The organism is Streptomyces sp. NPDC037054 (assembly GCF_055606745.1).
Genome location: NZ_JBVJSJ010000011.1, coordinates 115,343 through 230,685 on the forward strand (window position 1 = coordinate 115,343; position 115,343 = coordinate 230,685).

At 72.0% G+C, this 115,343-nt stretch carries 97 protein-coding genes, 1 pseudogene and 1 riboswitch (2 of these 99 running past the window's edge); of the genes and pseudogenes, 70 read left to right on the forward strand and 28 right to left on the reverse strand.

Annotated elements, in window-relative coordinates; all coding sequences use genetic code 11:
• The 3 genes from ACZ7D7_RS25050 to ACZ7D7_RS25060 form a co-directional block, all read left to right on the forward strand.
• Positions 1–422: the final stretch of an ATP-binding cassette domain-containing protein gene (locus tag ACZ7D7_RS25050; RefSeq protein ID WP_470827106.1), read on the forward strand. Its footprint begins 520 nt before the window's first position; the window shows 422 of its 942 coding nt (coding positions 521–942); its start codon lies off the left edge, out of view; the stop codon is at positions 420–422.
• 37 nt (positions 423–459) lie between these two features.
• The gene (locus ACZ7D7_RS25055) at positions 460–1,305 is read left to right on the forward strand and encodes an ABC transporter permease (protein WP_470827108.1); all 846 of its coding nucleotides are present in this window, start codon (positions 460–462) and stop codon (positions 1,303–1,305) included.
• A 347-nt stretch (positions 1,306–1,652) separates the two neighbouring features.
• Positions 1,653–2,480 (forward strand): helix-turn-helix transcriptional regulator, encoded by an 828-nt coding sequence (locus tag ACZ7D7_RS25060; protein ID WP_470827109.1) that lies wholly within the window; start codon positions 1,653–1,655, stop codon positions 2,478–2,480.
• 454 nt (positions 2,481–2,934) lie between these two features.
• Here ACZ7D7_RS25060 and ACZ7D7_RS25065 read toward each other — a convergent pair whose 3' ends face one another.
• Positions 2,935–3,999 (reverse strand): polyprenyl synthetase family protein, encoded by a 1,065-nt coding sequence (locus tag ACZ7D7_RS25065; RefSeq protein ID WP_470827111.1) that lies wholly within the window; start codon positions 3,997–3,999, stop codon positions 2,935–2,937.
• A 324-nt stretch (positions 4,000–4,323) separates the two neighbouring features.
• Here ACZ7D7_RS25065 and ACZ7D7_RS25070 point away from each other — a divergent pair, with 324 nt between their 5' ends.
• The gene (locus tag ACZ7D7_RS25070; RefSeq protein WP_470827112.1) at positions 4,324–6,483 is read left to right on the forward strand and encodes an MMPL family transporter; all 2,160 of its coding nucleotides are present in this window, start codon (positions 4,324–4,326) and stop codon (positions 6,481–6,483) included.
• A gap of 70 nt (positions 6,484–6,553) precedes the next feature.
• Positions 6,554–8,563, forward strand: coding sequence for an ABC1 kinase family protein (locus ACZ7D7_RS25075; RefSeq protein ID WP_470827113.1), 2,010 nt, complete (start codon positions 6,554–6,556; stop codon positions 8,561–8,563).
• 99 nt (positions 8,564–8,662) lie between these two features.
• On the opposite strand, the gene ACZ7D7_RS25080 is transcribed toward ACZ7D7_RS25075, so the two are convergent.
• The 4 genes from ACZ7D7_RS25080 to ACZ7D7_RS25095 all read right to left on the reverse strand — a co-directional run bounded on the left by ACZ7D7_RS25080 (position 8,663) and on the right by ACZ7D7_RS25095 (position 12,279).
• Positions 8,663–9,418, reverse strand: coding sequence for an IclR family transcriptional regulator (locus ACZ7D7_RS25080; protein WP_470827115.1), 756 nt, complete (start codon positions 9,416–9,418; stop codon positions 8,663–8,665).
• Between the two features lie 77 nt (positions 9,419–9,495).
• Positions 9,496–10,419, reverse strand: coding sequence for an ACP S-malonyltransferase (locus tag ACZ7D7_RS25085; RefSeq protein ID WP_470827117.1), 924 nt, complete (start codon positions 10,417–10,419; stop codon positions 9,496–9,498).
• Between the two features lie 210 nt (positions 10,420–10,629).
• Positions 10,630–11,352 carry a LuxR family transcriptional regulator gene (locus ACZ7D7_RS25090; protein ID WP_470827118.1) on the reverse strand — a complete coding sequence of 241 codons (723 nt, stop codon included), beginning with the start codon at positions 11,350–11,352 and terminating at the stop codon, positions 10,630–10,632.
• 144 nt (positions 11,353–11,496) lie between these two features.
• On the reverse strand, positions 11,497–12,279 hold the full coding sequence (locus tag ACZ7D7_RS25095; protein WP_470827119.1) for a helix-turn-helix transcriptional regulator: 783 nt from the start codon (positions 12,277–12,279) through the stop codon (positions 11,497–11,499).
• Between the two features lie 905 nt (positions 12,280–13,184).
• Between ACZ7D7_RS25095 and ACZ7D7_RS25100 the strand changes: the two genes are divergently transcribed.
• Both ACZ7D7_RS25100 and ACZ7D7_RS25105 read left to right on the forward strand, forming a co-directional pair.
• A complete protein-coding gene (locus ACZ7D7_RS25100) occupies positions 13,185–14,798 on the forward strand; it encodes an aminotransferase class III-fold pyridoxal phosphate-dependent enzyme (protein WP_470827121.1) in 1,614 nt (537 codons plus the stop codon).
• A gap of 40 nt (positions 14,799–14,838) precedes the next feature.
• Entirely contained in the window at positions 14,839–16,836 is a 1,998-nt protein-coding gene (locus tag ACZ7D7_RS25105; protein ID WP_470827122.1) for an ATP-dependent DNA helicase, read from the forward strand.
• A gap of 168 nt (positions 16,837–17,004) precedes the next feature.
• Here ACZ7D7_RS25105 and lexA read toward each other — a convergent pair whose 3' ends face one another.
• Positions 17,005–17,784 carry a transcriptional repressor LexA gene (gene lexA, locus ACZ7D7_RS25110; protein ID WP_470827123.1) on the reverse strand — a complete coding sequence of 260 codons (780 nt, stop codon included), beginning with the start codon at positions 17,782–17,784 and terminating at the stop codon, positions 17,005–17,007.
• Positions 17,785–18,290: 506 nt separating this feature from the next.
• Here lexA and nrdR point away from each other — a divergent pair.
• A complete protein-coding gene (gene nrdR / locus ACZ7D7_RS25115) occupies positions 18,291–18,848 on the forward strand; it encodes a transcriptional regulator NrdR (protein WP_470827124.1) in 558 nt (185 codons plus the stop codon).
• A 163-nt stretch (positions 18,849–19,011) separates the two neighbouring features.
• Entirely contained in the window at positions 19,012–21,906 is a 2,895-nt protein-coding gene (locus ACZ7D7_RS25120; protein ID WP_470827125.1) for a vitamin B12-dependent ribonucleotide reductase, read from the forward strand.
• Positions 21,907–22,000: 94 nt separating this feature from the next.
• Here ACZ7D7_RS25120 and ACZ7D7_RS25125 read toward each other — a convergent pair whose 3' ends face one another.
• Positions 22,001–22,531, reverse strand: coding sequence for a TerD family protein (locus ACZ7D7_RS25125; RefSeq protein WP_470827126.1), 531 nt, complete (start codon positions 22,529–22,531; stop codon positions 22,001–22,003).
• A 155-nt stretch (positions 22,532–22,686) separates the two neighbouring features.
• Here ACZ7D7_RS25125 and ACZ7D7_RS25130 point away from each other — a divergent pair, with 155 nt between their 5' ends.
• From ACZ7D7_RS25130 to ACZ7D7_RS25140, 3 genes are all read left to right on the forward strand, one after another.
• Complete coding sequence (locus ACZ7D7_RS25130; protein WP_470827127.1) at positions 22,687–23,292, forward strand: YdbC family protein; 606 nt, start codon at positions 22,687–22,689, stop codon at positions 23,290–23,292.
• 135 nt (positions 23,293–23,427) lie between these two features.
• The gene (locus ACZ7D7_RS25135) at positions 23,428–24,087 is read left to right on the forward strand and encodes a histidine phosphatase family protein (protein WP_470827128.1); all 660 of its coding nucleotides are present in this window, start codon (positions 23,428–23,430) and stop codon (positions 24,085–24,087) included.
• A gap of 12 nt (positions 24,088–24,099) precedes the next feature.
• Positions 24,100–25,062 carry an ADP-ribosylglycohydrolase family protein gene (locus ACZ7D7_RS25140; RefSeq protein WP_470827129.1) on the forward strand — a complete coding sequence of 321 codons (963 nt, stop codon included), beginning with the start codon at positions 24,100–24,102 and terminating at the stop codon, positions 25,060–25,062.
• A 40-nt stretch (positions 25,063–25,102) separates the two neighbouring features.
• Here the strand turns inward: ACZ7D7_RS25140 and ACZ7D7_RS25145 are convergent, their stop codons facing one another.
• Entirely contained in the window at positions 25,103–26,647 is a 1,545-nt protein-coding gene (locus tag ACZ7D7_RS25145) for an MFS transporter (protein ID WP_470827130.1), read from the reverse strand.
• 191 nt (positions 26,648–26,838) lie between these two features.
• Here ACZ7D7_RS25145 and ACZ7D7_RS25150 point away from each other — a divergent pair, with 191 nt between their 5' ends.
• From ACZ7D7_RS25150 to ACZ7D7_RS25160, 3 genes are all read left to right on the forward strand, one after another.
• Positions 26,839–27,462, forward strand: coding sequence for a TetR/AcrR family transcriptional regulator (locus tag ACZ7D7_RS25150; protein WP_470827131.1), 624 nt, complete (start codon positions 26,839–26,841; stop codon positions 27,460–27,462).
• Between the two features lie 81 nt (positions 27,463–27,543).
• Complete coding sequence (locus tag ACZ7D7_RS25155; RefSeq protein WP_470827132.1) at positions 27,544–28,245, forward strand: ribonuclease HII; 702 nt, start codon at positions 27,544–27,546, stop codon at positions 28,243–28,245.
• A 67-nt stretch (positions 28,246–28,312) separates the two neighbouring features.
• Complete coding sequence (locus tag ACZ7D7_RS25160) at positions 28,313–28,942, forward strand: hypothetical protein (RefSeq protein ID WP_470827133.1); 630 nt, start codon at positions 28,313–28,315, stop codon at positions 28,940–28,942.
• Positions 28,943–29,023: 81 nt separating this feature from the next.
• Here ACZ7D7_RS25160 and ACZ7D7_RS25165 read toward each other — a convergent pair whose 3' ends face one another.
• Complete coding sequence (locus tag ACZ7D7_RS25165; RefSeq protein WP_470827135.1) at positions 29,024–29,638, reverse strand: hypothetical protein; 615 nt, start codon at positions 29,636–29,638, stop codon at positions 29,024–29,026.
• A 340-nt stretch (positions 29,639–29,978) separates the two neighbouring features.
• Here ACZ7D7_RS25165 and ACZ7D7_RS25170 point away from each other — a divergent pair, with 340 nt between their 5' ends.
• From ACZ7D7_RS25170 to ACZ7D7_RS25235, 14 genes are all read left to right on the forward strand, one after another.
• Complete coding sequence (locus tag ACZ7D7_RS25170) at positions 29,979–32,135, forward strand: RecQ family ATP-dependent DNA helicase (protein WP_470827137.1); 2,157 nt, start codon at positions 29,979–29,981, stop codon at positions 32,133–32,135.
• A 207-nt stretch (positions 32,136–32,342) separates the two neighbouring features.
• Positions 32,343–33,728: a cytochrome P450 gene (locus tag ACZ7D7_RS25175; RefSeq protein WP_470827138.1), complete on the forward strand. Its 1,386-nt coding sequence runs from the start codon at positions 32,343–32,345 to the stop codon at positions 33,726–33,728.
• A 38-nt stretch (positions 33,729–33,766) separates the two neighbouring features.
• Positions 33,767–34,753, forward strand: coding sequence for a UbiA family prenyltransferase (locus tag ACZ7D7_RS25180; RefSeq protein ID WP_470827139.1), 987 nt, complete (start codon positions 33,767–33,769; stop codon positions 34,751–34,753).
• Between the two features lie 27 nt (positions 34,754–34,780).
• The gene (locus ACZ7D7_RS25185; RefSeq protein WP_470827140.1) at positions 34,781–35,488 is read left to right on the forward strand and encodes a ubiquinone/menaquinone biosynthesis methyltransferase; all 708 of its coding nucleotides are present in this window, start codon (positions 34,781–34,783) and stop codon (positions 35,486–35,488) included.
• Between the two features lie 113 nt (positions 35,489–35,601).
• Positions 35,602–37,392 (forward strand): non-ribosomal peptide synthetase, encoded by a 1,791-nt coding sequence (locus tag ACZ7D7_RS25190; RefSeq protein WP_470827141.1) that lies wholly within the window; start codon positions 35,602–35,604, stop codon positions 37,390–37,392.
• On the forward strand, positions 37,389–38,243 hold the full coding sequence (locus tag ACZ7D7_RS25195) for a thioesterase II family protein (RefSeq protein ID WP_470827142.1): 855 nt from the start codon (positions 37,389–37,391) through the stop codon (positions 38,241–38,243). The genes ACZ7D7_RS25190 and ACZ7D7_RS25195 overlap by 4 nt, the downstream gene beginning before the upstream one ends.
• The gene (locus tag ACZ7D7_RS25200; protein WP_470827144.1) at positions 38,240–39,484 is read left to right on the forward strand and encodes a cytochrome P450; all 1,245 of its coding nucleotides are present in this window, start codon (positions 38,240–38,242) and stop codon (positions 39,482–39,484) included. Before ACZ7D7_RS25195 ends, ACZ7D7_RS25200 begins: the two co-directional genes overlap by 4 nt.
• 92 nt (positions 39,485–39,576) lie before the next feature.
• Positions 39,577–40,740 (forward strand): DUF711 family protein, encoded by a 1,164-nt coding sequence (locus ACZ7D7_RS25205; RefSeq protein WP_470827145.1) that lies wholly within the window; start codon positions 39,577–39,579, stop codon positions 40,738–40,740.
• 179 nt (positions 40,741–40,919) lie between these two features.
• Entirely contained in the window at positions 40,920–42,545 is a 1,626-nt protein-coding gene (locus tag ACZ7D7_RS25210; protein WP_470827146.1) for a DUF4192 domain-containing protein, read from the forward strand.
• Between the two features lie 72 nt (positions 42,546–42,617).
• Positions 42,618–43,376 (forward strand): NUDIX hydrolase, encoded by a 759-nt coding sequence (locus ACZ7D7_RS25215; protein ID WP_470827147.1) that lies wholly within the window; start codon positions 42,618–42,620, stop codon positions 43,374–43,376.
• A 102-nt stretch (positions 43,377–43,478) separates the two neighbouring features.
• A complete protein-coding gene (locus tag ACZ7D7_RS25220) occupies positions 43,479–45,341 on the forward strand; it encodes an ATP-binding cassette domain-containing protein (protein ID WP_470827148.1) in 1,863 nt (620 codons plus the stop codon).
• 162 nt (positions 45,342–45,503) lie between these two features.
• A complete protein-coding gene (locus ACZ7D7_RS25225) occupies positions 45,504–46,391 on the forward strand; it encodes a FadR/GntR family transcriptional regulator (RefSeq protein WP_470827149.1) in 888 nt (295 codons plus the stop codon).
• Positions 46,392–46,805: 414 nt separating this feature from the next.
• Positions 46,806–48,344 (forward strand): RNA polymerase sigma factor, encoded by a 1,539-nt coding sequence (locus ACZ7D7_RS25230; protein WP_470827151.1) that lies wholly within the window; start codon positions 46,806–46,808, stop codon positions 48,342–48,344.
• A gap of 134 nt (positions 48,345–48,478) precedes the next feature.
• Positions 48,479–49,354 carry a S1 family serine peptidase gene (locus ACZ7D7_RS25235; RefSeq protein ID WP_470827152.1) on the forward strand — a complete coding sequence of 292 codons (876 nt, stop codon included), beginning with the start codon at positions 48,479–48,481 and terminating at the stop codon, positions 49,352–49,354.
• Between the two features lie 109 nt (positions 49,355–49,463).
• Here the strand turns inward: ACZ7D7_RS25235 and ACZ7D7_RS25240 are convergent, their stop codons facing one another.
• The gene (locus ACZ7D7_RS25240) at positions 49,464–49,688 is read right to left on the reverse strand and encodes a DUF7455 domain-containing protein (RefSeq protein WP_470827153.1); all 225 of its coding nucleotides are present in this window, start codon (positions 49,686–49,688) and stop codon (positions 49,464–49,466) included.
• Between the two features lie 443 nt (positions 49,689–50,131).
• On the opposite strand from ACZ7D7_RS25240, the gene ACZ7D7_RS25245 reads away from it, so the two are divergent.
• From ACZ7D7_RS25245 to ACZ7D7_RS25255, 3 genes are all read left to right on the forward strand, one after another.
• Positions 50,132–52,255 (forward strand): DNA gyrase/topoisomerase IV subunit B, encoded by a 2,124-nt coding sequence (locus ACZ7D7_RS25245; protein ID WP_470827154.1) that lies wholly within the window; start codon positions 50,132–50,134, stop codon positions 52,253–52,255.
• A gap of 154 nt (positions 52,256–52,409) precedes the next feature.
• Positions 52,410–52,865: a DUF485 domain-containing protein gene (locus ACZ7D7_RS25250; RefSeq protein WP_470827155.1), complete on the forward strand. Its 456-nt coding sequence runs from the start codon at positions 52,410–52,412 to the stop codon at positions 52,863–52,865.
• The gene (locus ACZ7D7_RS25255; protein ID WP_470827156.1) at positions 52,862–54,454 is read left to right on the forward strand and encodes a solute symporter family protein; all 1,593 of its coding nucleotides are present in this window, start codon (positions 52,862–52,864) and stop codon (positions 54,452–54,454) included. Before ACZ7D7_RS25250 ends, ACZ7D7_RS25255 begins: the two co-directional genes overlap by 4 nt.
• A 48-nt stretch (positions 54,455–54,502) precedes the next feature.
• Here the strand turns inward: ACZ7D7_RS25255 and ACZ7D7_RS25260 are convergent, their stop codons facing one another.
• The 4 genes from ACZ7D7_RS25260 to ACZ7D7_RS25275 all read right to left on the reverse strand — a co-directional run bounded on the left by ACZ7D7_RS25260 (position 54,503) and on the right by ACZ7D7_RS25275 (position 59,203).
• Positions 54,503–55,183: a response regulator gene (locus ACZ7D7_RS25260; protein WP_470827157.1), complete on the reverse strand. Its 681-nt coding sequence runs from the start codon at positions 55,181–55,183 to the stop codon at positions 54,503–54,505.
• Positions 55,183–56,865: an ATP-binding protein gene (locus ACZ7D7_RS25265; protein WP_470827158.1), complete on the reverse strand. Its 1,683-nt coding sequence runs from the start codon at positions 56,863–56,865 to the stop codon at positions 55,183–55,185. The genes ACZ7D7_RS25260 and ACZ7D7_RS25265 overlap by 1 nt, the downstream gene beginning before the upstream one ends.
• A gap of 88 nt (positions 56,866–56,953) precedes the next feature.
• Positions 56,954–57,895 (reverse strand): sucrase ferredoxin, encoded by a 942-nt coding sequence (locus ACZ7D7_RS25270; protein WP_470827159.1) that lies wholly within the window; start codon positions 57,893–57,895, stop codon positions 56,954–56,956.
• Between the two features lie 54 nt (positions 57,896–57,949).
• Positions 57,950–59,203 carry a citrate synthase gene (locus ACZ7D7_RS25275; RefSeq protein WP_470827161.1) on the reverse strand — a complete coding sequence of 418 codons (1,254 nt, stop codon included), beginning with the start codon at positions 59,201–59,203 and terminating at the stop codon, positions 57,950–57,952.
• A gap of 100 nt (positions 59,204–59,303) precedes the next feature.
• Between ACZ7D7_RS25275 and ACZ7D7_RS25280 the strand changes: the two genes are divergently transcribed.
• Positions 59,304–60,470: a citrate synthase/methylcitrate synthase gene (locus ACZ7D7_RS25280; protein WP_470827162.1), complete on the forward strand. Its 1,167-nt coding sequence runs from the start codon at positions 59,304–59,306 to the stop codon at positions 60,468–60,470.
• A gap of 2 nt (positions 60,471–60,472) precedes the next feature.
• On the opposite strand, the gene ACZ7D7_RS25285 is transcribed toward ACZ7D7_RS25280, so the two are convergent.
• Positions 60,473–61,177, reverse strand: a complete 705-nt coding sequence (locus tag ACZ7D7_RS25285; protein WP_470827163.1) for a DUF6082 family protein — start codon at positions 61,175–61,177, stop codon at positions 60,473–60,475.
• 167 nt (positions 61,178–61,344) lie between these two features.
• Between ACZ7D7_RS25285 and ACZ7D7_RS25290 the strand changes: the two genes are divergently transcribed.
• Positions 61,345–62,445 carry a CobW family GTP-binding protein gene (locus tag ACZ7D7_RS25290; protein ID WP_470827164.1) on the forward strand — a complete coding sequence of 367 codons (1,101 nt, stop codon included), beginning with the start codon at positions 61,345–61,347 and terminating at the stop codon, positions 62,443–62,445.
• On the opposite strand, the gene ACZ7D7_RS25295 is transcribed toward ACZ7D7_RS25290, so the two are convergent.
• Positions 62,442–64,895, reverse strand: a complete 2,454-nt coding sequence (locus ACZ7D7_RS25295; protein ID WP_470827165.1) for a DNA gyrase/topoisomerase IV subunit A — start codon at positions 64,893–64,895, stop codon at positions 62,442–62,444. The genes ACZ7D7_RS25290 and ACZ7D7_RS25295 overlap by 4 nt on opposite strands.
• A gap of 325 nt (positions 64,896–65,220) precedes the next feature.
• Between ACZ7D7_RS25295 and ACZ7D7_RS25300 the strand changes: the two genes are divergently transcribed.
• From ACZ7D7_RS25300 to ACZ7D7_RS25315, 4 genes are all read left to right on the forward strand, one after another.
• The gene (locus ACZ7D7_RS25300) at positions 65,221–66,600 is read left to right on the forward strand and encodes a M16 family metallopeptidase (protein ID WP_470827166.1); all 1,380 of its coding nucleotides are present in this window, start codon (positions 65,221–65,223) and stop codon (positions 66,598–66,600) included.
• A complete protein-coding gene (locus tag ACZ7D7_RS25305) occupies positions 66,597–67,985 on the forward strand; it encodes a M16 family metallopeptidase (protein ID WP_470827167.1) in 1,389 nt (462 codons plus the stop codon). Before ACZ7D7_RS25300 ends, ACZ7D7_RS25305 begins: the two co-directional genes overlap by 4 nt.
• 225 nt (positions 67,986–68,210) lie before the next feature.
• A riboswitch (cyclic di-AMP (ydaO/yuaA leader) is annotated at positions 68,211–68,377 on the forward strand.
• A 12-nt stretch (positions 68,378–68,389) separates the two neighbouring features.
• Entirely contained in the window at positions 68,390–69,166 is a 777-nt protein-coding gene (locus ACZ7D7_RS25310) for a M23 family metallopeptidase (RefSeq protein WP_470827168.1), read from the forward strand.
• A 195-nt stretch (positions 69,167–69,361) separates the two neighbouring features.
• Positions 69,362–70,057 carry a GntR family transcriptional regulator gene (locus tag ACZ7D7_RS25315; protein ID WP_470827169.1) on the forward strand — a complete coding sequence of 232 codons (696 nt, stop codon included), beginning with the start codon at positions 69,362–69,364 and terminating at the stop codon, positions 70,055–70,057.
• Between the two features lie 185 nt (positions 70,058–70,242).
• On the opposite strand, the gene ACZ7D7_RS25320 is transcribed toward ACZ7D7_RS25315, so the two are convergent.
• Entirely contained in the window at positions 70,243–70,524 is a 282-nt protein-coding gene (locus ACZ7D7_RS25320; RefSeq protein WP_205079543.1) for an HPr family phosphocarrier protein, read from the reverse strand.
• A 169-nt stretch (positions 70,525–70,693) separates the two neighbouring features.
• On the opposite strand from ACZ7D7_RS25320, the gene ACZ7D7_RS25325 reads away from it, so the two are divergent.
• The 4 genes from ACZ7D7_RS25325 (at position 70,694) to ACZ7D7_RS25340 (ending at position 76,254) form a co-directional block, all read left to right on the forward strand.
• Positions 70,694–73,666 (forward strand): bifunctional acetate--CoA ligase family protein/GNAT family N-acetyltransferase, encoded by a 2,973-nt coding sequence (locus ACZ7D7_RS25325; RefSeq protein ID WP_470827170.1) that lies wholly within the window; start codon positions 70,694–70,696, stop codon positions 73,664–73,666.
• Between the two features lie 110 nt (positions 73,667–73,776).
• On the forward strand, positions 73,777–74,364 hold the full coding sequence (locus ACZ7D7_RS25330) for a DUF5998 family protein (protein ID WP_279549550.1): 588 nt from the start codon (positions 73,777–73,779) through the stop codon (positions 74,362–74,364).
• A complete protein-coding gene (locus ACZ7D7_RS25335) occupies positions 74,364–75,557 on the forward strand; it encodes an alkaline phosphatase family protein (protein ID WP_470827172.1) in 1,194 nt (397 codons plus the stop codon). The genes ACZ7D7_RS25330 and ACZ7D7_RS25335 overlap by 1 nt, the downstream gene beginning before the upstream one ends.
• A gap of 46 nt (positions 75,558–75,603) precedes the next feature.
• Positions 75,604–76,254, forward strand: a complete 651-nt coding sequence (locus ACZ7D7_RS25340; RefSeq protein ID WP_470827174.1) for a thymidine kinase — start codon at positions 75,604–75,606, stop codon at positions 76,252–76,254.
• 37 nt (positions 76,255–76,291) lie between these two features.
• Here ACZ7D7_RS25340 and ACZ7D7_RS25345 read toward each other — a convergent pair whose 3' ends face one another.
• Positions 76,292–77,107: a VOC family protein gene (locus tag ACZ7D7_RS25345; RefSeq protein ID WP_470827175.1), complete on the reverse strand. Its 816-nt coding sequence runs from the start codon at positions 77,105–77,107 to the stop codon at positions 76,292–76,294.
• Between the two features lie 279 nt (positions 77,108–77,386).
• Here ACZ7D7_RS25345 and ACZ7D7_RS25350 point away from each other — a divergent pair, with 279 nt between their 5' ends.
• Positions 77,387–78,238 (forward strand): sulfurtransferase, encoded by an 852-nt coding sequence (locus ACZ7D7_RS25350; protein WP_470827176.1) that lies wholly within the window; start codon positions 77,387–77,389, stop codon positions 78,236–78,238.
• Between the two features lie 96 nt (positions 78,239–78,334).
• On the opposite strand, the gene sepH is transcribed toward ACZ7D7_RS25350, so the two are convergent.
• The 3 genes from sepH to ACZ7D7_RS25365 all read right to left on the reverse strand — a co-directional run bounded on the left by sepH (position 78,335) and on the right by ACZ7D7_RS25365 (position 82,343).
• Positions 78,335–79,387, reverse strand: coding sequence for a septation protein SepH (gene sepH, locus ACZ7D7_RS25355; protein WP_470827178.1), 1,053 nt, complete (start codon positions 79,385–79,387; stop codon positions 78,335–78,337).
• 438 nt (positions 79,388–79,825) lie between these two features.
• The gene (locus tag ACZ7D7_RS25360) at positions 79,826–81,145 is read right to left on the reverse strand and encodes a D-arabinono-1,4-lactone oxidase (protein WP_470827179.1); all 1,320 of its coding nucleotides are present in this window, start codon (positions 81,143–81,145) and stop codon (positions 79,826–79,828) included.
• On the reverse strand, positions 81,105–82,343 hold the full coding sequence (locus ACZ7D7_RS25365) for an MFS transporter (RefSeq protein WP_470827180.1): 1,239 nt from the start codon (positions 82,341–82,343) through the stop codon (positions 81,105–81,107). Before ACZ7D7_RS25365 ends, ACZ7D7_RS25360 begins: the two co-directional genes overlap by 41 nt.
• A 159-nt stretch (positions 82,344–82,502) precedes the next feature.
• On the opposite strand from ACZ7D7_RS25365, the gene ACZ7D7_RS25370 reads away from it, so the two are divergent.
• Together ACZ7D7_RS25370 and ACZ7D7_RS25375 are read left to right on the forward strand one after the other, a co-directional pair.
• Positions 82,503–83,630, forward strand: coding sequence for a ferrochelatase (locus ACZ7D7_RS25370; protein WP_470827181.1), 1,128 nt, complete (start codon positions 82,503–82,505; stop codon positions 83,628–83,630).
• A gap of 60 nt (positions 83,631–83,690) precedes the next feature.
• On the forward strand, positions 83,691–84,506 hold the full coding sequence (locus ACZ7D7_RS25375) for an inositol monophosphatase family protein (protein WP_470827183.1): 816 nt from the start codon (positions 83,691–83,693) through the stop codon (positions 84,504–84,506).
• Between the two features lie 87 nt (positions 84,507–84,593).
• Here ACZ7D7_RS25375 and ACZ7D7_RS25380 read toward each other — a convergent pair whose 3' ends face one another.
• Positions 84,594–84,764: a hypothetical protein gene (locus tag ACZ7D7_RS25380; RefSeq protein ID WP_470827184.1), complete on the reverse strand. Its 171-nt coding sequence runs from the start codon at positions 84,762–84,764 to the stop codon at positions 84,594–84,596.
• 449 nt (positions 84,765–85,213) lie between these two features.
• Between ACZ7D7_RS25380 and ACZ7D7_RS25385 the strand changes: the two genes are divergently transcribed.
• The 4 genes from ACZ7D7_RS25385 (at position 85,214) to ACZ7D7_RS25400 (ending at position 88,728) form a co-directional block, all read left to right on the forward strand.
• Positions 85,214–85,867, forward strand: coding sequence for a response regulator transcription factor (locus ACZ7D7_RS25385; RefSeq protein ID WP_470827185.1), 654 nt, complete (start codon positions 85,214–85,216; stop codon positions 85,865–85,867).
• A 4-nt stretch (positions 85,868–85,871) separates the two neighbouring features.
• Positions 85,872–87,104: a sensor histidine kinase gene (locus ACZ7D7_RS25390; protein ID WP_470827187.1), complete on the forward strand. Its 1,233-nt coding sequence runs from the start codon at positions 85,872–85,874 to the stop codon at positions 87,102–87,104.
• A gap of 393 nt (positions 87,105–87,497) precedes the next feature.
• Positions 87,498–87,794, forward strand: a complete 297-nt coding sequence (locus ACZ7D7_RS25395) for a DUF4193 domain-containing protein (RefSeq protein WP_003993510.1) — start codon at positions 87,498–87,500, stop codon at positions 87,792–87,794.
• A gap of 13 nt (positions 87,795–87,807) precedes the next feature.
• Positions 87,808–88,728: a hypothetical protein gene (locus ACZ7D7_RS25400; RefSeq protein WP_470827189.1), complete on the forward strand. Its 921-nt coding sequence runs from the start codon at positions 87,808–87,810 to the stop codon at positions 88,726–88,728.
• 33 nt (positions 88,729–88,761) lie between these two features.
• On the opposite strand, the gene ACZ7D7_RS25405 is transcribed toward ACZ7D7_RS25400, so the two are convergent.
• Positions 88,762–89,226 carry a DUF3093 domain-containing protein gene (locus ACZ7D7_RS25405; protein ID WP_470827190.1) on the reverse strand — a complete coding sequence of 155 codons (465 nt, stop codon included), beginning with the start codon at positions 89,224–89,226 and terminating at the stop codon, positions 88,762–88,764.
• A gap of 58 nt (positions 89,227–89,284) precedes the next feature.
• Between ACZ7D7_RS25405 and ACZ7D7_RS25410 the strand changes: the two genes are divergently transcribed.
• The 8 genes from ACZ7D7_RS25410 to ACZ7D7_RS25445 all read left to right on the forward strand — a co-directional run bounded on the left by ACZ7D7_RS25410 (position 89,285) and on the right by ACZ7D7_RS25445 (position 96,581).
• Positions 89,285–89,869 (forward strand): PaaI family thioesterase, encoded by a 585-nt coding sequence (locus tag ACZ7D7_RS25410; RefSeq protein WP_470827191.1) that lies wholly within the window; start codon positions 89,285–89,287, stop codon positions 89,867–89,869.
• Positions 89,866–90,417, forward strand: coding sequence for a dUTP diphosphatase (gene dut / locus ACZ7D7_RS25415; RefSeq protein WP_470827192.1), 552 nt, complete (start codon positions 89,866–89,868; stop codon positions 90,415–90,417). The genes ACZ7D7_RS25410 and dut overlap by 4 nt, the downstream gene beginning before the upstream one ends.
• 1 nt (position 90,418) lies before the next feature.
• Positions 90,419–91,183: a DUF3710 domain-containing protein gene (locus ACZ7D7_RS25420; protein ID WP_470827193.1), complete on the forward strand. Its 765-nt coding sequence runs from the start codon at positions 90,419–90,421 to the stop codon at positions 91,181–91,183.
• Positions 91,184–91,312: 129 nt separating this feature from the next.
• Complete coding sequence (locus tag ACZ7D7_RS25425; RefSeq protein WP_470827194.1) at positions 91,313–92,005, forward strand: ABC transporter ATP-binding protein; 693 nt, start codon at positions 91,313–91,315, stop codon at positions 92,003–92,005.
• A 124-nt stretch (positions 92,006–92,129) separates the two neighbouring features.
• A complete protein-coding gene (locus ACZ7D7_RS25430; RefSeq protein ID WP_470827195.1) occupies positions 92,130–94,682 on the forward strand; it encodes an ATP-binding protein in 2,553 nt (850 codons plus the stop codon).
• The gene (locus ACZ7D7_RS25435; protein ID WP_470827196.1) at positions 94,679–95,359 is read left to right on the forward strand and encodes a response regulator; all 681 of its coding nucleotides are present in this window, start codon (positions 94,679–94,681) and stop codon (positions 95,357–95,359) included. The genes ACZ7D7_RS25430 and ACZ7D7_RS25435 overlap by 4 nt, the downstream gene beginning before the upstream one ends.
• A 73-nt stretch (positions 95,360–95,432) precedes the next feature.
• Complete coding sequence (locus ACZ7D7_RS25440) at positions 95,433–95,831, forward strand: OB-fold nucleic acid binding domain-containing protein (protein ID WP_279549530.1); 399 nt, start codon at positions 95,433–95,435, stop codon at positions 95,829–95,831.
• 3 nt (positions 95,832–95,834) lie between these two features.
• Positions 95,835–96,581 carry a DUF3159 domain-containing protein gene (locus ACZ7D7_RS25445; RefSeq protein WP_470827197.1) on the forward strand — a complete coding sequence of 249 codons (747 nt, stop codon included), beginning with the start codon at positions 95,835–95,837 and terminating at the stop codon, positions 96,579–96,581.
• A 135-nt stretch (positions 96,582–96,716) separates the two neighbouring features.
• Here ACZ7D7_RS25445 and ACZ7D7_RS25450 read toward each other — a convergent pair whose 3' ends face one another.
• Both ACZ7D7_RS25450 and ACZ7D7_RS25455 read right to left on the reverse strand, forming a co-directional pair.
• Positions 96,717–97,391 (reverse strand): potassium channel family protein, encoded by a 675-nt coding sequence (locus ACZ7D7_RS25450; protein WP_470827198.1) that lies wholly within the window; start codon positions 97,389–97,391, stop codon positions 96,717–96,719.
• The gene (locus ACZ7D7_RS25455; RefSeq protein ID WP_470827200.1) at positions 97,391–98,062 is read right to left on the reverse strand and encodes a potassium channel family protein; all 672 of its coding nucleotides are present in this window, start codon (positions 98,060–98,062) and stop codon (positions 97,391–97,393) included. The genes ACZ7D7_RS25450 and ACZ7D7_RS25455 overlap by 1 nt, the downstream gene beginning before the upstream one ends.
• Positions 98,063–98,462: 400 nt before the next feature.
• Here ACZ7D7_RS25455 and ACZ7D7_RS25460 point away from each other — a divergent pair, with 400 nt between their 5' ends.
• From ACZ7D7_RS25460 to ACZ7D7_RS25490, 7 genes are all read left to right on the forward strand, one after another.
• The gene (locus ACZ7D7_RS25460; RefSeq protein ID WP_470827201.1) at positions 98,463–100,511 is read left to right on the forward strand and encodes an APC family permease; all 2,049 of its coding nucleotides are present in this window, start codon (positions 98,463–98,465) and stop codon (positions 100,509–100,511) included.
• A 147-nt stretch (positions 100,512–100,658) separates the two neighbouring features.
• Positions 100,659–101,987, forward strand: coding sequence for a class I SAM-dependent RNA methyltransferase (locus ACZ7D7_RS25465; protein ID WP_470827202.1), 1,329 nt, complete (start codon positions 100,659–100,661; stop codon positions 101,985–101,987).
• A 17-nt stretch (positions 101,988–102,004) separates the two neighbouring features.
• Positions 102,005–102,397, forward strand: a complete 393-nt coding sequence (locus tag ACZ7D7_RS25470) for a type II toxin-antitoxin system death-on-curing family toxin (protein ID WP_470827292.1) — start codon at positions 102,005–102,007, stop codon at positions 102,395–102,397.
• Positions 102,398–102,863: 466 nt separating this feature from the next.
• Positions 102,864–104,117, forward strand: a complete 1,254-nt coding sequence (locus ACZ7D7_RS25475) for a PQQ-binding-like beta-propeller repeat protein (RefSeq protein ID WP_470827203.1) — start codon at positions 102,864–102,866, stop codon at positions 104,115–104,117.
• Between the two features lie 106 nt (positions 104,118–104,223).
• The gene (locus tag ACZ7D7_RS25480; protein ID WP_470827204.1) at positions 104,224–105,690 is read left to right on the forward strand and encodes a WGR domain-containing protein; all 1,467 of its coding nucleotides are present in this window, start codon (positions 104,224–104,226) and stop codon (positions 105,688–105,690) included.
• Between the two features lie 337 nt (positions 105,691–106,027).
• Positions 106,028–106,168, forward strand: coding sequence for a hypothetical protein (locus ACZ7D7_RS25485; RefSeq protein WP_470827205.1), 141 nt, complete (start codon positions 106,028–106,030; stop codon positions 106,166–106,168).
• Between the two features lie 190 nt (positions 106,169–106,358).
• Positions 106,359–107,387 (forward strand): glycoside hydrolase family 43 protein, encoded by a 1,029-nt coding sequence (locus ACZ7D7_RS25490; protein ID WP_470827294.1) that lies wholly within the window; start codon positions 106,359–106,361, stop codon positions 107,385–107,387.
• 13 nt (positions 107,388–107,400) lie between these two features.
• Here the strand turns inward: ACZ7D7_RS25490 and ACZ7D7_RS25495 are convergent.
• Both ACZ7D7_RS25495 and ACZ7D7_RS25500 read right to left on the reverse strand, forming a co-directional pair.
• A pseudogene (locus ACZ7D7_RS25495) lies at positions 107,401–107,514 on the reverse strand (DUF397 domain-containing protein); the annotation flags it as partial.
• Positions 107,515–107,564: 50 nt separating this feature from the next.
• A complete protein-coding gene (locus ACZ7D7_RS25500; protein ID WP_470827295.1) occupies positions 107,565–107,771 on the reverse strand; it encodes a DUF397 domain-containing protein in 207 nt (68 codons plus the stop codon).
• Positions 107,772–107,920: 149 nt separating this feature from the next.
• Here ACZ7D7_RS25500 and ACZ7D7_RS25505 point away from each other — a divergent pair, with 149 nt between their 5' ends.
• The 3 genes from ACZ7D7_RS25505 (at position 107,921) to ACZ7D7_RS25515 (ending at position 110,909) form a co-directional block, all read left to right on the forward strand.
• Entirely contained in the window at positions 107,921–108,310 is a 390-nt protein-coding gene (locus tag ACZ7D7_RS25505; RefSeq protein WP_470827207.1) for a nuclear transport factor 2 family protein, read from the forward strand.
• A 242-nt stretch (positions 108,311–108,552) separates the two neighbouring features.
• Positions 108,553–109,887: a hemolysin family protein gene (locus tag ACZ7D7_RS25510; RefSeq protein ID WP_470827208.1), complete on the forward strand. Its 1,335-nt coding sequence runs from the start codon at positions 108,553–108,555 to the stop codon at positions 109,885–109,887.
• On the forward strand, positions 109,884–110,909 hold the full coding sequence (locus ACZ7D7_RS25515) for a hemolysin family protein (protein WP_470827210.1): 1,026 nt from the start codon (positions 109,884–109,886) through the stop codon (positions 110,907–110,909). The genes ACZ7D7_RS25510 and ACZ7D7_RS25515 overlap by 4 nt, the downstream gene beginning before the upstream one ends.
• A 276-nt stretch (positions 110,910–111,185) precedes the next feature.
• Here ACZ7D7_RS25515 and ACZ7D7_RS25520 read toward each other — a convergent pair whose 3' ends face one another.
• Positions 111,186–112,049 (reverse strand): helix-turn-helix domain-containing protein, encoded by an 864-nt coding sequence (locus tag ACZ7D7_RS25520; protein WP_470827211.1) that lies wholly within the window; start codon positions 112,047–112,049, stop codon positions 111,186–111,188.
• A gap of 104 nt (positions 112,050–112,153) precedes the next feature.
• On the opposite strand from ACZ7D7_RS25520, the gene ACZ7D7_RS25525 reads away from it, so the two are divergent.
• From ACZ7D7_RS25525 to ACZ7D7_RS25535, 3 genes are all read left to right on the forward strand, one after another.
• Complete coding sequence (locus tag ACZ7D7_RS25525) at positions 112,154–113,659, forward strand: MFS transporter (RefSeq protein WP_470827212.1); 1,506 nt, start codon at positions 112,154–112,156, stop codon at positions 113,657–113,659.
• A 216-nt stretch (positions 113,660–113,875) separates the two neighbouring features.
• On the forward strand, positions 113,876–114,265 hold the full coding sequence (locus ACZ7D7_RS25530) for a cell division protein SepF (protein WP_470827213.1): 390 nt from the start codon (positions 113,876–113,878) through the stop codon (positions 114,263–114,265).
• A gap of 79 nt (positions 114,266–114,344) precedes the next feature.
• On the forward strand, positions 114,345–115,343 hold the 5' portion of the coding sequence (locus tag ACZ7D7_RS25535; protein WP_470827214.1) for an AAA family ATPase. Its footprint extends 258 nt past the window's final position; only the first 999 of its 1,257 coding nucleotides appear in the window; its start codon is at positions 114,345–114,347; the stop codon falls past the right edge of the window.

The following is a 115,343-nucleotide window of genomic DNA, read 5'->3' on the forward strand; positions in this document are numbered from 1 at the left end:
TCATCAAGCGGCTCGCCAAGGACGGCGTCTCCGTGCTGCTCACCACGCAGTACCTGGAGGAGGCCGACCAGCTCTGCGAGCGGATCACCCTGCTGTCCAAGGGCGCCGTGGTGGCCGGCGGTACGCCCGAGGAACTGAAGGCGGCCGTCGGACAGCGCATGGTCACCGTGACGCTGTCGGCCGAGTCGGAGGTCCCCGCCGCGGTGAAGGCTCTCGCCGCCGCCGGCTTCCGGGCCGCCCCCCAGGAGTCCGGAGCCGTCGTCGGCATCCCGGTCTCCGCCTCCGCCGACCTGGCGGTCGTCGTGCGCACGCTGAACGAGGCGAACGCCGAGATCGCCGAACTCGGCTTCTCCGAGCCGACCTTGGACGACGTCTACCTGCGTCTGACCCACGAGTCCGCCGGAACCCCGGTGCCCGCGTGACCGTCCCGACCACCCCCAGCGAAGAAGGAGTACTCAGATGACGGTCGTCCAGGCCGAGGCCAACGAGCGGCCGGCGCCGCCGAAACGGGAGGGCAACCCGACCGAACACTGGGGGACCAGCGGTCTGATCACGCAGACCCTCGCCCTCACCGGCCGCTCCGTGCGGCCGTACCTGCAGCCCGGCGTGGTCATCGTGACGTTCGTCGAACCCCTCGTCATGCTGCTGATGTTCGCCGGTGTGCTCAAGACGCTGGGCGATGTCCCCGGTGCCTCCAAGGACATGGCGTACATCGACAACCTGGCCCCCGCCATCATGATCATCACCGCGGTCGCGGCGGGCGCCCAGGCGGGCAACGGCCTCATCAACGATCTGCGCAACGACGTGATCACGCGCTTCCACACGCTGCCCATCAACAGGTTCAGCGTGCTGCTGGCCCGCAGCCTCGCCGACGCGGCCCGCTCGCTCTACCAGCTGGTCGCCGTCGCCGTCCTGGCCGCGCTGATCTTCGGCTTCGCGCCTCCCGGCGGCATCGTCGGCGTGATCGGCGCGATCCTCATGAGCGGCCTCGTCGGCTGGTCCATGAGCTGGATCTTCATCATGATGGCCGCCCTGCTGCGCAACGGCGACGTGCTGCGCATGATCACCACGCTGATGACCTTCCCGCTGCTGTTCGCCTCCAACGCCTTCGTGCCGCCGGAGTCGATGCCCACGGCCCTGCGCGTCATCGCCCAGGGCAACCCCATCTCCTACGCCAACGACGCCGTGCGCAGCATGGTCGCCGGGAACGTCACGGCGGTCGAGCTGCTGACCACGGTCGCGGTGTGCCTGGCGCTGGTCTGCGTGTGCGCGCCGATCTCGAAGCGGTCGTTCCGGGTGATGTGACCCCCGGCCGGTCGCGGTTCCGCGCAGGAGCCGGGTGACCGGTAGTGCCCTCTTCCCGCCCACTGCCCGAGCGCAGTGGGCGGGATTTCCTGTTCGGGTGGCACCAAGCTGTCGAACCACTGACCGAACACTCCAAGCCGTCTCGAGCGTGTCTAGGTTGACGGTGTGAGTGGGCAGGACCTGCCCCCTGGAAAGACATTTTCCGAGAGGTTGACGTGGCGCAATCCGGAATCGGTCTCGACGAACGTACGGAGCTTCTCTACCGGAGGATGCTCCGGCGGACGAACTGGCAAACACAGGAACTGGCACAAGTGATGAAGTGGCCAGTGCACGAAGTTGCACAAGCAATGGAGACGCTGCGGGCCGAGGGCCTCGCCAGCGTCGCGGCGGACGACCCCACGGCCTTCCGCGCCGTGGAGCCGTGCATCGCCCTGCCGGCGCTGCTGGCCCGGTCGATGTACGAGGGACGCTCGCCGCAGCCCCGCCCGGTCGAGGTCGACCGGTTCATCGCCCTGCACGAGCGGGCGGCGGAGCGGATCGAGGAGTCCCCGGGCGGCAACGCCCACCGCACCGACGCCTCCACCGTGATCGAGCGGATGGTCGCCAAGGCCGAGAGCGACCTCGTGTTCCTCGTCCCCGGCCACGTCGAGGGCGGCTTCGCCTTCTCCCGGCCCATCGTGGACATGAGCCTGCGGCGCGGCATGCGGCTGCGCGCCGTGTGGTCGGCCTCGGTCTTCCACGCCCACGGCGCCACGTCGCACGCCCAGTGGCTGGCCCAGCAGGACGTCCCGCCGCGCATGGTCGACTCGGTGCCGCTGTGCGCCATGATCATGGACGGTGCGGCGGCCGTGGTGGTCGACGAGGCCCAGGAGCCCCGAGTGGTGCGCTCCCGCGCCGAGCTGGACAACCTGTGCTCCCTGGCGGAGCGCCTGTGGGAGCGCGGGACGGCCGTACGCCAGCTCAGACGCACGCCGGGCACGCCCGCCACCCGCAGGCCGCGTACGGAGATCGTGCTGCGCCTGCTGGCCGAGGGCCTCACCGACGACGCCATAGCGCGCCGGCTCGGCTGCAGCGTCCGCACCGTGCGCAACGACGTCGCGGCCGCCATGGTGGCCCTGGACGCGCGCAGCAGGTTCCAGGCGGGTGCCCGGGCCATGCAGGTCGGCCTGATCTGAGGATCCCGCAGCAGAGGGCGCGCCGCGGGGGCGTGCCAGTCTCACACCGGCCGGACCGTTCCCCCTGCGGTCCGGCCGCCCACCGAGGCCCCTGGCGGCCACGCCGATTCCCCGGCCCGCGCCGGGTGTTCGGGGGCCTCGACGAACCGGCCGGCACCCACGTTCGGGGCCGGCCGGCAGCAGAGCCCGCCCCGGCGGGACGGGCTCGCGCCATCCGCGACGGACGTCTGCGGGAACCCTTCCCGGGCGGTCGCCCGGAGGCCGCCGAGGCGGCCGGGAGCACGGCGACGGCCGCCACCTCCACCGGCACCGGGGCGCTGCCGGTCACCTTCAGCAGAACGGGCCGAGCGGCCCCTCGAACACGGCCGCGGTCAACGGGACTCCCCACCACGGCGATCGGGCACGAGCACCGCCGAAGGCGCGGCACCGGCACGCGGCGCCGCGCGGCGAGGGGTCAGCCCGTGCGCCGCGCCACGAAGTCGCACAGCGCGTCCAGCGCGTCCCGCGCCGGCAACGGCGGCAGGGCACCGAGCGCCGCCCTCGCCAGGGCCGTCCGCTCGTGCAGGATCGCCTCCGTGCGCGCTCTGGCCCGCGACACCGCGAAGAGGTCGAGCGCGCGCCGGAGCCGGCCGTCACCCGCCGAGGGCCCCGCGGCGAGCAGTTCACGCAGCTCCGCGTCCGCCGGATCCGTGCCCTCCCGGGCCAGCAGCACCGGCAGACTGGGCACGCCCACCAGCAGGTCCTTGCCCTGTTCCTTGCCGCTGGCCGCGGCGGGGGAGAGCAGGTCGAGCAGGTCGTCGGCGATCTGGAAGACGACGCCGAGCTGCTCCCCGTACTCGATGAGGGCGTCCGCGACGGCCGGCGCCGCGCCGGACTGGTACGCGCCGACGCCCAGCGACATGGCCAGCAGCGCGGCGGTCTTGCCCGCGGTGACGCGGAAGTAGTGGGTGACGGAGTCCTCGCCCGGGACCGGGCCGACGAGTTCACGCATCTGGCCGGCGACGATCCGGCTCGCCGTACGGGAGTTGAGGCCGAGCGCCTCGGGCACCAGGTCGGCGGAGAGCCGTGCGGCCCGGGCCAGCAGCCAGTCGCCGCCGAGGACCGCCGTCCGGTTGCCCCACAGGGCGTTGGCGCTGGCGGCGCCGTGCCGGGTATCCGCCCGGTCCACCACGTCGTCGTGGTAGAGCGAGGCGAGGTGGACGAGTTCGGCGACGACGGCCGCCTCGGCGACTCCGTCCCGGGCGGGATCCCCGAACTCCGCGGCCAGCAGCACCAGGAGGGGCCGCATGCGCTTGCCGCCGGTGGCGGCCAGATGTCCGGTGAGCGCCATGACCCGGGGGTTGGCCGACTCCCGCGAGCACGCGCGGAGCAGGCTCTCGACCGCGTCCAGGGACTCGCTCAACCGCGCCTGGAACTCGGGCTCGTCGGGTCCGAGCCGCCGCAGGAGTTCGCCGGCGTGGACGCGGCCGCCGTCCGGCGCGGCATGGGCCGGAGCCTCGTACAGCTGGTCTGCGGTCACGAGGTAACTCATCCTGTCGAAGAGCGCGGGTGCGGACGTCCGGTCGAGCGTCTTCCGCTGTTTTCGGTTGCAACCCTCGCAGTTCACTCAGGGGGCGACAACGGACCTGGCATGAAGGTGCCAGGAGGGTCCCGGAACGCGTTCCCCATAGCTCCGGACGAATACGACCGGAAATCGGCGAAACGGCGAAACGGAATACGCGTCGGGTATTTCCCGCCCCCGGCGGCAGCTTGATGCCAGCTTTACGTCGCGGAGCCGCGGACGGTGAACGCGCGCGGTGACAATCGGGGCGCCCTTGCAACCCCTGAGAAGGAGCATCCCCCCATGTTCGGACGGGTCGGACGGTCCGCCGTCAAACACCCTTGGCTGACCATATTGGCGTGGGTGATCGCGGCCATCGGGGTGGCCTCCCTGGCCCCGCCGCTGAAGGCCGTCAGCGATCAGGCCGAATTCCTGCCCTCCCACTACGAGTCGGTCCAGGCCGGGGAGCTCCAGAAGAAGGCGTTTCCGCAGCAGGAACAGCCCGCGTCCGTCATCGTCTTCCGCCGTGACGACAACGGCAAGCTGACGGAGAGCGACCTCGCGGACGTCGCCAAGGTCGCCGCCGGGCTGGAGAAGGCGGGCGTCGAGAAGATCAGCAAGGTGGAGACGAGCCCCCAGGCCGTGTCCGCCAACGGCGAGATCGCGCTGGCCAGCATCCTGGCGACCACGGACAACTTCTACGACGAGACCCTGATGGAGTCGATGGGTGAGCTCCGCGAGGAGGCCAAACCCCTCCTCAAGGGCACCTCGCTGCACATGGGCATCACCGGCTCCGCGGCGACCGCGTTCGACACCAAGGAGTCGTCCGGCGACACCGACGCCATGATCATGATGGCGACGCTGGTGCTGCTCATCGTGCTGCTGGCCGCGATCTTCCGCAGCCCGCTCATCGCGATCCTGCCGGTCCTCGTCATCGCCCTGGTCTTCGTCGTCGCCACCGGCCTGATCTCGATGGCTTCCGCGGCCGGCGGGTTCGAGGCGGACGCCTCCATCGGGTCGATCCTGATCGTCGTGCTGTTCGGCGTCGGCACCGACTACATCCTGTTCCTCCTCTTCCGCTACCGGGAGTTCCTGCGCCGCGGCCAGGAGCCGAAGGAGGCCATGACCGAGGCGGTCACCCGGGTCGGGGAGACCATCGCCTCCGCCGCCGGCGCCGTCATCGTCGCCTTCCTCGCCCTGCTGCTGTCCAGCCTCGGCATGCTGAAGGCGATGGGCCCGGCGCTCGCCATCGCGGTGGCCGTCACCCTCGTCGCCGCGCTGACGCTCGTCCCGGCCGTCTTCTCGCTGCTGGGCACCAAGGCCTTCTGGCCGTCCAAGGCGTGGAGCAAGGAGCCGAAGCACACGATCGCCGGCCGCGCCGGCTCGCTCACCGCGCGCCGTCCCGGCCTCGTCGCCGCCGTCTCCGGCGGCCTCCTCGCCGTGCTGGCCACCGGCCTGTTCGGCCTCAACACCGTCTTCGACAGCAGCAGTTCGCTGCCGAAGGACCTGGAGTCCGTCCAGGCGGCGAAGGAACTGGAGCGCGGCTTCGCGGCCGGCCAGACCGACCCGACCTGGGTGTACCTGGAGGCGAAGGACGGCGGCAGGCTCGACCAGGGCAAGGTCGACGCCTACGCCAAGGAACTGGACGCGGCCGGCTTCGGGCGCGTGATGCCCGGCGTCCTCGCGCCCAAGGGCGACATCGCCAAGTTCGGCGTGGTCCTCAAGCACAAGCCGGACAGCGACAAGGCCGTCGAACTCCTCGGCGGGCCCCTGCGCGACGCGGCCCACGACGCGGCCCCGGACGGCACCCGCGCCCTCGTCGGCGGCACCTCTGCCGTGCTCGCCGACATCCAGGACGCCACCAACCGCGACTACTCCGTGGTGTTCCCGGCCGCCGGCCTCGCCATCATGCTGATCCTCGGACTGCTGCTGCGCAGCGTCGTCGCGCCGCTGTACCTCATGGTCGCGGTCGGCCTGGGCTTCGCCGCGACCCTGGGCGCCACCGTGTGGCTGTTCCAGAACATCGCGGGCGAGGCGGGCCTGCCCTTCACCCTGCCGGTGATCGTCTACCTCTTCGTGGTGGCGATCGGAACCGACTACAACATCCTGATGGTGGCCCGACTGCGCGAGGAGGTGGGCCGCGGCAACACCCCGGCGGAAGCCGTCCGCAAGGCCATCACCCACTCCACCTCCACCGTCGGCACGGCGGCCGTCATCCTCGCGGGCACCTTCGGTGTGCTGCTGCTGGCGCAGAACTCCATGCTCCGGCAGATGGGCTTCGCCGTCGCGTTCGGCATCCTGCTCACCGCCTTCGTGATGGCGGTGCTGCTGGTGCCGGCCGTCACGACGCTGCTCGGCGCCCGCACCTGGTGGCCCGGCCGCGTCGAGGTGGAGACGGAGCCGGACACCGAGGCGGCCTCGGAGTCCTCCGAACCCGAGCCCGTCACCGCCAACCAGGCCTGACCGGAAGGAAGACGGGCTCCTGACAGTTCATGTGACCGGGCAGAGCATGGCAGCGCCTACCTTCGGTGAGGTGAATGCAGTCGACGTTCTCCTCATCGCCGGAGCCACCGCTCTGCTCGGCCCCGTGATCATGGCCGTCCTCGCCCGACGCGTGCTCGGACTGCGCATCGGCGCGGTCCGAGCACTCTTCACAGGTGTGGCCGGACTGCTCGCCGCGGGCGTGGTGGGCACCCCCATGGGCCCGGAGGCCAGCCGCACCCCCCTCGTGACCGTCCAGTTGGGCGCGGCCCTGCTCGGCGCGATGCTCTTCCTCGTCCTGTCCGAGGCACCCGCGGCCAACGGCTCGATGCGCGGCATGGTCCGCTGGCCCGGCGCCGTGCGCCGCCGGGTGGCCCGCAGCCGGCGCTACACCCAGCTCAGCAGGATCGCCGTACGGCACGGACTGCGCCGCTTCCTGACCGGCCGGTCCCGGCGCGGCACCGCGAGCGCCCAGGACCAGGCCGCGCTCGCCAGGTCCCTGCGGCTGGCGCTGGAGGAGGCGGGCGCCACCTTCGTCAAACTGGGGCAGGTCCTCTCCTCCCGCTACGACCTGCTGCCCGACGTGTTCGTCGAGGAACTCAGCTCGTTGCAGCACGAGGTCGCCCCCGAACCCTGGCCCGACATCGAACGCGTCCTCGCCGAGGAGCTGAAGGCCCCGCCCGACAAGGTGTTCGCGGAGTTCATCCCCGAACCGCTCGCGGCCGGCTCCATGGCCCAGGTGCACCGCGCCCGGCTGCGCGACGGCCGCGCCGTGGCCGTCAAGGTCCAACGGCCGGGCGCCCGGCAGGTGGTGGAGCAGGACCTCGACATCCTCTTCCGGATCAGCCAGATCCTGGAGCGGAACACCACCTGGGGCCGGACGGTCGGCTCCCGCGACCTCGTGCAGGGCTTCGCCGACTCGCTCCACGAGGAGCTGGACTTCCGCACCGAGGCCCGCAACACCGCGGTCGTCGCCGCCAACACCGACCGCACGGCGGGCGGCGGTTCCGGCGACGAGAGCGGCACCGGGCCGAAGGGCGCCGAACCGGGCGGCGGTTCACCGGTCCGCCTCCCCGAGGTCCACCAGGACCTGTGCACGGAACGCGTCCTCGTCGTCGAGTGGCTCGACGGCGTCACCCTGAACCGGGCCGACGCCGTCATCGACGCACAGGGCCTGGACCGCGAGCAGCTCGCCCGCGACCTGTTCGGCTGCCTGCTCGCCCAGATCATGATCGGCGGCGTCTTCCACGCCGACCCGCACTCCGGGAACGTCCTCGTCCTCGACGACGGCGGGCTGGGGCTCGTGGACTTCGGCTCGGTGGGCCGCATCGACCAGATGCTGCGCTCCAGCCTGCGCGACCTGCTCATGGCGATCGACCGCAACGACCCGCAGGCCCTGTCCGACGCCCTGCTGGAACTGGTGGAGCGCCCCGACGAGATCGACGAGGAGCGGTTCACCCGCGCCCTCGGCCGGTTCACGGCCCGCCACCTGGCCTCCTCGGGCCCTCCGGGCCGCGAGATGTTCACCGACCTGTTCCTGCTCGTCGCCCAGTACGGACTGACCGTGCCGCCCGAAGTCGCCGCCGCCTTCCGGGCCCTGGCCACCGTCGAGGGCGCGCTGAACCGGCTCGTGCCGGGCTTCGACATCGTGGAGGAGGCGCGGTCCTTCGCCTCCACCGAACTGGCCCGCAGGCTCTCCCCGCGCCAGCTGAGCCGGTCCGTCTTCGACGAGGCCGCCGCCGTCCTGCCGATGCTCCTCAGGCTGCCGCGCCGGGCCGAACGCATCAGCAGCGCCCTGGAACAGGGCAGGCTCAGCGTCAACGTGCGGATACTCGCCGACGAACGGGACCGGCGCTTCATACGCGGCATCGTCCGGGACGTCCTGCTCGCCTTCCTCGGCGCGCTGACCGGCGTCCTGGGCATCATGCTGCTGTCCACCCAGGGCGGTCCGCGGGTCGCCGGCTCACTGAGGCTGTTCGACGTCTTCGGCTACAACATGCTGCTGCTCAGCTCGGTCCTCGTGCTGCGGGTGCTGTTCACCATCACCAGGTCCCCGCGCTGAGCCGAGCGGGCCGAGCGAGCCGCCGGGGACCCGCGGCCGGCCCGAACGCGTACGCCGGCCCGCTCGGTGGCGTCGGCCCGTTCGCACGCGCCGGTCGGCTCAGCGCGGGGACGGCACGGCGTGCGCGCGGCGCAGCGCGTCGGCCAGATCGGCGGCCGCGTCGAACACGGTCGCGGCCAGCCAGCGGCCCGGGAGCGAGTCCATGCGCCCCGACGGCCCCGACACCGACAGCGCGCCGACCACCCGGTCCCCGGTGTCCTGCACGGGCACGGCGAACGCGATGTCCCCGGGCTGCATCACGTCGGGCCCGCGGGCCCAGCCGCGACGGCGCACCTGCGCGAGGTGGGCGGCGGTGAACCGGGCGCCGTGCAGGCCCTCGTGGATCTCCTCGGGCTCCTCCCACGCCAGCAGCACCAGCGCCACCGCGCCGGCCAGCGCGGGCCGGGACATCCCGACCGGCACCCGCTCGGCGCCGTCGGGCCCGAGGGAACCCGCGCAGCTCGCCACGCAGGTCTGCAGCCGGCCCCGGCGCCGCAGGATCCGCGCGTCGAGGCCGGTACGCGCGTGCAGGTCGGCCAGTACCGGCGAGGCGGCCTGCGCCAGACGGTCGTAGCGCGCCTCGACGGACATGGTGCCGAGCCGGGGCCCGAGGACGAAACGGCCGTGGAAGTCCCGGCTGAGCAGCCCGAGCCGCTCCAGCGCCACCGCGATGCGGTGCACGGTGGGCCGGGTCAGTCCACTGCGGGAGACCAGCTCGCTCAGCGGCGTCGGAGCCTGCTCCACGATCGCCAGCAGGGTGGAGGCCTTGTCGAGCACGCCGACACCGCTGACCCACTCCCGGGGAGCGGTCGTCATCGTCGGGTCACCTGCCGTGTGCCCTCGGGAACAGATGCCATGGTGTTCCGGCTCTCTTGTGCTCGCGCGGTTCTTCGTCAGTCCAGTGCGGCCGGGCTGTCCACGGACACCACCTCGACGTCCGGGACGATCCGGCGGATCAGCCCCGCCAGGGTGCGTCCGGGGCCGAGTTCGACCAGGCGGGCGCAGCCGAGGGTGCCGGTGAGGGTGCGCACGCTCTCCTCCCACAGGACGGGTGAGGTGAGCTGGCGGGTGCCGAGTTCGGCCCAGCCGCAGTCGCCGTCGTAGGGGCGTGCGTCGACGTTGGCCACCACCGGGAGGTGCTTCGGCGCGGCCGGCGTCTCCTTCAGCGCGGTGGCGAGGGCCTCGGCGGCGGGCGCCATGTACGGGCTGTGGAAGGCGCCGCCGACCTGGAGGCGGATGAACTTGGCCCCGATCGAGGGAGCTTCGTCGGCGACCCGGCCTACACCGTCCACGGATCCGGAGACCACGGTCTGTCCGGGGGCGTTGACGTTGGCGACCCACACGTCCGCGCCGTCCTCCCGCGCGCTGCCCACCAGGTGCTCCACGGCCTCCAGCGGGGCCGCGACCAGGACGCCCATCGTGCCCTCGCGGGCGCCGGAGGCCTCCCGCATGGCGCGACCGCGCGCGGCGACGAGGGCCGCTGCCGCGCCGACGGTGAAGGCGCCGGCGGCGGTCAGGGCGGCGTACTCGCCCAGGCTGTGCCCGGCGCAGGCCACCACGGGCCCGTCGAAGGCCTCCCGCCGCACCGCCTCGGCGTGGGCGATCATCGCGACCGAGAACACCGACAGCTGGGCCAGGTCGGTGCGCCGCAGCTGTTCCGTCGAGGCGTTGAGCAGCAGGTCGGCGATGTCCTCCCCGGTGGCCTCGGAGATCTCCGTGGTGATCTCCCAGGACGGGGTGTCCCGCCAGGGCGCGCCCATTGCCTGACGCTGTGTTCCCTGACCGGGAAAGACCAGACCGATCGGCCGCTGATCCATGGATCCACCTTCCGCACGGACGTCGTCGAGGGCACGGGAACCCGTACCGGTCAGGCCGGTACGGGCCGCCGCGGACCGGCGGTTACGGGGAGAACCGCCGGAGACGGGGAACAACCCTGAAGATGAATCCCGTTCCCTGCGAATCCATCCAACTGCCCACTGGGGCGGGGGGCAACGCGCGTTTCAGGAACCTGCGCCCGCCCGCGCGTTTCACGAACGTCCGCCGCCGTCCTGCCAGTTCGCGCCGCGCGGCAGCAGCCCCAGCTCCGCCGCCCGGACCCCCGCCTGGAAGCGGGACGTGGCCCCGAGCAGCGTCATGATCTCGGCGACGTAGCGCCGGTAGGTCCGCACGGAGACGGTCAGTTCGCGGGCGGCGACCTCGTCGGTGACGCCGGCCCGCATGGCGCCCAGTATCTGGCGCGCCAGGATCGCCCGGTCGCGGTCGCCGAAGATCACGTCGTCGTCCGGTGGGACCGCGCTGCTCCAGATGCTCTCGAACAGCGTCTCCAGGGCCTCCAGTACCTCGGGCACCCGGATGAGGGATGCCCGGCGGTCGGCGGGCGGGCCGACGACCACCAGGGCCGTGGCGCCGTCGGCGATGAGGACCTGAAGGGGCGGCAGCCGCGCCACCCGGATCGCCAGCTTCCCCTGGTGCTCGGGCGGCAGCCGCTTCCAGAACGCCTCACCGACCAGCTCCGGACTGGCGAGCAGCCGCACCGACACGCTCTCCCGCGGGAAGTGCAGCAGCTCCGACTCCAGCCGTCCGATCTTCTCCAGCCGTTTGCCGGGGGCCGGGACCCGGGACCGCAGGATGTCGACGGTGCTGGTGGTCTGCTGGATCAGCTCACGCGTGACGCCGATGAGCTTGCCGTAGCCACCGGGGAGCGCCGTGATGAGCTGCTCCCGCCGACTGCGGTCCCGGTGGATGATCATGGTTGATTCGATCAACTCTCTGAGCTGCAGGAGGGCATGCTCCAACTCGTCCCCCGATTGGCTGCACACGGTGTGCCCCCACTTCTCGTCGGATGTTCCGATCCTCGGTCCCACACAAACCCGGGCGGCGTCCCGCCCGGGTGGTCACGGAGACTTGGGCAGCAGCCCGATCTCGACGGCGCGCACGCCGGCCTGGAAGCGGGACGACGCGTTCAACTCCCTCATGATCTCGGCCACATGCCGCCGGTAGGTGCGCAAGGACACCTGCAACTCGCGGGCGGCGGTGGCGTCGGTGCGTCCCGAGCGCAGCTGCTCCAGGATGCGGCGGGTCAGCTCGGAGCGCAGCCGGGGGCTCAGCTCGGGGTGGTCGACGAGCTTCCGGCCGCGCGACCAGACACCGGCGTAGAGGAGCTGGAGGGTGCTGACGGCGGCGCAGTCGGTGACCACCGCCGCCCGGCCGTCCTCCTCCGCGCCCTTGGCGCCCAGCCGCAGGAACGCGGACGTGCCGTCGACCACGACGATGCCGCACAGCTCGTGCGGGAAGACCCGGACGCCCGGGATGCCGCGCAGACGGGCGGGCGCCACGTCGACGGCGGCGGGGCTGCACAGGATCCGGACGGTGACCCCTTTGGGCACGCGCGCCAGGCACCGCAGCACTGCCTCCACTAAAGCGGCCGAGCCGGTGAGCGCCACGTTCACCGAGCGCTGCGCTCCCAGCACGAGTTCTTCGAGGGTCTCGGCGGTCACTTCGGCGTCCATGTGCGTCAGACCGGACGTCGTCGCCGGGCGGCGGCGGTGCAGGGAGACCGTGTACTCGATCAGACCCCGGGCCTGCAGCAGCGTCTGCTCCAGGCGAGCGGCATGGCCCTGGGGGGCGTTTTCCTCAAGCCCGCCGACCGTTGGAAGTTCGAACAAAGTGCCAGCCACGCGTGCGCCCCCATGTTGTTCCACATTGCGTCGCCGCGCGTGTACCGGCTCAGGATGGCCCCAGCTGAGTGACGCACGGCGCCACCGCCGGCCCCCGCTCGGCGCATTGTTTAAACCAGAAGTTAATTTCGTCCCAACCGTGGGGCATTGCCTTGCGGGCAATAAAATTGCCTGGTGTGGATCGGTCGTGGTGGTTGTGCTCACGGTGCGGCCGAAATCAGGTGTAGGTAATCACGACTCCTCGACGATATCCAGTTCTTGTGGTGCTGTCAGTGACAGCAAGCTGCAGGTTTAGGGGCCGGAACCCGGGGTCCCGCTTCCGCTTTGGGTGCTATGGGGACGGTTACTCGCGCGTATCCAACCTGCGGTGACCCCAAGTTGCCAACTCTGCCTGGTGTGCCGCCGTTGCGGCCCCCGGGTGCTGTGGTAGCCGTCGCGCCACAGGGGGAGATGCCAACCAAACGGTCAATCGGAATGAATCCACCTATTCAGAAGGAATGGTCCGGTAGGCCTTCAGTCGTGCGGGGTCGAGTTTGAACGGCGTTCAGAAACATCGGTGGCGTTGGCAACGACCCGTTCGCTCTGCCCCGGGTTGACCGTGTCGGCCAACCCGGACGCGCGTCCCTGCGCGGGCAGGATATCCGCCTTCACGACTTGCGTGCTCTATACCAATGGCAATTCCTGGAAGGGAACGTGAGCAAGAGTCTCCTTTGCCACCGCTGAATGCATGCGTGACGCTTTGCATCCGCCCGGCCGACCGCACCGCGGAGGCCGGAGCCGGGTACGGCCGACCGCGGCGCGGGGAACTCCGGCCGGACCGTAACCCGGCGCGCGGTCCGGTGTTGGTAGCGCGAGGGGTCCGCCGTCGGTGCGCGGTCCCCGCGGAGAGCGGGAGGCGGACAGCCGTGGTGGACACCGCGCGCCGGGGGCGTGGGGCCGAGGGGACGAAGACCGGCGACCGGGACCGGGCCCGGCCGGAGGGCGCCCCGCCGCGCCGCTCGCCGCGGGAGGCGGCGGCCCGTACGTACCCGCGCGCCCTGCCGATCGTGCCGGTACGCGCGCGTGGCCTGACCGTCGAGGGCGCCGACGGCCGCCGCTACCTGGACTGCCTCTCCGGCGCCGGGACGCTCGCGCTGGGACACAACCACCCCGTCGTCCTGGAGGCCGTCCGGAAGGTCCTCGAATCGGGAGCCCCGCTGCACGTCCCGGACCTGTCCACGCCGGTCAAGGACGCCTTCGTCACCGAGCTGCTCCCCACGCTGCCGCCCCGACTCGCCGCCCACGCGCGCGTGCGCTTCTGCGGACCGGCCGCCGGTGACGCCGTACGGGCCGCCTCCCGCCTGGTCCGCGCCGCGACCGGACGAACGGGCATCGCCGGCTTCGACGGAGCCGAACACGGCACGACACCCACCGGGGCACTGGCAGTCCACGGCGACATGGGCGACGCGCGGGTCACGCACCTGCCGTACCCGCAGGACTACCGCTGCCCGTTCGGCGTCGGCGGCCCGCGCGGCGCCGAACTCGCCGCCCACTGGGCCGAGTCCGTCCTCGACGGCCCCGGCCCGGGCGTGCCCCCGCCCGCCGGCGTGATCCTGGAACCCGTGCACGACGCCGGCGGGGTGCTGCCCGCGCCCGACGCGTGGCTGCGGAGGATCCGGCGCATCACGGCCGCACGGGACATCCCGCTGATCGTGGACGAGTCCTGCACGGGGGTCGGCCGGACCGGCGCGCTCTGGGGCGTGCGGCACAGCGGCGCCACCCCCGACGTGATGGTCCTGTCCCGGGCCATCGGCGGCAGCCTGCCCCTCGCCGTGCTCGTCCACCGCGAGGACCTCGACACCGGCCAACAGGGCGCCCCCACCGGCCCGTTCCGCGGGAACCAGCTCGCCATGGCCGCCGGCGCGGCCACGCTCGCGTACGTCCGTGAGAACCGGCTCGCCGACCACGCGGCACGGCTCGGCGCGCGCATGCTGGCCCGACTCCGCGCTCTGGCCGGCGAGTTCGCGTGCGTCGGTGAGGTGCGGGGACGGGGCCTGATGATCGGCGTCGAACTGGTCGAGCCGGACGATGCGGACGGTCCGGACGGGCCGGGCGACCCTCACGGTCCGAACCAGGAGACTCAGGAGACCCACGAGCCCTACGAGCCCCATGCGACCCACGAGCCCCACGGGACGGCCGAACGGCGCCCGGACACAGGCCTTCCGGTCGCCGGCACCGGGCCACAAACCGGTCGGACACCTCGTGCCGCCGCCCCGGAACTGGCCGCGGCCGTCCAGCGCGCGTGCCTGCGGAGGGGCCTGATCGTCGACGTCGGCGGCCCGCACGCGAACGTCGTACGGCTCCTGCCGCCCCTGACGATCACCGACGAGCAGGCGGCGGCCGTCCTCGACCGCCTGGCCGACGCGGTGGCCGCCGCGACGGGCCACGGCCGTCACGGGCGGGACCCCCGTCAGCGGCGCCCCCAGCCGCGGGGCCACGGCTCCCGCGGCCCCCACGAACGAGGGGCCGCGTCCCCGTGAGCACCCGATTGTCAGTGCCGGGCCGTAGGGTGGTCGCGCTATGACGAAGCCCTCACTCCCCGAACTCCTGCACGCCGCCGTCACCGCCGTCGGCGGCACGGAGCGCCCCGGCCAGGTGGCCATGGCCGAAGCCGTCGCGGAGGCGATCGACGACGGTTCGCACCTGCTGGTCCAGGCCGGCACCGGCACCGGAAAGTCGCTCGGCTACCTGGTGCCGGCGCTCGCGCAGGGGGAGAGGGTCGTGGTCGCCACGGCCACGCTGGCCCTGCAGCGCCAGCTGGTCGAGCGGGACCTGCCGCGCACGGTGGAGGCCCTGCACCCGCTGCTGCGCCGCCGCCCGGAGTTCGCCATGCTGAAGGGCCGGTCGAACTACCTGTGCCTGCACCGCCTGCACGAGGGCGTCCCGCAGGACGAGGAGGACGGCCTCTTCGACCAGTTCGAGGCCGCCGCACCCACCAGCAAGCTGGGCCAGGACCTGCTGCGGCTGCGCGACTGGGCCGACGACACCGAGACCGGCGACCGCGACGACCTGACGCCGGGCGTCTCCGACCGGGCCTGGTCCCAGGTGTCCGTGTCGTCCCGCGAGTGCCTGGGCGCGACCAAGTGCGCGTACGGCGCCGAGTGCTTCGCCGAGACGGCCCGCGAGCGCGCCAAGCTCGCCGAGGTCGTCGTCACCAACCACGCGCTCCTCGCGATCGACGCCATCGAGGGCGCCCCGGTCCTCCCGCAGCACGAGGTGCTGATCGTGGACGAGGCGCACGAGCTGGTCTCCCGCGTCACGGGCGTCGCCACCGGCGAGCTCACTCCCGGCCAGGTCAACCGCGCCGTACGGCGCGCGGCGAAGCTCGTCAACGAAAAGGCCGCCGACCAGCTCCAGACCGCCTCCGAGGGCTTCGAGCGGCTGATGGAGCTGGCGCTGCCGGGCCGCCTGGAGGAGATCCCGGAGGACCTCCAGTGCGCCCTGACCGCCCTGCGCGACGCGTGCCGCACGGTGATCTCCGCCCTCGGCACGACCCGCGACAAGTCCGTGCAGGACGAGGACGCGGTCCGCAAGCAGGCGCTGGCCAGTGTGGAGAGCGTGCACGGCGTGGCGGAGCGCATCACGCACGGCAACGAGTGGGACGTCGTCTGGTACGAGCGCCATGAGCCCCGCGGCGGAGCCGCATATCGACACAGCGGTGCTTCTCTGCGGGTGGCCCCGATGTCCGTGTCGGGCCTGCTGCGGGAGAAGCTCTTCGCGGACCGCTCGGTGGTCCTGACCTCGGCGACCCTGAAGCTGGGCGGCGACTTCAACGGCGTGGGCGCGTCGCTCGGACTGGCCCCGGAGGGCACGGAGGGCGAGGACCTGCCGCAGTGGAAGGGCGTCGACGTCGGCTCGCCCTTCGACTACCCCAAGCAGGGCATCCTCTACGTCGCCAAGCACCTGGCCCGCCCCGCGCGGGACGGCGACCGGGGCGACATGCTGGACGAGCTGACGGAGCTCATCCAGGCGGCCGGCGGCCGTACCCTCGGGCTGTTCTCGTCGATGCGCGGCGCCCAGCTCGCCGCGGAGGAACTGCGCTCACGGATTCCGGAGTTCCCGATCCTGCTCCAGGGCGAGGAGACCCTCGGCGAGCTGATCAAGAACTTCGCGGCCGACCCGAAGACCTGCCTGTTCGGCACGCTGTCCCTGTGGCAGGGCGTCGACGTGCCGGGCCCGAGCTGCCAGCTCGTCGTCATGGACAAGATCCCGTTCCCGCGCCCGGACGACCCGCTGATGAGCGCCCGCCAGAAGGCGGTGGAGGACGCGGGGGGCAACGGCTTCATGGCGGTCGCCGCGACGCACGCGGCGCTGCTCATGGCCCAGGGCGCCGGCCGCCTCGTCCGCGCCTCGGGCGACCGCGGCGTGGTCGCCGTCCTGGACCCCCGCCTGGCGACGGCCCGCTACGGCAGCTACCTCAAGGCGTCACTGCCCGACTTCTGGTACACGACGGACCGCAACCAGGTCCGCAAGTCCCTGGCGGCGATCGACGCCAAGGCCAAGGCCGACGCCGTGTAAGACGAGTGCCACACACAGCAACCGTCAAGGGAGCAACCACAACGGCGAGCACCCCCGGTCCGCGAGAGCGGCGCCGGTTCAGGCGCAAGAACAGACCCCGGAACCGGCGCAGGGGTCCCGGGGTCGGTCAGGGAGCGGGCGGCGGCGTGGGCCCGCCCGCCGCTGAGCTCACACGCGGCGGAGTACGGCGACCACCTTGCCCAGGATGGTCGCGTCGTCGCCGGGGATGGGCTCGTAGGCGGAGTTGTGGGGGAGGAGCCAGACGTGGCCGTCCTCGCGCTTAAAACGCTTGACGGTGGCCTCGCCGTCGAGCATCGCGGCCACGATGTCGCCGTTCTCGGCGACGGGCTGGCGGCGGACCGTGACCCAGTCGCCGTCGCAGATCGCGGCCTCGATCATCGAGTCGCCGACGACCTTCAGGACGAACAGCTCCCCGTCGCCGACGAGCTGCCGGGGGAGGGGGAAGACGTCCTCGACGGACTCCTCGGCGAGGATCGGGCCACCGGCGGCGATGCGGCCGACGAGCGGGACGTACGACGCGGCGGGCTTGCCGGCGGTGTCCGTGGGCTGCACGGAGGCGGCCTGGTCGCTGCCGCGCACCTCGTACGCGCGCGGGCGGTGCGGGTCGCGGCGCAGGAAGCCCTTCCGCTCCAGTGCCATCAGCTGGTGCGCGACCGACGACGTGCTGGACAGGCCGACGGCCTGGCCGATCTCCCGCATCGACGGCGGGTACCCGCGGCGCTGCACGGAGTCCCTGATGACCTCGATCACCCGGCGCTGGCGGTCCGTGAGCCCTGAGCTGTCCGCCCGGATGCCCGGAGGTCGGCCCGGCAGGGAGCGCTTGTGCCCCTCGGGATTCGTGGCTTCGTTCATCGCGTGCACCGGCTCGAGTCGGCCCTGGGCGCGGTCCTGGGCAGTGATGGTGGCACTGTCTGCGGTCGTGGTCACGTCGGCCCCTCTCGATGGTCTCCCTGCTGCACAACGGTAGTTGCTTTCGAAAGGTTGCGCCAAACACACGTTCGAGTGAAAAATCGCGAATCAGGCGACGCGACCGCATCTCCAGGTGTATTGCCTACCGCGCGGCCGGGCGGGCAAAAGGGCCCATTGCTGTACTCTTCACCGCCGGGACGGCGGCCCCGCGAGGCGCCGCCCAGTCTGCCATCCGCCCCTCCGGCGACCCGACCGGGACCTCCGCCTCCGCCGGAGCCGCACGCTCCCCGCGCGCCGCGCCCACGGTATCTCCGCATGTGCCGCGGCGACACGGCCGCGACACGCGCGTACGGCGTATGTATGAGCCAATCCCCACATCTAGTGGTTGGATTGCATCAGCAGCCCAGAAGTTGTGGTCCCCCGGGTCTTCGGGTCCTCGGAGATCGCCTATGCTTGGGGCTGCTTCGCGGGGCTCATGTGGCCCGGCGAGGTCATTGGGTCTGCCGTGAGGAGGGTTGGGAACCATGCACTGCCCCTTCTGCAGGCACCCCGACAGCCGCGTCGTCGACAGCCGTACGACCGACGACGGCACGTCGATCCGCAGGCGCCGCCAGTGTCCGGACTGCTCCCGTCGTTTCACGACCGTGGAGACGTGTTCGCTCATGGTGGTCAAGCGGTCCGGAGTCACCGAGCCCTTCAGCCGTACCAAGGTCATCAATGGCGTGCGCAAGGCGTGCCAGGGGCGGCCTGTCACCGAGGACGCGCTCGCCCAGCTCGGCCAACGGGTCGAGGAGGCCGTGCGGGCCACCGGAAGCGCCGAGCTGACCACCCACGACGTGGGGCTGGCCATACTCGGCCCGTTGCAGGAGCTCGACCTCGTCGCCTACCTGCGATTCGCCTCCGTCTACCGGGCGTTCGACTCGCTCGAGGACTTCGAGGCCGCGATCGCGGAACTGCGGCGGACGGGACGCGCCACCGCGGACGACGAGGACCGCGAGGGCGCGGGGGCGGGGAGCCAGGAAGACGGCCGCGGGCCGACGGGAACCGGGCAGGTCCCCGAACCCGCGGGCGCCGCCGACTGACGAGCGGGCCGGACCGGACCACGAGACCGGGCCGGCCGGGCGGCGGCGACGAAGAAGACCTGTTGCGGGCGGTGTCCGAGATGCCCGCAACACCAGACAGAACACCGTGCCACGGGAACAATCGGGGCACTTCAGGGCGTTTTCGCCCGTACAGGGAGGCGGCATGACAGAGACGGCGAGCGGTCCGGCACGGAGTTCCCGAGCCAAGAGCACCAAGGGCGGGAAGGGACTGCGGATCGACCGGATCCACACCACCCCCGGGGTCCACCCCTACGACGAGGTGGAGTGGGAGCGTCGTGACGTCGTCATGACCAACTGGCGCGACGGCTCGGTCAACTTCGAGCAGCGCGGCGTCGAGTTCCCCGACTTCTGGTCGGTGAACGCGGTCAACATCGTCACCAGCAAGTACTTCCGCGGAGCAGTCGGCACCCCGCAGCGCGAGACCAGCCTCAAGCAGCTGATCGACCGCATCGTGAAGACGTACCGGAAGGCCGGCGAGGACCACAAGTACTTCGCCTCGCCCGCCGACGCCGAGATCTTCGAGCACGAGCTGGCGTACGCCCTCCTGCACCAGATCTTCAGCTTCAACAGCCCCGTCTGGTTCAACGTCGGGACCAAGCAGCCCCAGCAGGTCTCCGCCTGCTTCATCCTGTCCGTCGACGACTCCATGGAGTCGATCCTCGACTGGTACAAGGAAGAGGGCATGATCTTCAAGGGCGGTTCCGGCGCCGGCCTGAACCTGTCCCGCATCCGCTCCTCCAAGGAACTGCTGTCCTCCGGCGGCAACGCCTCCGGGCCGGTCTCCTTCATGCGCGGCGCCGACGCCTCCGCCGGCACCATCAAGTCCGGTGGCGCCACCCGCCGCGCGGCCAAGATGGTCGTCCTCGACGTGGACCACCCGGACATCGAGGACTTCATCGAGACCAAGGTGAAGGAAGAGGAGAAGATCCGCGTCCTGCGCGACGCGGGCTTCGACATGGACCTGGGCGGCGACGACATCACGTCCGTCCAGTACCAGAACGCCAACAACTCGGTCCGCGTGAACGACGAGTTCATGAAGGCGGTCGAGGAGGGCGGCAAGTTCGGCCTGCGCGCCCGCATGACCGGCGAGGTCATCGAAGAGGTCGACGCCAAGCAGCTGTTCCGCAGGATCGCCGAGGCCGCCTGGGCCTGCGCCGACCCCGGCATCCAGTACGACGACACCATCAACACCTGGCACACCTGCCCCGAGTCCGGCCGGATCACCGCGTCGAACCCGTGCAGCGAGTACATGCACCTGGACAACACGTCCTGCAACCTGGCCTCGCTGAACCTGATGAAGTTCCTGAAGGACGACGGCAAGGGCAACCAGTCCTTCGAGGCCGACCGCTTCCAGAAGGTCGTCGAGCTGGTCATCACCGCGATGGACATCTCGATCTGCTTCGCGGACTTCCCGACCCAGAAGATCGGCGAGAACACCCGCGCCTTCCGCCAGCTCGGCATCGGCTACGCCAACCTCGGCGCCCTGCTGATGGCCACCGGCCACGCCTACGACTCGGACGGCGGCCGCTCCCTGGCCGGCGCCATCACCTCCCTGATGACGGGCACGGCCTACCGGCGCTCCGCCGAACTCGCCGCGGTCGTCGGCCCGTACGACGGCTACGCCCGCAACGCCGACGCCCACAAGCGCGTCATGAAGCAGCACGCCGACGCCAACGCCAAGGCCGTCCGCATGGACGACCTGGACACCCCGGTGTGGGCCGCCGCCACCGAGGCCTGGCAGGACGTCGTCCGCCTCGGCGACAAGAACGGCTTCCGCAACTCCCAGGCGTCCGTGCTCGCCCCGACCGGCACCATCGGCCTCGCGATGTCCTGCGACACCACCGGTGTCGAGCCCGACCTCGCGCTGGTCAAGTTCAAGAAGCTGGTCGGCGGCGGCTCGATGCAGATCGTCAACGGCACGGTCCCGCAGGCCCTGCGCCGCCTGGGCTACCAGGAGGAGCAGATCGAGGCGATCGTCGCCCACATCGCCGACCACGGCAATGTGATCGACGCCCCCGGTCTCAAGCCCGAGCACTACGAGGTGTTCGACTGCGCCATGGGCGAGCGGGCCATCTCCCCGATGGGCCACGTCCGCATGATGGCCGCGATCCAGCCCTGGATCTCCGGCGCCATCTCCAAGACGGTCAACATGCCGGAGACGGCGACCGTCGAGGAGGTCGAGGAGATCTACTACGAGGCCTGGAAGCTCGGCGTCAAGGCGCTCGCGATCTACCGCGACAACTGCAAGGTCGGCCAGCCCCTCTCCGCGAAGACCAAGGAGAAGGAGAAGGCCGAGATCACGGAGAAGGCCGAGACGGCCATCCGCGAGACGGTCGAGAAGGTCATCGAGTACCGCCCCGTCCGCAAGCGCCTCCCGAAGGGCCGCCCCGGCATCACCACGTCCTTCACCGTCGGCGGCGCCGAGGGCTACATGACCGCCAACTCCTACCCGGACGACGGTCTCGGCGAGGTCTTCCTGAAGATGTCCAAGCAGGGCTCCACCCTCGCGGGCATGATGGACGCCTTCTCCATCGCGGTCTCGGTCGGCCTCCAGTACGGCGTGCCGCTGGAGACGTACGTCTCGAAGTTCACCAACATGCGCTTCGAGCCGGCCGGCATGACGGACGACCCGGACGTGCGGATGGCGCAGTCGATCGTCGACTACATCTTCCGCCGCCTGGCGCTGGACTTCCTGCCCTTCGAGACGCGCTCCGCCCTCGGCATCCACTCCGCCGAGGAGCGCCAGCGCCACCTGGAGACCGGCTCCTACGAGCCGTCGGACGACGAGGTCGACGTCGAGGGCCTGGCCCAGTCGGCGCCGCGCGCCCAGGAACTGAAGGCCGTCGCCACCCCGAAGGCCGAGACCGAGGCCGCCAAGCCGGCCCCGCAGCAGGCCCACACCAGCGCCGAACTGGTCGAAATGCAGCTGGGCATCCAGGCGGACGCCCCGCTGTGCTTCTCCTGCGGCACCAAGATGCAGCGAGCGGGCTCCTGCTACATCTGCGAGGGCTGCGGCTCGACGAGCGGCTGCAGCTGACCACCGACCGGGCGCCGAGCGCCCCGTGGTGAGGTGACGCGAAGGGGACCGGCCCGGTGGCCGGTCCCCTTTCCGCGTGTCCCGCGCCGTCGCGTCAGTGGCGCAGCGTGCCCATGGTCCTCGTGAACGTGGCCGGGTCGGTGTCGGAGCCGTGGACGCCGGGGCGGAAGTCCCAGGCGCCGGTGTCGTCCCGGACGAACTCGGCCACCGTCGCCGCCGTCGCGCCGCGGACACCGGCGAAGTCGTCCTCGGCCAGCGTCGTGTAGCCCTCCCGGATGCGCAGCGCCACGTTGGACACGGTGCCGAACGTCTTGTCGCCGGCGCGCTGCTGGATGACGACGCCGACGACCACGCGCGCGTACCGGGTGGCGAGCCGGTCGAGTTCCAGCGTCATGACCTCGTCCCAGCCGAAGCCCTTGCCGTCGTGGCTGTCGCGGTTGAGCGTGATCGTGCCGTCGGGGGAGCGGCTGTCGAAGTGCACCAGATAGTCGGCGTCACCGTGCGGATCGCTCGCCAGGTACGTCCCGGCGACCAGGTCGAGATCGGCGGGCGGTTCCCCCGCCGGACTCGGATCCCACTTCAGCGAGACCTCGACCTTGCGGATTCCCTTGCCCAGACCGTTCACCAGTTGTCCCCTTCCCCGTACCTGTTCTGCACGTCTCCCCAACTGCCGCACAGCCAGGGCTGATTGTCATCCTCCCACGCGGGCCGGGCCGCGCGCCGGAAAGCGGTGCCGCCGAGCGTGACCGGCGCCACGCTCCGTGGCCTTACGATGGCGCGGTGCTGGTCAAGTGGAGTCGCTGCACCGTGGTGGACCGCAGAGGGTTCGAACGGGGGCAGCGGAAATGGGCGGGGCTTCCGGGGGAGCCGGGATTTCGCGGACAGGGCGGTGGCTGGAGCCGGAGGCGGCCCGACGTGGCGCACATCTTCGCCTTCTGGGAGAGCCGCGCCTTCTACGACTCCTTCATGGCGCGTTCCCACGACCGGCTCGCGACGGCCCAGCAGGGCACGTTCAAGGACGCCCAGGTGCGGCTGTTCGACTACCGCTTCGACGTGAAGACCGGCTTCGAGCCGCGCTTCACGGACGCCGACCTGCTGCGGGTCGCGCTGTGCCGCGTCCACGAGGAGCGCGCCGAGCACTTCGTCCTCATGCAGGAGAAGGTGTGGAACCCGGCGATGGCCGGCTCGCCGGGCATGATCCGCGGGCTGTTCGGCGAGGCGCCGGGCCCCGAGTACCTGATCCTGTCGATGTGGCGCGCGGCGGCCGAGCACGGGAAGTACCGCACCGAACGCGTGGAGCGGCTCGCCCTGCGGGCCCAGACCGAGGCCGACGTCGCGGCCCTCACCGGCGACGTCGTGGACATGGAGCCCGCCTGGACGGTGTGATCCCCGGACCGACCGCCCCGGCGCCCCCGCGCGCGTGCCCTCGTGCAGGGTTCCTCGTGCAGGATTCGTGTGACCTACGCCGTATGGGGCCCGTACAGGTGCTCGACGGCCGCCGGCGCGAATTAGTGTGCTGGCATGGCACGACCACGGCGCATCGTCCTTGTCCGGCACGGCGAGTCGACGGGCAATGTCGATGACTCCGTCTACGAGCGGGAGCCCGACCACGCCCTCGCCCTCACCGAGCGCGGTTGGCGGCAGGCCGAGGACACCGGCAAGACCCTGCGCGAGCTGTTCGGCCGCGAGCGCGTCAGCGTGTACGTCTCCCCGTACCGCCGCACGCACGAGACGCTGCGCGCCTTCCACCTCGACCCCGAGCTGATACGCGTGCGCGAGGAGCCCCGGCTGCGCGAGCAGGACTGGGGCAACTGGCAGGACCGCGACGACGTCCGGCTCCAGAAGGCCTACCGGGACGCCTACGGGCACTTCTTCTACCGCTTCGCGCAAGGAGAGTCCGGGGCCGACGTGTACGACCGGGTCGGCGGCTTCCTGGAGAGCCTGTTCCGCAGCTTCGAGGCGCCGGACCACCCGCCGAACGTCCTGATCGTCACGCACGGTCTGGCCATGCGGCTGTTCTGCATGAGGTGGTTCCACTGGACGGTCGCCGAGTTCGAGTCGCTGGTCAACCCGGGGAACGGGGAACTGCGGATGCTCGTTCTCGGGGACGACGGCAAGTACACGCTTGACCGGCCGTTCGAACGCTGGCGTGATCCGGAGCCGTACGGGATCACTGGATAGAGTGGCAGAGCGATGACCGCTGACTCCTCACCCGAGGCATCCGAGGCCCCCGAGACACCTGACGCGTCCGAGGCCCCCGGCGCGCCCGGCGTACGCCTGGACCGTGCCATGGCGTCCCTGCGCGGTCTGTCGGTCGGCGACGCGCTCGGCTCGCAGTTCACCGTCCCCGCGCACTACCCGCTGCTCAAGCGCCGCGAGCTGCCCGACGGGCCCTGGCGGTGGACGGACGACACGGCGATGGCCTGCTCGGTCGTCGCCGTCCTCGTCGCCCACCACCGCGTCGACCAGGACGCGCTGGCGCAGTCGTTCGCCGAGCACCACGACGCCGACCGGGGCTACGGCCGGGCCGTCGACCGCCTGCTGAGGCGGATCCGCGAGGGCGGCGACTGGCGCGAGCTGTCCGCCGCGCTGTTCAACGGCCAGGGCTCCTGGGGCAACGGCGCCGCGATGCGGATCGCCCCGCTGGGCGCCTGGTACGCGGACGACCCGGAGCAGGCCACGCACCAGGCGGAGATCTCCGCCTACCCCACGCACCAGCACCGCGAGGCCGTGGTCGGCGCGATGGCCGTCGCCGCCGCCGCCGCGCTGGCCGCCGCTCCGGGCGGGCCGCCGAGCGCCGAGGGGCTCCTCGGCGGTGTCATCGGGCTGGTGCCGAAGAAGAGCGCGGTGGGCGCGGGCCTCCGGCGTGCCGTGGACATGCTCGACTACCACGACGCGGGCACCGTCGCCGCCGTCCTGGGGTGCGGACGGCGTACGACGGCGCACGACACGGTGCCTTTCGCGCTGTGGTCGGCGGCGCGGCGCCTCGGCGACTACGAGCAGGCGTTCTGGACGACCGCGCAGGCCGGCGGGGACGTGGACACGACCTGCGCGATCGTGGGCGGCGTGGTCGCCTCGGGCAAGGCGGGCGCGCCACCGGCTCCGTGGCTGGAGCGGACGGAGAGCCTGCCCGGCTGGGCGCCGACGGCCGGCTGAGCCCCGCACACCCTCGGGGGACCCGCCACCGTCACGGTCCTCAGCCGATGACCGGCCCCGACCCGGACAGGGCCTCCAGATCGCTCTTGCGGACCCGGATCACCACCGCGGCGACGATCACCGACAGCACGGCCATGGCGGCGGCGGCCACGAAGCCCGTCGAGATGCCCTGCGTGAGCACCTCGTGCCCCCACCGGCCGGGCAGCTGCTGGGTCTGCGCGAACTCCGCCTTCTGCTGCGGCGTCGCGTTCGCGAGGAAGTCCGGCACCTGCTTCTCCGCCTCGTTCCGGCTCGCCGTGCCGAACACCGTCGTCAGGATGGACAGGCCCAGCGAGCCGCCCACCTGCTGCGTGGTGTTGAGCAGCCCGGACGCCGCGCCCGCCTCGTGCTGGGCGACGCCGGAGACCGCCGTGATGGTGAGCGTGACGAAGTTGAGGCCCATGCCGAAGCCGAACACGAGCATGGGCCCGAGGACCCCGCCCACGTAGGAGCTGTCGGAGCTGATCAGGGCCTGCCAGGCCAGGCCGAGCAGCGCGAGCGTCGAGCCCACGACCATGAACGGCTTGGGGCCGAGCACCGGCAGGAACCGCTGCGACAGACCCGCGCCGAGCGCGATCACGACGGTCACCGGCAGGAAGGCGAGACCGGCCTGGATGGGGCTGTAGCCGAGCACGTTCTGCACGAAGAGAACGATGTAGAAGAACATGCCGAACATCGCGGCGGCCAGGCTCAGCATGATCACGTACGTGCCGGAGCGGTTGCGGTCGGCGAACATCCGCAGCGGCGTGATCGGTTCCCTGGCCCGCGTCTCGATGAACACGAACGCCGCCAGCAGCACGACGGCCGCCCCGAACGAACCGATGGTCAGGGAGTCCCGCCAGCCCTCGTCCGCGGCCCGGATGAAGCCGTAGACCAGCGAGGCCATGCCCGCCGTCGAGGTCACCGCGCCCGCGATGTCGAAGCGGCCGGTGTGCCGCTCGGACTCGGTGATGTAGAGCGGCGTCAGCACGGCGATCAGCACGCCGATCGGCACGTTGACGAACAGCACCCAGCGCCAGTCGAGCCACTCGGTGAGCATGCCGCCCGCGAGCAGGCCGATGGCGCCGCCGCCCGCGGAGACGGCGGCGAACACGCCGAAGGCCCGGTTGCGCTCCGGGCCCTCGGGGAACGTGGTGGTGATGAGCGCCAGTGACGTGGGCGACGCGATCGCGCCTCCCACGCCCTGCAGGACGCGGGCCGCCAGCAGCTGCCACGGCTCCTGCGCGAGCCCGCTGAGCAGCGAGGCCAGCGTGAACAGGAGGATGCCGGTCAGGAAGACCCGGCGGCGGCCGAGGATGTCGCCGGCCCGGCCGCCGAGGAGCAGCAGACCGCCGAAGGTGAGCGTGTACGCGCTGACGACCCATGTCAGGTCGGTGGTGCTGAACTTGAGAGCGTCTTGAATGTGCGGGAGCGCGATGTTCACAATCGTCGCGTCGAGTACCACCATGAGTTGGCAGGCCGCGATGACGGCGAGTGCGATGCCGGGATGCCCGTCCCGGCGGGCCGCGCCCGGCTTCCGGTCTTGTATCAGCGGAGAGGTTGTCACTGTGAGTCCCCCACGAGTGCCTTAGTGAACGCTCGCGTTCACTGCTGCTCCAAACGGTAGTGAGCCCTCTTAGTGAACGCAAGCGTTCACTTGACTTGTCGCCGCGCCGCGTGTCCTCGACGCCGTCCCGGCGGAGCCCCGCGTCCCCACACCCGTCCCCACATCCGCATCCCCGTCAGCTGGAGACACCGATGGTCACCTCGCGCTGGACGGCCGCCCCCGCTCGGCAGGCCTCCCTTCGCCGGCGCGGCGCCGTACTCGAACGCGCCATCCTCGACGCCGCGTTGGAGCAGCTCAGCACGGTCGGCTGGAACGGCCTCACCATGGAGGGTGTCGCCGCCGGCGCCCAGACCGGCAAGGCGGCGGTCTACCGGCGCTGGCCCTCCAAGGAGGACCTCGTCGCCGACGCCCTGAAGGCGGGACTGCCGCCCCTGGAGGAGGCACCCGACCTCGGCGGGGTGCGCGAGGACCTGGTGGCGCTGTGCGTCCAGACGCGCGACGCGATGTACTCACGCTCCGGATTCGCCCTGCGCTCCGTCATTCACGAATGCGATCCGGTCCAGGCCGAGCGCTTCCACGCGGTGATCTTCACCGGGGTCGTCGAGCCCATCGTCCAGCTCATCCGGCAGGTCGTCGTCCGGGGAATCGACCGGGGAGAGGTCCGCCCGGACGCCGACAACAGCTACGTCCTCGACGCCATCCCGGCCATGATGATGTACCGCTCGAAGATGTGCAGCAGCGAATGGACCGACCAGGAGCTCGAAGAGCTGATCGACCGGCTGATGCTCCCGCTGCTCCGCCCGTCCGGCCCCTGACGGCGCGCCCCGAACCCCCGGGGACCGCCCGGGGAACCGGGGTGTCGCAGCGGGTTCCCGGCGGCGTACGCTAAGGGCGCCATGCCGTACGAACCACCTACTCACACCGTCGAGCGCTCCCTGCGCGCCACGACCGGAGCGAAGGTCATTGCCGGTGTCGACGAGGTGGGGCGCGGCGCGTGGGCCGGCCCCGTCACCGTCTGCGCGGCGATCACCGGACTGCGCCGGCCCCCCGAGGGCCTCACCGACTCCAAGCTCCTCACCGTCAAACGCCGCGAGGAACTCGCCGAGACACTGCGGACGTGGGTGACGTCGTACGCCCTCGGTCACGCCTCCCCGGAGGAGATCGACGACCTGGGGATGACGGCCGCGCTGCGGCTCGCCGCGGTGCGCGCCCTGGATGCCCTGCCGGTCCGCCCCGAGGCGGTGATCCTCGACGGGAAGCACGACTACCTCGGCGCTCCCTGGCGGGTCCGCACCGTCATCAAGGGCGACCAGTCGTGCGTGGCGGTCGCGGCGGCCTCGGTGATCGCCAAGGTCCAGCGCGACAAAATGATGGCCGAATTGGGCGTCGACCATGCAGACTTCGGTTTCGCGGACAACGCCGGGTATCCGTCACCCGTGCACAAGGCCGCACTGGAGGAGCGGGGCCCCACCCCGCACCACCGGTTGTCGTGGGCGTATCTTGATGCGCTGCCCCGGTGGCAGCACCTCAAGAAGGTCCGCCGCCTGGTGACCGCGGGCGCGCCGGAGATCGAGGGTCAGCTCGGCTTCGATTTCTGACGGTCCGACGCGCGCCCGGGGCCACCCGCCCACGCCGGCCGCACCAGCGTTTGATAAACATCAGCTCATGCCTCTCATTCCCGAGGAGCCTCAGATTCACGAGAGTGCCCAGGGTCCCCGCGCCACCCCGGCCAACGGCCGCACCGCGCCGACCCCTCGCCCCGTACCCGGCCCCCGTCCCGCGGCCCCGCCGCGGCCCGGCCGCCCCGGCCCCCTGCGGGCCACCGCGCCGGCGCAGCGCACCCCGCGTGACGTCCCGGCCGCCAAGCCCGGCCCGTCGGGACCGGCCGCAGCCGCCGGTTCGGCCGGCCCGCAGATCCAGCTGATCCCGGCGTCGGTCGAGGGTGCCCTCGACGCCGCCGAGGAGGCCGTGGACCTGCTCCTGGACTCGGGCCGCGCGCCCGGCGACATCCTGGTGCTCACCACCGGCGACCCCCACCCGTGGGCCGCGCACGAACTGTCCTTCGGCGAGGAGTCCTACTGGGCTCAGCACGACGCCGGTGACGACGTGTTCTACGCGGACGCCGGCGGCGCGGGCCGTGCCGCCGAGCGCCCCGTGGTCGTCGTCGCCGTCAACGGCGGCCCGGAGGCGTCCGCCGCCACCGCGCTGGCCGCGGCCCACTCGCGGGCCGGCGCCCTGCTGATCGTCTGCGGCGACCCGCAGCGCATCAACGCGGTGCTCGGCGCGGGCGTCTGAGCCGGTAACCGCGCGTCGAGGGTGCGGCGGGGCCTGGACGGAACGTTCCGCCCGGGTTCCGCGAGCGGTCGGAGAGGTGACTCAGCGCGCCGCCACGCGGCGCAGCACGTCCGAGGAGACACCGCCGGTCCGCGGCGGCGGAGGCGGTGCCTCGGACGTGGCGAACGGCTCCGGCGCCGAGTCCGCGCTGGGCCGGCGCCCACCGCGCCCCTCACCGAGCACCTGCCAGCCGTCCCGGGTCAGCGTGATGTACGCCCCGCAGCGCAGCCCGTGCAGTGTGCACGCGTCCCGCAGGCCCCACATCCACGCGCCGTCCTCCTCCGTCCAGCGCGCGTCGCCCTCACGGCAGTACAGCAGCACGGCGGTGCGCACCGGCGTGCGACGGCGCAGATCGTGCGGGATGACCCGGCGCAGCTGCGCGAGCAGGGCGTTGCGGAACATCCAGCCGTCGGCCTGCGCCTGCCGCCGCGTGAAGGAGGCGCTCGCCCGCAGCCGGTCGTCCGGGTCGAGCACGGCCACGACAGCCGTGTCGGGTCTCGGGCGATGCCGGGTGTGCAGTCCGCTGACGACCTCGCGGGGATTGCGCAGCAGCGGGATCCCGGCGGCGGCCCATTCCGCGGGCTCGAGCACGCGATTGGCGGAGGCGGCGGACGTCGACAACGAGGCCGCCGAGGACGGAGCGAATCCGAAGGTCACGTTCCTCCCTTCGGCTACGCGCCCACACTGCGGGCGGGGTCGGATTCGGGGGACCGCGCACCGCAGTTGAGCCCTGCCTGATCACGGACGAGCCGTGCGGGGAGCGGACCTCAATTCTTCCTGTCGAACTGGGATGCGGCAACGAGCAATTGGGGCAACCGGCCGTTATCGAGCGGTACGCCGCTTATATCCCTGCTGTATACCTGCCCACCGCGCGACCCGGCGACGCCTGACATCCCGGACCGGCGTCCGGACGCCCCCACCATGGGCCACACGCGGGCACGGGCGGTCACACCGCGTGAGGTGGCTGATTGTCCGTGCCATCGGGTTGCATGGGGGCATGGACGATCCGGAACTCCGTACCGAAGCCGACACCATCCTCGCCGAACTCGTCGGGGCCGCGGACGGCGCCGCACGGCTGCGGGAGGACCAGTGGCAGGCGGTGTCGGCCCTGGTCCAGGAGCGCAGGCGGGCCCTGGTGGTGCAGCGCACCGGCTGGGGCAAGTCCGCGGTGTACTTCGTCGCCACCGCCCTGCTGCGCCGCCGCGGCGCGGGCCCGACCGTGATCGTCTCGCCGCTGCTGGCGCTGATGCGCAACCAGGTCGAGTCGGCGGCGCGGGCGGGCATCCGCGCGCGCACCATCAACTCGGCCAACCCCGAGGAGTGGGACACCATCCACGAGGAGGTCGAGCGCGGCGAGACCGACGTCCTCCTCGTCAGCCCCGAACGCCTCAACTCCGTCGACTTCCGCGACCAGTTGCTGCCCAAGCTCGCCGCCACGACGGGTCTGCTGGTCGTCGACGAGGCCCACTGCATCTCCGACTGGGGCCACGACTTCCGCCCCGACTACCGCCGGCTGCGGGCCATGCTCGCCGAGCTCGCCCCCGGAGTGCCGGTGCTGGCCACGACGGCGACCGCCAACGCGCGCGTCACCGCCGACGTGGCCGAACAACTGGGCACCGGCGCCGGCGAGGCCCTCGTGCTGCGCGGCCCGCTCGACCGCGAGAGCCTGCGCCTGGGCGTGGTCCGGCTGCCGGACGCCGCGCACCGCCTGGCCTGGCTCGCCGAGCACCTGGACGAGCTGCCCGGCTCCGGAATCGTCTACGCCCTCACCGTGGCCGCCGCCGAGGAGGCCACCGCATTCCTGCGCGGGCGCGGCTTCCCGGTGGCGTCCTACACGGGGCGCACGGAGAACGCCGACCGGCTGCAGGCCGAGACCGACCTGCTGCAGAACCGCGTCAAGGCACTCGTCGCGACGTCGGCGCTCGGCATGGGCTTCGACAAGCCCGACCTCGGCTTCGTCGTCCACCTCGGCTCGCCGTCCTCCCCGATCGCCTACTACCAGCAGGTGGGACGTGCCGGGCGCGGCGTCGCCCACGCCGACGTCCTGCTGCTGCCCGGCAAGGAGGACGAGGCCATCTGGCGCTACTTCGCCGACACCGCCTTCCCGCCCGAGGCACAGGTCCGCCAGACCCTGTCGGCCCTCGCCGACGCCGGACGACCCCTGTCCGTACCGGCCCTGGAGGCCGTGGTGGACCTGCGGCGCACCCGCCTGGAGACGATGCTGAAGGTCCTGGACGTCGACGGCGCGGTCAAGCGGGTCAAGGGCGGCTGGACCGCCACGGGAGCCGACTGGGCCTACGACGCCGAGCGCTACGCGTGGGTCGCGCGGCAGCGGTCGGCCGAACAGCAGGCCATGCGGGACTACGTCACCACCTCCGAGTGCCGCATGGAGTTCCTGCGGCGGCAGCTCGACGACGACGGAGCCGCGCCCTGCGGCCGCTGCGACAACTGCGCGGGAGCCTGGGCCGACCCCTCCGTGTCGGCGGAGACCCTGACCGGCGCGACGAAGGAACTCGACCGTCCGGGCACGGAGGTCGAGCCGCGCCGCATGTGGCCGACCGGCATGCCCGCCCTGGGCATCGACCTCAAGGGCCGCATCCCCGCCACGGAACAGTGCGCCACGGGACGCGCCCTGGGACGCCTCTCCGACATCGGCTGGGGCAACCGGCTGCGCCCGCTCCTGGCGGAGAACGCCCCCGACGGCCCCGTACCCGACGACGTGCTGCGCGCCGCGGTCGCCGTCCTCGCCGACTGGGCGCGCTCGCCGGGCGGCTGGGCGACGCGGGACCCGGACACCGCCCGCCCCGTGGGCGTGGTCGCCGTACCGTCCCTCGCCCGCCCGCAACTCGTCGGCTCCCTCGCCCGGGGCATCGCCGACATCGGGCGCCTGCCCTTCCTCGGCACCCTGACGTACACCGGGGAGGGCGGCGCGCACGCGGTGCGGCGCAGCAACTCCGCCCAGCGCCTCAGGGCGCTGTCGGGCGCCTTCACCGTTTCCGACGAGCTGGCCGCCGCCCTGGCCGCCGCGCCGGGGCCCGTCCTGCTCGTCGACGACTACACCGACTCCGGCTGGACCCTCGCGGTCGCCGCGCGGCTGCTGCGCCGGGCCGGCAGCGAACGGGTCCTGCCCCTGGTGCTCGCGGCGGCCGGCTGATCCCTTTCCCGCAAATCGAAGGCGACACCGTATTCACCGCGGAATACCGGCTTCGCAGGTAGTTGCAAAGGAACCGCCCGGTCCTGGACCCCCCTGGCCACTTCCTGACAAGTTGTTGCACCGCTCGACAAGCCGAGCGTAGGAAGATCCTGCAATGGCGGGGGGAAATCAGCATGCCTGCTTCAGGCTGACCGAGGGGGAGCGGCAATGGAGGGGCCTGTCACGAGCGCGCTTCCGACGCGGCGGATACGGCACGACAGCGGAGTTCTCGCGGCGCCGACGGCGCCACGGGTCCGCGTTCCGGTCGTCGGTCCCCTTTTGCGACTGCGCTCCGACCTGCTGAATGCCATTCAGTACGCCGCCTCCTCCGGAAGCGATCTGTCGTACTTCACCCTCGGCTCCAAGAGCATGGTCTTCGTCAATCGGAGCGCCGCCGCGGACGTCGTCCTTTCCGACATCCACACGTTCGGAAAGCCGGGCGGCGAGAATCCGCTGCGGCTGGTGCTCGGGGACGGTCTGATCAGCAATCCGGACCACGACAACTGGCTGCGCCGGCGCAGAGCACTCCACCCCATGTACAGCCGCACGAGTCTCGCGACGATGCGGGAGAAGATGGCCGGCGTGGTCGCCGACCGCACGAACCGCTGGGAAGGCCGCGACCGAACCGATCTGAACGTCCACGAGGAAATGCTGTCCTTCACCCTGGACATCGTTTCCGTGTGCATGTTCAGCCGCTACGGCGACACCGTGTCGGACATCATCACGCCGCACACCGCCTCTTTCCTCCTCGATTTCGTCGAGCGCCGGCTGCGCGGCCCGTTCTCCCTGCCGGTCGGTACGCCGAGCCGGCGCAACCGCCGGTTCGGCGCGACCCTGAAGAACCTCGACGAACTCGTCCACGGGCTGATCGACGAGCGGCGCCGCACCGGCGACCACCACGGCGACCTGCTGGACCTCCTGCTGGAGGCCCGCGTGGGCGAGGCCGCCGAGCCGCTGACGGACACCGAGGTCCGCGACGAGGTCCTCACCACGTACCTCGCCGCCTACGAGACCACGGCGAGCGCGCTGACGTGGATCCTCTACCTCCTGGCCTGCTACCCGGACATCCAGCAGCAGGTGCGGGAGGAGGCGGCGGGCCCCTCGGGCCGGCCCGGGCACGGCGCACCGCAGCGCGGGTCCCTCCTGGAACGCGTCATCAACGAGGCCATGCGCCTCTTCCCGCCGTCCCCGACCATTCCGCGGCAGGCCAAGAAGGACGCCCTGATCGGCTCGGCGAAAGTTCCCGAGGGGGCGCTCGTCATGCTCAACGTGGCGGCCATTCACCGGGATCCGGAGGTCTGGGAACGGCCCGACGAATTCCTTCCCGAGCGCTTCATCGACAACAGCCCCGGAAAGGGCGAGTATCTGCCGTTCGGCGCCGGAGCCCACATGTGCATCGGCAAGGGATTCGCCATGATGGAAATGGCGATGCTCGTGGCGGGCATGGTCGCCAAGTTCCGGATCTCGCCCCGCGATTCGGCGGGCCCGGACCCCAAGGCCCTCATCACCCTCAGGCCGCGCCAGGGTTTCGGGCTCACCCTCACCAGGATCTGACCGACTTGATTCCGCGACATCATGAGAGAGGTTGACCGATGCGCCGCCTGGCACGTTTCAACGCGACAGTCGAGCTCGTGCGTCCTCGCACGCTGCTCGTCTCGCCGCTCGCCTACTGCGTGGGCGCCGCCGTCGCGGATCACCGCCTCGACTTCACGGTGCTGCTCGGCGTCGTCATTCACATCGCCGCACCTCTGGCCGCCAACGCCCACAACGCGGTGACCGATCTCGTCGAGGACGGGAAGAACGTACCGGGCCGCCTGAAGCTGGTCGAAACCGCGGGTGTCGAAACGCTTCAGCGCATCGTGTACGCGGGTCTGGCCCTGATGCTCGCGCTGTCGCTGATGATCTCGCTCGCGCAGAGCCTCCTGTGGATTTTCAGCGCGTTCCTCGTCCTCGGATACTCCTCACCCAGACTCCGGCTGAAGGGACGGCCGATCATCGGAATGGCCGTCTTCTCGATGGCCGTCACCGAGCCCTACATCGCGGGCGCACTGCTCGGCGACTCCTGGTGGGAAATCCCGCAGTACGATTCCTACCAGCCCGTCGTTCTCGGACTCTTCCTGTTCTGCTGGTACTTCGCCAAGGGAATCATGAAGAACGTCCCCGACTACGAAGGGGACAAGGCGGCCGGGCTGCGGACGATTCCCGCACTCATGTCGTCGAAACAGTCCGCCGCCTGGGCCGCCGCCGCGGCGACCACGCTCGTCTACGTCGCCTTCCCGGTCCTCGTTCTCCTCAGCGACATACCCGACCGGCTGGTTTTCGTCGGCCTGATGGTGCTTCCGGCCGTGGGTAACATGGCCGGCATGGTCCTGGCCCGAACTGCGGTCGAGTACAACCGAGTCGGCCAACGGGACATGTATGTGTCCGTCGTTTTCCTCGGTCTTCTGCTCTTCGGCTGGCGGCCCTCGGTCGGCTCGGCGCTGATCGGGATCCTCGCTGTGGCGGTCATGGTCTGGACGGACGTATCGGGACGGGACTCCAGGGCGAGTCGCCATCTCGCCGGGGCCGAGTCGACGTGAGAAATCCAGGTGGAGGAGGCCCGACAGGTGACAGCTGACCGTATGCCCCGAGGCAAGGGGTCCGACGTGCACGGGATCTTCGAGAAGATCGCCGGGTACTACGACCGGATGAACTTCGTGATGACGCTCGGACGTCATGACAAGTGGTGCCGCGAGGTGGCCGCACGCGTCGCCCCACCGGCGGGCGGACAGCTCCTTGACCTGGCCACGGGCACGGGCGCCATCGCCCTGAAAGCGGCCGGAATGTACCCCGCGGCCACGGTGACGGGCGCCGACTTCTCCGAGGAGATGCTGCGCCGCGCCAAGACCAAACCCGGGGCGGACGCCGTCCGTTGGCTTCAGGCGGACGCGACGGGCCTGCCGTTCGAGGACGAGTCCTTCGACGGCATCACCGAGGGATATCTCCTCCGGAATGTCGAGGACCTGGACGGCGTGCTGCGCGAGCAATACCGGGTTCTCCGGCCCGGCGGTCGCGTGGTCATTCTCGAAACGTGTCCTCCCAGCGGCCTGGTGAAGCCGGTCGTGACACTGGGCGTGCGCGTCCTCATTCCACTGCTGGGCCAGGTCGTGGCGCGTGACCGGTCGTCGTACACCTATCTCGAATCGAGCACGCTCGCTTTCCAGTCGCCCCAGCATGTCGCCGAGGTCCTGAAGGGCATCGGCTTCCAGGACATCGGCTGGCGAAAGAAGTTCTTCGGCACGAACGTCATTCTCTGGGCCACCAAGCCGAGGTGACGTGCCGGGAGTCATTCCTGGCGAATCAGGGGGAGTTTGTTGTGACCAGATCTGTTTCCGCGCGCGATGTAGCGCTGCTTTCCACGCGCGATGTGCCGTCGGCGAAGAGGGTGTTGGAACGCTGGGCCGCCGAATGCCCCGACCGCGTCGGGTCGGTGGGCATCGACGGCAGTGGCCTGACGTGGAGGGAGATCGCCGCGTCCGTACGGACCCTGGCCGGCCGCATCCGGCGGGCCGGTGCGGGGCCGGGCGACCGGGTCGCCGTCATGGCGGGCCGCTCCCGGTACGCGCTCAGCAGCCTGCTGGCGATCTGGGCCAACGGCTCGTCGGCGGTCCTCCTCGACGAGCGGCACCCGGCCGAACGCCTGCGCTGGACCGTGCGGGACGCGGGATGCGGCGTACTGGTGTCGTCGGAGGCTGAGGCGGGGCCGGGGGCGGAGGCGGAGGCCGGTCCGAGTGCGGTGGAGCTGGGGCTCGTGCTGGTCGAGACGTCCGGTTCGGAGACGGAAGCCAAGGCGGATGCCGGGACGGGGACCGGGGCGGAATCCGGGACGGAGGCGGGAGCCGGGGTGTGGGCCGGTGGCCCGGACGGGTCGGAGGCGTACGTCGTCTACACCTCGGGCACCACGGGCCGCCCCAAGGGCGTGCGCATCGGGTCCGCCGCGCTGGAACAGTTCCTGGTCAACGCCGAATCGCTGGGCTACCGGCCGGGCAGCCGAGCCGTCTGCGTCGTCTCCCCGGGCTTCGACGGCTGGCTGTGGTCGGTCCTCACCCCGTTCGTCAACGGCGTCACCTGCGTGGCGATCGACGCGACCACCGGGCGGCTCGAAGACGCCCTGGCCGCGCAGGACATCGACAACCTCTGCATGACGCCCTCGCTCTACGCCGCGATGGAGAAGGTGCCGAGGGCCGAGGTCGCCGTGGTGGCCGGAGAACGCTGCCCGGACTCCCTCGTCGCCCGGCTCCGGGAGAGCGCCGACCGCGTCCTCAACGTCTACGGGCCGACCGAGGCCACGATCGCCGCCACCATGGCCGACACCGCGCGCGGCGACGACCCCGGCACGATCGGCCGTCCGCTGCCCGGCTGCACGGTCACGGTCGTCGACGCCGACCTGAACGAGGTCCCCCGGGGCGTCACCGGCGAGCTCCTGATCGGCGGCGCGGGCGTCGCGCTCGGATACGTCGGCGCGAACGGGCCCGGCGCCGACCGGTTCCTCGACCGGGACGGAGTCAGGTACTTCCGGACGGGCGACCGCGGGGTGCTGCGCGCCGACGGGCAGTTGAGCTGCCTCGGCAGGACGGACAACCAGGTCAAGATAGGCGGCTTCCGCATCGAGCTGGAGGAGATCGAGAGCATCGCCTGCGCGGTGCCCGGCGTCGACCGGGCGGTGGCCTACGTGCGCGGTGAACCGGGCACGCTCGCGCTCGGCCTCCGCACGGCATCGGGCGGTCCGCTGGATGCCGAGCTGCGCGAGCGGCTGACCGACGCGTTCGCCTCGCGACTGCCGCGCCAACTGTGCCCGACCCTGCTGCACCGCATCGCCGAGGTACCGCTCGAACCGACCGGCAAGGTCTCACGCCGCGAGGTGGCCGAGCTGGGCGACGCCGAGGCATTCGGCGGCGGGCGGGACGAGGACGGGTGCGGGGGAGCGGGGGACGCAGCGGGCGCACCGCACGGCGCGGTTCTCGGCTCGGTCCTGGACGCCTGGAACGCCGTATTCGGGCAGAGCGTCGCCGAGGACGCCGACTTCTTCGCCATCGGCGGACATTCCCTCCTCGCCGCCCAGCTGGCCTCCCGCCTCGAACTCCAGCTGGAGACGGCCGTGTCCATCACCGACGTCCTCACGGCCAGGACGCCCCGGGCGCTGGCGGACCGGATCGAGGAGACGAGGGCGGCGGCGTGACGTATCTGCGATCGTTCACGGCGGACGACGGCGCCGCCGGGACGGGGAGGGCCGGGGACGCGGCACGGGAGACCGAGAGCGGGATACGGGAGACCGGGAGCGGGACCCGGGAGGAGACTCGGGGTCGGGGCCGGGCCGCGTCCACGACGGTGACGGTGTTCCCGCAGGCAGGCGCGGGCTGTCTGCGCCTGCACACGATGGTGCCCGTGCTGCCGTCCGGCGTGCACCTTGTGGGCGTGCAACTGCCGGGCCGCGAGGACCGGTTGTCGGACGCCCCGGCGAACGACCTGTCCGAGGTGGTCGAGGGCGTGGCCGCCGAACTCCTCGCCGGCACCGGCTCGGCAGGCCCCGTCCGTCGCGGACCGCTGGTCCTCCTCGGCGTCAGCCTCGGCGCGGTCATCGCCTACGAGGTCGCGCGGAGGCTCGAGTCCGAGGGCGCGGCGGCCCGTTCGCTGGTGGTGGCCGCGGCCCGGTCGCCGGAGCACTGGAGCACGTTCCCCGCGGCCGATCCGCCTCACCAGGAGGTGACGGCCCTGCTGCACCCCTCGGTCCGCGACTCCGAGTTCGCCCGCTACGCCACCGCGACGATGCGCGCGGACCTGCGTCTCATGGCCGGCTACGAAGCCCCGTCCACCCGTCTCACGCGTACGTCGCTGCGGTCCGTGTCGGGGCGCCACGACAGCGTCGCCACCACCGTCCAGATGACCGGGTGGCGTGACCGAACGACCGACTACCGAGGCCATCAAGTGATCGACGCCGACCACCACGCCTTCATGAACCAGGACGTCCTGCGCGGCATCCTCACCGACATCGCGTCCGAGACCGTTCCCGGCCCGGCGGTGCGCGCATGAGGCAGCCAACGGCCCCCGACCTGCCGAAGCCCGACGTTCCGAGGCCCGACCTTCCGAGGCACGACCTGTCGAAGCCCGATCTGTTCGCGCCCGGCCTGTTCGACGGCACCGGGTTCTACGACGTCTTCGCCTGGTACCGGGAGAACGAACCCGTGTCCTGGCAGCACCCCGCCGGAGAACCGGAGGGTTTCTGGAGCGTCACCACGTACCGCGACATCGTGGCCGTGCACCGGGACACCACGCGGATGAGCTCGACGAAGGGCATGCGCCTCGGCTCGACGGAATCCGCCGTCGCCGCCGTCGCGAACAAGATGCTCATCGTCTCCGACCCGCCGCACCACACGCGCATGAAGCGGGTGCTCATCCAGCCGTTCTCCCACGAGGTCCTCGCGAGGGCGGAGGAGTACGTGGACCAGGTCGTCGCCGACGTCGTCGCAACGGCCGTACGGAACCCGGAACCGGATCTCATCACGCACCTCGCCCGCATTCCGACCGACGTCATCTGCGCGATCATGGGAATTCCCCGAACCGACTGGGAGTGGATCGGGACGAAGACCACCGAGGCGTTCGAATCTCCCTCGGAGGTCCGGCGCATCATGGCGAACGGTGAGATCTTCAAGTATTTCACCGACATGGTGAGCGAGAACCGCAGAACGGCCGAGAACGACTTCATCAGCGGCCTCACCGCCCGAAATGACAGCGGCACACAACTGACCGACGAGGAACTGGTCTTCAACCTCAGCGGCGTGCTGGCCGGCGGGAACGAGACCACCCGGTACACGCTGGCCTCGCTCACGCACCAACTGGCCGAGCACCCGGACCAGTGGCGCCGGATCGCCGGGGGAGAGGTCACGCCCGCCGACGCCACCGAGGAAGGTCTGCGCTGGTCGGTGCCCGGCATGCACGTCATGCGGACCACGACCGAGACCGTCCGCGTCGGCGACGCCGAGATCGGGCCCGGCCAACGCGTCGTGACATGGATCGGCTCCGCCAACCGGGACGCCGAAGTGTTCGACGACCCCGACACGTTCGACGTCGGACGCACCGGAAACCGGCATCTGAGTTTCGGCGCGGGCCGCCACATATGTCTGGGCAGCCGACTCGCACGGCTGGAAATCACGGCGTATCTCCGAGCGCTGCGCACCATGGTGAGCGCCATCACGCTGGAGGGCGAGCCGCGCTACAACGGATCGAATTTCACATGGGGACTGAATGAGCTTCCGGTGGTGCTTCGCGCGTGAACCGCGTGCGGTCGAAATCCCCGCATACGACTGTTCCGAGCAAGGTTCCTTCACGCCTGAGAGAGACCATGTCCGTTTCGCACGTACGTGCCGTGACCCTCTGTCTTCCCGACGACGTCTTCGGCTTCGAGGGCGGACACGTCGATGTCGCCGCTGTCACCCGATACGGCGAGCAGGCGGTGGAGATCGGTGACCGGATCGCGCGCGCCGGGTTCGAGGTCCAGACCGTCCGCCTTTCCAGCCCGGCGCTCGACGAGCCCGTGAGCCGCGACCAACTCCGGGCCCGGGCCGCCGACCTCGTCGAGGGATGCCGACGCGCGGGCGTGGGCAGCGCCGCCCTGAGCGCGCTGCGGCCTGCCGCGCTCGCCGCGCTCAAGCCCTCGGACGTCGCGGGCGTGCTGGTCGAACACCCGTCGCTGTTCCTGGCGACCGTCGTCGCCGACGGCGCCGAAGTGGACCATTGTGCCGCGGAGTTCAGCGGCGCCGTGATGCGCGAACTGGCGAACCGGGACAAGGAGGCCAACTTCCGCTTCGCTGCGATCGCCCATCTGGGCCCCAACGCGCCCCTGTTCCCGGGCTCCTTCAGCGACGGAGGCAGAGCCGGGGTGAGCGTGGGTCTCCAGTCGACCGGCGCACTGCTCGCCCGCGCCCGGGCCCACCCGCCCCGCGATCTCGCCGAGGCGACGGCGCTGACGCGGGACTGTCTGCGGGAGGAAATGGACACGTTCACTGCCCTGCTGGAACCGGAGTGCGAGCGGCTCGGACTCCTGTTCCACGGTTTCGACCCCTCGCCGGCCTGCGCCCCGGACATCGGCATCGGGGAGTTCCTGGAGATCGCCGGAGGGATCCGGTTCGGCCGCCCCGGCACGCTCGCGACCTGCGCGGCGGTGACCGCCGGCATCCGGTCGGCGGGCCGTGCCGCGGGCCGTCCCAGCGTCGGATACGCGGGACTCATGCTGCCGGTGCTGGAGGACAGGGTGCTCGCACGCGCCTGGCAGGAGGGCCGGATCGGCGCCGACTCGGTCCTCGCGTACTCGTCCGTCTGCGGTGCCGGGATGGACACCGTTCCGCTGCCCGGTTCGACGCCGGAACACGAGGTCGTCGCCATGATCGCGGACATGGCGGCCCTGTCGGCGCGGTGGGCGAAACCGTTGTCCGCCCGCCTGATGCTCGCACCGGAGGACGGCGATCCACGGCGTACGGAGTTCCGGGCGGAGCAGATCGTGAACATCGCGTATCCGGTGGTCGCGGGGTGAGGCGCGGGCGGTGCGGGTGGCGCGGGCGGCGCGGGCCGTGGGTCGCGTGCTGGGGGCTGGGTGCCGCGTGCCGCGTGCCGTGAGGCGCCTTGGTGGGGGCGGCGGCGTTGTGACGTGTCCCTGATGGGACTTGTCCACAGGGTCAAGCGGAGCTTCGGGATCCGCGAGATCGTCAGGGCATGACGAATCACAGCAGCGAAACGACGGGCTCCTCCGGCTCCTCCGGTCCTTCTGAGGGGGGCAGCGACATCACCGCGGGTGCGGGCGAGATCTCCCTCAGGGGCACGGCTTTCGACGACCACCAGGTCACCCTGCGGACCCCGGCCGAACTCGCCGACGCCCTGCCGTACCTCCTCGGCTACCGGCCGGAGGACAGCATCGTCCTGGTCTCCCTCACCGGCGAGGACGGCCGGGGCAGGTTCGGCGGCCGGGCCAGGCTCGGCATCCCGGCGAGCCCCGACGACTGGCCGTCCGCCGCCCGGCAACTGGTCCACGGCCTGGTGAGGGGCAGCGAACGCCGGGGTGCCCGGCCCGGGCAGATGGTCGCCTACCTCTGCCAGGAACCTGCGGCCGGCGAGACCGGCCGGCAGGTCATGGAGCGGCTGCGCCCCCTCGCCCACCGTGTCCGCGTGGAGTGCGGCAGCCTCGACGTCACCGTGGTCGAGGCGCTGTGCCTCTCCGACGGCCGCTTCTGGTCCTACTGCTGCGACAACGAGGTGTGCTGCCCGGCGGAGGGCGTCCCCATGGGCCTGCCCGGCACCTCCGTGGTCGCCGCGGCTGCCACCTACGCCGGCATCCAGGTGCGCGGCACCCTGCGCGAACTGCGCGCCCGGCTCCTGCCCAGGGAGAACTCCGTAGCGCTCGAACAGGAAGTCGCCCTCGACACGGCCAGCATGGCCCTCGTCTCCCGCATCCTCGACGACGCCAGCCGCGCCGACGTCGCCGCGGAGACCCTCCGCCTCGCCGAACGGATCATGCGCCGCTTCGCCGAGGCCCCGCCCGCCAGCGGCGTGGTCACCGCCGACCTCCGCGACGACGAACTGCTCGGCACCGACGAGGCCGCGACCCTCATCCTCGGCCTCCAGGACCGCGCCACCCGCGACCGCGCCGCCGAGTGGATGGAGGGCGACGAGGCCGGCCCCGCCCTCCGCCTCTGGCGAGCCCTGGCCCGCCGCTGCGCCGGCCCGTACGGCGAGCACGCGGCCGCGCCGCTCACCCTCGCCGGGTGGGTCGCCTGGTCCACGGGCGACGAACTGGAGGCAAGGGAGGCCTTCGCCATGGCCCTCGGCGCCGACCCCGACTACCTCTTCGCCCGCCTGCTGCACCAGGCCTGCAACCAGGGCCTGGACCCGGAATCCGTCCGCCGCTGCCTGCGCTCGGAACGAGCGGAACGCACCCGCCGGCGGACGACCGACACGGACACCGCACCGGCGGCCGACGGCTCGGAAACGGCCGGCGAACCGGACAGCGACACGGACACCGGACCGGCGGCCGACGGCTCGGAAACGGCCGGCGAACCGGACAGCGACTCGGACAGCGACTCGGACACCGGACCGGAAGCCGCAAAGGCGCAGGCAGCCGGAACCACGACAGAACCCGCCCCGGCCCCCGGTCCCGCCCGCCGTCGCCCGCGAGTACGCCCCGGCGCCGCCAAGAACCGGCACCGCCCCACGCACGGCACCCGGCCGCGCGGCACCCGCCCACGCCCCTCGGCCAGGAGCGACGGCAAGAGCGACGGACAGCGCCGCGACGCCCGCTCCGGAAGCGCGGAGCAGGGGACCAGGCCGCCCGAGCGGGACGAATGACAAGCGGCGATCACTCCGTCCCCGGACCACGAAAGGAGTGTTTATCGTCAGGCAGACGACTATGATCGCGGCATGCCCTACGACCCGTCAGCCTTTCCGCCTTTCGCCGTCACCGTGGACCTGGTCGTGCTGACCGTGCGTCGCCATTCCCTGTGCGCGCTGGCGGTACGCAGGGGCGAACCCCCGTTCCAGGGACGCTGGGCCCTGCCTGGTGGATTCGTACGGGACGACGAGGACCTGGCACAGGCGGCGGCACGCGAACTCGCCGAGGAGACCGGGCTGCGCGTCCACGACCCCGCCGTCCCCGCCCAGGACAACGGCGCCCACCTGGAACAGCTCGCCACCTACGGCGACCCCAAGCGGGACCCCAGGATGCGCGTCGTCAGCGTCGCCCACCTCGCCCTCGCCCCCGACCTCCCGGCACCCCGGGCCGGTGGCGACGCGAGCAACGCGCGCTGGGCACCGGTCGAGGAACTGCTGCACCACGGCGGCTACGGCCGCGAAGGCGACCCGCCGGCACCCCTCGCCTTCGACCACGCCCAGATCCTGGCCGACGGCGTCGAGCGCGCCCGCTCCAAGATCGAGTACTCGTCCCTCGCCACGGCGTTCTGCCCGCCCGAATTCACCGTGGGTGAGCTGCGCCGCGTCTACGAGGCCGTGTGGGGGGTCGCGCTCGACCCGCGGAACTTCCACCGCAAGGTCACGGGCACCCCGGGCTTCCTCGTGCCCACCGGCGGCACCACCACACGCCAGGGCGGCCGCCCGGCCCAGCTCTTCCGTGCGGGCGGCGCCACCCTCCTCAACCCGCCGATGCTGCGCCCCGAGGTCTGACACGGCCGTCCACGGCGAACCCTCACGACGGCCGTCGAACCCACCCCGTGAGCGCCCGCATGGTGCCCGAAAAACCGGATATAGCACGCTATCTTGCTGCGGGTGATCGAGGCCATCGGACTGACCAGCAAGCCCCGCAAAGGGCTTCCGCCCGCCGTCGACGACGTCTCGTTCGAGGCGCACGCCGGCCGCGTCACCGCGCTGCTCGGAGCACCGGGCGCGGGCAAGACGACGGCGCTCGGACTGATGCTCGAGCTCCAACAGGGCCGCGGAATCACCTACTTCAGAGGCCGCCCCCTGCACCGCATCACCCACCCGTCGCGCGAAGTCGGCGTACTCCTGGGCGAAGTGCCCGGACACCCGTCCCGCACGGTGCGCGGCCACCTGCGCATGCTCTGCGCCGCCGCGGGCGTCCCGGCCCGCCGTGCCGACGAAGTCCTCGAAGCCGTCGGCCTCGTCAGCCTGCGCGACGAGCGCCTCGGCACCCTCTCACGCGGCATGGACCGCCGCCTCGGGCTGGCCGGCGCGCTCCTGGCCGACCCCCACACCCTCGTCCTCGACGAGCCGGCCGGCGACCTGTCCGCCCGCGAGAGCCTCTGGCTGCACGGCCTGCTGCGCACCTACGCCGACCAGGGAGGAACGGTCCTGCTCACCACGGCCGACCCCAAGGAGGCCGCCCGCCACGCGGACCACGTCGTCACCCTCGACGCCGGCCGCGTGGTCGCCGACCAGCGGGCAACCGACTTCGCCCGCACCCGGCTGCGCCCCCGCGTCGCCGTCCGCACCCCGCACGCCGCCCGCCTCGCGGCCCTCCTCGCCAAGGACGCCCGTACCGCACAGCGCTCCGTCGAGGTCACGCACGAGGACGGCAACCGCCTCCGCGTGTACGGCAGCAGCTGCGCCGCGGTCGGCGAGGTCGCGTTCCGGCACGGCATCGTCGTCCACCAACTCGCCGACGAGACCGGCGACATGGGACCGGGCGCGGGTGCGGGCGCCGAGGAGCCACAGGACGGCCCTGAGCCGGAGCCCGGAAAGCAGCCAACGCCAACGCCGGCGCGCATGCCGGCGGCGGTGCCGGTGCCGGCGCCGGAGGCGGACCAGGACCGGCGGCCCGTCACCGCGCCCCGCACTCTCGACTCCCCGTCCCCCCGCCCCCACCCCTCCCCCCTCCCACCCCCCATCTCCGTCCGCCCCGCCCCCACCCCCCTCCGCCCCCTGCGCTACGAGCTCCGCCGTGTCACCGGTGTCGCCACCGTGTTCGTCATCGGCGCGGCCGTGCTGCTCGTGTCCGCCGTCACCGCCGTCGTGCTGGCGCGGATCGGGCACACCCCGCAGCCGCGGCTGCTGGCCGCGTGGCCGCGGGAGGTGCCCCTGCCGCCCGCGGGGCTCGGCGCGGGGCTGATCGGAGCGCTCGCCTTCGGCGACGAGTTCCGCCATCCCGCCCTGGCCGCCGATCGCGGCACCGTGCCCCGCCGGCTGGGGCTGCTGGCCGCGAAACTCGTCGTCAGTGCCGTCGTGGCGGTGCTGCTGGCCGTGCTGGCCGTGGGGTGTGACGCGGAGGTGCTGTATCTGATGTACGGACGGGAGGTTTCGGAGGTTCCCGGGGACTGGGCGGCGCTGGGCGCGAGTTGGATCGGGCTGGTCGTGGGGTGCGCCTGGGCCGGTGTGCTCGCGGCGGGCGTGTTCCGGTCGACGACGGCGGGACTGGCGGCGGTGGTCGCCGTGCCGGTCGCCGTCGTGCCGCTCGTACACAAGCTCCTGGAGGGCGCGTCCGTGCGAACGGCGACCGGGCTGCACGCGCGGCTGCGGGAGGTGTTCCCGGTGCAGTGGCCGTTCGGCGGGGAGCGGTACGTGGCCGGTGCGCTGCGCATGATCGTCCAACCCGTGGGTGGCGCGCTGGCGTTGTCCCTGACCACGCTGCTCTGCGCGTATGTGCTCACGACGGGCCGCCGCAGGGTCCGATGAGCACGCTTCGCGCACTTCCGGTCCCGCGGTGCGCACAACTCCCCGCGCAAAGCCCATTTCTTTCCGATAAGGCGTCAATTGCGACGGGGTGAGCGATCACCCTTTCGTGTGCTTTTCACCAAAGACCTCAAGGGAGTTGAGGACGGCGCCGACAAAGGATCCGTGAGTACCCTTGCGCACACCATGATGACCGCCGCCCGTGCCGCCGACTCCGGCCTGACGAGCCCGGGCGAACTCGACCGCTACCCCTTCGCCGAGGGGCCCGTCGGCGACCGCGTCGGCCCCTCCGCCTGGGAGGGCGCTGAACCCGAGCTGGGCCGCGTGGGCCGACGCGCCGCGGGCAGCCGCGGACGCGGGCTGCACGGCCAACTCGTCCAGCAGCTCGGCCAGATGATCGTTTCCGGCGACCTGGGCGCCGACCGCCCGCTGGTGCCCGAGGAGATCGGCCAGCGTTTCGAGGTCTCCCGCACCGTCGTGCGCGAGTCGCTCCGCGTCCTGGAGGCCAAGGGCCTGGTCAGCGCCCGCCCCAATGTCGGCACGCGCGTGCGTCCCGTCAGCGACTGGAACCTCCTCGATCCGGACATCATCGAATGGCGCGCCTTCGGCCCGCAGCGCGACGACCAGCGCCGCGAGCTGAGCGAGCTGCGCTGGACGATCGAGCCGCTGGCCGCCCGCCTCGCCGCGGGCCACGGCCGGGAGGACGTCCAGCAGCGCCTCACGGACATGGTCGAGATCATGAACCACGCCATGGCCCAGGGCGACGCGCTCACGTTCTCGCGCGCCGACGCCGAGTTCCACTCGCTCCTCATCCAGATCGCGGGCAACCGCATGCTGGAGCACCTCTTCGGGATCGTGTCCGCCGCCCTCCAGGTGTCCGGCGGACCGGTCACCGGCTGTGACCGGCCGAACGAGGTGTCGCTGGCGCTCCACGCGAGGATCATCGACGCCCTCGCGGCCGGTGACGGCGCGGCGGCCGAGGCGACCATGCGGCAACTGCTCACGGTCCACCCCGAGGTGGAGCGCGTGGTGCCGGCCCCGCGCGAGCACTGACCGCCCACCGAGGACGCCGCCGCCGGGGGTGGCACCCCCTCCTGTGGCATCGTCGGTCGGCGAGCCGTCCCCCGTCGGGCCCCGCAGAAACCTGCGGGGCCCGACCGCGCGAGGCCCCCGCGGGCCGCCATATCGACCGCGTGGAGGCCGCCGGTGACCTACTCTGCCCATATCTGACCGTTTTTGAGCGTTTACGGGGTGTGACTCGGGCCACGCGGATTGGGCGTAACGCTCGTGGGAACAACGCGATGACCTAAGAGGTGACAGCCGCGGAGGGAATACGGACGCCGTTCAAGGCGCTGTGCATCTCCCGGCCCCCGCCCGCGCCGTCGGCCCATCCCCAAGCCGGCGGTCGGCTCCTGTCCATCACGGACGGGGCCGGAAGCCGTTTTCCAACGTTCCGAGAGGTTGTTCGTGTCGGCCAGCACATCCCGTACGCTCCCGCCGGAGATCGCCGAGTCCGTCTCTGTCATGGCGCTCATTGAGCGGGGAAAGGCTGAGGGGCAGATCGCCGGCGATGACGTGCGTCGGGCCTTCGAAGCTGACCAGATTCCGGCCACTCAGTGGAAGAACGTACTGCGCAGCCTCAACCAGATCCTCGAGGAAGAGGGTGTGACGCTGATGGTCAGTGCCGCGGAACCCAAGCGCACCCGAAAGAGCGTCGCAGCGAAGAGCCCGGCCAAGCGCACCGCCACCAAGACGGTCGCGGCGAAGACGGTGACCGCCCGCAAGGCCACCGCCACCGCCGCCACCCCGGCGGCGCCCGCCGCCGAGGCCCCCGCCGAGGAAGAGGCAGCGCCGGCCAAGAAGGCTGCCGCCAAGAAGACCACCGCCAAGAAGACGGCGGCGAAGAAGACCACCGCGACCAAGAAGACGGCCGCGAAGAAGACCACGGCGAAGAAGGACGACGCCGAGATCGCCGAGGACGAGGTCCTCGAGGAGGTCAAGCCCGGCGAGGAGCCCGAGGGCACCGAGAACGCGGGCTTCGTGCTGTCCGACGAGGACGAGGACGACGCCCCCGCGCAGCAGGTCGCCGCCGCCGGCGCCACCGCCGACCCGGTCAAGGACTACCTCAAGCAGATCGGCAAGGTCCCGCTGCTCAACGCCGAGCAGGAGGTCGAGCTCGCCAAGCGCATCGAGGCCGGTCTGTTCGCCGAGGACAAGCTGGCCAACTCCGACAAGCTCGCCCCGAAGCTCAAGCGCGAGCTGGAGATCATCGCCGAGGACGGCCGCCGCGCCAAGAACCACCTCCTGGAGGCCAACCTCCGCCTGGTGGTCTCCCTGGCCAAGCGTTACACCGGCCGCGGCATGCTCTTCCTGGACCTCATCCAGGAGGGCAACCTCGGTCTGATCCGCGCGGTCGAGAAGTTCGACTACACCAAGGGCTACAAGTTCTCCACGTACGCCACCTGGTGGATCCGGCAGGCCATCACCCGCGCCATGGCCGACCAGGCCCGCACCATCCGCATCCCGGTGCACATGGTCGAGGTCATCAACAAGCTCGCGCGCGTGCAGCGCCAGATGCTCCAGGACCTGGGCCGCGAACCCACCCCGGAGGAGCTGGCCAAGGAACTCGACATGACCCCGGAGAAGGTCATCGAGGTCCAGAAGTACGGCCGCGAACCCATCTCGCTGCACACCCCGCTCGGCGAGGACGGCGACAGCGAATTCGGTGACCTCATCGAGGACTCCGAGGCCGTCGTCCCGGCCGACGCGGTCAGCTTCACGCTCCTTCAGGAGCAGCTGCACTCCGTCCTCGACACCCTGTCCGAGCGCGAGGCGGGCGTCGTCTCCATGCGCTTCGGTCTCACCGACGGTCAGCCGAAGACCCTCGACGAGATCGGCAAGGTCTACGGCGTGACGCGTGAGCGCATCCGTCAGATCGAGTCGAAGACCATGTCGAAGCTCCGCCACCCGTCGCGCTCGCAGGTGCTCCGGGACTACCTCGACTAGGCCGAGCTCCCACGACGCCGAGGCCCGGTTCCCCCGCGGGGGAACCGGGCCTTCGTGCTCCTCGCGCGGGTGCGGGCCCCGGCGGGCTGGATGACGCTGGGTGTCCCACGCACACCCCAGAGTGAGGAGCGTCCATGCGTCGTCCCTTTGCCCGGGCGTTGGCCGGGCCGCTGGTTCTGGCCGCCGCCGCGACCGCCCTGCCCCTGGTGACCGCCGTACCGGCCGCCGCCGACAGCGTCGTCGTCGGCGGCTTCCCGGTCGACGTGTCCGACAGCCCCTGGACGGTCGCCCTGTCCAGCCGTGACCGGTTCGGGGGTACGAGGTCCGGGCAGTTCTGCGGCGGCGTCGCCGTGGGCCGCAGCACCGTGCTCACCGCGGCCCACTGCATGGGCGAGGAGGTCCTCGGGACACGACCGGACCAGCTGCGCGACCTGCGGGTCATAGCCGGACGCACGGACCTGCACACCGACGAGGGACAGGAGATCCCGGTCCGGCAGACCTGGGTCAACCCGGACTACGACGCGGAGAGCAACGCCGGCGACTTCGCCGTGCTCTCCCTCGCCGAGCCGCTGCCCCGCGAAGCGGTCGTCGGGGCGGCCGGCGCGGGCGACCCCGCGTACGAGCCGGGGACGAGCGCCCACGTCTACGGCTGGGGCGACACCACGGGCGGCGGCGACTACGCGCACAGCCTGCGCGCGGCACGCGTGCGCGTGCTGCCCGACGCACAGTGCGAGCAGGCGTACCCCGGCAGTGCCGACGGGGCGTACGACGCCGCCCGGATGGTGTGCGCGGGGGAGCCGCAGGGGGGCCGTGACGCCTGTCAGGGCGACAGCGGCGGGCCGCTGGTGGCCCAGGGGCGGCTGATCGGTCTGGTGTCCTGGGGCAGCGGCTGCGGCCGGGCGGGGAGCCCGGGCGTCTACACGCGCGTGTCCGACGTCGTACGGACCCTCGGGTGGGACGTCGCACGGGACGGCGCGCGAGGGCGCGAGGAGGCCACTGAGGACTCCTGACGGGCCTCGCCGACACGACGAAGGCGGCCGCCTCCGCGAATGCGGGGGCGGCCGCCCGTTCACCGGCCTTGCCGGGCTGGCTCGTCGGACGCGAGGTCTCGCGCTGCGGTCAGCGCTCTTCTTCGGAGGCGGGAACGGCCGTCAGCCGCTCCGTCTCGTCCTGTATCTCAGCGGCGATCTTCTTGAGTTCCGGCTCGAACTTGCGACCGTGGTGGGCGCAGAAGAGCAGTTCTCCGCCACTCAGCAGGACGACGCGCAGGTACGCCTGGGCGCCGCAGCGGTCGCAGCGATCAGCGGCCGTCAGCGGGCTCGCGGAAGTCAGAACAGTAGTCACGTCGCCTCTTCTCTAGCTCGACGAGCTGTCGTACCAGGGTCAACATCCAACCAGCCCCCAAACGTTCCCGCTCGCGGCTTTTCCTCGAAAAAATCTTTCCGAGGTGGCTGGCAGTTGCCGGTTGGCGGCGAATGTGCCGTATTACGTGTCTGTCGTGTCGTACGGGTTCGCGCTGTCGGTCATGGTCGGTCCCCCCGGCCGGATTGCCGGTTTGTTCATGAGGACGTGCCCGGAGCCTAAATGGTTCATGCCTCGAAGGGAACGTGATGTGTGCTTCACCCCAACGAGGGATCGAACACCTATGCGACCGTGGTCTAGGGTGAGTTCCCGACGAGGGTGGCGTGACAACGGCTCTACCAGGCCTCGGTACCCTCTCACCGGTGACTGAAGCCGCGCCCTTACCCATCGGGGCCCCATCTGAAATTCAGCGAGGAGCGAACCGCGTGACCGCCGAGACGTCCGTGCCGTCCACAGCGCTGCTGGCAGGAGCAGACCGGGACGGGTCCAACTACACCGCGCGGCACCTGCTCGTCCTCGAAGGGCTCGAGGCCGTGCGGAAGCGCCCGGGCATGTACATCGGCTCGACCGACAGCCGAGGGCTGCTGCACTGCCTCTGGGAGATCATCGACAACTCCGTCGACGAGGCCCTGGGCGGATACTGCGACCACATCGACGTGATCCTCCACGACGACGGCTCCGTCGAGGTGCGGGACAACGGCCGGGGCATCCCGGTCGACGTCGAGCCCAAGACCGGCCTGTCCGGCGTCGAGGTCGTCATGACCAAGCTGCACGCCGGCGGCAAGTTCGGCGGCGGCTCCTACGCCGCCTCCGGCGGCCTGCACGGTGTGGGCGCCTCCGTGGTGAACGCCCTGTCCGCCCGGCTCGACGTCGAGGTGGACCGCGGCGGGCACACCAATGCCATCAGCTTCCGCCGCGGTGTCCCCGGCGCCTTCGCCGGCAACGGCCCGGACGCGAAGTTCGAGCCGAGCAGCGGCCTGCGCAAGACCAAGAAGATCCCCAAGAACCGCACCGGCACGCGCGTGCGCTACTGGGCCGACCGCCAGATCTTCCTCAAGGACGCCAAGCTCTCCCTGGACACGCTGCACCAGCGCGCCCGCCAGACCGCCTTCCTGGTGCCCGGCCTGACCATCGTCGTGCGCGACGAACTCGGTCTGGGCGAGGGCGGCAGTAAGGGCGAGGAGTCCTTCCGCTTCGACGGGGGCATCAGCGAGTTCTGCGAGTTCCTGGCGACCGACAAGCCGGTCTGCGACGTCCTCCGCTTCACCGGACAGGGCTCCTTCAAGGAGACCGTGCCGGTCCTGGACGACCGCGGCCAGATGACCCCCACCGAGGTCACCCGCGAGCTCGGCGTCGACGTGGCGCTGCGCTGGGGCACGGGCTACGACACGACGGTCAAGTCGTTCGTCAACATCATCGCGACCCCCAAGGGCGGCACCCACGTCGCCGGCTTCGAGCAGGCCGTCGCCAAGACGATGAACGAGGTGCTGCGCGCCAAGAAGATGCTGCGCGTCGCCGAGGACGACATCGTCAAGGACGACGCCCTGGAGGGCCTGACGGCCGTCGTCACGGTCCGGCTGGCCGAGCCGCAGTTCGAGGGCCAGACCAAGGAGGTCCTCGGCACCTCGGCGGCCCGCCGCATCGTGAACACGGTGATCTCCCGCGAGCTCAAGGCGTTCCTGACCTCCACCAAGCGCGACGCCGCCCAGCAGGCCCGCGTCGTCATGGAGAAGGCCGTCGCTGCGGCCCGCACCCGCATCGCCGCCCGCCAGCACAAGGACGCCCAGCGCCGCAAGACGGCCCTGGAGTCCTCCTCGCTGCCCGCCAAGCTCGCCGACTGCCGCAGTGACGACGTCGACCGCAGCGAGCTGTTCATCGTCGAGGGAGACTCCGCGCTCGGCACGGCGAAGCTCGCCCGGAATTCCGAGTTCCAGGCGCTGCTGCCGATCCGCGGCAAGATCCTCAACGTCCAGAAGTCGTCCGTCACGGACATGCTGAAGAACGCCGAGTGCGGCGCCATCATCCAGGTCATAGGAGCAGGGTCCGGCCGGACCTTCGACATCGACACCGCGCGCTACGGCAAGATCATCATGATGACCGACGCCGACGTCGACGGCTCCCACATCCGCACGCTGCTGCTGACGCTGTTCCACCGCTACATGCGGCCCATGGTCGAGTCCGGCCGCGTGTTCGCCGCCGTGCCGCCGCTGCACCGCGTCGAGCTCGTCCAGCCGAAGAAGGGCCAGGACAAGTACGTCTACACGTACTCGGACCGCGAGCTGCGCGACAAGCTCATGGAGTTCCAGAGCAAGGGCATCCGGTACAAGGACTCCATCCAGCGCTACAAGGGCCTCGGTGAGATGGACGCCGACCAGCTGGCCGAGACCACCATGGACCCGCGGCGCCGCACCCTGCGGCGGATCAACCTCACCGACCTCGAAGCCGCCGAGCAGGTCTTCGACCTGCTGATGGGCAACGACGTCGCCCCCCGCAAGGAGTTCATCTCCAACTCGGCGGCGACGCTCGACCGGTCCCGCATCGACGCGTAGCACCGCCGTACCGGCCGGGCGCGTGCACCGCGCCCGGCCGTGCGTTGCACGCGTGTGCGGGCCCGTGAGGGCCTTGAAGGGCGCGGTCACCTGATGGGGTGAAGAGGCCGGAGAAGAAGAGTCGTAGATCTTCCCGGTCTGTCCATGCTTGGGCATGCAGTCAAGCAACGGCAGTGTGCGGTACGACGACCCCTGGTACGACGCGCTCGCCTCTGGCTGGGGCGAGTCCGACGGCCCCGCCGCGCCGTCGGCACGCCGGGAGCACAGCCCCGCCTCGGCGGCCGACGTGTACCTGGAGGTGCAGCGCAGCCCGGCCTTCCAGGAAGTGCGCAGCCGCTACCGCAGGTTCGTCGTGCCGGCCGTCGCGTGCTTCTTCGCGTGGTACGTCGCCTACGTCGTCACCGCCACCGGCGCGCCCGGCCTCATGGCCCGGCCCGTGGTCGGCGCCGTCAACGTGGGGATGCTCGCCGGACTCGGCCAGTTCCTCACCACGTTCCTGCTCACCTGGGCCTACGCCCGGCACGCACGGCTGCGCCGGGACCGGGCCGCGCTCGAACTGCGCTGGGACACCCAGGAGCTGACGCGCGGCGCGAGAGGCGGGGCGTCATGACCGACGACCACCAGGCGCTGGCACTGCTGCTGTTCAGCGCGTTCGTCGCCGTCACCCTCGGCATCACGACCTGGGTGAGCCGCAAACGGCACGGCTCCGCCGAGGAGTTCTACGCGGGCGGCCGGCTCTTCACGCCCATGGAGAACGGCTTCGCCATCGCGGGCGACTACATGTCGGCCGCGTCCTTCCTCGGCATCTCCGGGCTCATCGCCCTGTTCGGCTACGACGGAATGCTGTATTCGGTGGGCTTCCTCGTGGCCTGGCTCGTCGTGCTGTTCCTCGTCGCCGAACTGGTCCGCAACTGCGGCCGGTTCACCCTGGCCGACGTCGTCGCGGCCCGCATGTCCGAGCGGCCCGTGCGGATCGCCGCGGGAACTTCCTCCGTGACCGTGTCCGTTCTGTACCTGGTGGCGCAGATGGTGGGCGCGGGCAGCCTGGTCGCCCTGCTCCTCGGAGGCACGAGCGAGGCGGCACAGACCTGGACCGTCGTCGCCGTCGGCGCGCTCATGGTCGTCTACGTGTCGCTGGGAGGGATGCGGGCCACCACCTGGATTCAGATCGTGAAGGCGGTCCTGCTGCTCGCCGGCACCGTCGCGCTCACCGCGCTCGTCCTGGTCCGCTTCCACGGCGACGTCAACCGGTTGCTGCTGTCCGCGGCCGAGCGCAGCGGCCACGGCACGGCGTTCCTCGCCCCCGGCCTCAAGTACGGCGCGGACTGGACCGCCCGTTTCGACTTCATCAGCCTCGGACTCGCCCTGGTGCTCGGCACGGCGGGCCTGCCGCACATCCTGTCGCGCTTCTACACCGTGCCCACCGCGCGGGCGGCGCGCCGCTCCGTCGTCTGGGCGATCGGCCTCATCGGCGGCTTCTACCTGATGACGATCGTCCTCGGCTTCGGCGCCGCCGCGATCGTCGGCCCGGACGCCGTCCGCGCCTCCAACGCCGCCGGGAACACCGCCGTACCGCTGCTCGCCCTCGACCTGGGCGGCGGCGCCGACTCCACCGGCGGAGCGGTCCTGTTCGCGGTGGTCGCCGCCGTCGCCTTCGCCACGATCCTCGCCGTCGTCGCCGGCATCACGCTCGCCTCGTCCGCGTCCGTCGCCCACGACCTGTACGCGTCGCTGCGCCGCCGACGGAGCGAGCCGCGCAGCGAGGTCGCCGTGGCCCGCGTCGCCGCCGTCGGCATCGGTGTCGTCGCGATCGCCCTCGGCCTGCTCGCCAAGGACCTCAACGTCGCCTTCCTCGTCGGCCTCGCCTTCGCCGTCGCGGCGTCCGCCAACCTGCCGGTGCTGCTCTACTCGCTGTTCTGGCGCGGCTTCACCACGCGCGGCGCCGTGTGGTCGGTCTACGGCGGGCTGATGCCGGCCGTCGTCCTCGTGCTGCTGTCGCCCGTCGTGTCGGGCGGCCCCGACTCGCTGTTCCCCGGCGTCGACTTCCAGCTGTTCCCGCTGCAGAATCCCGGGCTCGTGTCCATCCCCCTGGGCTTCCTCGCGGGCTGGATCGGCACCGTCACCTCTCCCGAACCGGCCGACGAGGCCAAGCACGCGGAGACCGAGGTGCGGTCCCTGACCGGGGCGGGCGCCGCCTGACGGACGCCCCGCCCTGCGGACGACCGCCGTCACCGACGTACGGGGCCGCTACGCGCGCGTGGCCCACGCGTACCGGTGCTCCGGGCGGCCCGCGTCGCCGTACTTGAGGGTGAGGCGAGCCCGTCCGGTGCGCTCCAGCAGCTTCAGGTAGCGCTGCGCGGTCTGCCTGCTCACCCCGGTGCGCTCGGCGATCTCCTGCGCCGACAGCGGACCCTCGGCGTTCATGAGGGCCTGGCGGACCAGCTCGGCCGTGGTGGGGGAGTGGCCCTTGGGCAGCCCCGGCTCCGACGGCGCGGACAGGGCGCCGAAGATGCGGTCCACCTCGGCCTGCTCCGCCTCACCACCGCCCTCCAGCGTGCGGCGCAGCTGCGCGTACGCCTCCAGCTTGGCGCGCAGGCCCGCGAACGCGAACGGCTTGACCAGGTACTGAAGCGCGCCGTGCCGCATCGCCGCCTGCACCGTCGACACGTCCCGGGCCGCCGTCACCATGATCACGTCGGTCTGGTGGCCGCGCCGACGCATCTCCCGGACCACCGAAAGGCCCGTTGCGTCGGGCAGATAGTGGTCCATCAGCACCAGGTCCACCCGGGGCAGCGCCTCGACCTGCTGCAGCGCCTCGGCCGCGCTGTGCGCCTCACCGGCGACGTGGAAGCCCGGGACCTTCTCGACGTAGGCGGCGTTGACCCGCGCGACCCGCACGTCGTCGTCCACGACCAGGACCTCGATCATCACGCCTCCTCGTCGCCGGCCGGACCCGCCAGGGACCCGGCGGACGGCACGGTCGCCGCCGGCACCGCCGCGGCGTCGGTCAGCGCCTCCGGCAGCACCACGGTGAAGGCGGCGCCACCCCCGGGCGCCGCGCCGACCGTCGCACTGCCACCCTGCCGCCCGGCCAGCCTGCGCACCAGCGACAGCCCGATGCCACGCTGCCGGTGCGCCGGGGCCTCCTTCGTGGACCACCCCTCCGTGAAGATCAGCTCGCGCTGGTCGGGCGGGATGCCCGGTCCCGTGTCGCGCACCTCGAGGATCGCGGTGCGGCCCTCGGCGCGCAGCTCCACCTGCACGCGCGCGTGCGGGGTCCCCGCGGCGGCGTCGAGCGCGTTGTCCACCAGGTTGCCGACGACCGTGACCAGCCCGCGCGGGTCGATCAGCCGGTCCGGCAGCCGCGTGCGGTCCGAGACGCCCAGCGCGACGCCCCGCTCGGCCGCCACCGTCGCCTTGCCGACCAGCAGCGCCGCCAGCAACGGGTCCTGGATCTTCTCCGTGACCTGCTCGGCGGTGGCCCGGTGGTCGCCGACGACCTCCCCGACGTACTCCACGGCGTCGTCGTACATCTCCAGTTCGAGCAGGCCCAGCAGGGTGTGCATGCGGTTGGCGTGCTCGTGGTCCTGGGCGCGCAGCGCGTCGATCAGGCCGCGCGTCGAGTCCAGCTCCCGGCCCAGCTGCTCCAGCTCGGTGCGGTCGCGCAAGGTGGCCACCGCGCCGCCGTCCTCGGTGGGCATGCGGTTGGCGACCAGGACGCGCCTGCCGCGCACGGTGAGCAGGTCGGTGCCCGTGACCCGGCCCGCCAGGACGTCCGCCGTGCGGCCCGCGCCGAGCGCTTCGTCGGGTGTCCGGCCCACGGCCTCCTCACCCAGGCCGAGCAGCCGCTGCGCCTCGTCGTTGAGGAGCCGGACCCGGCCCGCGCGGTCCAGCGCGACGACGCCCTCCCGGATGCCGTGCAGCATCGCCTCGCGCTCCGCGAGCAGCGCCGCGATGTCGGAGAAGGCCAGGTCCCGGGTCTGCTTCTGGACCCGCCGGGAGATCAGCCAGGCCGCCAGCGCGCCGACGGCCAGGGCGCCGCCCGCGTAGGCGAACAGTCCGGGGATCGAGTGGATGAGGCGGGCCCGGACACTGTCGTAGGCGATGCCCACGGAGACCGCACCGACGATCTCGCCGTCGTCGTCCCGCAGCGGCACCTTCCCGCGCGCGGAGCGGCCCAGGGTGCCCTCGTCGATCTCCATCACCTCGTGGCCCGCCAGGGCTCGGCCGGGGTCGGTGGAGACGTGTCCGCCGATCTGGTCCGGGTCGGTGTGCGACCAGCGCACGCCCCGCCGGTCCATCACCACGACGTACTCGGCGCCGGTGGCCTTCCTGATGCGTTCCGCCTCCCGCTGCACCGGCCCGTCCGCCGACGCGGGCGTGCCGCGCAGGTCGTCCGCGAGCTGCGGCGCCTGCGCGGTGGTCTGCGCGATCGCGAGGGCCCGGCGCATGGCCTGGTCGTCCAGCTGGTCGCCGAGCGGCGCCAGGAACAGCCCGGTCGCCAGCACCGCGACACCCGCGGCGATCGCCAGCTGCATCAGCAGCACCTGCGAGAACACCCGCCGCGGCAGACCGAGGCGCAGACGGCGTACGGGGGGAGTGGAGCTCATACCCATGACGGTACGTGGACGGCGGCCCGGGGCAGGAACGGGTGCCGTGTGGACACCTTGATCAACCCATCGGGGCCGGCCGCGTGCGTCAGCCGGCGAGCGCCGTCGCGGTGATCTCCCGCAGGGCCACCACGTCCATGCGCGCCGGCGCCCCGAGCACCGACGTCCCGCAGCTCTCCGCGCGCGGCGGCAGCGACGCCCCCTGTTCCACGACGACCCGCCAGTGGCGCCCGTCGGCGTGCGCGACGGTCACCTCCCAGCGCGGGGCGGCGCCACCGGTCCGTACGACGCTCAGCACGTCCGCCGTGTACTCGCCCGCCGCGGCCCGCACGGCCAGTTCCGCCGCCTGTCCGGGACGCTCCCAGGCGGAGCTGCCGCGGCAGCCGTCCACCACGATCCGTCCCTCCCGCACCGCGTGCAGGATCTCCTTGACGCCGTGCGCCTCGGCACGGCCGTACGCGTATCCGTACGGCAGCACCAGCAGCGTCGGGGAGAACCGATGACCGCCCAGATGGGTGACCTCCCAGACGCCGTCGACACCGGACGCGGCGAGTTCCGCGGCGAGGGGGCGGCCGAGCAGGGCGCAGCAGCGGTCGCGTTTGCCGTTGGTGCACACCAGGGCGAGCGGGTCGCCGGAGTGGGGCCGGCCGTCGAGCGCGGTGTCGAAGGTGGTGTGGTCGCCCCCGCCGAGCGCGGCGAAGTCGAGGTCGAGCAGCCGTCGCGGGTCCGTCGTGGTGGCCTCGTGCAGCCACACCTTTCCGGGCGTCGTGTGGGCGGCGTAGACGCGGCGTGCGGCGGGCGTGCCGAAGTCCGCGTGGCGTCCGGGGCGGCGGATGAGCGCGATGCGCACGCCGGTGCCCTTCGCGGCCGCCTCCAGGGCGCGGCCCAGCGCGGGATCCAAGTGGCTCGAAGTCAGCGCCTCGGCACCCCACGGACCCGGTTGCTCCAGCAGCAGCCAGGTCCTCGCGGTGGCCGCGGTGCCCGCGATGGGCTCGTCGAGGTCCCGGGAGACGGTTGAGCACGTACTCACAGAGGTGAGCCTAACCTGACTTGCCCCGGGGTGACTTCCGGCCGCGCCCGGACGCTACTCCGGTAGGGGGCGGGGCGGCCTGGGGCCCGTGTAGAGACCGCTCGGGCGCATGCGCAGGGGGCGCTCGCCGTACTCCTCCAGGGCGTGCGCGATCCAGCCCGCCGTACGGGACACCGCGAAGATCGTCTCGCCCGCCGTGGCCGGCATGCCCGAGGACGCGGTGAGGACGGCCAGGGCCAGGTCCACGTTGGCGTGCAGCGGCGTGTGGCGGGCGGCGGTGGCCACGATGTCGCGGGCCGCGGCCAGCGCGGGCGCCGCGCGCGGGACGTCCTCCAGCAGCGCGAACAGCGCACGCGCGCGTGGGTCCTCGCCGGTGTAGAGCCGGTGGCCGAGTCCGGGGACGCGGCGGCCGGCCCGCAGTTCCTCCGCGACGACGGGGGCGGCGCTGCCCTGGTCGAGCACGTCGAGCAGCATCCGGTGGGCGAGTCCGCTCGCCGCCCCGTGCAGCGGCCCCTCGATCGCGCCGAGCCCGGCGGAGACGGCCGCGTAGGCGTGCGCGCGGGCCGAGGCGGCGACGCGCACGGCGAGCGTCGACGCGGCGAGGTCGTGGTCGGCGAGGAGCGCGAGCGCGGCGTCCAGGGCGCGCAGCGCGGCCTCGTCGGGGTCCCGGTGGCTCAGCCGGTCCCACAGCCGCTCGGCCAGCGGGCGGTCGCCGCTGCCGTACCCCTTCGGGGGCAGGGCGTCGACGAGCGTGGGGACGAGGATGCGCGCGGTCGCGAGGACGGAGTCCTCGGACAGGTCGAAGCGCAGCGGGTCGGCCGCCGCCGCGGCGATCACGGCCACCCGCAACTGGTCGGTGGGCCCCGCGTGTTCGGGCAGGGCGTCCACGGCGCGGCGGGCGACGGCGACGGGGGCCTCGGGCGCGGCGAGGGCGGCGCCGGGGCGGAGGGTGCCCGTCCACAGCCACTCGGCGACCTCCTCGTAGCTGTGGCGCGCGGCCAGTTCGGTCGCGTCGACCCCTCGGAAGTAGTACCGGTCGTCCTCGATGAGCGTCAGCCGGGTCCGCACGGAGAACTCACCGCCGGGGCCCGAACCGCCGCCGCTGTCACGCCTGTTGCGCCGGGCGAGCGTCTCCACCTCGTGGGCGTCGAAGGTGCTGCCCCGGCCGCCGGGCACCCGGCGGCTGCTGAGCTGGCCGCGGCTCACGTACGCGTACACCGTTTCCGGCTTCACGCCGAGCAGTTCGGCGGCCTCCTTGGTGGTCAGCCGGCGTGCGGAGGCGGCGGGGGAGGGCTCGTGATCACGCATGGAGGTCACCGTACCGACACCCGAAAGCATTGATTGTTAATCAATATTGACAGGAATTGAGTCAACCATGGACAGTCGAATCAAGTCCAGGGAGGTCATCATGTCCGTCAGCAGGTCCGCAGCCACTCTTGTCGACGTTCCACGAGGACTCGCCGGCGTCGTCGTCACCGACACCCGCGTCGGCGACGTCCGAGGGCTCGAGGGCTTCTTCCACTACCGCCAGTACTCGGCCGTCGAACTCGCGCGGACCCGAGGCTTCGAGGACGTCTGGCACCTCCTGGTGCACGGCGAACTGCCCGACGCCGCGCGCGGTGCGGCCTTCGCCGCCGAGACCGCCGCGCTGCGCCGGCTGCCGGACGAGGTGCGGGCGGCGCTGCCCGCCGTCGCGGCGGCCGGCGGACGCTCCGGCCCGCTCGCCGGGCTGCGCACGGCCCTCTCCCTGCTCGGCGCGGCCAACGGCTTCCGCCCCCTCTACGACATCGACGCCGAGCAGCGCCGACGGGACACCCTCGTCGCGGCCGCGGCCGTACCCACCCTGCTCACGGCGCTGCACCGGCTCGGCAGGGGACTCGAACCGGTGGAACCGCGCGAGGACCTGTCGTACGCGGCCAACTACCTGTACATGCTGACCGGTTCGGAACCCGACGAGGAGCGGGCCCGGGCCGTCGAGCAGTACCTGATCTCCACCATTGACCACGGATTCAATGCGTCAACCTTCACGGCCCGGGTCATCGCCTCCACCGGCGCGGACGTGGCGGCCTGCCTCTCCGGTGCCGTGGCCGCACTGTCGGGCCCGCTCCACGGCGGGGCGCCGAGCCGCGCGCTCGACACCCTCGATGCGATCGGCACGCCCGACCGCATCGACTCCTGGATCCGCGAACGAGTCCTCGCCGGGGAGCGCATCATGGGCTTCGGGCACGCCGTCTACCGCACCGAGGACCCGCGGTCCCGGATGCTCCGCGAGGTCGCCCAGCGCTTCGGCGGCCCGCGCGTGGCCTTCGCCGTGGAGGTCGAGCGCCGGGTCGAGGCGATCCTTGCGGAACTGAAGCCGGGCCGCGAACTGCACACCAACGTCGAGTTCTACGCCGGCGTCGTCATGGAACTGTGCGGCCTGCCGCGCGAGATGTTCACCCCGACCTTCGCGGCGGCCAGGACGGTGGGCTGGAGCGCCAACGTCCTGGAACAGGCGGCCGACTCGAAGATCATCAGGCCCGCGGCCCGGTACGTCGGCCCCCGAGCACCGCAACCGGTACCGGCACGCCTCTGACCCTACGAGGCGCCCGGCGAGGCGTCGGCCCGGTCGATGTCCGCCATGGCCTGCTCGAAGACACGGAACACGCGCCCTTCCGCCGAGTCCGCGGGCAGGCCGGTCTTGCTTGCGCGCGTCGCCTCCCAGTACTGCCGGAAGACCGGGCTGCGCAGCATGCTGTTGGCGTACGCGACGATGTCCGCCTCGGTCAGATGCCCCCAGCTGAACATCAGGACGTAGTGACTGAACGCGAGGTTGGAGAACAGGTACTGCCGGACCGTCGCGGCCGGTGCCCTGGGCAGGTCGTTCCACACCTCCGCCAGCGAGGGGTCCGCCATCGCCATCTCGGTGAGCTGCACGTGCAGACCGCGCAGGTCCGCCTCGGCGCTCCTGCGCAGTTCGTCGCGCGACGCGGCCAGTTCCTCGCGCTGCAGGGCCAGTTCCTCGCGCTGCGAGCGCAGTTCACGCTGCTGGAAGAACAGCGCCACGACCAGCATGAGCAGGGCCAGTCCCGAGAAGACGGCGTTCACGCCGCCGAAGTAGTCACCCAGGGAACTGCGTTCCACCGCGGTGGACATGTCCCCGTTGGCCTTCTCCACGCCGCTGGCGAGCCAGCCGCTCACGATCACGGACAGCCAGCCCACGAGAGCCACACAGAGCACCGCGGCGGCCGTCCACGCCACGAGCGCCGCCGCCGACCGGCCTATGCCGTGCTGCGGTGCCATCGTCCCCCCTGTCGTCCCCCTGAAGATCAACAACAGGCCAATGGTTCCCGGGCCGCGTGGGATCAAACGGTGATTCCTCCGGCTCGTATCCTGGGGCGGCAGTCATTCCTCATGCCTGTGCCCCGGGCGTGAGCCGGGGTACGGGTCGGTGTCAGAGAGGTCGCACGTTGGGTCACAGTCCGCGTCCACAGATCCCGGTCGTCGTCCTCGCCGGGTTCCTCGGCTCCGGGAAGACCACCCTGCTCAACCATCTGCTGCACCGCAGCGGAGGCAGCCGCATCGGCGCCGTCGTCAACGACTTCGGGGCCATCGAGATCGACGCGATGGCCGTGGCGGGCGCGCTCGGCGACTCCACCGTCTCGCTCGGCAACGGCTGCCTGTGCTGCGCCGTCGACGCCAGTGAACTGGACGAGTACCTGGAGCGCCTGGCCCGTCCCGAGGCCGGCATCGACGTCGTCGTCATCGAGGCGAGCGGCCTCGCCGAGCCGCAGGAACTCGTGCGCATGGTGCTGGCGAGCGAGAACCCGGACGTCGTCTACGGCGGGCTCGTCGAGGTCGTCGACGCCGCCGAGTTCGACGACACCCGTGCCCGGCACCCCGAGCTGGACCGGCATCTCGCCCTCGCCGACCTCGTCGTCGTCAACAAGCTCGACCGCGCGCCCGACCCCGAGCGCGTCCTCGGCCTCGTACGGTCCCTGGTCGACCGCGCCGCCGTCGTCCCGGCGACGTACGGCCGCGTCGACCCGGAATTCCTCTTCGACTGCCGGCCCAGCGAGGAGCGCGTCGGTCAACTGTCCTTCGACGACCTGCACCAGGGCGACCACGACGCGGGCGACTCACACGCCCACGCCGGGCATCTGCACGCCGGCTACGACAGCCTGGCGTTCACCTCCGACGTGCCCCTCGACCCCCGCCGGCTCATCGCGTTCCTCGACAGCCGGCCCGAGGGGCTGTACCGGATCAAGGGCTACGTCGACTTCGGCGCGTCCGACAGCCGCAACCGGTACGCCGTGCACGCCGTCGGCCGGTTCCTGCGCTTCTACCCGGAGCCGTGGCCCGCGACCGAGGAGCGCCTCACCCAGCTCGTCCTCATCGGCTCCGGCATCGACACCCCCGCCCTCGGCAAGGAACTCGACGCCTGCCGCAGCGACGCCCCGCACACCGCCGACGAGCACGGCATGTGGGGCGTCCTGCGCTACGTACAGCACCCGGACGGTCCGGACCCCGACGCGCAGGACCCGGACCTCACTGACGACGTCTCGTTCTAGACCGGGCCCGCCACCACCGACACCGTCTTCGCCAGCGACACGCCCGAGCCGTCGCGGCGCGGGTCGATCTCGGGCAGTTCGGCCGGGGTGCCGTTCTTCTGCGCGGCCCGCGCCGGCGCCGCGCCCGCCCAGGCAAGCGACAGGCAGTCCTCGCCCTTCAGGAACCGCTGGCAGCGCACGCCGCCGGTGGCGCGGCCCTTGCGCGGGTACTGGTCGAACGGCGTCAGCTTCGCCGTCGTCTGCACGGAGTCGTCCAGCGTGCCCCGCGAGCCGGCGACCGTGAACACCACCGCGTCCGCCGCCGGGTCGACGGCCGTGAACGAGATGACCTTCGCGCCCTCGGCGAGCTTCACGCCCGCCACACCGCCCGCGGGACGGCCCTGCGGGCGGACCTGCGAGGCCTGGAAGCGCAGCAGCTGCGCGTCGTCCGTGATGAAGACCAGGTCCTCCTCGCCGGTGCGCAGCTCCACCGCGCCGACGATCCGGTCGCCCTCCTTGAGCGTGATGACCTCCAACTCCTCCTTGTTCGAGGGGTAGTCGGGCACGACACGCTTCACGACGCCCTGCTCCGTGCCGAGCGCGAGACCCGGCGACGACTCGTCCAGCGTCGTCAGACACACCACCGTCTCGTCGTCCTCCAGGGACACGAACTCGGCGAGCGGCGCGCCGCCCGACAGGTTCGCCGTCGGCATCTCCTGCGGGAGCTGCGGGAGGTCGACCACGTTCAGTCTCAGGAGGCGGCCCGTCGAGGTGACCGCGCCGATCTCGCCGCGCGCCGTGGCCGGGACGGCCGAGACGATCACGTCGTGCTTGACGCGCTTGGCGTTGGCGTCCTCCTGGAACGGCTCGCCGTTCGCCGTGCGGGCCAGCAGGCCCGTCGAGGACAGCAGCACCCGGCACGGGTCGTCCGCGACCTGGAGCGGCACGGCGGCCGGGACGCCCGCCGACTCCAGCAGGAGCGTGCGCCGGTCGGTGCCGAACTTCTTGGCGACGCCGGCCAGTTCATTCGAGACCAGCTTGCGCAGCTCCGCGTCCGAGTCGAGGATCCGGGTCAGCTCCTCGATCTCCGCGTTCAGCCGGTCCTGCTCCGCCTCCAGCTCGATCCGGTCGTACCGGGTGAGCCGGCGCAGCGGCGTGTCGAGGATGTACTGCGTCTGCGTGTCGCTCAGCGAGAAGCGCTCGATCAGGCGCTGCTTGGCCTCGGCGGAGTTGTCGCTGGAGCGGATCAGCCGGATGACCTCGTCGATGTCGACCAGGGCCGTCAGGAGGCCCTCGACCAGGTGCAGCCGGTCGCGCTTCTTGCCGCGGCGGAACTCCGAGCGGCGCCGCACGACCTCGAAGCGGTGGTCGAGGTAGACCTCCAGCAGTTCCTTCAGACCCAGCGTGAGCGGCTGGCCGTCCACCAGCGCGACGTTGTTGATGCCGAAGGACTCCTCCATCGGCGTCAGCTTGTAGAGCTGCTCGAGGACCGCCTCCGGCACGAAGCCGTTCTTGATCTCGATGACCAGGCGCAGGCCGTGCTGGCGGTCGGTGAGGTCCTTGACGTCGGCGATGCCCTGGAGCTTCTTCGCGCCGACGAGGTCCTTGATCTTGGCGATGACCTTCTCGGGGCCGACCGCGAACGGCAGCTCCGTGACGACGAGACCCTTGCGGCGGGGCGTCACGTTCTCCACGGTGACCGTCGCGCGGATCTTGAACGTGCCGCGGCCGGTCTCGTAGGCGTCGCGGATGCCGGACAGGCCGACGATGCGGCCGCCGGTCGGCAGGTCCGGGCCCGGGACGTGCTTCATCAGGGCGTCGAGATCCGCGTTCGGGTGCCGGATCAGGTGGCGGGCCGCGGCGATGACCTCGCGCAGGTTGTGCGGCGGCATGTTCGTGGCCATGCCGACCGCGATGCCCGAGGCGCCGTTCACCAGGAGGTTCGGGAACGCGGCCGGCAGGGCGACCGGCTCCCGCTCCTGGCCGTCGTAGTTCGGCGCGAAGTCGACCGTGTCCTCGTCGATGGACTCGGTCATCAGGCTGGTCGCCTCGGTCATGCGGCACTCGGTGTACCGCATGGCGGCCGGCGGGTCGTCGTTGCCCAGCGAGCCGAAGTTGCCGTGGCCGTCGACCAGCGGGACGCGCATGGAGAAGGGCTGCGCCATGCGCACCAGCGCGTCGTAGATCGACGCGTCGCCGTGCGGGTGCAGCTTGCCCATCACCTCGCCGACGACGCGGGCGCACTTCACGTAACCCCGCTCGGGGCGCAGCCCCATCTCGTTCATCTGGTAGACGATGCGGCGGTGCACCGGCTTGAGGCCGTCGCGGGCGTCGGGCAGTGCGCGGGAGTAGATGACCGAGTACGCGTACTCGAGGAAGGAGCCCTGCATCTCGTCGACGACGTCGATGTCGAGGATCTTCTCCTCGTACGAGTCGTCGGGCGGCGGGGTCTTCGTACTACGGCGGGCCATCGCTGCCGGCTCCTTCTGATTTCCGGTCGTTCGCCTACGGGGCGCTCACGTCGCCCCTCCGGCTCACTCTTGCTGAAGCGTGAACGGACGGGTCTGACGCGGACCATTGTGGACCGCGGCACTGACAGCGACCGACCAGGACCCGAGACGGGGGCCCCGGCCCGGCGCTGCCCGCAGGTTACGCCCTCGCACGGGGGAACCCGCTTCTCGCTCTCGGCGTACGCGCTGCGGGAACTTCGCCGCGGGTCCGCACGCTTGCATACAGTGGCAGGACCGGCAGCATTCTGCGGTTTTCCATTGTTGTTCCGCGATCGAAGGGACGTACATGCCCATGGGTCACACGGCCACAGCCCAGGCAGGCTCCGGCGGCCTGACAGCGACCGAGCACCGCCTGGCCAACGGCCTGCGCGTGGTGCTCTCCGAGGACCATCTGACCCCGGTCGCGGCGGTGTGCCTCTGGTACGACGTCGGCTCGCGCCACGAAGTCAAGGGGCGCACCGGCCTGGCTCACCTTTTCGAGCACCTGATGTTCCAGGGCTCCGCCCAGGTCAAGGGCAACGGTCACTTCGAGCTGGTGCAGGGCGCGGGCGGCTCGCTCAACGGCACCACCAGTTTCGAGCGCACCAACTACTTCGAGACCATGCCCGCCCACCAGCTGGAGCTCGCCCTCTGGCTGGAGGCCGACCGCATGGGCTCCCTGCTGGCCGCCCTCGACGAGGAGTCGATGGAGAACCAGCGCGACGTCGTCAAGAACGAACGCCGCCAGCGCTACGACAACGTGCCGTACGGCACGGCGTTCGAGAAGCTGACCGCCCTCGCCTACCCCGAGGGCCACCCCTACCACCACACTCCGATCGGCTCCATGGCCGACCTGGACGCGGCGACGCTGGAGGACGCGCGCGCGTTCTTCCGGACCTACTACGCGCCCAACAACGCCGTGCTCTCGGTGGTCGGCGACATCGACCCGGAGCAGACGCTGGCCTGGATCGAGAAGTACTTCGGCTCCATCCCCGGGCACGACGGCAAGCCCGCCCCGCGCGACGGCACGCTGCCGGACGTCATGGGCGAGCAGCTGCGCGAGGTCGTCGAGGAGGAGGTCCCCGCGCGGGCGCTGATGGCGGCCTACCGCCTGCCGCAGGACGGCACACGCGCGTGCGACGCGGCCGACCTGGCGCTGACCGTCCTCGGCGGCGGTGAGTCGTCCCGCCTCTACAACCGCCTGGTGCGGCGCGACCGCACGGCCGTCGCGGCCGGCTTCGGCCTGCTGCGGCTCGCCGGGGCGCCCTCCCTGGGGTGGCTGGACGTGAAGACGTCCGGCGACGTGGAGGTGCCGGTCATCGAGACCGCGATCGACGAGGAGCTCGCCCGGTTCGCCGAGGAGGGCCCCACCGCCGAGGAAATGGAGCGCGCCCAGGCCCAGTTGGAGCGCGAGTGGCTGGACCGCCTCGGCACGGTCGCGGGCCGCGCCGACGAACTGTGCCGGTACGCGGTCCTGTTCGGCGACCCGCAGCTCGCCCTGACGGCCGTGCAGCGTGTCCTCGACGTGACCGCAGAGGAGGTCCAGGAGGTCGCCAAGGCCCGCCTGCGCCCCGACAACCGCGCGGTGCTCGTCTACGAGCCGACGGCGCCCGAAGCCGAAGCGGACGCCGACGGCTCCGACGCCACCTCCGACGCCACCGACGAGAACGAGGAGATGGCCAAGTGACCGACCTGGCCCCCATGGACTTCCACCCCCAGCCGCAGGGCGGCGAGCCCAAGCCGTGGGCGTTCCCGGCGCCCGAGCGCGGCACGCTCGACAACGGCCTCACGGTGCTCCGCTGCCACCGCCCCGGCCAGCAGGTCGTCGCCGTCGAGATCCTCCTGGACGCGCCCCTGGAGGCCGAGCCCGCCGGCCTGGACGGCGTCGCCACGATCATGGCGCGCGCCTTCTCCGAGGGCACCGACAAGCACTCCGCCGAGGAGTTCGCCGCCGAGCTGGAGCGCTGCGGCGCCACGCTCGACGCGCACGCCGACCACCCCGGCGTCCGCCTCAGCCTGGAGGTGCCCGCCTCCCGCATGGCCAAGGGCCTCGGCCTGATCGCCGACGCCCTCAGGGCGCCCGCGTTCGCCGACAGCGAGGTCGAGCGGCTCGTCCGCAACCGCCTCGACGAGATCCCGCACGAGCTGGCCAACCCGGCGCGGCGGGCCGCCAAGGAGCTGTCCAAGGAGCTGTTCCCGGCGGACTCGCGCATGTCGCGCCCTCGCCAGGGCACCGAGGACACGGTCGCCGCGGTCGACGCGGCGGCGGTGCGCGCCTTCTACGAGCGGCACGTCCGGCCCGCCACCGCCACGGCCGTGGTCGTCGGCGACCTCACCGGCACCGACCTGGATGCCCTGCTCGCGGATACGCTCGGCGCGTGGACCGGCTCCACGGCCGCCGCCCGCCCGGTGCCGCCGGTGACCGCCGACGACACCGGCCGCGTCGTGATCGTGGACCGGCCCGGCGCCGTCCAGACGCAGCTGCTCATCGGCCGCGTCGGCCCGGACCGCCACGACCGCGTGTGGCCGGCGCAGGTGCTCGGCACGTACTGCCTGGGCGGCACGCTCACCTCCCGCCTGGACCGCGTCCTGCGCGAGGAGAAGGGCTACACCTACGGTGTGCGGGCGTTCGCGCAGGTCCTGCGGTCCGCCCCGGACGGCTCGGGCGCCGCGATGCTCGCCATCAGCGGCTCCGTCGACACCCCGAACACCGGGCCGGCCCTCGCGGACCTGTGGACGGTGCTGCGCACGCTCGCCGCTCAGGGCCTCACCGACGCCGAACGCGACGTCGCCGTGCAGAACCTGGTGGGTGTCGCGCCGCTCAAGTACGAGACGGCGGCGGCCGTCGCGAGCACGCTGGCCGACCAGGTCGAGCAGCACCTGCCCGACGACTACCAGGCCACGCTGTACCGGCAGCTCGCCGCGACCGGCACCGTGGAGGCCACCGCGGCCGTCGTCAGCGCCTTCCCCGGCGACCGGCTCGTGACCGTCCTCGTGGGCGACGCGGCGCAGATCAAGGCGCCCGTCGAGGCCCTAGGCATCGGCGCGGTCAGCGTGGTCTCCGCGGAGTAGGACGCGCGCCGACGGCCCGTCAGAACCACGGGTGAACCAGGGGCCCCGGGGGCGGAAGCGCCACCGGGGCCCCTGTATGCCGGAATTGGTGAGGATTGGGGGAGAGACTGCCTGTCTGCCCTGTGGCATGCGCTACAAAAGGCCGGATCCGTTTGGGGATTGAAAGATGTCCCCTTTAGGTTCATCCGGGCTGTCCGTCAGGCAGTGCGCCGCACCCGCGGCACCGGACAGCCATCGCCGAGTCCCCGTACGGCGCGAGCCAGGGGAGCCGGGGACCCGCATCGCAGTCCCTGGGGTGAATCGGACGCCCGCGCGTGCCGCGAGGGGGTCCGTAGGAGACCTTCCTGCTCCGAACCCGTCAGCTAACCCGGTAGGCGAGAGGGAAGGAAAGGACAAGCCTCTACATGGCGTTCACGCGCGCCACCGGGAAGCACCGTCGTCCCAGCCGCATACAGCGCTCCACCGCCCGCGCGGCGGGTGTGGCGGCCCTCGCCGCCACCGGCGTCGTCGGCACCCTCACGGCCCCGGCGCTCGCCGCCGAACCGGCCGCCGAGCAGACCGGTCTCACCCCCGTCGTCGACATCGGCGACGCGATCGCCGAGCAGATCGACGCCCAGGTCGCGGCCCAGGAGCACGCCGCCGAGGTCGCGGAGGCGGAGCGCAAGGCCGCCGAGGCCGCCCGCGAGAGGGCCGCGCAGGCCGCCGAGGAGGCCGCCGAACGGGCCCGCGAGGCCAAGGAGCGCGCCGCCCGCGAGGCCGAGCGCAAGCGCCTCACCACGTACGTCTCGCCGATCGCCGGTTCGTACGTCTCCACCGGCTACAAGAGCGGCGGCGCCGTCTGGTCCTCCGGCAGCCACACCGGCGTCGACTTCCACGCCGCGAGCGGCACGCCCGTCCGTGCGGTCGGCATGGGCACCGTCGTCGAGGCCGGCTGGGGCGGCGCGTACGGCAACCAGATCGTCATCCGGATGAACGACGGCACGTACACCCAGTACGGCCACCTGTCGTCCATCGGCGTCTCGGTCGGCCAGCAGGTCACGCCCGGCACGCAGATCGGCCTGTCCGGCGCGACCGGCAACGTCACCGGCGCGCACCTGCACTTCGAGGCCCGGATGTCACAGGAGTACGGCTCCGACATCGACCCCGTCGCCTACCTGCGCTCCCACGGCGTCGGCGTCTGACGCGACCGAAGCCCGGGAACGTCTCCCGCCCGGCCCCGGCCCACCGGCCGGGGCTTTCGGCGTTTCGGGCCGCCCCGCACGCAAAAAGTGTCCATGGATTTCTGCCTGCCGTCGGAAATTCCGGCTCATTGCAATAGAGTCACGGAACACGCGTCCATCGTCGGCGTTTCACGGGGATTAAGGCGGAGGTCGGTCATGCGTATTCCGGCGCACTCGGTGTGCACGGCGATCCGGGACGACATCGTCGCGGGTGTCTACGAGCGCGGCAGCCGGCTCACCGAGGAACTCCTCGCCCGCCGCTACGGCGTCTCACGCGTCCCCGTCCGGGAGGCGCTGCGCACCCTGGAGGCCGAGGGGTTCGTGGTGACCCGGCGGCACGCGGGCGCGTGCGTGGCCGAACCGACCGAGCAGGAGGCCGCCGACCTGCTGGAGATGCGGCTGCTGCTGGAGCCGCTCGGCGCCTCCCGGGCCGCCCAGCGGCGCACCGAGGCCCACCTGAAGGTGCTGCGCGGCCTGGTCCGGCTCGGCCAGGAGCGCGCCCGGCGCGGCAACAGCGACGACCTGCGCTCCCTGGGCGGCTGGTTCCACGAGACGCTCGCCCAGGCGGCCGGCAGCCAGGCGCTGGGCTCGATGCTGACCCAGCTGCGCCACAAGATCGCGTGGATGTACGCGGTGGAGGCGTCCGCGAACCCGGCGGACTCCTGGGCGGAGCACGGCGCGATCGTCGACGCCGTGGCCCGCGGCGACAGCGAGCGCGCGCGTGCCGTCACCGCGCTGCACACCGAGCGCTCCGCCGCCGCGCACCGGCTGCGGTTCGGGTCCCGGGGCGAGCGCCCGGACCGTGTGAGGAACTCGCAACATTCCGTAAACACACCGAGCCTGCGGCATTAACACGAGCGCCGTATACAAAGAAGAGATATTCAGCGAGGGCTATTCGGCGTGCCCTTTTTCTCGCGCGGCGTGAATTCCCTGTCGCGCTGCTTTCGCATGCCCGCATCCGCGCCGCGGAAAACAACAGAACCGCGCCCCGCCGAAAAGGCGGGGGCGCGGTTCCGTCGTTGTCGTCGCCCGGTGGCTCAGACGGTCTCGGGAAGCTCCTCGAGTCCCTCGGCGACCAGCTTCGCCAGACGGTCGAGGGCGGCGTCGGCGCCCTCGGCGTCGGACGCCAGCACGATCTCCTCGCCGCCCTGGGCGCCGAGACCGAGGACGGCCAGCATGGACGCCGCGTTGACGGGGTCGCCCCCGGCCTTGGCGATCGTCACCGGGACGCCTGCGGCCGTGGCGGCTCGGACGAAGATGGAGGCGGGGCGGGCGTGGAGACCCTCGGCCCAGCCGACGTTGACGCGGCGCTCAGCCATGTGATGCTGCCCTTCAGGTGTTCAGGGTTGTCTAGACCAGTTTCCCACATCGGCTCCGGACCGCGGCCTCGGTCCGGTGTGCCGTCATTGTCCACGTCCTCGACGTGGCGGCTGTTCCTCCACAGACTGCCTCGCGCCGTTGTCGTACGCGAGCCGTACTCTGGGGCCCATGCAGACCTCGTCGGACCGGCACGAGTACCCCGCCCACTGGGAGGCGGACGTGGTGCTGCGCGACGGCGGCACGGCGCGCGTCCGGCCCATCACCGTCGACGACGCCGAGCGCCTGGTGAGCTTCTACGAGCAGGTCTCCGACGAGTCGAAGTACTACCGCTTCTTCGCGCCCTACCCGCGCCTGTCCGCGAAGGACGTCCACCGCTTCACGCACCACGACTTCGTGGACCGGGTGGGACTCGCGGCCACGGTGGGCGGCGAGTTCATCGCCACCGTACGCTACGACCGCATCGGCACCGACGGCACACCCGCCTCGGCCCCCGCCGACGAGGCCGAGGTCGCCTTCCTCGTGCAGGACGCCCACCAGGGCCGCGGCGTCGCCTCCGCCCTGCTCGAACACATCGCGGCAGTCGCCCGGGAGCGCGGCATCCGCCGCTTCGCCGCCGAGGTGCTGCCCGCCAACACCAAAATGATCAAGGTGTTCACGGACGCGGGCTACACCCAGAAGCGCAGCTTCGAGGACGGCGTGGTCCGCCTGGAGTTCGACCTCGAACCGACCGACCGCTCCCTCGCCGTGCAGTACGCGCGCGAACACCGCGCCGAGGCCCGCTCCGTGCAACGGCTGCTGACGCCGGGCTCCGTGGCCGTCATCGGCGTCGGCCGCACCCCCGGCGGAGTGGGCCGCAGCATCCTCGGCAACATCCGGGACGCCGGCTTCACCGGCCGCCTGCACGCCGTGAACCGGGCCCTGCCGGAAGGGCAGAAGGAGATCGACGGCGTCCTCGCCCACCGCTCGGTCGGCGACATCGGCGAACCGGTCGACCTCGCCGTCGTCGCCGTGCCCGCCGACCACGTGCCGCGGGTCGTCACCGAGTGCGGCGAGCACGGCGTGCGCGGACTCGTCGTGGTCTCCGCCGGATACGCCGAGAGCGGTCCCGAGGGCCGCGAGCGCCAGCGCGAACTCGTACGCCACGCGCGCACGTACGGCATGCGGATCATCGGCCCGAACGCCTTCGGCATCATCAACACCTCCGCCCGGGTCCGCCTCAACGCCTCCCTCGCCCCCGAGATGCCGAGGCCCGGCCGCATCGGCCTGTTCGCCCAGTCCGGCGCCATCGGCATCGCCCTGCTCTCCCGGCTGCACCGCCGCGGCGGCGGCGTCACCGGCGTCACGGGCGTCTCGACGTTCGTCTCCTCCGGCAACCGCGCCGACGTCTCGGGCAACGACGTCCTCCAGTACTGGTACGACGACCCGGACACCGACGTCGCCCTGATGTACCTGGAGTCGATCGGCAACCCCCGCAAGTTCACCCGCCTCGCCCGGCGCACGGCCGCGGCCAAACCGCTCGTCGTCGTCCAGGGCGCCCGGCACGGCGGCGCGGCCCCGCCGGGACACGCCGTCCGGGCGACCCGGCTGCCGCACGCCACGGTGTCGGAGCTGCTGCGCCAGGCCGGCGTGATCCGCGTCGACACCATCACCGAACTGGTCGACGCCGGCCTGCTCCTCGCCCGGCAGCCCCTGCCGACCGGCCCGCGCGTGGCGATCCTCGGCAACTCCGAATCGCTCGGCCTGCTGACCTACGACGCCTGCCTCGCCGAGGGCCTGCGCCCGCAGCCGCCCCTGGACCTGACGACCGGCGCCGGCCCCGGTGACTTCCACGCGGCACTGTCCCGCGCGCTCGCCGACGACACCTCCGACGCGGTCGTCGTGACCGCGATCCCCACGGTCGGCGAGGACTCCGCGGGGGACGCGGCGCTCGCCGAGGCGCTGCGGTCGGCCGCGGCGACGGTGCCGTCCAAGCCGGTGCTCGTGGTGCACGTGGAGCTGGGCGGCCTCGCGAGCGCCCTCTCGGCGGCGGCCAGCACGGCACCGCAGGCCGCCGCCGGCCCCCCGGGCGGCGCCCCGTCCGCACCCCCGGCCACCCCAGCCGCGCCACCGGCCACGCCCACGCCGCCCACCACGCGCGTCACACCCACGGCACCCACCACCCCCGGCGGACCACCGGTCGCGCCCACGGGACCCACGCCGCCCACCACGCCCACGGCACCCACCACCCCCGGCGGACCACCGGCCACGCCCACGGCCCCCGCCCCCACGCCCGCCGACTCCCGCCTCATCCCCGCCTACCCGGCCGCCGAGCGCGCGGTGCGGGCCCTCGCCGAGGCCGTCCGGTACGCGCAGTGGCGGCGGGACGCCGCCGACCCCGGCAAGGTGCCCGACTTCGACGACATCGACGAGAAGGGCGCCGCCGAACAGATTGACGGCCTCCTCGCGCGTGCGCAGGGCTTCACGCTCGGCACGGACGACACCTGCGAACTGCTCGGCAAGTACGGCATCCACGTCCACCGCGCCCTGCCCGCCCCCACCCCCGACGCCGCGGCCGAGGCAGCCCGCACCCTCGGTTACCCGGTCGCCCTCAAGGCCACCGCCCCGCACCTGAGGCACCGCGCCGACCTCGGCGGCGTACGCCTCGACCTCACCGACGAGGACCAACTGCGCCGGGCGTACGCCGAGTTGACCGGGCTGTTCGGCACGCCGGAGGAGCTGCGCCCGGTGGTGCAGCGGATGGCGCCACGCGGCGTGGACACCGTCGTGCGGGCTGTGATCGACCCGGCGGCCGGCGCCGTGCTCTCCTTCGGACTCGCCGGAGCCGCCTCCCAACTGCTCGGAGACACCGCACACCGGCTCATTCCGGTCACCGACCGCGAGGCGACGTCCCTGGTGCGCTCCATCCGGACGGCACCCCTCCTGTTCGGCTGGCGCGGCTCCACCCCGGTCGACACACCCGCGCTGCAGGAATTGCTACTGAGAGTGTCTCGCCTGGTGGACGACCATCCCGAGGTCGTCGCGGTCACTCTGGAGCCCGTCGTCGTCGCTCAGCAGGGGCTCAGCGTCCTGGCCGCCTCGGTGCGCCTCGCCCCGCCCCCCGCCCGCGACGACCTGGGGCCCCGTACCCTCCCGGCGTACTGAGCGGCACCACCGCCGAGCCGCCGCCGCATCGTCCGGGAAGCCGCGCGGGGACCCATCCGGACCGGCCCGAGCGGTGCCTCGCAGTCAGCGGTCCCCCGTAGGATGGGCGCATGGCCAAGACCAGTACGACGACCCAGGGGCTGCGTGCGGCGATCGAGCGCAGCGGCTACTACCCGGCCCTCGTGGCCGAGGCGGTGGAGGCCGCCGTGGGCGGCGAGCCCGTCCGGTCGTACCTGGTCCACCAGGAGACGACGTTCGACCAGAACGAGGTGCGCCGGCACGTGACGGTGCTCGTCCTCACCGGCAACCGCTTCATCGTCAGCCACACCGACGAGCAGGCCGCCGACAGCACCTCCCCGACGCCGTACGCGACGACGTCCACCGAGTCCGTGAAGCTCAGCCGGATCTCGTCCATCGTCGTCAGCCGCGTCGTGGCCAACCCCGAGTCGTACACGCCGGGCACCCTGCCCCGCGAGATCGTGCTCACCATCGGCTGGGGCGCCGTCTCCCGCATCGACCTGGAGCCCGCCGCCTGCGGCGACCCCAACTGCGAGGCGGACCACGGCTACACGGGCAACTCGACGGCGGACGACCTCAGCCTGCGCGTCAGCGAGGCCGGGGACGGCCCGGAGACGGTGCGCCAGGCGCTCGTCTTCGCGCAGGCGCTCTCCGAGGCGACCGCGGATCCGACGCACTGATGGCGCAGCCCGCAGCCTGGGACCACCACCCGGAACCGCTCGCCCTCGACTCCGCACCCCTGCCCGCGTACGGCAGCGGCTCGCTCGCCGACCTGCTGCCCACGCTCGCGGCCGGCATGGGCGTGCCCGGCACGAGCGCCGTGATCCCCGAGCTCACCCCCGCCGACCGGAACTGCGTCTTCCTGATCGACGGCCTCGGCTGGGAGCAGCTCAGGGCGCACCCGGACGAGGCGCCCTTCATGACCTCCCTGCTCGCCACCTCGCGCGGCGGCACCGGACGCCCGATCACCGCCGGCTACCCGGCGACCACCGCCACCTCCCTCGCCTCGGTCGGCACCGGCCTGCCGCCCGGCGCCCACGGCCTGCCCGGCTACACGGTGCGCAACCCCGAGACCGGCGAGCTGATGAACCAGCTGCGCTGGCAGCCCTGGACCCCGCCCGGCCCCTGGCAGCCGTACCCGACGGTCTTCCAGCTGGCCCACGACGCGGGCGTGCACGCCGCGCAGGTGACCTCACCGACCTTCGAGAACACCCCGCTGACCAAGGTCGCCCTCAGCGGAGGCACGTTCCACGGCCGGCTCTCCGGCGAGGACCGCATGGACCACGCGGCCGAGCAGCTGGCCGCCGCCGACCGCTCCCTGGTCTACACGTACTACGCCGAGGTCGACGGCGCCGGGCACCGCTTCGGCGTCGACTCCGACACCTGGCGCGGCCAGCTCATGTACGTCGACCGGCTGGTGCAGCGCCTCGCCGAGCAGCTCCCGCCGCGCACCGCGCTCTACGTCACCGCCGACCACGGCATGATCGACGTGCCGTTCGACGAGGACCACCGCCTCGACTTCGACCACGACTGGGAGCTGCGCGCCGGCGTCGCCCTGCTCGGCGGCGAGGGCCGCGCCCGGCACGTCTACGCGGTCCCGGGCGCCCAGAACGACGTGCTGACCTGCTGGCGCGAGGTGCTCGGCGAGCAGTTCTGGGTGGCCTCGCGCGACGAGGCGATCGCGGCGGGCTGGTTCGGCCCGCGCATCGACGACCGCGTGTACGACCGCATCGGCGACGTCGTGGCCGCCGCCCGGGACGACGTGCTGCTCATCGCCTCGGAGCGGGAGCCGAAGGAGTCCTCGATGGTCGGCAACCACGGTTCGCTGACCCCCGCCGAGCAACTGGTCCCGTTGCTCGAAGTACGCTCCTGACCGACCCGCATCACCTGCCGTATCGCCGAAAGGTGCTCAACCCCCCATGCCCGAGCTGGTGTTCTTCTCCGGAACGATGGACTGCGGGAAGTCGACGCTGGCTCTCCAGATCGAGCACAACCGCTCGGCGCGCGGCCTGTCCGGCATCATCTTCACGCGGAACGACCGGGCCGGCGAGGGCAAGCTGTCCTCACGCCTCGGCCTGGTCACCGATGCGGTGGAGGTCGAGGACGGCACCGACCTGTACGGCTATCTGGTCGAGCACCTCTCGCGCGGCGGGCGCGCCGACTACGTCATCGCCGACGAGGCGCAGTTCCTCGCGCCGGAACAGATCGACCAGCTCGCGCGCGTGGTGGACGACCTGGAACTCGACGTCTACGCCTTCGGGATCACGACCGACTTCCGCAGCAAGCTCTTCCCCGGCTCCCAGCGGCTGGTGGAGCTCGCCGACCGCGTCGAGGTGCTCCAGGTGGAGGCCCTGTGCTGGTGCGGTGCCCGCGCCACGCACAACGCCCGCACCGTGGGCGGCGTCATGGTGGTCGAGGGCGCCCAGGTGGTCGTCGGCGACGTCACGAAGTCCGCGGACGAGATCGGCTACGAGGTGCTGTGCCGCCGGCACCACCGCCGCCGGATGACGGCCGCCACGGCACGGGCGGCGGCGCTGTCCCCGGACGTGCTGCCGGTTCCGCGGGCCTGACCGGCCCCGCCCGCCGACGACCGTCGCGGGCGCGGCGTCAGCGCGAGCCGCACAGCAGCGAGAACCGCGCCCCCTCCGGATCCGCCACGGTGGCCACCCGACCCTGCGGGCTGTCCCCGGCCGGCCCGAGGACGTGACCGCCCAGCTCCGCCACCTGCTTGAGGGCCTCGTCGAGATCGGCGACCTCGAAGTACGTGATCCAGTGCGGGCCGCGGTCCCGCGGGAGTCCGGTGCCCATGCCGCGGATGCCGGCCACAGGGCGGCCGTCGAGGCGCAGGGTCACGTAGTCGCCGTCGGCGGCGACCTCGTCCGTCTCCTCGCCCGGGTCGTCGTAGCCGAACACCGACGCGTAGAACTTGGCGGTGTTCGCCGTCTCGTAGGTCAGCAGCTCGTTCCAGGTGGGCGTGCCGGGTACGCCGGTGACCGCCGTGCCGAGGTGCTCGGCGGCCTGCCAGATGCCGAAGACCGCGCCCGACGGGTCGGAGCCGATCGCCAGCCGCCCGGCGTCCGCGGCGTCCAGCGGACCCACCCCGAGCGTGCCGCCGCACAGCCGCACCGTGTCGGCCGTCGCGTCCACGTCGTCGGAGGCGAGGTACGGCGTCCAGGCGACGGGCAGATGACGGTCCGGCGGCAGCTGGCCGATGCCGGCCACCTCGTGTCCGTCGAGCAGGGCCCGCACGTACGGGCCGAGTTGCTGCGGGCCGGGTCTGAACTCCCAGCCGAACAGCGCCCCGTAGAAGTCCTGGGTCGCGGCCACCGCGTGCACCATCAGGCTCACCCAGCAGGGCGTGCCGGGCGCGTACCTGGGCTGTCCCGCGCCGTGCAGGCCGGCCGACCCCCGTGCGTCGGTCATCGTCACTCTCTTCTCGGCCCCTCGCGGTGGCCGTGTTCGCGTCCGCTCGCCGCCCCCGTGCCGATGGTCGCACCACCCGCCGCGCCGTGTGCTCCGACGCGCCCCGTGTCCGGGAACGTCCGGCTTGCGGCTGCCCGTCCGCTTCCGAGCGCGTCGGCGGGTGTTGATCGGCTGTACAGCATGTGCTCGATCCCGTACGCCACGTGACCGAGACTGTCCGGCCGAGCAGATTAGCCGGACATGGACGACTCGGCCACCCCGTGCGCAAGGATGGTGGCCATGAACGCCATCATCTCCGCATCCGAACTCGCGAGCGAACTCGCGGGTGAGAACCCGCCAGTCCTGCTTGACGTGCGCTGGCAGTTGAGCGTCGCCAGGGCGGCCGGTGAGCCGGCCTTCGACGGGCGTGCCGCGTACGCGGCCGGCCACCTGCCCGGTGCCGTCTTCGTCGACCTGGACAGGGAGTTGGCCGGCGAGCCGGGCACGGGTGGCCGGCATCCGCTGCCCGATCTCGCGGTGTTCGGCGCCGCGATGCGCCGGGCGGGCGTGTCGGCGCGGCGGCCCGTCGTCGCGTACGACGGTGGGCAGGGCTGGGCCGCGGCACGCGCGTGGTGGCTGCTGCGCTGGACGGGTCACCCGAACGTGCGAGTGCTCGACGGGGGGTTGCCGGCCTGGCAGGGGCCCCTGGAGACCTCGGTGCCGGCGCCGGCCGAGGGCGACTTCGCACCAGCACCGGGTGCGGCGGGGCTGCTGGACGCAGACGGCGCCGCGACGTTGGCGCGATCCGGCGTGCTGTTCGACGCGCGCGCGGGGGAGCGGTACCGGGGCGAGGTGGAGCCGATCGACCCGGTCGGCGGGCACATTCCGGGCGCCGTGTCCGCGCCGACGACCGACAACGTCACGGCGGACGGGCGGTTCCTGCCCGCGGAGGAACTGCGGGCGCGATTCGAGGCGCTCGGCGCGTCCGGCGGGTCGGACGTCGGCGTGTACTGCGGCTCCGGCGTGTCCGGCGCCCACGAGGTGCTGGCCCTGGCCGTGGCGGGCATCCCGGCCGCGCTGTACGTCGGCTCGTGGTCGGAGTGGTCCTCGGACCCGGGGCGGCCGGTCGCGGTGGGTCCCGACCCGCAGTAGCCGCACGCGCGTGGGTGCCTCAGGCGCTCCGGGGGCGCCAGGCGAACGAAGGGGCCCCGTGCCGTCCGGCGCGGGGCCCTACGCACAACTCTCCGGCTACTCCTGCTTCTTGCGCCGCGTCCCGAACACGATCTCGTCCCAGCTGGGCACGGCGGCGCGGCGGCCCGGTCGGACGCCGTCCGCCTCGGCCTGGCGGTCGGTGGAACCGATCAGGCGGTCGCGGTGGCTGCCGACGGAACGCGGCATGAGCACATCGGCGTAGGCCGAACCGGCCGACGCCGCGGGCGCGGGCGGCTCCTCCGCCTCGGGCTCCGGCTGGTCGTCCGCCTCGGGCTCCGTGGGCCGCTCGGGGACCACCAGGTCGCCCCGGAAGCTCGGCACGGCCTCCAGCAGGCTGGTCAGCGAGTCCCGTTCACGCTCGCCCGCGGACGCGGTGGCCGTGTTCTCCTCGGAGGGCTCGGACGGCTGCGCGGGCAGGCTCGGACGCTCCCGGTCCAGGGCGCGGTCCAGTGGACGGTCGCGCGGCAGCCGGGCGATGCGCGGCACGAACGGGAAGCTCGGCTCCGAGGCGGCGAGGTCGTCGGACTCGCCGATCAGCGAGCGCGCCTCCTCGTCGACGGCCTGGACGAGCCGCCGGGGCGGGTCGTACGTCCAGCTCGCCGAGTGTGGTTCGCCCGCGACCCGGTAGACCAGCAGGACCTCCCAGGTGCCGTCGTCGCGGCGCCAGGAATCCCACTGGACGGTGTCCTTCTCGGCGCCGCGCAGCAGCAGCCGCTCCTGGACGGCCTCGCCCAGCGGCGGACCGGAGTTCTCGCCGGGACGGCGCACGGGGGTCTTGCGGGCGCGCTCGGCCATGAAGGCGCGCTCGGCGAGGACGGGGCCCTCGAAGCGGCGCACGCGGTCCACGGGGATGCCGGCCATCTGCGCGACCTCTTCCGCGGTCGCGCCGGCTCGTATACGCGCCTGGATGTCGCGGGGGCGGAGATGGCTCTCCACCTCGATCTCGATCTGGCCGAGGCGGGGACGGTCGCCGCGCACGGCGGCGCGGAGCCGTTCGTCAATCGGAAGCGTGTACTCCGTGCTGTCCGCAGCCTTCAGCACCAGCCGTGTGCCGTCATTCGAGACGGCCACGACACGCAGTTCGGGCATGGGGACCTCCCGGGTGGTGCCTGCCGACGTCACGTGCGTCGCTGCTTCCGCTAGTCGAGTGTGGCCTGCCCGGGTGCAGCCTGCCACAACCTTGCCGAGTTGCCCGGCGTGTCGGGCGCGGGCCCTGGATCGCCGTTATGGCACGGTTACCTATTCGCAACGCTAAGTGACCAACTGCGTCACCCTGTGCAACTAGCCCCCTCCCGGCGGTCCATGAGGCCCCGTGCACCCTACGGGAGACCGGACCCAGGGCTCGCAACAGTACTCCATTTGGGCCACGTGCGTGGATTGGCACGCCGCCCGACTTCTGGCAAGGGGCGCGACTTGGCCGCCCGTTGCCCCGATTCCCCGATCTTGAACGTGGTGTACTTCACGCGATCACCCGAAACGGAGCGAAGGCCTTCGAGGTGTTGACGACGCCGCCCGGCGCCCCGCCCGCTACGCCCCCAGGACCCTGCGCAAGTGGTCGTTCTGGAACCGCCGTTCCGGGTCCAGGCGGTCCCGGAGTTCCGTGAACTCGCCGAAGCGCGGGTACAGGCGCGCGAAGTACTCGGCGTCCCTGGTGTGCACCTTGCCCCAGTGCGGGCGCCCCTCGTGCGCCGTGAACACGCGCTCGGCGGCCGTGAAGTAGGCCCGGTAGGGCGTGCCGCGGAACATGTGGACGGCGACGTAGGCGCTGTCGCGTCCGGACGCCGTGGACAGCGTGATGTCGTCGGCCGGGGCCGTGCGCACCTCGACGGGGAAGCTGACGCGCAGGTCCGAGCGGTCGACCACGGCCTTCAGTTCGCGCAGGACCTCGCCCACCGCCGCGCGCGGGACGGCGTATTCCATCTCCACGAAGCGCACCCGGCGCGGAGACGTGAAGACCTTGTAGGGGATGTCGGTGTACGTCCGGGACGACCAGGCGCGGCTGGCGATCTTCGCGATGCCGGGAACCGTGGCCGGAACCGCGCGGCCCACGAGATTGGCCGCCTGCCAGACGCCGTTGGAGAGGAACTCGTCCTCGATCCAGGCGCCGACCCGGCCGACGGGACGCTCGGGGCCCGCGCTGCGGTTGTTGCGCTTGGTGTGGCAGCGCTCGGTGTGCGGGAACCAGTAGAACTCGAAGTGCTCGTTCTCGGCCCACAGTTCGTCGAATTCGGCCAGGACCCTGCCGAGGGGCATGGGCTCCTCGCGGGCCGTGAGCAGGAAGATCGGCTCCACGGCGAACGTGATCGCGCTGACGACGCCCAGCGCGCCGAGGCCGACGCGGGCGGCGGCGAAGACCTCCGCGTTCTCCTCGGTGGAGCAGGTCAGCACCGAGCCGTCGGCCGTGACCAGTTCGAGCGCCGTGATCTGGGCGGCGATCGACGCGGAGTCCCGGCCGGTGCCGTGCGTGCCGGTGCTGGTCGCGCCGGAGACCGTCTGCTCCATGATGTCGCCCATGTTGGCCAGCGACAGGCCCTCGCGCGCCAGCGCCACGTTGAGTCGCTTGAGCGGGGTGCCGGCCTCCACCGTGACCGTCATGTTCTCGCGGTCGATGTTGCGTATGCCCGTCAACAGATGAGGGCGTATCAACAGTCCGTCCGTCGCGGCTATGGAGGTGAAGGAGTGCCCGGTGCCCACGGCCTTCACGCGCAGCCCGTCCTCCGCCGCCCGCCGTACGGCGTCGGCGAGTTCGTCGACCGAGGCCGGGGCGGCCTCCCGCGCGGGACGGGCCGAGACGTTGCCGCCCCAGTTACGCCACGTTCCGCTCTTCCCGCTCGCTGTGCTGCCCAACGGAGCCTCCCCGACCCGGAGCCGGCCGCTTGAGCCGGCGGTACCCCAGCAACCCGACCACGACCGCGACGGCCCCGGCGGCCGCCGGAACCCCGTACCCCGCGCGCGCCCCGGCCGCGTCGATCACCCAGCCGGCCCCGGCGGAGCCGAGCGCGACCCCGACCGCGAGTCCCGTGCTCACCCAGGTCATGCCCTCGGTGAGCTGCGCGCGTGGTACGTGCTCTTCGATGAGGGACATCGTCGTGATCATCGTGGGAGCGATGGACAGACCCGCAACGAACAGCGCCACGGCCAGAAACGGCAGGTTCCCGACCAGTAGGAGGGGGATCATACTCACGGCCATCGCACACACGCCCAGCAGCCAGCGGCGCTCGGGCGCCCCCGCGAAGCGCAGCAGCCCGAACACCGCCCCCGCCACGCAGGATCCCGCCGCGTACAACGCCAGGACGACGCTCGCCGCGCCCTTGTGCCCGCGCTCCTCGGCGAAGGCCACCGTGACCACGTCGACCGCCCCGAAGATCGCCCCGGTCGCGACGAACGTGCCGACCAGCACCCGCAGTCCGGCGGAGCGCATGGCCGTGCCGCCGCCCTTGCTCTCGCGCGGGTGCGGCTCCGGCTCGGTGGCGCGCTGCGCGGTCAGCCAGAACACGCCGACCGCCAGGAAGCATGCGGCGAGCAGCGGCCCGGCCTCGGGGAACCATGCCGTGGACAGGCCGATGGAGATGATCGGCCCGAAGATGAAGCAGATCTCGTCCACCACGGACTCGAAGGAGTACGCGGTGTGCAACTGCGGGGTGCCGCGGTACAGGGCGGCCCAGCGGGCCCGGATCATGGCGCCGACGCTCGGCACACAGCCCACGCCGACACAGCACACGTACAGCACCCAGTCCGGCCAGCGGTAGTGCGCGGCCAGCAGCAGCGCCGCCGCGGCGACGAGCGAGACCAGCGTGGCCGGGCGGAGCACCCGGCGCTGCCCGTGCCGGTCCACCAGCCGGGACACCTGCGGGCCCGCCACCGCCGCCGACAGCGCGATGGTGGCCGACAGCGCGCCCGCGAGGCCGTACCGGCCGGTGAGCTGGGAGACCATCGTGACGACGCCGATGCCCATCATCGACAGCGGCATCCTGCCGAGGAACCCGGCGGCGGAGAAACCCTTGGAGCCGGGGGCGGCGAACAGGGCGCGGTAAGGGCTGGGCAACGGTGTCTCCGAAGGGGCCTCAGTAAGGTGCGAGCGCAGTCGATACAGCTTACGGGTTAGGTGACCCTAACGCACCACGGATTCCCTGGTCGGCCGCCCGGCGCGCACGTGTCACCCCGCCGTTTCCCGGCTGTCGGTGCCGGGTGGCAGGATCGACCCATGCCAGACGCGCTCGATGCCACCCCCTACGACGCCCTGCTCCTGCTCTCGTTCGGCGGCCCCGAAGGCCCCGACGACGTGGTCCCGTTCCTGGAGAACGTGACGCGCGGGCGCGGCATCCCGAAGGAACGCCTGAAGGAAGTCGGGCAGCACTACTTCCTGTTCGGCGGGGTCAGCCCGATCAACGACCAGAACCGCGCCCTCCTGGACGCCCTGCGCAAGGACTTCGCGGGCCACGGCCTGGACCTGCCCGTCTACTGGGGCAACCGCAACTGGGCGCCGTACCTCACGGACACCCTGCGCGAAATGGTCCGCGACGGCCGCCGCCGCGTCCTGGTCCTCGCCACGAGCGCGTACGCGTCCTACTCGGGCTGCCGGCAGTACCGCGAGAACCTCGCCGACGCGCTCGCCACCCTGGAGGGCGAGGGCCTGGAGCCGCCGAGGATCGACAAGTTGCGGCACTACTTCAACCACCCCGGCTTCGTCGAGCCCATGATCGACGGTGTGCTGCGCTCCCTGGCCGATCTGCCCGACGACGTCCGCGACGGCGCGCACATCGCGTTCACCACCCACTCCATCCCGACCTCGGCGGCGGACACCTCCGGCCCGGCCGAGGACCACGGCGACGGCGGCGCCTACGTCAAGCAGCACCTCGACGTGGCACGGCTGATCGCCGACGCCGTCCGCGAGCGCACCGGCGTCGACCACTCCTGGCAGCTCGTCTACCAGTCCCGCTCCGGCGCCCCGCACATCCCGTGGCTCGAGCCCGACATCTGCGACCACCTGGAGGAGCGGCACGCGGCGGGCGTCCCGGCCGTCGTCATGGCCCCCATCGGCTTCGTCTCCGACCACATGGAGGTTCTCTACGACCTCGACACGGAGGCCACGGCCAAGGCGGCGGAACTCGGCCTGCCGGTGCGCCGTTCGGCGACCGTCGGCGCCGACCCCCGCTTCGCCGCCGCCGTGCGCGACCTCGTCCTGGAGCGGGCCGCCGCCGAGAGCGGCCGGGCCGTCACGCCCTGCGCCCTGGGCGCGCTCGGCCCCAGCCACCACCTGTGCCCGGTCGGCTGCTGCCCGGCCCGCGCCCCCCGGCCCGCCGCCGCGGGCGCCGACAGCCCTTACGCGTGATGTCCGCTCACGCCTGACGACCGCTCTACGCCTGACGACCCCCTACGTCTGAGGAGCCCCGTGACCGACCCCCTGCACTCGGAACTGCTGGAGATCGCCCTGGAGGCGGCCCGCCGCGCGGGCGAGCTGCTGCGCGACGGCCGCCCCGCCGACCTCGCGGTGGCGGCCACCAAGTCCAGCCCGATCGACGTGGTCACCGAGATGGACATCGCGGCGGAGAAGCTGATCACCAGCCTGGTCGCCGACCGCCGCCCGCACGACGGCTTCCTCGGCGAGGAGGGCGCCGCCACGGAGGGCACGAGCGGCGTCCGCTGGGTCGTCGACCCGCTGGACGGCACGGTCAACTACCTGTACGGGCTGCCGACCTGGGCGGTCTCCGTCGCCGCCGAGCAGGACGGCGAGACCGTCGTCGGCGTCGTCGTGGCCCCGATGCGCGGCGAGACCTTCCACGCCGTACGCGGAAAGGGCGCCTACGCCTCGGGGGTGTGGGTGGGGGAGCGCAGGCTCGCCTGCCGCCCCGCCCCGCCGCTGGACCAGGCCCTGGTGTCCACCGGCTTCAACTACGTCGCCGACGTCCGCGCCCACCAGGCCGAGGTCGCCGCGAAGCTGATCCCGCGGCTGCGCGACATCCGGCGGGGCGGCTCGGCCGCGGTCGACCTGTGCGACCTGGCCGCCGGGCGCCTCGACGGCTACTACGAGCGCGGACTCAACGCCTGGGACTGGGCGGCCGGCGACCTGATCGCCCGGGAGGCCGGCGCGCTGACCGGCGGCCGCCCCGGGCAGCGCCCCTCAAGCGACCTGACGGTCGCGGGCACGCCGGGCGTCTTCGAGCCCCTCCAGCGGCTCCTGGAGGACCACGGCGCCTGGCACGACTGACGGCGACCACGGCGACGGCGGACGCGACGGGGCCCCGGCGATGGATTCGCCGGGGCCCCGTCGCGCGCGGAGGATGCTTCGGTCGGATCAGACGGTGGTGCCGACCTCGACGCCGTGCTCGGCGGCGAGGCGGCGCAGGTCGTCGAGCTCGCCCTGCTCCACCTCGACGAGGAAGTCGTCGCCCTCGTCACGAGCCCGCGAGAGATCCGACTCGGTCGCCCTTATGCGCTGCAGAAGTCCTGCGGTGAAAGCGTCCATGCTGCGCCCCCTCGTCCTGGGTCGTGGGTCGGTGGCACGGGGGTGTGCCCTGTACGGAGGGGCGATCACGCCTCAAGCGGATGCCCGGTGCCGCTCGACCGGGGGCGGCGACGGTGCCGGACACCCACGCCCGCCCTGCGGAAAGCGGATCTTTCGTACCGCATGGTCGGGCGGTACGAGCAGAGGGTGATCGCGGGGTGTAAAGCCGTCCTCCCCCCGGGCCCTTCCGCGGAAACCTCAACAGCGCGAGAAAATCTCGCATTCCCACGACCATGCGCCGGCATCCGTCGGCTTCCCCCGCCCCACCCGTCGTCCCGCCCGGCGCCCGCCTTACCGCCGACTTATGGCCGAAAAGGGCAGGATGGAGGCAACACACTCACCAAGACCCCTGCCCGCGCACGCCCGGGGACACCCCGTGCGCGGGCGGCCAGCCAGGAAGGACCAGCGACGTGCGCGTACTCGTCGTCGAGGACGAGCAACTGCTCGCCGATGCGGTGGCCACCGGACTGCGCCGGGAGGCCATGGCCGTCGACGTCGTGTACGACGGCGCGGCCGCCCTGGAGCGCATCGGTGTCAACGACTACGACGTGGTCGTCCTCGACCGCGACCTCCCGCTCGTGCACGGCGACGACGTCTGCCGCCGGATCGTGGAGCTCGGCATGCCCACGCGCGTGCTCATGCTCACCGCGTCGGGCGACGTCAGCGACCGTGTCGAGGGCCTGGAGATCGGCGCCGACGACTACCTGCCCAAGCCCTTCGCGTTCAGCGAGCTCATCGCACGCGTGCGTGCCCTCGGCCGGCGCACCAGCCTGCCCCTGCCGCCGGTCCTGGAGCGCGCCGGCATCAAGCTCGACCCCAACCGCCGCGAGGTCTTCCGCGACGGCAAGGAGATCCAGCTCGCGCCCAAGGAGTTCGCCGTCCTGGAGGTGTTGATGCGCAGCGAGGGCGCCGTCGTCTCCGCCGAGCAGCTCCTGGAGAAGGCCTGGGACGAGAACACGGACCCGTTCACGAACGTGGTGCGCGTGACCGTGATGACCCTGCGCCGCAAGCTGGGCGAGCCGCCCGTCATCGTCACGGTCCCCGGCTCGGGCTACCGGATCTGACCCGATGGCCGCCACGCCCGCACCCCCCGCCGCACCACCCAAGCCCACCTGGGACCCGCGCAAGCCGGTGCCGCCCTTCCCGTGGCTGCGCCCGACCATCCGCATAAGGCTCACCCTGCTGTACGGCGGCATGTTCCTGATCGCCGGCATCCTGCTGCTGTCGATCATCTACCTGCTGGCGGCACAGGCCCTCAACGTCGGCAGCGACCTGCCCTTCAAGATCACCCAGGGCAAGGTCACCAGCAACGTCTGCGACCTGCCGGTGAGCGCCGAGCCCGACGTGTTCAACGACGCCATGAACGCCTGCGTCAACGAACAGCGCCAGCACGCCCTGGACAACCTCCTCAGCCGCTCCCTGCTGGCCCTGCTCGGCCTCGCCGTGATCGCCTTCGCGTTCGGCTACGCGATGGCGGGCCGCGTCCTGTCGCCGCTCGGCCGGATCACCCGCACCGCGCGCGCGGTGGCCGGCTCGGACCTGTCCCGCCGCATCGAGCTGGACGGCCCGGACGACGAGCTGAAGGAGCTGGCCGACACCTTCGACGACATGCTGGAGCGGCTCCAGCGGGCCTTCACCGCCCAGCAGCGCTTCGTCGGCAACGCCTCCCACGAACTGCGCACCCCGCTCGCGATCAACCGCACGCTCCTGGAGGTCCACCTGTCGGACCCGAACGCCCCGGTGGAGCTCCAGCAACTCGGCAAGACGCTGCTGGCCACCAACGAGCGCAGCGAGCAGCTCGTGGAGGGCCTGCTGCTGCTCGCCCGCAGCGACAACCAGATCGTCGAGCGAAAGCCCGTGGACCTCGCCGAGGTCGCCTCGCAGGCCATCGACCAGGTGCACGCCGAGGCGGAGGCCAAGGGCGTGGAACTGCGCGGCAGCCGCCGGCCGGCCGTCGTGCAGGGCAACGGCGTCCTCCTGGAACGGATCGCCCTGAACCTCGTGCAGAACGCCGTGCGGTACAACGTCCCCGAGGACGGCTGGGTGGAGGTCTCCACCGACGTCCAGCACGGCCAGGCGGTGCTGGTGGTGTCCAACACCGGCCCGATCGTCCCGGCGTACGAGATCGACAACCTCTTCGAGCCGTTCCGGCGGCTGCGCACGGAGCGCACCGGCAGCGACAAGGGCGTCGGGCTCGGTCTGTCCATCGCCCGCTCGGTGGCCAGGGCGCACGGCGGCCACATCTACGCACAGCCGCGGGAAGGGGGCGGTCTCGTGATGCGCGTCACGTTGCCGATCTGAGACCATGGGGCCGACACACGGGATGTTCGCTTTGCGCTGAATTTTCAGACCCGCCACCCGGGGAACCCATGTGTGATCGATCACAGGAGCGATTTTCCGGTCATCTACTCTCCGTGATCATGTTCCGCACCGGAAAGCCGGGAAAGTCCTGGTTTTCAGGGGTCTTGATCACGGGAAGTACACGGTGAGGCGCCTTTGAGGTGCGGCATCCGGACCGTGTACGGTCCCCATCGCCATCCAAGCCGATCACTCAAGAGGTGTCCGGTTGGGTGTCGATTGAGTAACAGACCTTGATGTGAGGCAAAATCTCCGCCTCAGGTCGGGCACAAGTCCGGCCTCTCACGCGTTACGTGCGCTGGAGACACCGCAGACACCCAGAGGGGGAGAGCGACCATGGCAACCGACTACGACACTCCACGCAAGACCGACGACGACGTCGACTCGGACAGCCTCGAAGAGCTGAAGGCTCGACGGAACGACAAGTCGGCCTCCGCAGTCGACGTCGACGAGTTCGAGGCCGCAGAGGGCCTCGAACTCCCGGGCGCCGACCTCTCGAACGAGGAGCTGGCCGTCCGTGTGCTGCCGAAGCAGCAGGACGAGTTCACCTGCATGAGCTGCTTCCTGGTGCACCACCGCAGCCAGCTGGCCCGCGAGAAGAACGGCCAGCCCATCTGCCGCGACTGCGACTGAGGGCGGGTCGGCCGTGACTGGCTCGACCCCTCCTTGGAAGCGCCGCTTCACCAAGAGGGACACCCCGAGGGAAGCGGACCAAGGGCCGGACGGCCCGATCGGCGCGCGTGACGACGAGCGGGGCCCCACCACTTCGGGGGCGGCGGCCTCGCTCGAACCGGTGGCCGACGGGGGCGGCCTCCCGGCGCCCCCGGAGGACACCGCGCCCGCCGGACGACGGCGGGCGGCGATCCGCGACAAGGCCCTGGCAGGCGCCCGCAGGAGCGGCGACCGCGCCCGGGCAGGACTCGCGTACCTCGCCGACCGGATCATCGACCTCGCCCCGCGCGTGCCCGTGCGGGACCTGGCGACGCTCCGCAGACAGTTCCCCGGCCTCGGCCCCGAGCAGATCGCCGACAAGCTCGTGGCCGGCGCCGCCAAGGCGACCGCCACCGTCGGCGCCGGAGTCGGAGCGGCGGCGATGCTGCCCGTTCCGCCCGCGATGCCGACGGAACTCGCCGCCGAGATCACCGGCGTCGCGGCGATCGAGCTCAAGCTGATCGCCGAACTCCACGAGGTGTACGGCGCCCGCCCGCCCGGCAACCTCAAGGAGCGCTCCACCGCGTACCTGAACGCGTGGTCGGGAGAGCGCGGCATCGACGTGACGAAACCGTCGACCGTGAGCTCCGCGCTGAACAGCCGCATGAAACAGCAGCTGCGTCAGCAGATCATGAAGCGCCTCGTGCGCGACCTGCCGAACCTCCTGCCGTTCATGGTGGGCGCCGCCGTCGGAGCCGTCATGAACCGCAAGGACACCCGGAAGCTCGCCGCCCGGATCCGAACCGACCTGCGCAAGCACCAGGTGCCGTGGGACGCCCTCGACGACCTCCCCGCGCTCGGCACCCCGCCCGACGCCCTGGACATGAACAAGGGCCCGAAGGAAATCGGGCCCTGAGAGCGGTCCACCGGGCGCGCCCCGGCCGCCGTCCTACCGCGCCGCCGCCTTCGCCGCCCGCAGCGCCTCGGCCAGCCGCTCCGGCTCCCGCGTCGACAGATACAGGTACGGCGTCGGGTCCTCGGGGTCGGTGACCTCCACGCGCAGCGCCGTCGGAATGTAGGCCCGCAGCAGCAGGAACGCCCGGACGTCCGCCTTGTACGTCCGCCAGGCACGGGCCTCCTCCGCGTCCAGCACCTCCGCCTCGCCCAGCGCCGACACCGGAATGCGCGCGTCCCCCGCGATCAGCGCGTCGCCCACGACCCGGATGCGCACCGAGCCGTACGAACTCGCGACGACCGCCGTGGCCACCGTGCCGCCGGCCAGCCCGCCGAGCATCGGCAGCGTGCCGAACGGCACGAGCACCAGCGCCAGCGAGATCCCCACGAGCGCGGCGATCAGCCACCAGGAGCGGGGCGCGGTGAGGCGTTCTTCATAAGGGGCGGCGGAGAGCTGCATGAAACCAAGCTTGGCACGGTGTCGGGCGAACACCGACGCGCGGGTAAGGTCTGCGCCTGTGAGTGGTACTTCCCAAGCCCTGCTACCCCCCGCCGACGCGGCGCGTCCCGTGCGGCACCCCGACGCGCCCGCCCCCGGCGAACTCCTCGGCGCCCACTACGGCCAGTGCTTCGGCTGCGGCGGCGAGCAGCCCCACGGACTGCACCTGCAGGCCCGGGCCGGCGAAGGCGTGTCCGTCACCGCCGAGTTCACCGTGCAGCCCGCCCACCAGGGTGCCCCCGGCCTCGCGCACGGCGGCGTGCTCGCCACCGCCCTCGACGAGACCCTCGGCTCCCTGAACTGGCTGCTGCGCACCATCGCGGTGACCGGCCGCCTGGAGACCGACTTCGCGCGGCCCGTGCCGGTCGGCACCACGCTGCACCTGACGGCCGAGGCGACCGCCGTGGCCGGGCGGAAGATCTACTCGACGGCCACCGGCCGGATCGGCGGCCCCGACGGGCCCGTCGCCGTCCGCGCCGACGCCCTGTTCATCGAGGTCAAGGTCGACCACTTCATCGACAACGGCCGCGAGGAAGAGATCAAGGCCGCCATGAGCGACCCCGACCAGATCCGCAGGACCCGCGCCTTCGAGGTGAACCCGTGAGCCGCTCCCCGGTCGACGTGCCGCTGCGCCGGATCGACCCCGACGTGCCGCTCCCTTCGTACGCGCACCCCGGTGACGCCGGAGCCGATCTGCGGACCACCGAGGCGTGCGAACTCGCTCCGGGCGAGCGGGCCGTGCTGCCGACGGGGGTGTCCGTGGCCCTGCCCGAGGGGTACGCGGCCTTCGTGCACCCGCGGTCCGGCCTCGCCGCCCGCTGCGGTGTCGCCCTCGTGAATGCCCCGGGGACGGTTGATGCCGGGTACCGTGGGGAGATCAAGGTGATCGTGGTGAATCTCGACCCGCGCGAGAGCGTGCGGTTCGAGCGCTTCGACCGGATTGCCCAACTGGTCGTCCAGCAGGTCGAGAGGGTCCGCTTTCAGGAGGTCGCGGAACTTCCCGGCTCGGCACGGGCCGAGGGGGGCTTCGGGTCCACCGGAGGCCACGCCTCGGTGGGCGACGAGAGCGGCACAAACGGTCAGGCCGCCGTGGGCGGCCAGGCGGGTGGGAATCGATACGCTTCGGTCGTATCCGACCGGGAAGGACAGTGACGTGTTCGGACGTCGCAAGAAGAGGGATGCCGCCGAGGGCGCGGCCGGCGAGGCCGAGCAGGTCGTCGACAGCGTCGACACCGAGGCGGACGAAGAGACCGTGCGCGAGCGCGTGCGGCTCGAGCCGGAGCCCCGGCCCGACGGGCCCTGGGACATCTCCGAGGTCCGTGAGCCGGCCGAGGGCCGGGTGGACCTGGGCGGCCTGTTCGTGCCCGGCGTCGACGGCATGGAGCTGCGGGTCGAGGTGGCCGGCGACGCCATCGTCGCGGCGACCGTCGTGCTCCGCGACAGCGCGGTCCAGCTGCAGGCCTTCGCCGCTCCCAAGCGGGAGGGCATCTGGGGCGAGGTCCGCGAGGAGATCGCCGGCGGCATCACGCAGCAGGGCGGCATCGTCGACGAGGTCGAGGGCCCGCTGGGCTGGGAGCTGCGCGCCCAGGTGCCCGTACAGCTGCCGGACGGCACCGGCGGCTTCCAGGTCGTGCGGTTCGTCGGCGTCGACGGCCCGCGCTGGTTCCTGCGCGGTGTGATCTCCGGCCAGGGCGCGGTGCAGCCGCAGGCCGCCGGGCTGCTCGAGCAGATCTTCCGGGACACGGTCGTGGTCCGCGGCGACGGCCCGATGGCCCCCCGCGACCCGATCGTCCTCAAGCTGCCCAACGACGCCCAGATGGTCCCCGAGACCGTCCAGCAGGACCAGCAGGAGGGCTCCCGCTTCTCCGGCGGCATGGGCCAGCTCCAGCGCGGCCCCGAGATCACCGAGGTCCGCTAGCACCTACGGCAGTCACGGCACGAGGGCCGCGCCCCCACGGGGACGCGGCCCTCGCGCCGTGCCGGTCCGACCCGTTGATCGCCGGGGCGTCCGGCGCCGATACTGGAGCCCGGTTCAGGGGGAGGGCACATGACCCAGGTGGTCACCGAGACCATGGTGCGCGTCACCGACGTCCACAAGTCGTACGGCACCGGCGCCGCCGCCGTGCACGCCCTGCGCGGTGTCTCCTTCGAGGTCCGGCGCGGTGAACTCGTCGCCCTCAAGGGGCGCTCCGGATCCGGCAAGACCACCCTGCTCAACATCGTCGGCGGACTCGACACCCCCGACGCGGGCACCGTCGAGGTCGACGGGCTCGACCTCGCGGCGCTCGACGAGGACGGCCTGCTGGCGCTGCGCCGGGACCGGGTCGGCTTCGTCTTCCAGTCCTTCGGGCTCATCCCCATCCTCACGGCCGCCGAGAACGTCGGCGTCCCCCTGCGGCTGCGGCGCGCGGACCCGCGCGCACGGGACGAGCGCGTCGACCTGCTGCTGTCCCTGGTCGGGCTCGCCGACCACGCGGCGCAGCGGCCCGGCGAGCTGTCCGGCGGCCAGCAGCAGCGCGTCGCCATCGCCCGCGCCCTCGCCAACAACCCGGCCCTGCTGATCGCCGACGAGCCGACCGGCCAGCTGGACGCCGAGACCGGGCACGCCGTGATGGAACTGCTGCGCGCCGTCGTCCGCAGCGAGAACGTCACCGCCGTCGTCGCCACCCACGACGCGACCCTGCTCGACCTCGCCGACCGGGTCCTGGAACTGCGCGACGGGGAGATCGTCGAGCACTGAGCGCGCCGGACGGGCGTCAGAGTCGCGTCAAAGACCCCCGCACGCCGCATCCCGGTCCTTTTCGCCGGGATCGACGGCCGTAGGGTCGACTCCGCGCAGGACGTGAGCGGAAGACAATGGGGCGATGGGACGCGGCAAGCTACGGATCTACCTCGGTGCGGCACCGGGCGTGGGCAAGACCTACGCGATGCTGGCCGAGGCACAGCGCCGCGTCGAACGGGGCACCGACTGCGTCGTCGCGTACGTGGAACCCCACGACCGGCCGCGCACGCAGGGCCTGCTGCACGGGCTCGAGAAGGTGCCGTGCCGCACGCTGGAGCACCGCGGCGCCCTCTTCACCGAGATGGACGTCGACGCCGTGCTGGCGCGCGGGCCGCAGGTCGCGCTGGTGGACGAACTCGCCCACACCAACGTGCCCGGCTCCCGCAACACCAAGCGGTGGCAGGACGTCATGGAACTGCTCGCGGCCGGCATCGACGTCGTGTCCACGGTCAACATCCAGCACCTGGAGTCGCTCGGCGACGTCGTGGAGTCCATCACCGGCGTCCGGCAGCAGGAGACGGTGCCCGACGAGGTGGTGCGGCGCGCCGACCAGATCGAACTCGTCGACATGTCGCCCCAGGCCCTGCGCCGCCGCATGGCGCACGGCAACATCTACCGCCCGGACCGCATCGACGCCGCCCTGTCCAACTACTTCCGGCCCGGCAACCTCACCGCGCTGCGCGAGCTGGCGCTGCTGTGGGTCGCGGACCGCGTGGACGAGTACCTCCAGCAGTACCGCGGCGAACACAACATCCGCTCCACCTGGCAGGCCCGGGAACGCATCGTCGTCGGCCTGACCGGCGGCCCCGAGGGCCGCACCCTGATCCGGCGCGCGGCCCGGCTGGCCGAGAAGGGCGCGGGCGGCGAGGTCATGGCCGTCTACATCGCCCGCAGCGACGGCCTGACCTCCGCCTCCCCGAAGGAACTCGCCGTGCAGCGCACCCTCGTGGAGGACCTGGGCGGCACCTTCCACCACGTCGTCGGCGACGACATACCCGCCGCGCTGCTCGACTTCGCGCGCGGGGTCAACGCCACCCAGATCGTGCTCGGCTCCTCGCGCCGCAAGAGCTGGCAGTACGTCTTCGGGCCCGGCGTCGGCGCGACCGTCGCCCGCGAGTCCGGCCCCGACCTCGACGTGCACATCGTCACGCACGGCGAGATCGCCAAGGGCCGCGGACTGCCGGAGGCCCGGGGCGCCCGGCTCGGCCGGGCCCGCATCGTGTCGGGCTGGCTGGTCGGTCTGCTCGGCCCGGTCGTCCTCACGGCGCTGCTCAGCAGCGTCCACCTGGGGCTCACCAACGACATGCTGCTCTACCTGGCGCTCACCGTGGCCGCCGCGCTGCTCGGCGGACTGCTGCCCGCGCTGGTGTGCGCCGCCTTCGGCTCACTCCTGCTGAACTGGTACTTCACCCCGCCGCTGCACCGCATCGTGATCGCCGACCCGGCGAACGTGGTCGCCCTCGTGACCTTCGTCGGCGTCGGCGTCTCCGTCGCCTCCGTCGTGGACCTGGCCGCCCGCCGCACCCACCAGGCCGCCCGGCTGCGCGCCGAGTCGGAGATCCTGTCGTACCTCGCCGGGAACGTGCTGCGCGGCGAGACCGGCCTGGAGGAACTGCTGGAGCGGGTCCGCGAGACCTTCGGCATGGACTCGGCGGCCCTGCTGGAGCGCGCGAGCGACGTGGACCCGTGGACCTGCGCCGGCCGCGTCGGCCCCGCCGACGCCGTGGAGCGGCCCGAGGACGCCGACGTGGACGTGCCCGTCGGCGACCACATGGCGCTGGCGCTGACGGGCCGGGTGCTGCCCGCCGAGGACCGCCGGGTGCTGGCCGCGTTCGCCGCCCAGGCCGCCGTCGTCCTCGACCGCCAGCGCCTCCAGAAGGAGGCCGACCAGGCCAAGGAGCTGGCCGAGGGCAACCGCATCCGCACCGCCCTGCTCGCCGCCGTCAGCCACGACCTGCGCACCCCGCTGGCGGGCATCAAGGCGTCGGTCAGCTCCCTGCGCTCGGAGGACGTCGACTGGTCCGAGGAAGACCGGGCCGAACTGCTCGCCGGCATCGAGGAGGGCGCCGACCGCCTCGACCACCTGGTCGGCAACCTCCTCGACATGTCCCGGCTCCAGACCGGCACGGTCACACCGCTGATCCGGGAGATCGACCTGGACGAGGTCGTGCCGATGGCGCTGGGCGGCGTCCCCGAGGGCAGCGTCGAACTCGACGTCCACGAGACCCTGCCCATGGTCGCCGTGGACCCCGGGCTGCTGGAGCGGTCGGTCGCCAACCTGGTGGAGAACGCCGTCAAGTACAGCCCGCCCGGCAGCACCGTGCTGGTCACCGCCAGCGCCATCGCCGACCGGGTCGAGGTGCGCGTCGTGGACCGGGGGCCCGGCGTGCCCGACGAGGCGAAGGACCGCATCTTCGAGCCCTTCCAGCGCTACGGCGACGCCCCGCGCGGTGCCGGAGTGGGCCTCGGGCTCGCGGTGGCGCGCGGCTTCGCCGAGGCCATCGGCGGCACCCTCAACGCCGAGGACACCCCCGGCGGCGGCCTCACCATGGTCCTCACCCTCCGCGCGGCGGAGCCGCACAGTGAGCCGGCGCGCGCCGCCGGACCCGTACGAACCGAAAGGCGGGCTTCATGACCCGGGTGCTCGTGATCGACGACGAGCCGCAGATCGTGCGCGCCCTCGTGATCAACCTGAAGGCACGCAAGTACGACGTCGACGCGGCCCACGACGGCGCCGGTGCCCTCCAGCTCGCCGCCGCCCGCCACCCCGACGTGGTGATCCTGGACCTCGGCCTGCCCGACATGGACGGCGTCGAGGTGATCAAGGGACTGCGCGGCTGGACGCGGGTGCCGATCCTGGTGCTGTCCGCCCGGCACTCCAGCGACGAGAAGGTGGAGGCGCTGGACGCTGGCGCCGACGACTACGTCACCAAGCCCTTCGGCATGGACGAGCTGCTGGCCCGGCTGCGCGCCGCCGTACGCCGTGCCGAGCCCGTCGGCGGCGAGGACGGCGTGCTCGTCGAGACCGAGGGGTTCACCGTCGACCTGGCCGCCAAGAAGGTGCACCGGGACGGGCGGGACGTACGGCTCACGCCCACGGAGTGGCATCTGCTGGAGGTGCTGGTGCGCAACACCGGGCGCCTGGTCAGCCAGAAGCAGCTGCTCCAGGAGGTGTGGGGGCCGTCGTACGGGACGGAGACGAACTACCTGCGGGTCTACATGGCGCAGCTGCGCCGCAAGCTGGAGGCGGACCCCTCGCACCCGCGGCACTTCATCACCGAACCGGGCATGGGCTACCGCTTCGAGAAGTGAGCCGCGTCTCGTCCCGCCCGGGGGTCCCACCGGGGGGTACGTAAGCCCCGGGGCACCCCGGTACGCTTCAGATATGAGTGCTGTTCCTCGATCCGAAAAGCCGACGGGCCGGTTCCGGCGGCTGCTCGACCGGCTCTCCTCGTCGCAGGAGGACCTGGAGTCCGAGGAGCTGCGGGAGGACGCCGAGACGGCCGGCTGCACGCGCATCGGCGACTGCAAGGACCGCCAGATCGTCACGGTTACTGGTACCTTGCGCACGGTCACCCTGCGGCCGCGTGCCGGCGTCCCGGCCCTGGAGGCCGAGCTGTTCGACGGCTCCGCCGCCCTGGACGTGGTGTGGCTCGGCAGGCGCTCCATCGTGGGGATAGAACCGGGGCGCAAGCTGATCGCATCGGGCCGGATCTCGATGAGCCGGGGCCGCCGGGTGCTGTTCAACCCCAAGTACGAACTCAGACCCCTCGGACGGGAGTAGCCGGTGACGTCGCTCGACAAGCCGACCGAAGACACATCCGCCAAGGACACCCGGGCGGTGACCGAGGCCGCCCTGTTCGAGGCGTTCGGCGGAGTCCGGGGCATGGTCGAGACGGTGGTGCCCGGCCTGCTCTTCGTCACCATCTACACGGTCAACAAGGACCTCCACCTGTCGGCGATCGCGGCGCTCGCCGTGTCGCTGGTGCTGGTCGTGGTCCGGCTGGCCATGAAGGACACCGTCAAGCACGCCTTCAGCGGCGTCTTCGGCGTCGCCTTCGGTGTCGTCTTCGCGATGATGACGGGCAACGCGAAGGACTTCTACCTGCCCGGCATGCTCTACACGCTGGGCCTCGGCCTCGCGTACATCGTCACCACGCTGTGCGGCGTGCCGCTGATCGGCCTGATCCTCGGCCCGGTCTTCAAGGAGAACCTCTCCTGGCGCACCCGCAACCCGGGCCGCAAGAAGGCGTACGCGAAGGCCAGTTACGCCTGGGGCGCGATCCTGCTCGCCAAGTGCGCGATCCTCTTCCCGCTGTACTGGTGGGCGGACACGACGCAGCTCGGCTGGGTGCTGGTCGCGCTGAAGATCCCGCCGTTCCTGCTCGCCGTGTGGCTGACGTGGGTCTTCCTCGCGAAGGCGCCCGCGCCCATCGACGTGTTCGCCGAGATGGAGGCGCAGGAGGAGGCCGAGAGGGCCGAGAAGGCGGCGAGGGCCGACCGCGAGGCGGAGGCCCGCTCGGTCGAGCCGTGACCGGCGGCCGGTGACCGGTGAGCACTACGGGACCGGTAACCGGTGAGAGCAGTACGGGACCGGTAACCGGTGAGCTGTACGGGAAAGGGGCGCCCCCCGGCTACGGGGCGCCCCTTCTCGTCCGTCCCGGTGGCGTCAGCCCACGTCCTCGCGGCGGACCGACAGCAGGTCCTCCAGCTGCTCCTCACGGGCCTGCGCGGCCACGAAGAGCAGCTCGTCGCCCGCCTCCAGGGAGTCCTCCCGGGTCGGCGTGAGCACCCGCGTGCCACGGATGATCGTGACCAGCGACGTGTCCTCCGGCCAGTCGACGTCCCCGACCTGCGTGCCGGCCAGGGCCGACTCCTCCGGCAGCGTCAGCTCCACGAGGTTCGCGTCGCCGTGGCTGAAGCGCAGCAGCCGGACCAGGTCGCCGACGCTCACCGCCTCCTCGACCAGGGCCGACATCAGACGCGGCGTGGAGACGGCGACGTCCACGCCCCAGGCCTCGTTGAACAGCCACTCGTTCTTCGGGTTGTTCACCCGGGCGACGACGCGCGGAACGCCGTACTCCGTCTTGGCGAGCAGGGAGACGACGAGGTTCACCTTGTCGTCGCCCGTCGCGGCGATCACGACGTTGCAGCGCTGGAGCGCCGCCTCGTCCAGGGACGTGATCTCGCAGGCGTCGGCGAGCAGCCACTCGGCCATCGGGACGCGTTCGACCGAGATGGCGGTCGGCGCCTTGTCGATCAGCAGGACCTCGTGGCCGTTCTCCAGCAGCTCGCCCGCGATCGAGCGGCCGACCGCGCCGGCTCCGGCAATGGCGACCCTCATCAGTGACCGGCCTCCTCTTCGGGCCCCTTGGCGAACGCCGCCTCGACCTTGTCGACCTCGTCGGTGCGCATCATCACGTGCACCAGGTCCCCCTCCTGCAACACCGTCTGCGAGGAGGGCAGGATCGCCTCGCCGAGCCGGGTCAGGAACGCGACGCGCACGCCCGTCTCCTCCTGGAGACGGCTGATCTTGTGGCCCACCCAGGACGCGGAGGTGTGCACCTCGGCGAGCTGGACGCCGCCGGTCGGGTCGCGCCACAGCGGCTCGGCGCCCGACGGCAGCAGCCGGCGCAGCATCTGGTCGGCCGTCCAGCGGACGGTCGCGACGGTGGGGATGCCCAGGCGCTGGTAGACCTCGGCGCGGCGCGGGTCGTAGATGCGGGCCGCGACGTTCTCGACGCCGAACATTTCGCGGGCCACCCGGGCGGCGATGATGTTCGAGTTGTCACCGCTGGAGACGGCGGCGAAGGCGCCCGCCTCCTCGATGCCCGCCTCGCGCAGGGTGTCCTGGTCGAAGCCCACTCCGGTGACCCGCCGACCGCCGAACGAGGATCCGAGGCGTCGGAAGGCGGTGGGGTCCTGGTCCACCACGGCGACCGTGTGCCCCTGTTGCTCCAAGGTCTGGGCAAGCGCGGAACCCACTCTTCCGCAGCCCATGATGACGATGTGCACGACCGTCCTTCCGGTGTCAATAAGTACTGCTCAGCCCCATCAGGGTCTCAGACAGTCGCCCAAGCTACACACGTGCGGTCGCCCGCGGGCACCCCCGTGCACCGATGCCCCGGAGCACGCCCTCAGCGGCGGCCGATGCTGCGCACGCTGGCCAGGGTCAGGAATCCGAGGACGACGAGGGCGGCCGCGGCGCCGACGAGCTCAGCGGTCGGGTACATGGAACCTCCGGGGGCGGCAACAGCAGGGAAACGAACGGGGTTTTGTCATATAGGCATGCCGCCCCCGGGACCTGCGGAATCCGCAGCCGAGGCGCCCCCGGAATTCACCCGGAGGGCAGAGGACCGTCCGATGGGGGTGGCGGGTGGGCAGGCCCCTGTTCGAACGCTTACGATCCTCTGTTGTGTCCAAACTGACCGACGTGCCCAAACGGATTCTGATCGGGCGCGCACTGCGCAGTGATCGGCTCGGGGAAACGCTCCTGCCGAAGCGCATCGCCCTCCCGGTCTTCGCCTCCGACCCGCTGTCCTCCGTCGCGTACGCCCCCGGAGAGGTACTGCTGGTCCTGTCCATCGCGGGCGTGTCGGCCTACCACTTCAGCCCCTGGATTGCCGTCGCGGTCGTCGTGCTGATGTTCACCGTGGTCGCCTCCTACCGGCAGAACGTCCACGCCTATCCCAGCGGCGGCGGCGACTACGAGGTCGCCAACACCAACCTCGGCCCCAAGGCCGGTCTCACCGTCGCCAGCGCCCTCCTCGTCGACTACGTGCTCACCGTCGCCGTGTCGATCTCCTCCGGCATCGAGAACCTCGGCTCCGCCATCCCCTTCGTGGTCGAGCACAAGGTCGCCTGCGCGATCGGCGTGATCGTGCTGCTCACCCTGATGAACCTGCGCGGCGTGCGCGAGTCGGGCACGATCTTCGCCATCCCGACGTACGTCTTCGTGGCGGGCGTCTTCACCATGATCGCCTGGGGCGCCTTCCGCGCGACCGTGCTCGGCGACGACATGAGCGCGCCGACGGCCTCGTACGAGATCAAACCCGAGCACGAAGGGCTCGCCGGGTTCGCGCTGCTGTTCCTGCTGCTGCGCGCCTTCTCCTCCGGCTGCGCCGCCCTCACCGGCGTCGAGGCGATCTCCAACGGCGTGCCCGCCTTCCGCAAGCCGAAGTCCAAGAACGCGGGCACCACGCTCGCCCTGATGGGCCTGCTCGCCGTCACCATGTTCTGCGGCATCATCGCCCTCGCCATGGCGACCAACGTCCGCATGGCCGAGAACCCGGCCGTCGACCTGATCCGCGACGGCGTCCCCGTCGGCCCCGACTACGTCCAGCACCCGGTGATCTCCCAGGTCGCCGAGGCCGTCTTCGGCAAGGGCAGCATCCTGTTCGTCCTGCTGGCCGCCGCCACCGCGCTGGTGCTGTTCCTCGCCGCCAACACCGCCTACAACGGCTTCCCGCTGCTCGGCTCGATCCTCGCCCAGGACCGCTACCTGCCCCGCCAGCTGCACACCCGCGGCGACCGCCTCGCCTTCTCCAACGGCATCGTGCTCCTCGCCGGCGCCGCGATCCTCCTCGTGTGGATCTACGGCGCCGACTCCACGCGGCTCATCCAGCTCTACATCGTCGGCGTGTTCGTGTCCTTCACGCTCAGCCAGACCGGCATGGTCCGGCACTGGAACCGCCATCTGGCCACCGAGAAGGACCCCGCCAGGCGCCGCCGCATGATCCGCTCCCGCGCGATCAACACCTTCGGAGCCTTCTTCACCGGCCTCGTGCTCGTCGTCGTCCTCGTCACCAAGTTCACCCACGGCGCCTGGGTCGCCCTGCTCGGCATGGTGATCTTCTACGGGACGATGACGGCGATCCGTAAGCACTACGACCGCGTCGCCGAGGAGATCGCCGCCCCCGAGGGCCCCAGCGACGACATCGTCCGGCCCTCCCGTGTCCACTCCGTGGTCCTGATCTCCAAGATCCACCGGCCGACGCTGCGCGCCCTCGCCTACGCCAAGCTGATGCGCTCCGACACCCTGGAGGCACTCAGCGTCAACGTCGACCCCGCCGAGACGAAGGCGCTGCGCGCGGAGTGGGAACGGCGCGGCATCGACGTACCGCTGAAGGTCCTGGACTCGCCCTACCGCGAGATCACGCGACCGGTCATCGAGTACGTCAAGAGCCTGCGCAAGGAGTCGCCGCGCGACGCCGTGTCCGTGATCATCCCCGAGTACGTCGTCGGCCACTGGTACGAGCACCTGCTGCACAACCAGAGCGCGCTGCGGCTCAAGGGCCGGCTGCTGTTCACGCCGGGCGTCATGGTGACCTCGGTGCCCTACCAGCTCCAGTCGTCCGAGGTGGCCAAGAAGCGGGCCCGCAAGCGGCAGGACTGGAACGCGCCCGGCTCGGTGCGGCGCGGTCCGGCGCAGGAACGGACGAAGGAGTCCTCCTCCTCCACGTAAGGCGACCGAAGGAGTCCTCCTCCTCCACGTAAGAAGGACCCCTCCTCGTCCACGTAGACTGGTGGGCTGTTGTCCGTGGCCGGCCGGTGACCGGTCGGCCCGGACCGCCGTCCGTGCGCCCTTTCGATGTTGTGGAGTCACCCCGCCATGCAGGCAGAAGAGAAGAAGTCGCTGGTGGGGGAGGAGTACGAGGTCGAGATCGGCCCCGTCGCCCACGGCGGTCACTGCATCGCCCGTACGTCCGAGGGCCAGGTGCTGTTCGTCCGGCACGCGCTCCCCGGTGAGCGGGTCGTCGCCCGCGTGACCGACGGCGAGGAGGGCGCCCGCTTCCTGCGCGCCGACGCGGTGCGGGTGCTGGAGGCGTCCAAGGACCGCATCGAGGCGCCGTGCCCGTTCGCCGGCCCCGGCCGCTGCGGCGGCTGCGACTGGCAGCACGCAAAGCCGGGCGCGCAGCGCCGCCTGAAGGGCGAGGTCGTCGCCGAGCAGCTCCAGCGCCTCGCCGGGCTCACGCCCGAGGAGGCCGGCTGGGACGGCACGGTCGTGCCGGCCGAGGGCGACAAGCTGCCCGCCGGACAGGTCCCGCAGTGGCGCACGCGCGTGCAGTACGCGGTGACCGACGACGGCCGCGCGGGCCTGCGCCGGCACCGCTCGCACGAGGTCGAGCCGATCGACCACTGCATGATCGCCGCCGAGGGCGTCAGCGAGCTGGGCGTCGAGAAGCACGACTGGACGGGCATGGACACCGTCGAGGCGATCGCGGCGAGCGGTTCCCAGGACCGCCAGGTGATCCTCACCCCGAAGCCGGGCGCGCGTCTGCCGCTGGTCGAACTGGACCGCCCGGTCTCGGTGTTGCGGGTGGACGAGAACTCCGGCGGCGTGCACCGCGTCCACGGCCGCCCCTTCGTCCGCGAGCGCGCCGACGGCCGCACCTACCGCGTCGGGGCCGGCGGCTTCTGGCAGGTCCACCCGAAGGCCGCGGAGACGCTGGTCACCGCCGTCATGCAGGGACTCCTGCCGCGCAAGGGCGACATGGCGCTCGACCTGTACTGCGGCGTCGGCCTGTTCGCCGGCGCCCTCGCCGACCGCCTCGGCGAGGAGGGCGCGGTCCTCGGCATCGAGTCCGGCAAGCGCGCCGTGGAGGACGCCCGGCACAACCTCGCGGACTTCCCCCGGGTCCGCATCGAGCAGGGCAAGGTCGAGTCCGTCCTGCCCCGCACCGGCATCACCGAGGTCGACCTCGTCGTCCTCGACCCGCCCCGCGCGGGAGCGGGCCGCAAGACGGTGGCCCACCTGGCCTCCCTGGGCGCACGCCGGATCGCCTACGTGGCCTGCGACCCGGCAGCGCTGGCACGGGACATCGCGTACTTCCGGGACGGGGGATATCGGGTGCGGATGTTGCGGGTGTTCGATCTGTTTCCGATGACGCATCATGTGGAGTGCGTGGCGATCCTCGAACCGGCTGCGAAGGGCTCCTGACCTGCGGTTTCGTTGCTCTGGTGGGTTGCGCGCCCTGCGGAGCCGAGAGCGGCCCGGCCATCACCCGCGCGGTCAACGACACCGAGCGCAGCGTGCGTGACATGGGACTTTCGGTGTCAGCGATCGAACGGCCCCGAATGAACGTGTTCGGGGCCGAGTTGTCTCCCACGCTGCACGAGAAGGCGGCGGCACTGCTGCACTCCGTCGCTCGCAATCGCGCGCTGATCGACGGCAACAAGCGCACGGCCTGGCTTGCCATGCGTGTCTTCCTGCGGTTCAACGGCGTCAGCGCCAGTACCGCTCCGCCCCCCGTCTCCGTGGCCGGCCCGTTCGTCGAGGAAGTCGCGCAGGACGACGTCGATGTCCCCGCCATCGCCAAGCGCCTCCCGACCTGGTTCCCCATCTCCTGACGTTCCCTGGTGCGACGGGTGACGGGTTTGTCTCCTGGTGGGGCGACGTGACCCAGGCAGTTGAGCCCTCGGTATCGGGCTGTCGCGGTGGACCAGCGCGGGCACGGGGCCGGGGAGAGCCACCTGCGGGACGCGTCACCCTGGCCATGAGCATCCCCGGCACCGCCCACGACGTGCACCTGGAACGGGCTGGGGCGCTGCACACCGTGATCTCGGGTTTCCTCGAAGGGCTCGCCTGACGCTTCGCCGTGGTGACATGCCTGCCGGCCGTTCTCGACGGTGCGCGAGGGGTGTTCGTGGTGGGCCGTGTCCCGATTGGTTCACGAAGTTGTCCCGGGTCGGGCCCTGGGCGCTGTGGCGGGTGGGGCAGGGGTTAGCGTTCCTGGCCGTGGGGTCGGTCGGCCGTGTGACGGCGGGTCGCCGCACGTCATTCCTGGTCCGGCGATTTTCACGGGGGTACGGCGACATGGCCATGTGGCGAGGCAGCGTGACGCGTTACGGATTCGACCGGCGGCGGGTGTTGCGGCTGGCCGGTGGTGGGCTTGTGGGGGTCGTGCTGGGTGCGGGTGCTGTGGGGTGCCGTGAGGACGGGTCCGCAGACGCCGAAGGCTCCACGGGAGCGCGTGAGGCGGGGACCGGTGGTAAGCCGGCCGGTGCGGGTGGCAGCGGCAAGGGCTGGCAGGCGCCCGCTCCGGTGTGGACGAAGACGACCTCCGCCCAGACCTACGGCGACAACGACGAGCTCGTGGCCGCGGGTGGCGTGGTGATCGCCAGTGGGGAGCCGCTGGCCGCGCTGGACGTCGCGTCGGGCAAGGAGCGGTGGTCGCTGGCGGACGGGGCGGTTCCGGGGGCACCGATGCTGCTCGGCAGCGGCACGCTGTACCTGGCCAGTGCCCAGTACGACGGCAGCGTCATCGGGTACGACCCGGCCTCGGGCAAGGAGACCTGGCGCAGTCGCCTGGGCAAGGAGTACCGGCAGCCGGCGCCGATCGCGGTGGACGACCAGCAGGTGTACGTCATCGCCGAGATCCTGGAGGCCGACGGCTCGTCCAGGACCAATGTGATCGCCGCGCTGAACAGCCGTACGGGCCGACTGGCGTGGAAGGAACAGCGGGACCTCGGCACCGAGCAGAACGGCGTCCACGCCCAGGTGTCGGGCCGCCACCTCGTCTACACCGACTTTAAGAAGAACCTCACGGTCCGCGACACCGCCACCGGCAAGCAGGTGTGGACGCACAAGACCACCAAGACCAACTACGGCTTCTTCGCGGTGCACGAGGACCTGGTGATCGTTCCGCAGGGGCCGAGGCTGCAGGCCTTCAGCCTGGCCGACGGCTCGGTGAAGTGGTCGGTGAAGACGGCCGAGAGCCACGTCGCCTTCAAGGAGCCAGCCGTGCTGGACGACGTCCTCTACATCGCCGACAGCGACCGCACGATGCGGGCACTCGATCCCCGTACCGGCAAGAAGGTCTGGGAGTCGAAGGCGCTCGTCGAAGCGGATCGCACGGTGCCGCGGCAGTACGTGAAGGTGGGCGGTGTCCTGTACGCGGCCACGGACCTCGACGACCGGGGCGGCGTGATCGCCATCGACGCGAAGACCGGGGCCGTGCGCTGGACGTTCAACGACAAGTCCGGTGACTTCCACGCCTGGTTGGTGGCCACGGACGGCAAGCACGTGTTCGCCCTGCACGGCAAGAAGTTGCACGCGCTGCCCGTGTGAGGCCGCGTCGACCACGGCTGCGCCAGTTGTCAGTGGTCACCGTTAGCTTGGAGTCACTGGAGGTCGACCGTGCGGGTCGGCCGGGGTATTCGGGGAGGGGCGCGCTGTGTCCGTCGCGCAGGCACGACAGTCGGGGAACACGACGTATCTGGAGCTGTCCCAGGAGAACGGCGGTGCCCACAAGTTCTACGAGGTGACCGTCGAGGGAACCACCGTGTCCGTGCGGTACGGACGGATCGGTGCGGACGGGCAGCGCCAGAGCTCCTCCTTCGCGACTGTCGAGAAGGCGCGGGCCGCGGCGGCGAAGAAGATAGCGGAGAAGGTGCGCAAGGGGTATGCGCCGGCCGTTCGGGGGCAGCGCTCGGCCCGGCCCGTGACGCGCCGCCAGGTGACGTCCGCCCCGTCCACGGCGCGGGCGACCGCCCCGGTGCTGTGGCGGTTCCGCACGGGCGACTCGGCGTTCGGCATCCACGTCGACGAGGACCGCTGCTGGGTCGGCAACCAGCGCGGCAGTGTGTACAACCTGAGCCACGACGGTGAGGTGCTGGCGCACTACTCCCTGCCCGACGGTGTGAAGTGCCTGGTCGCGGACGACTTCTGGATCTACGCGGGCTGCGACGACGGCCGGGTGTACGACCTGTCGGCGAAGGTGCCGTTCGCCGCCTACGAGATCGCCGCCGAGGTCGACATCTTCTGGCTGGACATCCACGCGGGCGTGCTGAACGTCTCCGACCGCAACGGCGGTCTGACGGTCATCGACCACGAGGACGAACTCCAGTGGTCGCGCAACTCCTCCGGGCAACACGGATGGATGGTGCGGGCCGACGACCGCGCCGTCTACCACGGGCACAGCGACGGCGTCACGGCCTACGCGGCGGACGGCGCCAGGCAGCTCTGGCACACCACGACGAGCGGCAACGTGCTCTTCGGATGGCAGGAGGAGCACGCCGTCTACGCCGGGACGGGGCGCCGGGTCGTCCAGCGGCTCGCCAAGTCCGACGGCGCGGTCGAGGCGACCTACCCGTGCGACGCCGCGGTGTACTCGTGTGCCACGTCCCCCGGCGGGCGGTACGTCTTCGCCGGCGACTCCGCGTCCTCCGTCTACTGCTTCACCGCCGACGGCACCCGGCTGTGGAAGCTCGGCACGGGTGGCGGCTCGGCGCTCTCCATGCAGTACCACGACGAGAGGCTGTACATCGTCTCCACCGACGGCTCGCTCGCCTGCGTCGACGCGAGCGAGACCGCGATCAACGCCGCTCAGTCGGGCACCGTTCCGGTGGCGGCGGACATCAAGCTCGCGGCAGCCCTGCCGACGTACGCGCCGGTGACCACGCCCGCCTCCGTGGCCACGGTCAGCGCCGTGCCGGCGCCGGGGAGCGGCGTCGTCGTGGAGTGCTTCGAGCAGGGCGGGCGCGTGCGTGTGCGGGTGATCTCCGAGGGCTACGAGCCGAGTTGGAACGTCCAGTTCCCGCGTGCGATACGTCAGCCCGGTGCACGGTACGTGGTGGACGCGTTGCACCCGTCGGCGGGCGGCTTCTACCGCGTGCGAGGGGAGATCAGACGCCTGGTGTGAGTTCCTGGCGGGCTTGGGGCTCGTGGCGCGGAATTCGTTCGCGGGGCGGCGGGCGGCGGGCTGCTGGTGCTTGGCGTCGTCGCTCCGGTGGTTTGTCCCGTCCTGCCGTGTTGCTCACGGAACGTTGTCCAAGCGGGCAGGAAACGGGCGCGTGGCGGGTCACCACCGCCTTCCCCGACGGCAACTTTCCCGGACGGCACGACGACGACCGAGAACCTCGGCAACCGCGCCGTCCGGGTCGACGCCGCCGACGAGAGCGAGCGCCGCAACCGCCGACGGCCGCAACCCCTGGCACCGGCAGGAGGACAGCGACACGTTCCTGTCGCCGGCCTCCCGCGTGACGACCAACGGCGGCGACTCCCCCGAGGAGGAGACGGAGCCACGCCGTACCTCCACCAGTTCCGCCGACTACCTGGAGGAGGACGCCGACGTGTGGGGCACCGAGGGAGGCGGCGCCCCGGCCGTCATCGGCCGTTGACCACCGGCAGACCCGAACCGCGCGGGCGTACCGCTCGACGGCCGTCCATTGACATGTCCTCTGCAAGTGGCGGATGCTGCGAGAGCGCTCTCAGCAGTGCCGTGTCCTCAACCGCCCGCCGTGGAAGTGCAGGTGCCCTGCCGTGAAAACGAGACTCTCCCGCTGCCTTTCCGGCGCGGCGGCCTTCCTGATGGCCGCCGTCCTCGCCGCCGGGATGTCGCTGACGTCCGCCGAGCCCGCCGACGCGGGCCAGACCACGATGCGGGCCGCCGACCCGAGCGTGCTGCGCGTCGGCGGCACCTACATCTCCGTCCAGTCGACCGGCGGCGGCATCGCCGTGCGGCAGGCGTCGTCGACCGACGGGCTCGCCTCCGCGCCCGCCCGGCAGGTCTGGTCCGACACCCGCAACCTCGGCGAGGTCTGGGCCCCGGAGATCGTGCGGGACAGCGGCCGCTACTACATCTACTTCACCATGGGCCGCGGCTCAGCCCACCGCATGTACGTCATCAGCTCCGCCTCGCCCGACACCGGCTACACCTCCGAGACGAAGCTCGCCCTGCCCGACGACAAGTGGGCCATCGACGGCACCCTGTTCACCTTCAACGGGCAGCGCTGGTTCGTCTGGTCCGGCTGGGCCGGTGACACCAACGTCGAGCAGAACCTCTACATCGCCCGGATGAGCAGCCCCACCACTCCGACCGGCGGGCGGTACATCATCTCCCAGCCGCGCGAGAGCTGGGAGCGGGTCGTCGGCAACCCGTTCATCAACGAGTCCCCCGAGGCCATCAAGGACCCCAACGGCCAACTGCACATCGTCTACTCCGCCAACGGCAGCTGGAGCGACCAGTACTGCCTCGCCGACCTCCGGCTGCGGGCGGGCGGCGACCCGACGTACGTCTGGGACTGGTACAAGTCCAACGGCTGCCTCTTCGGCTCCAACCGCTCCACGATGATGTCCGGCTGGGACCCGACGCTGTACGTCAACGGCCCCGGCCACCACACCTTCGTCCTGCTCGACGGCGACATCAACACCAGTCCGCCGGCCGGACCGCGCTTCCCCCTGATGTTCCACGCGGTCCCGAAGGGCACGCCGTACTCCTGGGAGAACCGGTACTGGTACACGGGCTCCTTCTGCTGGTGGGGCAACACCACGTACAGCCGGGCCAACGTGCCGGGCGCCAATACCAACACGGGCTGGAGCCTGAAGTTCTTCGAGTGACGGCCCCGTAGGACTACGCGCGGGGCCCGGCCGCCAGCACCGCGAACGCGGACCAGGCCTCGCGCGACACGACCAGCCCTCGACGGGCGGTGTCCTTGGAGTCCCGGACGAGGACGGTGCACATAGCGCTCCTCGCGTCTGTTCCAGCGGACTTACGGTGGCGTCATGGCTGTACGGCTATGCGCGGGGCCGCGTCGCCAGGGTCGTGAACGCGGACCAGGCCTCGCGCGACACGGACAGCCCTTGCCGGGCGGTGTCCTTGGAGTCCCGGACGAGGACGGTGCCGGGCAGGAGGGCGACCTCTATGCAGTTGTCGCCCGAGCTGCCGCTGTAAGTGCTCTTGAACCACGCCAGTTCGTCGGTGGACCGGGTCCGTCCCGGCAAGACGGTCTGGGCCGAGTGCGCGACGGCGGCGCCGGTGCGGCGCGGCGTCCGCCGAGGGGACGGCGGCACCCCGCATGATCCCCTGACAGGCACGTGCCGGGCCGCGCAGTCCCCGGCGCCGTACACGACCGCAGGAGACGCAAGCCGACATGAACCCCTCGCCCGACCTGAAGACGCGCAAGGAGGTCATCGACGCCTACCGGGCCCACCTCCGGGCGATGACCGACGGTGACACCGACACCCTGGACGCGCTGCTCGACGAGGGATTCACCCTCACCCACATCACGGGCGACGAGCAGTCGAAGGACGAGTGGCTGGCCCGGATGCGGTCCGGGGAGTTCGCCTACCACGGCGTCGAGGAGAAGACCGTGACCGTCGACGCGGACGCCGAGGCCGGCACCGCACGCCTCGTCGGCATCATGATCACGGACGCGACGGTGTACGGCGAGCAGGCCGACTGGCGCCTCCGGCTCACCATGGACTACGCCCGCGTCGGCGACGGCTGGATCGCCCTGCGCTCGGTCGCGCGCAGCTGGTGACGGGGGCCGGGGCCCTACCACCTGAGCCCGGCGTGGGCCGGGACCGCCGATCTTCTTTTGCGACTCCTTTACAGTAGAGGGGGAGACAGGCGATCCTGCGAACAGCGACGGTCCCTGTCGTGTGTGTTCGTGAGCGTTTCGAGAAGGAGCGACGGTCCCCCAATGGGTGAGCCTCCCAGTCCCAGCCGTGCCAACCCCCACGGTCCACGACGCGTGGCCGCTACGGGAGCGGGGGTGGCACGGTGACCCAAGTCCTGCTGCTTCTGCTCGCCCTGCTGCTGACACTCGCCTGCGCGGTGTTCGTGGCGGCCGAGTTCTCCCTCACCACCGTCGAGCGCGGCGACCTGGAGCGGGCCGCCGAGGCCGGTGAGCGCGGCGCCGACGGCGCCCTGAAGGCCGTACGGCGCCTCACCCTCCAGCTCTCCGGCGCTCAGCTCGGCATCACCGTCACCTCGCTCGTCATCGGCATGCTCGCCGAGCCGTCCCTCGCCGCGCTCCTCGCGGGGCCCCTGGAGGCGGCCGGGCTGGGCGGCGCCGCGTCCGGGGTGGCGACCGTCCTCGGCGTGGTCCTGTCGACCGTCGTGCTGATGGTCGTCGGCGAGCTGGTCCCCAAGAACTGGGCGATCTCCCGGCCGCTGGCCGTCGCCAAGGTCGTCGCCGGACCGCAGCGCGGCTTCACCGCCGCCTTCGGGCCGTTCATCCGGCACCTCAACGACACCGCCAACCGCTGCGTACGCCGCTTCGGCCTGGAGCCCGCCGAGGAGCTCGTCTCCGCCCGCAGCCCCGAGGAACTCGTCGCGCTCGCCCGGCACTCCGCCGCCGAGGGCGCCCTGGAGGCCGACTCCGCCGAACTCTTCGTCCGCACCCTGCACCTCGGCGAGCTGACCGCCGAGAACGTCATGACGCCCCGCGTCGACGTCAAGGCCCTGGAGGCGCACGCCACGGCCGCCGACGCCGCCAACCTGTCGCACGCCACCGGCCTGTCCCGCTTCCCGGTCTACCGCGACAGCCTGGACGAGGTGATCGGCTCCGTCCACATCCGCGACGTCCTCGCCCTCGAACCCGCCCGGCGCGCCGTCACACCCGTCACCGACCTCGCCACCGAACCGCTGCTGGTGCCCGACACCCTGACCGCCGACCGGCTGCTGGAACGCATGCGCGCCACCCGCACCATGGCCGTCGTAATCGACGAGTACGGCGGCACGGCCGGCGTCGCCACCGTCGAGGACATCGTCGAGGAGGTCGTCGGCGAGGTGCGCGACGAGCACGACCCCGACGAGGCCCCCGGCCTGTCGCCCGCCCCCGCCGGGGGCGACGGCCGCGCCGCCTGGGAGGCCGACGGCAGCGTCCGCCTCGACCAGCTCACCGCCATCGGACTCACCGCGCCCGACGGCCCCTACGAGACACTCGCCGGACTGGTCGCCACCCGCCTCGCCCGCATCCCGGCCAAGGGCGACGTCGTCGACGTCGACGGCTGGGAACTGGAGGTCCTCGCGGTCGAGCACCACCGCGCCGACCGCGTCCGCGTCGCCGCGCCCCGGCCCGCCGCCCGGCAGCTCGCGCAGGAGATCCGATGACCGCCCTCCAGCTCGCCATCGGCGCGCTCACCCTGTTCACCAACGCGTTCTTCGTCGGCGCCGAGTTCGCCCTCGTCTCCGTACGGCGCAGCCAGATCGAACCCCGCGCCCAGGACGGCGACAAGCGCGCCCGCGCGACCCTGTGGGCGCTGGAACACCTCTCCGCGATGATGGCCACCGCCCAGCTCGGCATCACCGTCTCCTCGCTGGTGCTCGGCGCCGTCGCCGAACCCGCCATCGCCCACCTCATCGAGCCCGGCTTCGAGGCGGTGCACCTGCCGCACGCGCTCGTGCACCCGGTCGCGTTCGTCATCGCGCTGACGGTGGCGACGTACCTGCACATGCTGGTCGGCGAGATGGTGCCGAAGAACATCGCGCTCGCCGCACCCGTCCCCACCGCGCTGGCGCTCGCCCCCGCCCTGGTGGCGCTCACCCGCGCGTTCCGGCCCTTCATCTTCGGCATCAACGCCTTCGCCAACACCCTGCTGAAACTGCTCAGGGTCGAGCCGAAGGACGAGGTCGGGGCCGTCTTCACCGACGACCAGCTGGCCCGCATGGTGGTGGACTCCAGCGAGGCCGGACTCCTCACCCCGGCCGACGGCGAGCGCCTGCGCGACGCCCTCGAACTGGGCACCCGGCCGGTCGGCGAGATCCTCGTGCCGGTGCAGCGGATGCAGACCGTCGCCGACACCGTCACCCCGGCCGAACTCGAGCGCGTCGCCGCCCGCGCCGGCTTCTCCCGCTTCCCCGTCACCGGAGCCGACGGCACCCTCCTCGGCTACCTCCACATCAAGGACACCCTCGGCGTCACCGACCGCGACCGCCCCTTCCCGCGCACCACGCTGCACCCCGTCACCCGGGTCCGTATCGACACCCCGCTCGACGACACGCTGACCGCGCTGCGCTCCGACGGCGGACACCTCGCCGCCGTCCTCGGCGAGAGCGGCAAGGTCATCGGCTTCGTGACGATGGAGGACGTCCTCACGGAACTCGTCGGACCCGCCCCGGCCGGCTGGTCCTAGGGGCTGTCGTTTGGATCAGCCTGGCTGTGAGGTGCCGCGCTTCTTGCCGACCCGAGCGGGGTCTGGTGCGTGCAGCTGCAAGGCGGAGGAGGGCGTCGACGCGGAGCGTCGGCAACCGACGACAACGCCGCAGATGTGCGTGCCAGACCCCGCGACGCCGGGGTGATCCAAACGACAGCCCCTAGTCCGTCTCCGCGAAGCGGCGCCCGGCACCTCCGGCGGCGCGAAAGTGACGGATGCGACGGTCGCGGACCGTGTCGGTGAACGGCGACGACGTCACCGAGGCGGTGCGGGGCACACCTCGCCTGCGATGCGGCGGGTGAGGGCGTGGAGCGCGTCCGCCGAGGTGGCGTCGTTGGGCGTGTAGATCTCGAGGCGGTGGTCCGGGCTGTCCGGCTGGAGCCACACCTGGTAGGCGACGCTCGCGGTGCCGACGACGGGGTGGTGCAGATGCATGTCGCCGGTGGTGCAGTCCGCGACCTCTCCGGTGGCCCACATCCGGGCGAACTCGTCGCTGCGCATGGCGAGTTCGCCGATGAGGTTCGCGAGGCGCGCGTCAGTGGGGAACCGGCCGGCGGTGAGCCGGAGGTACGCGACGTGGACGCGGGCGAGATCGGCCCAGTTGCGGTGCAGGTCCCGGGTCAGCGGGTCCAGGAAGAACATGCGCGGGATCGACGGACGCCGCTCCGGGTCGGCGGGCGCGTCGAAGTCCACATGTTCGGCGAGCAGTGCGTGACCGCTGCGGTTCCAGGCGAGCACGTCGCCGCGCCTGCCGAGCACGATCGCGGGCGTGGCCTCGCCGAGCGAGTCGAGCAGGGCGAGCACCCGCGGGTGGGGATGTTCGGCGGGCGGTTCGGCGAGGCCGGTCCTGGCTCGGCGGGCGAGGTTGTGCAGGTGGAGCTTCTCGACCTCGTCCAGTTCGAGCACACGGGCCAAGGCGTCGAGGACCTGTGCCGAGGCGGAACCGGCTTGATCCTGCTCCAGCCGCGTGTAGTAGCCGGCGCTGACGCCGGCGAGGTGAGCCAGTTCCTCCCGGCGCAGCCCCGGAACGCGCCGGCTGCTGCCGTAGGTGCGCAGCCCGATCGCATCCGGGGTGATCCGATCGCGCCGGTTCTTCAAGAACGCTCCGAGGCTCTCCACGCACCTGAGCCTAGACACCGGCCGCGGTGGTGTGGGTGCACCTGCTGGGTGTACCCACACCAGTTGTCTGGCCCGCCCCGACCCGGAGCCGGAGCGTTGACGACATGACTCAACCTCCCGCTGCCAGGACCGAACCCGGCACCCTCCGGTCCTGGCTAGGCCTGCTCGTCGTACTGGGTCCGGTGCTGCTGGTCTCGATGGACGGATCCATCCTGTTCCTCGCGATGCCCCGGATCAGCCAGGCGCTGAATCCCAGCGCCGGCCAAGCACTGTGGATCCTGGACATCTACGGCTTCGCCGTCGGATCGCTGCTGGTCGCGTTCGGAAACGTCGGCGACCGCTACGGACGCCTCAGGCTCCTCATGATCGGTGCGGCCCTCTTCGGCCTCGGTTCGGCGGCCGCCGCGTTCGCCCCCACGCCGGAGCTGCTCATCGCCGCCCGCGCCGTCATGGGGATCGCCGGCGCGACCCTGCTTCCGTCGGCGCTGGCGGTCCTGAGCGAGTTGTTCGCCGACCCGAGGCAACGGGCCCAGGCCATCGGCGTCTTCGCCGCCGCGTTCGCGGCCGGATTCGCGATCGGCCCGGTCATCGGCGGTGTGCTCCTGGACCGCTTCTGGTGGGGGTCGGTGTTCCTGGTCAATCTGCCCGTCGTCGCCGCGTTCCTCTGCCTCGCGCCCGCGCTGCTGCGCGAGGTCCGCGCAACCCGGTCGGGACGCGTCGACGCGGTCAGCGTCGTCACTTCCGCCGTCGGGCTGCTGCTCGCGATCCACGGCATCAAGCACGCCGCCGCCGAAGGCCCGACGCTGTCCGCCGTCGCCTCTTCGAGCCTGGGCGCGGCAGTACTGACATGGTTCGGTGTCCGGCAGCGACGACTCGAACACCCGCTCATCGACTTCTCACTGTTCCGCGACCGCACCTTCACCGTCGCCGTCATCACCGGACTGCTGCCGCTCGCGGCCTGGTCGGCCGCCGCCTACCTGGCGGGGGTCCATCTGCAGTCCGTGCTCGGTGTCTCCGTCCTCCACGCAGCGCTCCTGGCGCTCCCCGGAGCCGTCGTGCTGACCGCGACCTGCGTCCTCACCCCCATGGTCGTCGACCGCGTCGGCAAGCGCACCGCACTGCTCGCGTGCCACTTCTCGATCGCTGCCGGTCTGCTCCTGCTGCTTCCCACCACGGTCACCGGCGGCGTCGGCTGGTACATCGCCTCGACCGCCGTCGCGGGCGTCGGCTACGGCATCTCGTTCGCTGTCGTCGCGGACACCGCTGTGGCTGCCGTCCCTCCCGAACGCGCCGGGTCGGCCGGTGCGATCGCCGAGACCAGCAATGAGATCGGCAATGCCCTCGGCATCGCGCTGCTCGGGTCGCTGGCCGCCTTGATCTTCCGCCTCCGGGGTCCCGGGCTCGCGCCCACGCTCGACGAGACACTCCAGCTCTCCGGTCTGACAGCGCCCCTCGTGACCGAGGCCAAGGCCGCCTTCCTCACCGGACTGCACATCGCCGCGGCGACGGCCGCCCTCCTGCACCTCCTCCTCGGCCTCGTGGCCGTGCGCTGGCTGCCCCGAGAGGCTCTCGCCCCCAGTGCTGATCAGGAAACCGCCCCCGCCCGATGACCCGGGCCCGACAACGCCCGCGGAGTTCGTCCGGGTCGCGCGGGCGGTCCGCGCCGAAGCCGTCGACGTCCGTCCGTAGGCGCGTCACGGCGCGTCACGGCGCGAAAGTGACGGATGCGACGGTCGCGCACCGTGTCGCTGTTGGGCCGAACGGGTTACTTGGCGTAAGAATTGGCTGGTGCAGGCAATACAGGCGAGTGGGAGCGGGGGGAGCCGGTGAACAGCCACGACGTCACCGATGAACAGTGGGAAGGGCTCGCCCAGGTCGTTCCGTTGCGCGGCCGGGACGCCTGGCCGTCCGCCGTGAACCACCGCGCGATGCCCGACGCGGAGACGGAGACCCGCCGCCGCTTCGTCGTCCTGCGGGTCAACGTCTTCGCGGACGCCCGCGAGGTCGCCGAGACACTGATGTCGGGCATCCCCGTGCTGCTCGACCTGACCGGTGCGGAGACCGACGTCGCCAAGCGCGTCCTGGACTTCAGCACCGGCGTCGTCTTCGGCCTCGCCAGCGGCATGCACCGCGTCGACCGCAACGTGTTCCTGCTGACGCCGGCCGGGACCGAGGTCACGGGACTCATGGAGGGCGCGTCGGTGCCCGGGGCGTGAGCGCCGGGCCGTCCCCCGATCGTAGGAAGGTCCCGCGGGCAAAACGGTTCGCCCGGTCCCGCGGTCCTACGGTCCGACCATGGCCGCGCCCTCTCCGTGCTCCGAACCGACACCGCCCACCGGTCCCACGCCGTGCTCCGAACCGACACCGCCCGCTGGTCCCACGCCGTCCGCCGAACCCTTACCGGGGCCCGGCCGGGAGCGTGAGGGCCGCGTCGGGCGGCCCCGTGTCACCGAGCTGCGGCTGTCGGCCTTCGCCGGGCACCGGCGGGCCGAGCTGCCGCTCGGGGCGCTGACCCTGCTCGCCGGGCCCAGCGGGTCGGGCAAGACCAGCGCCCTGCGGGCCTACGAGGCGCTCGCCCGGCTCGGCGGCGGCGCCGTGCTCGGCGAGGTCTTCACCGACCCCGTGGCCTGCGTGCCGGAGCGGGCCCGGCCCGACGCCCAGCGGCGCCGCGGCTTCCGCATCGGCTGCACGGTCGACGGCCCCGCCGGGCCCGTCCGGCTCGACGTCGCCGTCCAGGCCGAGCCACACCTGCGCGTCGTGGGGGAGCGGCTGACCGCCGGCGGACTCGTCCTGCTGGAGACCGCGCTGCGCGACCCCGGCAGACGCACCGTGCAGGCGGCCTGGCACACGGCCGGCTCGACGCCCGTGACCCGCGCCCCCCTGCCCGACGACTGCCTCGGCACGGCTCTGCTGCCGCTGCGGGTGGCCGGCAAGACGCCCGGTCAGCGGCGGGTGCTCGCCGCCGCCGAGCAGATGCTCGTCGCCCTGCGCTCCGTCTTCCCCTGCGACCCCCGGCCTGACCGGATGCGCGAACCCGTGCCGACCGGCACCGGGCGGCTGCTCGGCGGCTGCGACAACCTCGCCGACGTCCTGTGGCGCACCCGCTCCGAGTGCGCCCGGCGGCACGCCCGGCTCGTCGCGGCGGCCCGCGCGGGATGCGCCGGGCCCGTCGTGGACGTACGGGCCGAACCGCAGCGCGGCGGCACCGTGCGCGCCGTGCTCGACCGGGGCGACGGCCTGTGCACCGCGCTGGACCGGCTCGGCCACGGCGAGCTGCGCTACCTCGCGCTGGCG

What these genes read in the sequence shown, in the direction of transcription:
- ACZ7D7_RS25525 (WP_470827212.1), top strand. Translation starts at nt 112,154, where the DNA reads ATGACTCAACCTCCCGCTGCCAGGACCGAACCCGGCACCCTCCGGTCC.
- ACZ7D7_RS25390 (WP_470827187.1), top strand. Translation starts at nt 85,872, where the DNA reads ATGGCCGCCACGCCCGCACCCCCCGCCGCACCACCCAAGCCCACCTGG.
- ACZ7D7_RS25215 (WP_470827147.1), top strand. Translation starts at nt 42,618, where the DNA reads ATGCCCTACGACCCGTCAGCCTTTCCGCCTTTCGCCGTCACCGTGGAC.
- ACZ7D7_RS25475 (WP_470827203.1), top strand. Translation starts at nt 102,864, where the DNA reads ATGGCCATGTGGCGAGGCAGCGTGACGCGTTACGGATTCGACCGGCGG.
- ACZ7D7_RS25175 (WP_470827138.1), top strand. Translation starts at nt 32,343, where the DNA reads ATGGAGGGGCCTGTCACGAGCGCGCTTCCGACGCGGCGGATACGGCAC.
- ACZ7D7_RS25080 (WP_470827115.1), bottom strand. Translation starts at nt 9,418, where the DNA reads ATGACGACCGCTCCCCGGGAGTGGGTCAGCGGTGTCGGCGTGCTCGAC.
- ACZ7D7_RS25300 (WP_470827166.1), top strand. Translation starts at nt 65,221, where the DNA reads ATGCCCATGGGTCACACGGCCACAGCCCAGGCAGGCTCCGGCGGCCTG.
- ACZ7D7_RS25280 (WP_470827162.1), top strand. Translation starts at nt 59,304, where the DNA reads ATGTCCGTCAGCAGGTCCGCAGCCACTCTTGTCGACGTTCCACGAGGA.
- ACZ7D7_RS25170 (WP_470827137.1), top strand. Translation starts at nt 29,979, where the DNA reads ATGGACGATCCGGAACTCCGTACCGAAGCCGACACCATCCTCGCCGAA.
- ACZ7D7_RS25135 (WP_470827128.1), top strand. Translation starts at nt 23,428, where the DNA reads ATGGCACGACCACGGCGCATCGTCCTTGTCCGGCACGGCGAGTCGACG.
- ACZ7D7_RS25325 (WP_470827170.1), top strand. Translation starts at nt 70,694, where the DNA reads ATGCAGACCTCGTCGGACCGGCACGAGTACCCCGCCCACTGGGAGGCG.
- ACZ7D7_RS25295 (WP_470827165.1), bottom strand. Translation starts at nt 64,895, where the DNA reads ATGGCCCGCCGTAGTACGAAGACCCCGCCGCCCGACGACTCGTACGAG.
- ACZ7D7_RS25180 (WP_470827139.1), top strand. Translation starts at nt 33,767, where the DNA reads ATGCGCCGCCTGGCACGTTTCAACGCGACAGTCGAGCTCGTGCGTCCT.
- ACZ7D7_RS25085 (WP_470827117.1), bottom strand. Translation starts at nt 10,419, where the DNA reads ATGGATCAGCGGCCGATCGGTCTGGTCTTTCCCGGTCAGGGAACACAG.
- ACZ7D7_RS25235 (WP_470827152.1), top strand. Translation starts at nt 48,479, where the DNA reads ATGCGTCGTCCCTTTGCCCGGGCGTTGGCCGGGCCGCTGGTTCTGGCC.
- ACZ7D7_RS25120 (WP_470827125.1), top strand. Translation starts at nt 19,012, where the DNA reads ATGACAGAGACGGCGAGCGGTCCGGCACGGAGTTCCCGAGCCAAGAGC.
- nrdR (WP_470827124.1), top strand. Translation starts at nt 18,291, where the DNA reads ATGCACTGCCCCTTCTGCAGGCACCCCGACAGCCGCGTCGTCGACAGC.
- ACZ7D7_RS25255 (WP_470827156.1), top strand. Translation starts at nt 52,862, where the DNA reads ATGACCGACGACCACCAGGCGCTGGCACTGCTGCTGTTCAGCGCGTTC.
- ACZ7D7_RS25285 (WP_470827163.1), bottom strand. Translation starts at nt 61,177, where the DNA reads ATGGCACCGCAGCACGGCATAGGCCGGTCGGCGGCGGCGCTCGTGGCG.
- ACZ7D7_RS25140 (WP_470827129.1), top strand. Translation starts at nt 24,100, where the DNA reads ATGACCGCTGACTCCTCACCCGAGGCATCCGAGGCCCCCGAGACACCT.
- ACZ7D7_RS25260 (WP_470827157.1), bottom strand. Translation starts at nt 55,183, where the DNA reads ATGATCGAGGTCCTGGTCGTGGACGACGACGTGCGGGTCGCGCGGGTC.
- ACZ7D7_RS25405 (WP_470827190.1), bottom strand. Translation starts at nt 89,226, where the DNA reads ATGCAGCTCTCCGCCGCCCCTTATGAAGAACGCCTCACCGCGCCCCGC.
- ACZ7D7_RS25505 (WP_470827207.1), top strand. Translation starts at nt 107,921, where the DNA reads ATGAACCCCTCGCCCGACCTGAAGACGCGCAAGGAGGTCATCGACGCC.
- ACZ7D7_RS25250 (WP_470827155.1), top strand. Translation starts at nt 52,410, where the DNA reads ATGCAGTCAAGCAACGGCAGTGTGCGGTACGACGACCCCTGGTACGAC.
- ACZ7D7_RS25200 (WP_470827144.1), top strand. Translation starts at nt 38,240, where the DNA reads ATGAGGCAGCCAACGGCCCCCGACCTGCCGAAGCCCGACGTTCCGAGG.
- ACZ7D7_RS25435 (WP_470827196.1), top strand. Translation starts at nt 94,679, where the DNA reads ATGACCCGGGTGCTCGTGATCGACGACGAGCCGCAGATCGTGCGCGCC.
- ACZ7D7_RS25060 (WP_470827109.1), top strand. Translation starts at nt 1,653, where the DNA reads ATGGAGACGCTGCGGGCCGAGGGCCTCGCCAGCGTCGCGGCGGACGAC.
- ACZ7D7_RS25345 (WP_470827175.1), bottom strand. Translation starts at nt 77,107, where the DNA reads ATGACCGACGCACGGGGGTCGGCCGGCCTGCACGGCGCGGGACAGCCC.
- ACZ7D7_RS25150 (WP_470827131.1), top strand. Translation starts at nt 26,839, where the DNA reads ATGGTCACCTCGCGCTGGACGGCCGCCCCCGCTCGGCAGGCCTCCCTT.
- ACZ7D7_RS25395 (WP_003993510.1), top strand. Translation starts at nt 87,498, where the DNA reads ATGGCAACCGACTACGACACTCCACGCAAGACCGACGACGACGTCGAC.
- ACZ7D7_RS25425 (WP_470827194.1), top strand. Translation starts at nt 91,313, where the DNA reads ATGACCCAGGTGGTCACCGAGACCATGGTGCGCGTCACCGACGTCCAC.
- ACZ7D7_RS25320 (WP_205079543.1), bottom strand. Translation starts at nt 70,524, where the DNA reads ATGGCTGAGCGCCGCGTCAACGTCGGCTGGGCCGAGGGTCTCCACGCC.
- sepH (WP_470827178.1), bottom strand. Translation starts at nt 79,387, where the DNA reads ATGCCCGAACTGCGTGTCGTGGCCGTCTCGAATGACGGCACACGGCTG.
- ACZ7D7_RS25340 (WP_470827174.1), top strand. Translation starts at nt 75,604, where the DNA reads ATGCCCGAGCTGGTGTTCTTCTCCGGAACGATGGACTGCGGGAAGTCG.
- ACZ7D7_RS25160 (WP_470827133.1), top strand. Translation starts at nt 28,313, where the DNA reads ATGCCTCTCATTCCCGAGGAGCCTCAGATTCACGAGAGTGCCCAGGGT.
- ACZ7D7_RS25335 (WP_470827172.1), top strand. Translation starts at nt 74,364, where the DNA reads ATGGCGCAGCCCGCAGCCTGGGACCACCACCCGGAACCGCTCGCCCTC.
- ACZ7D7_RS25440 (WP_279549530.1), top strand. Translation starts at nt 95,433, where the DNA reads ATGAGTGCTGTTCCTCGATCCGAAAAGCCGACGGGCCGGTTCCGGCGG.
- ACZ7D7_RS25330 (WP_279549550.1), top strand. Translation starts at nt 73,777, where the DNA reads ATGGCCAAGACCAGTACGACGACCCAGGGGCTGCGTGCGGCGATCGAG.
- ACZ7D7_RS25105 (WP_470827122.1), top strand. Translation starts at nt 14,839, where the DNA reads ATGACGAAGCCCTCACTCCCCGAACTCCTGCACGCCGCCGTCACCGCC.
- ACZ7D7_RS25090 (WP_470827118.1), bottom strand. Translation starts at nt 11,352, where the DNA reads ATGATCATCCACCGGGACCGCAGTCGGCGGGAGCAGCTCATCACGGCG.
- ACZ7D7_RS25380 (WP_470827184.1), bottom strand. Translation starts at nt 84,764, where the DNA reads ATGGACGCTTTCACCGCAGGACTTCTGCAGCGCATAAGGGCGACCGAG.
- ACZ7D7_RS25310 (WP_470827168.1), top strand. Translation starts at nt 68,390, where the DNA reads ATGGCGTTCACGCGCGCCACCGGGAAGCACCGTCGTCCCAGCCGCATA.
- ACZ7D7_RS25450 (WP_470827198.1), bottom strand. Translation starts at nt 97,391, where the DNA reads ATGAGGGTCGCCATTGCCGGAGCCGGCGCGGTCGGCCGCTCGATCGCG.
- ACZ7D7_RS25515 (WP_470827210.1), top strand. Translation starts at nt 109,884, where the DNA reads ATGACCGCCCTCCAGCTCGCCATCGGCGCGCTCACCCTGTTCACCAAC.
- ACZ7D7_RS25315 (WP_470827169.1), top strand. Translation starts at nt 69,362, where the DNA reads ATGCGTATTCCGGCGCACTCGGTGTGCACGGCGATCCGGGACGACATC.
- ACZ7D7_RS25370 (WP_470827181.1), top strand. Translation starts at nt 82,503, where the DNA reads ATGCCAGACGCGCTCGATGCCACCCCCTACGACGCCCTGCTCCTGCTC.
- ACZ7D7_RS25350 (WP_470827176.1), top strand. Translation starts at nt 77,387, where the DNA reads ATGAACGCCATCATCTCCGCATCCGAACTCGCGAGCGAACTCGCGGGT.
- ACZ7D7_RS25430 (WP_470827195.1), top strand. Translation starts at nt 92,130, where the DNA reads ATGGGACGCGGCAAGCTACGGATCTACCTCGGTGCGGCACCGGGCGTG.
- ACZ7D7_RS25070 (WP_470827112.1), top strand. Translation starts at nt 4,324, where the DNA reads ATGTTCGGACGGGTCGGACGGTCCGCCGTCAAACACCCTTGGCTGACC.
- ACZ7D7_RS25155 (WP_470827132.1), top strand. Translation starts at nt 27,544, where the DNA reads ATGCCGTACGAACCACCTACTCACACCGTCGAGCGCTCCCTGCGCGCC.
- ACZ7D7_RS25055 (WP_470827108.1), top strand. Translation starts at nt 460, where the DNA reads ATGACGGTCGTCCAGGCCGAGGCCAACGAGCGGCCGGCGCCGCCGAAA.
- ACZ7D7_RS25490 (WP_470827294.1), top strand. Translation starts at nt 106,359, where the DNA reads ATGGCCGCCGTCCTCGCCGCCGGGATGTCGCTGACGTCCGCCGAGCCC.
- ACZ7D7_RS25210 (WP_470827146.1), top strand. Translation starts at nt 40,920, where the DNA reads ATGACGAATCACAGCAGCGAAACGACGGGCTCCTCCGGCTCCTCCGGT.
- ACZ7D7_RS25275 (WP_470827161.1), bottom strand. Translation starts at nt 59,203, where the DNA reads ATGCGTGATCACGAGCCCTCCCCCGCCGCCTCCGCACGCCGGCTGACC.
- ACZ7D7_RS25265 (WP_470827158.1), bottom strand. Translation starts at nt 56,865, where the DNA reads ATGAGCTCCACTCCCCCCGTACGCCGTCTGCGCCTCGGTCTGCCGCGG.
- ACZ7D7_RS25465 (WP_470827202.1), top strand. Translation starts at nt 100,659, where the DNA reads ATGCAGGCAGAAGAGAAGAAGTCGCTGGTGGGGGAGGAGTACGAGGTC.